Source organism: Thioalkalivibrio sulfidiphilus HL-EbGr7 (genome assembly GCF_000021985.1).
Taxonomy (GTDB): Bacteria; Pseudomonadota; Gammaproteobacteria; order Ectothiorhodospirales; family Ectothiorhodospiraceae; genus Thioalkalivibrio_A; species Thioalkalivibrio_A sulfidiphilus.
Genome location: NC_011901.1, coordinates 621,172 through 736,514, shown reverse-complemented (window position 1 = coordinate 736,514; position 115,343 = coordinate 621,172). Strand labels below are relative to the sequence as shown.

The window sequence follows — 115,343 nt, the reverse complement described above, 5'->3', positions numbered from 1 at the left end:
TGGACACCGTGGCGATGGAGGCCACCACCGGCGTGAGCAGACGCGGCTGGATCAGGGAGGCGATGAAGTACACCAGGATGCCGCCCAGCACCGCCAGCAGACTCACGGAGAACCAGTCGGGCAGGCGGGCCCGCATCACCAGGTGCGCGTGCTCGGGCAGGGTGCTCGTGTACCAGCTGAACAGCGCCGTGCCGGTGATGGTGGAGACGATGCCCAACCAGGCCAGCTTGCGGATGATCTCACGGCGCAGGTCCAGGTCCGTCAGGCGCGAGGCCACGATACCGCCCACCACGGCGGTCATGGTGAACATGAAGGCCGAGCGCATGGCCAACTGGGCGAAGGTGTTGGAGCCGTAGAAACCGTTGAGATAGCCGCCTTCGGCGAACCACGCCTCCTTGCCCGGCCAGAGCATGAAGGACAGGATGCCGATGATGATCAGCATGGTGGCGTAGGAGGCCAGGGCGAAGATCCAGGTGATGCGCAGGTGGGTGCGCTGGTCCACCTTGCCCACCAGGTAGACCACCATGTACACGCCCACCACCTCGATGACGAAGAACACCCACTCGGTGGCCCACTTCCACACGAAGCTGTGAATCAGCGCCGAGATGCCCCGGGGGCTCGCCACCGTGGTGGAGTACCAGATGCCGACACCGGTGATGGAACCGGCCACGTAGGCGAACACCAGCAGAAACAGGCCGTACTTCTTGATGAAGGTGAGCAGCTCGGGCTGGTTGCGCCGGTAGGCGATGGTCGCCAGAAAGGCAAAGAAGATGGCCGCCCCCACGGAGGTGTGGGAGAACAGCACGTGGATGGTGGCGATGAGACCCACGACCCAGCCGCTGCCGATCGTAGGCTCGTACCACGTGGGATAAAGGCCGATGAGTTCCATCGAGACCCCCTGCTGTAGGACTTTTGTCGGAGCGTCCGCCGCGCGTTGCGACAGATGCCTTTCGTTGTATCGGCAAGGCCTCTTGCACAGGCCATGCCAGCAGGGGGATTACACGTTGGAGGGGCTGTCAACTGATTGAAATAATGAGAAATCCATCAAGCCGCCTAGTTCTCGTCCAAGCCAGGACTGACCGGGCAGATGCGCCATATTTGGCAGTTTTAGACAAAAGACCGCCAAATATGGCGGCCATGACAAAAGATTCGGGACGGGCCACCAGGATGACACGGCAGCGTTTGAATGCTTTTACATCCTGTTAATCCTGTTAATCCTGTTAATCCTGTCCATGATCCCGCCCTTCCCGAAGCCCCTCCAGCTTTCGGTATAGGGTGCGCTCGCTCACCCCCAGCAGGCGCGCCAGTTCCCGGCGCTCGCCCCGGTAGCGGGCACTGACCTGACGCAGGTAGCGGCCCTCCAGATCGTCAAGGGGAATGATCTCGCCCGATTCGGGGCACAGGTTCTCCTGCCGGGTCTGGTGGGGTCCGAGCGCCAGGTGACGGGCCTCGATCTCCCGGTCGTCCGCCAGCAGGCTGGCCCGCTCCAGCAGGTTGCGCAGTTCACGGATGTTGCCGGGGAAGGGGTAGTCGCGAAGCATGGCCAGGGCATCCCGACCCAGGCGTTTGTCCCGGGCCGAGGGGATGCGCGCCAGCAGGGCCTCCGCCAGCAGGGACAGGTCCTCGCGCCGTTCCCGCAGGGTGGGCAGATGGATGGGAAACACGCTGATGCGGTAGTAGAGGTCTTCCCGGAACTCGCCCGCCCGCACCAGGGCCTCCAGGTCCCGGTGGGTGGCACACACCAGGCGGAAATCCGCCTTCTGGGGCTCGATGCCGCCCACCCGCCGGAAGGTGCCGGTCTCCAGCAGGCGCAGCAATTTCACCTGCATGCCCAGGGGAATATCGCCCAGTTCGTCCAGGAACAGGGTGCCGCCCCGGGCCGCCTCCACCAGTCCCACCTTGAGGCTGGTGGCGCCGGTGAAGGCGCCGCGCTCGTGGCCGAACAGCTCGCTCTCGAACAGGGTGTCGGTGAGGCCCGCACATTCCACCGCCACGAAGGGCCCGGTGTGCCGGGGGCTCAGTTCATGGAGGGCCTGGGCCACCAGCTCCTTGCCGGTACCGGTCTCCCCCAGCAGCAGTACCGCCGCCTCGCTGGGGGCCACCCGCTGCACCAGCCCCAGCATATGATTGAAAGCAGAGGAACGACCCACCAGCTTCTCTGCGCTGGGCCTGGCACTGGCCACCTTGCTTTGGCGCATGGTCTCCAGCACATAGCGCACATGCCCATCGGCCCCGGGGATGGGCCGGGTCTCCACATCCACGTGTTCTTCGCCCCTGGGCGTCTGGTGCAAATGCAGCACCCGCTGAGCCTGACCGGTCTCCAGACTGCCCTTGAGGGGACAGCTCTCTCCCGCCTGGTCACAGGGCACCGTGTAGCCATGGGAAACCTGGAAGCACTTGTGCCCGCGGCCCACCTCGCCATAGACACGCCGGTAGGCGACATTGGCGGCCAGGATGTGGTAATCGGGGTCGAGCAACACCGCCGGCTCGTCGTGGGAGTCCAGCAGACCGAGGAGTTCCGGGGAGGGGGAAGCGGGGGAGGCCATAGCGGCATACCTAGACTGTCAGAAATGACAGTTACAAGATACAAGAGTCAGGATACAAGAAAAAGCCGGTGATCCTGCCCTTCATTGTTTCTTGGATCATGCCCCCTGTCTCTGCCGTCCTCTTAGAGGACGGCCGGTACATGCCTGGCCAGTGCCTGCTTTTCCTTCACCGCCTCGGCCCCGGTGAGCACGAATCCACCGAGCTGATCGCCGTTGCGAAACAGGGCGCGCACGCCCTCCCCCACAGAATCGATCTGCCACTCGCCGTCCGCACCGGGCGAGGGTGGATTCACCACCACCGGGTGGGCAGGCGTCTTCACCACCACGGGCATGGCCGGGTAGCTCACCTCGGTGGCTTCTCCGGCGAGCGTCTTCGCCAGGGCCCGGGCCCCGTGCATGATGGGCATCACGTAGGGCAACACCAGCCCGGACACCTCGGCACAATCACCCAGGGCATACACATCCTCGGCGGACGTGGCCAGTGTGCGATCCACCACGATGCCGCGATTGACCTCAAGACCGGCGTCCCCGGCCAGACGGGTATCCGGACGCAGTCCCACCGCCGACAGAATGGTTCCGGCCTCCACGGTCTCGCCGTTGCTCAGAGTCAGGCGAAGGCCTGAACCTGCACGGTCGATACGCTCCACCACCGTCTCCAGGTGAAAGCGGATGCCGACGGCCTCCAGTCCCTTCTGCAAGGCCCGACCGACAGCCTCCGGCACCAGCCGCCCCAGGGGCGCAGTGTCGGGGCCGATCACGTCCACCTCGCGGCCACTGCCGCGCAGATCGTTGGCAAACTCGCAGCCGATCAGGCCAGGGCCGATCACCGCGACCCGGTCCACGCCCTCGATGGCCTCGCGAAAGCGCGCATAGTCCTCGCGACTGTTCACCGAGAGCACTGCCTCGGCGCCGTCACCCTCGTAGGAGAGTCGAATCGGCTCGGCACCCACCGCCAGCACCAGGCGGTCGTAGGCCAGGGTTTCGCCGTCCTCGAGCCGCACCTGGCGTGCGGTGGTGTCCATGGACGCCACCCGACGCCGGGTCAGGATGCGCGCATCCAGCTGCCCGGCCATGGCCTCGGCACCCTGGCTGATCAGGGCCTCGGGGTCCTTGTTAGAGGCGAAGGCGTTGGACAGCATGGGCTTGGAATAAAAGGCCCCGTCGTCCGCCGTGACCAGGGTCAGCGGCGTGTCCTTGTCCAGCTTGCGCAACTCCCGGGCCAGGGTATAGCCGGCCAGTCCCGTGCCGATGATGACGATTCCCGACATGTGCTCAGGCTCCTGCATAGCAGCGTCCCACGAGACGCCACCACTCGATGATCGGTTTGCTTTTCATATCTCTGGCTCCTTGAGGGAGGTTAGGCGTGAGGAGGTGGCGGTAGGGGTTCAAGGCCTCACGCCTCACGCCCTCCGCTTCACGCCGCAACCAGCACCATCTCGAAATCGGCCTTCGCCACGCCGCACTCGGGACACTCCCAGTTCTCCGGGATGTCTTCCCAGCGGGTGCCCGCCGCGATGCCGTCCTCCGGCATCCCCATGGCCTCATCATAGATAAAACCACACACCACACATTCCCACTTTCTCATGACCAATCTCCAAAAAATGATTCAGTTGTCGGTTTGAGGCGGGGCAACGCCCCGCCCCCTTGTCTCTTGCATCTTGGAACTTGTCTCTGCGCCCTTATGCGACTTTCCTGCCAACCTCAACCCGCGCCAGCGCATCCTTGTAGTGGTTGGCGTGACGCTCTTCCACCCGGGCCAGGGCGGCGAAGCGCTTGGCGGCCTTCTCCAGGACACCCTGGAAGTAATCGGCGTGCTCGATGGATTCGGCGATCTGCTCGTCGAACTCGCGCACCGCGGCCTCGTTCTTCTCCTGCATGGCCATGTGGCGGAACTGCGGGTACATCTCGCTGTACTCGTAGGTCTCACCTTCGATGGCCATCTCCAGGCACTGTGCCGGGCTCATCCGGGCCTTGGGGAAGAGCAGGTCCAGATGACCGAAGGCGTGCTGCACCTCCTGGGCGGCGGTGGCCTCGAAGGCCTGGGCGGACTCGATGTCGCCCATCTCGCGGCACAGCTTGGCGAAATACAGGTACTTGATGTGGGCCATGGACTCGCCAGCAAAAGCGGCTTCCAGGTTCTTGACGGTGACCGAACCGTTCTCGGACTGCTGCATGGTAATGATCTCCAGGGTTTAGAAAGTTTGCGCCACAAGACTTGCGGCTTGGAGATCATATTAGAGGCAGACTATCAATTTATATAATTTAATTATTTAAATTAATCGATAGGGGATGGCTATCAATGATTACGGTTATTTTTCCTGATCCGTTATTCGACGCAGAGGACGCAAAGACGCGGAGGGCGCAAAGAAATCATTATCAAAAATCCTGTTCTTGCGCGCTCCGCGTCTCGGCGTCCTCTGCGTGATTCACGAACCCATCACAGACCCTTACGGCCTGATCGGCTCCACGCAGCTGAGGTCGGCGTCCAGGATGGCCTGGCGCACGGCCTCGATGGCCTTGGGTCGGGGGAAGCTCACCCGCCAGGCCAGGGCCACCTGGCGACGGGGCACTGGCATGCTGAAGCGGCGGATGGCGAGAAGGCGATGGGCATAGCGGTCCGCACCGGCTGCGGTACAGGGCAGGATGGTCATACCCATACCCGAGGCCACCATGTGGCGGATGGTCTCCAGCGAACTGCCTTCCACGGTGCGCTGAATGCTGTGGTCCGAGGTCACGGTGCGATGACAGTTGGGGCACAGCTCCAGCACCTGGTCCCGGAAACAGTGGCCCGCCCCCAGCAACAGCAGGTTCTCGGTGGCCATGTCGGTGAGCCTGATTTCGTCGCGCTCGGTCCAGGGATGTCCCGCGGGCAGTACGGCCACGAAGGGCTCGTCGTAGAGCGGCAGGGTGACCACGCCGGGCTCATCGAAGGGCAGGGAGATGATGATGACATCCAGGTCCCCCTGCTTGAGCCGCTCCGCCAGCCGGGCGGTGAAATTCTCCTCGATCACCATGGGCATGTTCGGCGCCGACTCCCGCAGGGCCGGGATCAGATGCGGCATCAGGTAGGGGGCGATGGTGAAGATGGCACCCAGGCGCAGGGGGCCGCCCAGCTGGTCCTGTCCCTGACGGGCGGCCAGGGCGACACCGTCGGCCGCCTCCAGGGTGCGCTGGGCCTGGGCCACCACCTGCTCGCCCACCGGGGTCACAGTGATCTCGCCCCGGTTGCGCTCGAACAGGGACACACCCAGCTCCTCCTCCAGCTTCTTCACCGCCACGCTGAGGGTGGGCTGGCTCACGTGGCAGGCCTCGGCGGCGTGACCGAAGTGGCGCTCCCGGGCGACGGCGACGATGTATCGAAGTTCGGTGAGGGTCATGGGGAAGTGGGAAGGGTGAATTGGGAACTGGGCATAGGGACAAGATACAAGAAAAGCCGGGCTGGCGAGACCCCTGAACACTGGGGCATTTCACACATCTGTGCGGCATATGCCCTGCAACCACACTGAAGTCGAACCGTGTATCCCCCGCTGCCGCGGTGTTTCGTGCCATGGCATGGTTATCGCTTACAGGTTGAAGGGATAACCACAATCATTTGGGGAGACACCATGCCAAACCATCGCCTGGCCCTGGCCATCGCCGCCGCCTTGAGCATTCCCTGTGCCCACGCGGGCATCATCCTGGCGCCCATCACGGTGACCGCCACAAAGGAGGCCGCGATGCCCGCCACGGATCAGCTCACCGAGCACACCCCATTTCAAAGCCCCAAGGCGGACGCGGGCGAGGCGCTGCGGCTGATCCCGGGCATCTCCGGCTCGCGCATGGGCCAACATGGCATCGACCCGATCATCCGCGGGCAGACGGCGGACCAACTCAACGTGCTCATCGACGGCGGTTACGTATTCGCCGCCTGCCCCAACCGCATGGATCCGCCCACCAGCTTCGGCTCGCTGGTGCTTTACGACCGTGTGGTGGTGGAGAAGGGCGTACAGAGCCTGCTGCATGGTCCAGGGGGCAGTGGCGGCACCATCCTGTTTGAACGGGACACCGCCGAGATGGCTGCCGAACCCGGCGTGCGCGGTCGCCTGAGCTTCGGCGCCAACGACAACGGCCTGCACGGCGAGGCCGGCCTGGACATGCTGATAAGCAACGGCCAGGGGTATGTGCGCGTGCTGGGCGAGGCGCTCAATGCCGGCAACTATGAAGACGGCGACGACAACGAGGTCCCCTCCTCCATGAAAAAGCGCGCCATCACCCTCATTGGTGGCTACCGCTTCGATAGTCACAGCGGTGTGGAAGCCTCGGTGGATCGCTCCCGGGTCACCGACGCCCGTTATGCCGGTGCCGGCATGGACTCCCCCGAGGATGAGCTGACCGCCTACCGGTTTAAGGGCTGGGCCGAGGCCCTGAACGGACCGGTCAATGGCGTGAAGGCCGAGCTCTGGCGCAGCGACGTGGACCATGTCATGGACAATTTCTCCCTGCGCGAGCCGGCCGATCCGATGATGCTCCGGCGTTCCCCCACCACCTCCCGCACCACCGGTGGCCGGCTGATCCTGAGCTCGCGTCTGGACCGCGCCGAGGTGGACTATGGCGTGGACGTTCGACGGGTGGACCGCGACGCCGTCCTGTTGAACGCCCTGAGCGGAGACCTGCTGTTCCGCACCTGGCCGGACGCCCGTCAGGACAACGTGGGGGTGTTCACCCAGGCGGACGTGCAGACCGGCGTGTTTGGTTTGCTGCGTGGCGGACTACGGGTGGATCGCCATGAATCCAGCATCGACAGCGACCTGGAAGGACAGAGCATCGCCACTGCCACCGCCCCATGGGTACCCGAAGGCACGGCAGAGGCGGCCGACAGGACCCGCAGGGACACCCAGATGAGCGCCCTGCTGCGCTATGAACATGCGCTCAACGGCTCGCTCACCGCCTTCACCGGCCTGAGCCGCACCATCCGCCAGCCCGATGCCACCGAGCTCTACTTCTACCGTCCGCACATGACCGAACGGCTGATCGGCAATCCGAGTCTGGATGCCGAGAAACACCATCAGCTGGACCTGGGCGTGGTCAGCCAGGGACCCCGCCTGAGCTACGAGGCCGCTCTTTTCTATGACCGGGTGGATGACTTCATCCTTCGTGACAATCTGGGCACCACCCTCAGCTTCCGCAACGTCCGGGCGACGCTCTGGGGTGCGGAACTGGGGGCAGGTTACCGTCTACATGACGACCTGATTCTGAGCGGCGCTCTGTCCTACGTGCGTGGTCGCAACGACAGCGACGGCCGCGATCTGCCGCAGATCCCGCCGCTGAACGGTCACCTGGGCGTGGAATACCAGCCTGCCCAGTGGCTCGTGGGCGCCCGTACCCGCTTCGCCGACAAGCAGACCCACATTGATACCCAGGGCGGTGTGGACACCATCGAGACCCCTGCCTGGGCCGTGCTGGACCTCTACGGCGCCTACCGGATGAATCGCCAGGTGGAAGTGCGCGCGGGCGTGGACAACCTGTTCGACCGCCACTATGCAGAACACGTCAACCGCAATTATTCCGCCCTGTTCGGCGACCCCTCGGAGCGCATCTACGAGCCGGGCCGCACCCTCTGGGCGCGGGTCAACGTGACGTTCTGAAGGTGCGAGGTGTGAGGTGTGAGGATGTGCCCCCTCGCCCTCAGGGAGAGGGCCGGGGTGAGGGTGGTCTTACGCCTTCATCCTTCCCACATCCGCCTTACTCCCCCTCCAGGGCGTACTTCTTAATGCGATAGAGCAGCGTGTCCCGGGTCAGGCCCAGCAGGCGGGCGGCCCGGGCGCGGTTGCCCTGGGTGCGGCCCAGGGCCTGGCGGATGAGACCCGCCTCCAACCGGTCCAGTTGCACGCCGTCCCGGGGCAGTTGCCAGTCCGGCAGGTCTGCGGCTGTATCGGCGCGGGCCTCCAGATGCAGGTGCTCCGGATCGATGGTCTGGCCGCTGAACAGCACTACGCTGCGCTCGCAGAGATTGCGCAACTCCCGCACGTTGCCGGGCCAGCGGTGACGGGTCAGCAGACGACGGGCCTGAGCGGAGAAACGGGGCGGATTGACCCCGTGGCGGGCAGCCAGCTGCTCGGTCAGGGCATCCAGCAGCACGCCAATGTCCCCCGGCCGCTCGCGTAGGGGCGGCAACTCCAGGGGAATTACGTGCAGCCGATAGTAGAGGTCTTCCCGGAACCGGCCCGCATCCACCCAGTGGCGCAGATCCCGGTGGGTGGCCGCGAGCACGCGCACGTCCACCGGCTCCGGGCGATCACCGCCCAGGGCCTGACACTCTCCGTGTTCCAGGAAGCGCAACAGCTTGGCCTGGGCACCCAGGGGCAGCTCGGCCACCTCGTCCAGAAACAGGGTGCCACCCTGTGCCTGGCGGATGTAACCGGGCCGGTCTGCCACGGCCCCGGTGAAGGCACCGCGCCGGTAACCGAACAGCTCCGCCTCGATGAGATCCTGGGGCAAGGCGGCGCAATTGACCGCCACCCAGGACCCATGGGCACGTCGGCTCTCGTGGTGGATCAATCGTGCCAGCAGTTCCTTGCCGGTGCCGGTCTCCCCCAGCACCAGGGCAGTGGCGTCGGTGGCTGCGACCACCCGCGCAGCGCGCAGCACCGAGAGGAATTCGGGAGATGCGCCGATCATGTCCTGGGGATCAAAGCTAGTGGGCTGCATGGTTAGCTCAGGTTCGATTTAAAGGTCGAGTGGTTTCATTCGTTGTCGGCCAGACACGCACCCGCTCAAGCCTGCCAGTAATGCATCAGCAGAGGCAATGGCGCCATGACCACGATCAACAGCCCGGCTGTTCGCCGCACCCCGGGCCGCCGGGTGAACCGGGCCAGCTGCCCGGCCATGACACCGGCGGTCACCAGGGCCGGCAGGGTGCCCAGACCGAAGAAGCCCATGAACAGGGCACCCGCCAGGGCGCTCTCGGCACTCACGCTGTAGATCAGCGCGTAGTAGACCAGGCCGCAGGGCAGCCAGCCCCAGATCATACCGAAGCCGAAGGCCTGCCAGAGGCTGCGCACCGGCAGCATGCGGCGTCCCACGGGCTCCAGACGTCGCCACAGGGGCCGGCCCAGGTGCTCGATGCGGCTGAGCTGCGGCAGCAGACCGGCGATGTACAACCCCAGGGCCATCAGGAATACCGTCCCCGCCAGCCGTGCAAACATCCAGACATCGGGACCGAGGCGGGCGCTAAGAAACGCGCCGCCGGTCCCCACCAGGGCGCCGGCCAGTATGTAGCTGCTCACGCGGCCGAGACCGAAGGTGGTATTGAACAGGGCCACGCGAGCCCGGGTCGACCGCGCCGCCGGAGACAGGCTCATGCCCAGGGCCCCGGCGATGCCGCCGCACATACCCAGGCAGTGGGTGACGCTGAACAGCCCAATCAGGAAGGCCACTGTCCACTGAAGGTCCATTACCCGAGCACCACCCGCCCCTGGGGATGATCCAGACTCAAGCCCACCACCCGCTGCCCCAGGCACACCACATGACCGGCGTGCCGGTCCCCGCCATCAAGGCTGAAGTCGAAGTGGTATTCCCGCCGCAGCGCCAGACTGCCCGATCCAGTCCGGGAAAACCCCAGCCGGGTGCGCGCCACGGACTGATCCAGCAGCTGCACCTGCATCTGTTCGCAGGCCCGGCGCGCCGCCCGCAGCACCGTCTCCCTGCATTTCAGGCTGTCGTTGATGTACCACAGGATCAGGCCCGCCAGCAGGATGAGGAGGATCGGCGTCATGACGGGCAGTGTAGCCGAAGTGGACAGGGTGAATTGGGAAGGGCGAAGTGAAAAGATGGCCGGTCATGGCTTTTCGCACTTCCCAATTCTCACTTCGTACTTCGCCTTCCCTGATCCGGGTTAAAATCCCCATCATGTCCTATACCGATTCTCCCCTGCCCGACCTGAACACCCTCGCGTCCCTGGTACGCGATGCCGCGCGCGAGGAGCTGTTGCCGCGCTTCAACCGCATTGGCCACGAGGTCAAGGCCGACGGCTCCCTGCTCACCGAGGCGGACCTGGCCGTGGACCGGCGCCTGCGCTCGGCCCTGGCGGACGCCTGGCCGCAGCTGGCCTTCCTGAGCGAAGAGATGACGGCACAGCAGCAGCATGCCCTGCTGGCGGACACCTCCCGCCCCCTGTGGTGCCTGGACCCCCTGGACGGGACCAGTAACTTCGCTGCGGGTATCCCGCTGTACGCCGTCTCCATCGCCCTGCTCATCGAGGGCAGGCCTCGGCTGGCGGTCACCTATGACCCGGTACGGGATGAATGTTTCAGCGCCAGCGAAGGCAAGGGGGCCTGGCTCAACGGGCAACGGCTGACCACGAAGTCCTTCGACACCCCCCTGTCCCGTGGCGTGGCCCTGGTGGACCTCAAGCGCCTGCCGACCCCCCTGGCCCGACGCCTTGCGGAGACGCCCCCTTACGGCTCCCAGCGCAACCTGGGCAGCTGCGCCCTGGAATGGGCCTGGCTGGCGGCCGGGCGGGGGCACGTCTACCTGCACGGCGGACAAAAACTCTGGGACCTGGCGGCGGGCATTCTGCTGCTCACCGAGGCCGGTGGCCGGGCCCTGACCCTGGATGGCCACCCCCCCTGCTGTAGCGGCACGGGGCCCCATTCCGCCATGGCCGCCCTGGACCCGGCGCTGTTCGAGACCTGGCAGCATTGGCTCGCCGGCCCACACGGCGAGGGCCCATGACACCGCGACCCGGCACACTGCAGGCACGCATCGGCTTGGATCGCTGGCTTCCCGCCCATGTGCCCGTGGCCTGGAAGCTGGCCCTGACAATCGCCGCCCTGGCAGTCCTGGTCATGGGCATCCTGGGTGCCATCCTGCTGGCCCAGCACACCCAGACCCTGCGCGCCCAGGCCGAGGGTTTCGGCGAGACCCTGGCGCGGCAACTGGCCGGCACCTCCGTGGAGCTGGTACTGGCCGAAGACCAGCTGGCCCTGGCCGCCCTGGTCAACAATCTGGCGCAAAGTGATGGCATCAGCGGCGCCACGATCCTGGACGCAAACGGCGCGGCCATCGCCCAGGCCGGTGCCCAGCCCGCGCAGGGTCAGGTCTCCGAACCCTGGGGGCAAGGTCGGCGCTGGCTGCTGGCCGAATCCGGTGAGCCGGTGGCCTCCCACCGTGCCCCGTTGCGCTTCCAGGAACTGGAGCTGGGCCAGGCGGTGGTCACCCACAGCCTGGCCCCGCTGGAGGCCACCACCCGGCGCGCCGTGGCCCTGGTCACCGGCGCCACCCTCATCATGGCCCTGCTGGCCAGCCTGGCCGCTGGCATCCTGGGCAAACGCCTGTCCCGGCCCATCGACGATCTCATGGACGCCAGCCGCGCCATCGGTGCGGGCAACTACGGCTTTCGCTTCACGGAACGGCGCAACGACGAGATCGGCCACCTGATGGAATCCTTCAACCACCTGGCCCGGGGACTGCTGGAAAAATCCCAGGTGGAAGCGGCGCTTTCCCGCTACGTCTCCCCCGGCGTGGCACGTCAGATCCTGTCCAACCTGGAGCAGATCCAGCTGGGCGGACGCCACGTGGAAGGCACCGTCCTGTTCGCGGACATTGCCGGCTTCACCACCCTATCAGAACGCCTGCCGCCCCAGCAGGTGGCGGATCTGCTCAACGAATATTTCGGCTATATCGCGCGCATCGCCAGCGACTGCCACGGCACCATCGACAAGTTCATCGGCGACTGCGCCATGGTGATCTTCGGCGTCACCGAAGCCGACCCCCGTCACCGGCTGCACGCGCTGAACTGCGCCGTCATGCTGCAACGCCTGGTGACACGTCTGAACAACACCCGGGAGGCCCACGGTCTGCCCAGGGTGGAATTTCGCATGGGGCTCAACAGCGGCGAGATGCTGGCCGGCAACCTGGGGGCGAGCGATCGCATGCAGTACACGGTGGTAGGCGACACGGTGAATCTGGCATCGCGGCTCATGGGCACCGCCGAACCCGGCGAGATCGTGGTCAGCCAGGAGATGCTGCGCGACCCCGGTGTGGCCCGCTACGTGGAATCCCGGCGCAGCCACGAGATCCGGGTACGTGGCCGGGAAACCCCCGTGACCACCTATCGCATCGAGGCCATCCATGCCAAGGCAGACCTGGATGCCCGTATCGACGCCATCCTCGAGCCGGAACCCCAGAACTGATGCGCGCAGTTCCCATCATCACCCTCACCGTCCTGTTGACGGCAGGCTGCGCCCTGCTGGAACCACTCGGCATGGCCCCCGAGACCCGTATCGAGGCCCACACCGAGGCGGGGGAATACGGACGCGCCCTGGCGCTGCTGGACCGTCAACTGGCCATCAAGCCAGATGACGCGGGTCTGCGCCGCCAGCGTAAAGAAATCGCTGCCCAGGCGGCTCGCTTCGAACAGGACATCCTGATCGAGGCCGCTGAACACCTGCGCCAGGACAACTGGGCCGCTGCCCGTCAAAGCTACCAGCACGGCCTGTCCATCCTGCCCGACAGCCAGGCCCTGACCGCCGCCCGGGATGCCTACGAGAGCCAGCGAGAGAGCCACCTGGGCGACCTGGGTACACGCCTGCTGCTGGCCCGGGCCCACGGCCTGGTGAGTGAACGCCCGCTCATTGACGCGATCCACCGGGCCTCGCCCGACAGTCTGCGTAGCCGCCAGCAGCAACGGCGCACGGAACAGGAGGCCCGGGAACTGGCAGACAGACTCATGAACCTGGGAGAAACCGCCCTTGGTCGGGACGACCCCCTGCTGGCGGTAGAGGCCCTTACCCTGGCCCACGCCCTGGCCCCCGCCCAGGTGAGCGCCGAGCGTCTGGAGGCCGCGCAGCAGGCGCGCCAGTCCCGCCTGGCGGCCCTGCGAACCCGGCCACGGACGGACGACACGGGCAGCAACGAACCCGATCAGAACGAGATCCTCATGTCCCGCTTTCAGACCGCCTTTCAGCAAGACGATCTGCTGCTGGCCCGTCAGCAGCTGGAGGCCCTGGAGGCCCGCCAGCCAGGCGATGAAGGCCTTCGGCCCCAGCGTCAGATGCTCAACCAGGCCATCGATACCCGGGTGAGCGCAGGGCTGGAGGAAGGCCGCCGCCTCTACGCCGTCGGCCAGATCCACGAGGCCCTGGAGATCTGGCGTCCCCTCAAGGCCCTCGCCCCCGAACACCGGGAACTGGAGGCCCATGTGGAGCGGGCAGAACGGGTACTCAGGCGCATGGAAACCCTGCAGTGAGGCGGCGCTGGATAATGCAGCTGCGGGATGACCTTGTGGAGACCACCTCGCCGAGCCCGATTCACACTTGCAACTTCGTCTCCCGCGGCCGACCTGCTAAGGTGTGCCGCCACCGTCACAGATAAGTCCCCCACCATGTCCGAGACCCCCACCCAAGAACCCCGCTTCACCACCCAGGTGGGCGACACCCGCATCACCGTGCTGGGCACGGCCCATGTATCCCGTGCCTCAGCCGATGCGGTGCAGGAACTGATTCGCAGCAGAGACTTCGATGCAGTGGCCGTGGAACTGTGCCCCAGCCGACACAACGCACTGGTGCGCCCGGATGATCTGGCACGCATGGATCTGTTCCAGGTGCTGCGTCAGGGCAAGGTACCCATGGTCACCGCCAGCCTGGCCCTGGGCGCCTACCAGCAGCGCCTGGCTGAGCAGTTCGGCATCGAACCGGGGGCCGAGATGCGCGTGGCCATCCACGAGGCCCAGGCGGATCACCTGCCGGTGCTGCTCATCGACCGGGAGGTGGGTACAACGCTCAAGCGCTGCTACCGCAATGTGCCCTGGTGGCAACGTTTCAGCCTGTTCGGCGGCCTGCTGGCAGGGGTCATGAGCAAGGAGAAGGTCAGCGAGGAGGAGATCGAACGGCTCAAGGAAGGCGATATCCTGGAATCCACCTTCACCCAGTTTGCCCAGGAATCCCAGTCCCTGTACGAACCGCTGATCGCCGAGCGGGACCGCTACATGGCGGCACGGCTGCGCCAGGAGGCCAGCCGAGGTGGCTACAGGCACATCCTGGCGGTGGTGGGTGCAGGACACATGAAGGGCATCCAGGCCGACCTGCAAGCCCCATGCACCGACAGCCCCCAGGCGGTCATCGAGGCCCTGGACCGGGAACCCCCGGCGGCACGCTGGCCCAAGGTGCTGCCCTGGGTGGTGGTGGCCCTGATCCTCACCGGTTTTGCCATCGGCTTTTACCGCAATCCGGAACTGGGCTGGCAGCTGGTGCTGGACTGGGTGCTGATCAACGGCGGACTGGCTGCCGCGGGGGCACTGATCGCCGCGGCCCATCCGCTAACGGTTCTGAGCGCCGCCCTGGCCGCGCCACTGACCTCCCTGAATCCCACCATCGGTGTCGGCTTCGTCACCGCGGCGGTAGAGACCTGGGTGCGCAAGCCCAACGTGGGCGACTTCGCCCGCTTGAAAAAGGACACCACCCACCTGGGTGGCTGGTGGAGCAACCGGGTGTCACGAATCCTTCTGGTGTTCCTGTTCACCACCCTGGGATCGGCCATCGGCACCTACGTGGCCGGTTTCAGGATCTTCGACCGCCTGATCGGTTGAAGACCCGCCCTGACTTGCCACTAACCACTAGCCACTTACAGACACTCCCCCACCGAACCCTCCGCGCAAACCCGGCCATCCGTCCACACCGTGCGACTGAGCCGCACACCCTCCAGGTCCAGTCCCCCCAGGTAGGTGCCGCGCAGGTCCGCATAGCTCAGGTCCGCCTGGTCAAAACGTGCGCCTTCCAGCCGCGCCTCCTGCATCAGGGCGCCCACCAGGGAGGCGCCGCTGAAGTCCCCCCCCGCAGGTCGGCCTGGCGCAGATCCGCGTAGCCCAGGTTCGCGCCCACGAGCCGCGCGCCACTGAGACGGGCCTGCATCAGATCGGTACTGGCCAGGGTGGCGCCGCTGAGATCCGCTCCGCTCAGTTCCATCCCGGTCTTGCGACAATAGCTCCAGTTGATCCCCGGCCCCGGAGCCGCCTGGCAATCGGGCTGCGAATCCGCCTGCCGGGCGCCATCGCCCAGGAACATGAGCAGGCCCAGCACCCCGGCCACCGCGACACCCGCCAGTATCCAGGGCACGGGTTTGGGTGGCGCCCCCAGGGGCTCGGCCTGGTTCAGGCGTTCCCGCTGAACACGATGCTGGATGAATTCGACGGACTCCGGTGCCCGACGCTCATCCCGGCGCCGATCCTGGGGCTCGACACCCTCCTCCAGGTCTCGACGGTTGATGACCTGGCGCTCGTCCTCGCGCAGGCGCGCACGCAGCCGCGCCTCCCGCCCCTCGGCGTCGTCGGGCAGCAGCAGTTCAGCGGGAATGAGTTCCGGATGGGCAGAGATACTGGACCAGGCCTCCCGGTCCTGGCTGACCTGGTCCTGGGGGTGCAGACGGCCGAGGATCAGGTAGCGGGAGATGAGTCCGGAGGGATACGGCCCGCTCACCGCGCCTTGGCGGCGTGTGAACCAGAGTTGGTGTTCAGTCCCTGACTGCGTCATGGGCGTATTAAAGCATAGTGGCTAGTGGGAAGGGCCCCCTCCCCAACCCTCCCCCGCGATGCGGGAGAGGGGGTTTTATTCTCCCTCTCCCTCAGAGAGAGGGCTGTGGGGTGAGGGTGGTGTCCCTGCCACTTGAAACCTCTACCTGAAAATCACCCCAACACCGATGCTGAAACGGGTGTTGCTGCCGCTGTCTGTGCTGCGGCTTTCCAACGGCCAGAGGTGGGTGTCCCGGGCATGGACCAGGGGATAGGTGTAAGGCGCCTCACCCACCTGACCCTGCACCTTCTCACCCAGGGTGCCGGTCACCGTCACGCGCCGACCCGGGGCGTAGGAGACCTCCTCCAGGTAACCCGGCGCCCGCACCAGGAAGCGCCCCTGGGGCGTGCGGCTCGCGGCGGGGCGCTGGTTGTTCTCCAGGGGATAAGCCAGCACCTCCAGTTCCGTGTAATCGGCCAGATTGCGGGTGGCCACGATCATGCCGCCCCAGATCACCTGGCTGCCCTGGTAATCCTGGGTGCTGGCGGAGACCTCCGAGGGCACCAGGTCCGTGGCCACCCCGGTGGTCTCGTAACGGGGGCCCGTGGCGCAGCCGGCCAACAGCAGGAGGATCAGGGTCAATACCAGCAAATAACGCATCACATCACTCCGCCGACTCGGCTTTTACATCGTACCTGCACGCTCGGATTCAATAGCGGCGCCAGGGCCCATAGATCGGATGATAGGGATACCAGGGGTCGTACCACCAGGGCGAATAGTAGGGATCGCGCACCGGTTCACGCACGGCCCAGAGCTGATGCACATCCACATCCACACGCACATAGGGATAGGGGTAATCGCCCACGGGACGCGACTCCAGCCCGGCCACTCGCCCGCTGACGGTGATCTCCCGTCCGGCGACATAGACGGCGGGGTCCAGGAAGCCCGGCACCCGGGCCAGGAAACGGCCCTGGGTCACATCGGACTCCCTGGGACGCCCGCCACTGGTCAGGGGACGGGAAACCACCTCAACCAGGGTGTGGTCGGCGAGATTGTTCACCCCGGCGATGACCCCGCCCCAGCGCACCTGACTGCCCTGGAAACGGGCCGGATCGGCACGCACCTCATCGGGCTGGGGCGCGCCCGGCGGTGCCGCCCGAATGGGCTCGGGGGTGCTGGCGCAGGCCGCCAGCCACAGGGCGGCCAGACACAGGGACATCACTCGCAGTATGCGCATCATGGTGTCTTTGACCACCGCAGGAACCACAGATTCCCCTCAACCCGGGGCTGCCTGCGCCCGAGCCTTTACTGCAGGTGTTCTTTCATGAACCGGGTGGCCCGCTGGATGGCGTCCTTGGTGGCCAGATCATCGGCAAAGGTACGCACCTCGCCCCCTCGAAACTCGAAACCACGTCCGACACCGGGATACTCCACCAGGTGGGCGTCACGCTCACGGTTGCGCAGGGCGGAAACGGACATCTCGATACCGCGCTTGCGCTGGTACTGCTCATGCTCACCCACGAACACGAGCACCGGCAGGGTCAGCTGATCCACCTCGGTGGCATAGCGGTAGACCTGCATGGGTTCCGGCGCGTTGGGGTCCTGCATGTGCGGGTAATAGGAGACGTAGCAGGCCAGCCCGTTGTTCTGCCGGTCGTGGGTCACGGCCACCTTCAGGGCGTAGTAGCCGCCCCGGGTGTGAGAGTAGATGCAGGCCCTGTCGCTGCTCAGGTCATCCCGGGCCAGCAGGTAATCCACGGCGTGGCTGAGGTCTTCTTCCAGCACGGTGTCATGTTCGATGGGGAATTTCTCGATGAAGCGGCCGGTGTAGAGATCCGGTGCCACCACCACGAAGCCCCGGGCGGCCAGGCGGATCACGTGGGGCTCGATGAGTTCATCCAGGCCGCGGCGGCCATGCACAAACAGCACCGCCGGATACTTGTTGCCATCATCGGGTCGGGCGATCATCACCGGCACGTCCACCTCGCCGGTCTCGTAATTGCCCCGGGTCACGGCCACCTTGTGGTTTTCCGGCACGGCCAGTTCGCCCCGCTCCCACCAGGCGCTGTCCCACCAGTCATGCATGTCCTCGGCATGGGCCGCGGACATGACCGAAAGACCCAGGGCACAGGCCCCAACCAGGGAAATCAGACCACGCATGACATTCTCCTCCGGGGCAATCCGCGCCCACTGTTATGATTGCTGTTCTTGTCCCGATGATACTGCCCCGCGGCAACATCTCGCATCGGTATCTGACCCCCAAGACTAACAACTTCCTCGAGCCCCATGCGAGTCAAGCCCAAGCCCCTGCCCGTGGAAACCAGCCTGCCGGAGCTGCAGCAAGCCCTGGCGTCCCGGGGCATGGCCCTGTTGCAGGCGCCCCCCGGCGCGGGCAAGACCACCCGTGTGCCCCCGGCCCTGCTGGAATCGCCCTGGTGCACCGGCCGGATACTGCTGCTGGAGCCCCGGCGCCTGGCGGCCCGGGCCGCGGCCCGGCGCATGGCCGCCGAGCGGGGTGAACGCCCGGGTGAGACCGTGGGACTGACCACCCGCCTGGACCGACTGACCGGCCCACAGACCCGCATCGAGGTGATCACCGAGGGCATCCTCACCCGTCGTCTGCAGCGGGACCCTTCCCTGGAAGGGGTGAGCGCGGTGATCTTCGATGAATTTCACGAGCGCAGCCTGCAGGCGGACCTGGGCCTGGCCCTGTGTCTGCAGGCCCGGGAACTGCTGCACCCGGAGCTGCGCCTGCTGGTGATGTCGGCCACCCTGGACGCGACGGGCGTGGCACGGCTCATGGGGGACGCCCCGGTGATCACCAGCGAGGGGCGCAGCTACACGGTGGATATCCACTACCGGGGTCCCGCCCCGGAACCCCGGGCGCCGGCCCCGGCGGTGACCGCCGCCGTGACCGATGCCCTGGCACATCATCCCGGCGACCTGCTGGTATTCCTGCCGGGCCGCCGGGAGATCGAACAGGTCGCACGGGCGCTGGAAGGTCGCACGGGTGCCGGGACCCGGATCCGCCCCCTGTATGGCCAGCTGCCCCCCGAGGCCCAGGACGCCGCCATCACCCCGGCCCCCGAGGGGGAACGCAAGGTGGTACTGGCCACGGACATCGCCGAGACCAGCCTGACCATCGAGGGCATCCGCGTGGTGGTGGATTCAGGCCTGGCCCGGCGCCCTGTCTTCGACCCGCGCACCGGACTTACCCGGCTCGCCACCGTGCGCATCAGCCAGGCCAGCGCCGAACAACGCCGTGGCCGCGCCGGCCGTCTGGGTCCCGGGGTGTGCATCCGGTTGTGGAACGAAGAGGCCACCTCGCGCATGCGCCCGCACACGCCGCCCGAGATCCTGGAGGCGGACCTGGCGCCCCTGGCCCTGACCCTGGCCTGCTGGGGCGCAGAGGCCGATGAGCTGGCCTGGCTGGACGCCCCGCCCGCCGCCCCACTCGACCAGGGCCGGGAACTGCTCCAGGGCCTGGGCGCCCTGGATGAAACCTTCAAGGTGACCGACCACGGACGGGCCCTGGATGCCCTGGGCACCCATCCGCGCCTGGGGCACATGCTGCTGGGCGCCCGGGACAGAGGCCTGGGCCACACCGCCTGCCTGCTGGCCGCCCTGCAGGAAGAACGGGATCCCCTGCCCCGGGATGCCGGCAGCGACCTGCGTCTGCGCCTGCAGGCCCTCACCACCCCACGGGGAGGCCACGGCGGGGCGCTCAAGCGTATCCGCACCCAGGCCGGACGCTGGATGAAGCAGCTGGATATCCGCAGCAATGAGCCCGTGGAGGCGCAGGCCGCCGGCCTGTTGCTGGCCCTGGCCTACCCGGACCGCATCGCCCTGCGCCGGCCCGGCGGGGAGGCCCGGTTCCTGCTCTCCGGGGGCCGGGGCGCACGACTGCTGGAAGGGGATGACCTGAGTGCCAGCGACTGCCTGGTGGCCGCAGTGCTGGACGGCGCCGGCCGGGACGCGGTGATCCGACTGGCCGCACCCCTTGAACGGGCGGACCTCGAAGCCCGACTCCCGGAACTGATCAGCGAGCGGGAACAGGTCAGCTGGGACGAGGGCCAGGGGGCCGCCGTTGCCAGAAAGGAACGCCGGCTTGGGGCACTGGTACTGGACAGCCGGCCGATGGATACGGTCCCGCCCCAGGCCATGACCGCGCTGCTGCTACAGGCCATCCGCGAGCGGGGCCTGTCCTGCCTGCCCTGGACGGCGGAAAACGAACGTCTGCGGGAACGCATGGCATTTATGCATCGTCTGGCCGTGGCCGGCGGGGAGTCCGCTGCATGGCCCGAGGTCAGCGACGCCGCCCTGCTGGACACCCTGGAAGACTGGCTCGGCCCCTGGCTGACAGGCATGAGCCGCCTCAGCCACCTGCGTCGCCTGGACCTGTCCGCCGCCCTGCTGGGCCTTCTGGACTGGCCCCGGCAGCAGCGTCTCAACAGTCTGGCCCCGGAACGATTCACCGTACCCAGCGGATCGGGCATCCGCATCGACTACAGCGACCCTGAAGCACCGGTACTGGCGGTACGCATCCAGGAGGTCTTCGGGCTCACCCGAACACCGATGATCGGCGGCGACAAGGTGCCGCTCACCCTGCACCTGCTGTCACCGGCACAGCGGCCCGTGCAGGTAACCCGTGACCTGGCAGGGTTCTGGGCAAGGACCTACGGAGAAGTAAAGAAAGACCTGAAGGGGCGCTACCCCAAGCATTACTGGCCAGACGACCCGATGCAGGCGGTGGCGGTGAGGGGGGTTAAACGAAGTGGGAAGTAGGAATTGGGAAGTAGGAATTGGGAAGTTGGAAGTTGGAAGTTGGAAGTTGGAAGTTGGAAGTATGACCTTACTTCGCACTTCCCAATTCCCACTTCGTACTTCGCGCACACCTTCACTGGGCGCGGCGCATCTCCTGGACATGGATGTTGCTGGCGGAAGGCACCATCAGGTTCTGGGTGCAGGCCAGATCGTAGCCGTAGAAATCACGCAGGTGGTTGTAGATGCGCTTGTGGGAGAAGTCTCGGTCGTGCTCGATGCCTTCGATGGCGGCCCGGGCGCGTTCGCCGGCCTCATGTTCGGGCAGATTGATCACGAACACCCGGCCTTCCAGTCGAAAACCGGCACGGACCATGCTGGACTGGATCTGGGTCCACAGGGCACGGCAGTTTTCGTAGCTGTCGTGTTCGTGGTCCAGATTGATGACAACTGCATATGCCATGGCAGGACTCCTGTCGCATGAGGCGGCCGTTGCTGACCTCTACATGACAAACACTGGACCTATTTCGCCGACCTGCGTCGTGATGGGCGTCACATAACAGAAGTTTGGTTCCGCCTCAGGATTCTCCGCCCAGCAACAGGGCCTCGGCTTCCACCACCTGCTGCTGGGCCTGGTCCACCACGGACCTCAGGGCGGCTGCATTCAGGCCTGTGCGCTCGAAGGCCACGGGGTCCACCGGCGGGGCATCCCGTTCATCCCGGGTGTCCAGCTCCGCCATGTGGGCCACGGAGTTGGCCATGTGCACCAGGGCCACCTCCTGGGGGAACTCCCGCGCCTCGGCGGGGCGATGGTGATAACGGATGCACTCCTGCAGGCTCACAGGCAGTTTCCAGCGCGCCGCCAGCTCCCCACCCACGTCCGCATGGTCATAGCCCAGCACCTGGCGCTCGGCGCTCTGGGGCCCCAGCTCACCGGCCTGCTGCAGTGCCAGGAGAAAGGCCTCATGGGCCTCGTCCGGCTCCCGGTTGAAGATCAGCAGGCGGCCGACATCATGGAGCAGCCCGGCGATGAAGACGGTCTCGGCACGCTTGGGCATCACCTGTTCGGCCAGGAGCCGGGCGGCGAGGCCGCAATAGATGCTGTGGCGCCAGAAGTCCTCCAGGGACAACAGCGGGCTTTCCACGGCATCAAAGGCCCGGGGGACGGTGCTGGCAATCACCAGCTCCCGGATGCGACCCGCACCGATCACGGTCACGGCCCGGCTGATGGTGTCCACGCGGCTGCTGAATCCGTACAGGGGGCTGTTGGCCAGTTTCAGCAGCCGCAGGGTGAGGCTGGGGTCCTGGCTGATGAGGTTGGCGATGTCCGTGGCGCTGGCCTTGGGGTCGTCCACCATCTCATTCAGGCGCATGGTGATGGCGGGCAGGGACATCAGTCCCTCGGTTTGTTCTATCAACTGATCGAGCGTGAGGGACATTGGGCCTCCCGGCATGAATGGTGGACAAACCGGCGCAGGGTCACGGTCGCCCACACCCATGATAGTCCATACGGCCTGCCCGACACCGGCCGGTCCGGACAGCACCATGGGGCATTGCCATGTTTGCACTTCGCGAATAACATAACACCATGATTCTGAAGCCGCAGGACATTTTCATCTGTCTCAAGCTGGTCAGCCTTGGCAACCAGCCCTGGACCTATCAGCAGCTCTCCCAGGACCTGTTCATGAGTGCCTCGGAGATCAATGCGGGGGTTCGTCGTGCGGTGCGTGCACGCCTGGCCGGTGCCAGCCGGGATGGGGGCAATCCCCGACCCAATCTCATCGCCCTGCACGAATTCCTGGTCCACGGCCTCAAGTACGCCTTCCCGCCGGACCGGGGTGGCCTCACCCAGGGGGTGCCCACCGCCCACGGCGCGCCCCCGCTGGTGGGCACCCCGGGCAGCAATCCCGGCGATGAACCGCCCCCGGTCTGGCCCCACCCCCATGGCCCGGTGCGGGGTGTGGCGTTCTCGCCGCTGTACCGCTCTGTGGCCCAGGCGGCCCTGGCCGATCCGCAACTCCACGAGATACTGGCCCTGGTGGATGCCATCCGGGACGAACGCTCCCGGGTGGGGAACCTGGCCGTGCGGGAACTCACCGCCCGGCTTCGCTAACAGGCTGTTGATTCGCGAACCTTCCCCGCTCCGGATTGTCATTTCTCTTGCTTGCCCAGGATGGATCGCACGGGTCTATAGTCATAGCTCTCGGCCGTTCCCCCGCTACCCATCCGAACACCACAATAATCATCAAGGAGAAACACCATGTCCCGTCTGCTTGTCCTGCTGTTCCTGGCCCTGTCCATGGGTCTGGCCCATGGCGCCGACGTACGCGGCGAAGAGGTCACCTACACCGATAACGGCACCACCCTCAAGGGCTACCTGGCCTATGACGCCTCCGCCAGCGGCCCCCGGCCCGGCGTGCTGGTGATCCACGAATGGTGGGGCCACAACGAACACGCCCGCAACCAGGCCCGTCGCCTGGCGGAACTGGGCTACACCGCCCTGGCCGTGGACATGTACGGCGACGGCCAGGTGGCCGATCACCCCCAGGACGCGGGCAAATTCGCCGGCGCCATTCGCCAGAATCGTGAGCTGATGATGAAGCGCTTTACGGCCGCAGAGAACTTCCTGCGCAGCCAGACCCAGGCAGATGCCGAAAAGGTGGCCGCCATTGGCTACTGCTTCGGGGGTTCCGTGGTGCTGGAGATGGCCCGCTCCGGCGCGGACCTGCTGGGCGTGGCCAGCTTCCACGGCGCCCTGGCCACCCAGAACCCTGCCCAGTCCGGCGAGGTGAAGTCCCGGGTACTGGTGCTGCACGGCAATGAGGACCCCATGGTCCCGGCCGAGCAGGTGGAAGGATTCAAAAAGGAGATGGACGCCGCCGGTGTGAGCTACCACTTCGTGGGCTATGACGGCGCCACCCACAGCTTCACCAACCCCGCCGCTGATGAGGCTGCGAAGAAGTTTGGCATGCCGGTGGGTTACAACGCCGAGGCGGACCAGAAGTCCTGGGGCGAGCTGGAGCGTTTCCTCGCCGAGACCTTCGGCAACTGAGGTCCTGAAGCACTGCGCCGCCCGGGCCTTGGCCCGGGCGGCGCATTTGTTTTGAGGGCACCTCTAAATATTCATGAACACGCATCTTGGGCGCTCAGAATAATTAGAGGTGCCCTTAAGTCAGCAGAAAATACAGCCCCAGGCTGGCCGCCACGGCCACCGCCACCAGGATCACCACCTGCATACGTCGCTGGCGGCGTCGCTGCTCTTCCCATTGACGAATCAGGGGCTCGGGCGTGAAGCTCGCACGCCCGTGCTGGGTCTCCGCCGGTTCACCCACCTGCACCTGCGGGACGCCCTCCTCCTCGACATCCTCCTCACGGGTATTCAGACCAAGACCATCCGGCGGCCCCGTTTCCTCGAAGGATTCATCCTCATCCGGGTCCGCTGACAGAACCTCTGGTTCGGGTTTTTCATCGAGCACCGGTGTGGGCTCAGGTGCTGCGGGTTCAGGGACAGGCCTGGCCCGGCGTTCACGCAGGGCGCGCCGGGCATCGGCCAGTTCCTGCATCAGGCTGCGCAGTTCCCGCTCAGCCGCCTCCCGGGCCTGCTCACTGCGTTCCTGCTTGGCGGCCAGTTCCACCAGTTCGTCTTCCAGCTGCAACTGGTTCAGTTCGGCATGTTCCGCGCGGGTACGCAGGGCCGTGAGCATGGCCTGGGTGTCCTCTTCATCGGCATCCTGCTCTACCGCCTCCCGGGCCTGTTCCTCCAGGCGTTCCAGGGCCTGCTCGGCACGCAGTGCGCGATCGCGCAGCTGGTTGGCCTCCCGGTCCCGCACCACCAGCCCCTCTTCACGCTCCGCCAGCAGCTGCTCCCGCTCGGCAAGGCTTTCCTGCAGGCTATCCAGACGATCCTCCAGCCCCATGCGGTCATCCTGCTCACCGCTGAGCCGGGCCTCCAGGGCCTGACGCTGGTCCAGGGCGGCCTGCAACTGGGCACGCACCTCGGCCAGTTCCTCACCGTGGCTGGACAACTCGCCGCGGGCCTCCTGCAACTGGCTTTCCAGGGTCTGGGCGCGGGCCGCCGCCTCGTCGAGGCGCTGTCGTTCCTCGCCCAAACGGGCCAGTTCGTCCCGGGCGGACTGCAAGGCTGCACGGGAGCCCTCCAGCTCGCTTTCTAGGGCACTGGTCCGGGCCGTGCTTTCCTGTTCAATACGCTGTAACTGTGCAGTCAGCCCCCCGGCCGCCTCCTCGGCGGACTGTCTGGCGGCCTGGCTTTCCTGCAGCTGCGCCTCCAGTTCACGGATACGCTCGCTGACACGCTTCTCGTCCACACTCTGCTGGCGAAGGATCAGCTCAGTGCGCAGGCGCTCCAGTTCCGCACGACTGCGGTCCCGCTCCGCCATGGCCTCGCGTAGCTGGCGGCGGCTGCTGTCCAGGGCCTCTTCCAGTTCCGCGGAGGCGGACACCGAGGCGGCCTCGGACTTGCGCATCTCGTCCTGCCAGCCCTTGAGCTGGCCACGCACGTCCCGCAGGGTATTCTCCAGTTCCGCGATCCGGACACGCAGCGCATCGGCCTCCGATGGACCGGACTGGGGGGCTGGCGGGGCAGGAGGCGGAGGTGCGGCGACGGGGATATGCACATGCTGCTGGGCCACGCCCAGCACGTCGGCGGCATTGAAGGGTTTCATGATCACGCCGGTGGCACCGGCGGCCAGCGCCCGCTCCCGGGTGCCGACACTGTCTTCGTTGCCGGTGATCAAGAGAATGGGCAATGCGCTCACCCCGCCGTCACCGGATTCCCGGATGCGACGTATGAGTCCGAAGCCGTCCAGCCGGGGCATGGACAGATCCGTGAAGACCCCGGCGATGGGGGGGTGTTGCAGAATACGCGACCAGCCTTCCTCCCCGTCGCCGGCCTCGGCCACGGCATAGAGGGGCGCCAGGATCTTTTTCAGTGCCTGACGCATGACCCGTGAGTCATCCACGATGAGAATCACGGGTCTGGGTTCGAGTACGGTGTCCTGATCTACCGCCATGTAGGTCTAATCCCCCGCAGCGCAAGGAACGCGCCAACCGGCAGTGTAACCGCTCCACAGCCCCTGTCGAAGTGCGCTGTTTCACCAATCGGTGCCGTTGATCGGATTTCTTGCGTCTGTCGCCCCATGTCAGTACGGTTTGGCGGAACCAAATCCACTGAGAATCCAGCCACCATGCTTTCCAGACTCTATCAGGCCCTGGGGCCGCTGCGCATTGCCATGGCAATGCTCTCCCTGCTGACCATCATCCTCATGCCTTCACCCGGTACTGAGGTGGTGTATGAAGGCTGGGCAATCATGCCCACGGTGGTGGCACCGGCCGTAGCGCCGATCCTGGTCGCCGTTTACCTGCTGGATATCCTGATGAGTTTTGTCTTCTCCCGCTCTCCCGGCGAAAACACCAAGCGGCGGCACTTTCATTTCATCATCCTGTCCGATGCGCTGTTCGTCTCACTCCTTCTGGCCGTGTGGATTCCCCTGATCATGGCCCTGGCGGTCTGATCACCCCTTACCCTTCTGGAATCATTCATGGCACACACCATCGTCATCACCGGCGCCAATCGCGGCATCGGGCTGGAATTCACCCGCCAGTACACTCGGGCAGGCTGGCGTGTGTACGCCGGCTGCCGCCAACCCGAACGGGCACTGGAACTCAACCAACTGGCTGAGGCCAGTGACGGGCGTCTGAGCGTGCACCCGCTGGACGTAACCCGCATCGAGCATATCCAGGCGCTGGCAGCCGTGCTGGGTGATACACCCGTGGACCTGCTGCTCAACAACGCCGGCAGCTACGGCCCCGATGGCGTGCGCTTCGGCCACAACACCGATGAGGCGGCCTGGATCGAGACCTTGCGCTGCAACGCCATTGGCCCCATGAAGATGATGGAGGCCCTGGTAGAGAACGTGGCCGCCAGCGAGCTGAAACTGATCGCATCTCTGAGCAGCAAGATGGCCAGCATGGATGACAACGGCTCCGGCGGCGCCTACATCTACCGTTCCACCAAGGCGGCGCTCAATGCCATCATGAAGAGCGCCGCCATCGACCTGGCGCCCCGGGGTATCACGGCCGTGGTGCTGCACCCGGGCTGGGTGCGTACTGACATGGGCGGCCCCCACGGGGAGATCGACGCCGAGACCTCGGCCCGGAAACTGCGTGCCCTGCTGACCCGACTCACCCCGGCGGATGCCGGGCGCTTCTTTGACGTGGACGGCAGCATCATCCCCTGGTAAAGACCCCCCATGGCCCGCATCATCATCCTCAGCCTGCTGGCACTCCTTGCCGTGTTCGTGGTGGCGCGCAGTTGCGGCGTCACCCCGGGACAGGTGGAGGAACGGCATATCCTCGCGCAGCTCAATGCCGAGGAAGGTGGCCGTTACCAGTCCGAAAACCGGCGCAGGGAGGGGGTAGTCACCTTGCCCAGTGGCGTGCAGGTGGAAATGTTGCGGGTGGGTGAGGGAGCCGTGCCCAGCATCGATGATGTGGTCCTGGTGCACTACGAAGGCCGTCACCTGGACGGGCGCATCTTCGACAGTTCCTACCGGCGCGGCGATCCCTCGGCCATCGCGGTGGAACGCACCATCCCCGGATGGCGCACGGTGCTGGTGGACCTGCCCGTAGGCAGTCACGTGCGTCTGACCATCCCTCCGGACCAGGCCTACGGCACCCCGGGCTCAGGCGTCATCGGTCCCGAGGAAACCATCCTGTTCGACCTGGAACTGCTGGGCATCATCGCCCCGGAAAGCCCCGAAGCACACGACCCGACGCAGGACCGAGTGCCCGGGCTTCGCTGAACGCTTGCGCTCAGCGCGAAGGATGAAAGTGGAGGGGTGAGGGGTGAGGGGTGAGGGGTGAGGGGTGAGGGGTGAACAATGTTTGCACTACGCTTGTAACCTGCCAAATCCCGTAGGAGCCCAGGGGGCTGGACTCCTACGATTCAGGATCAAAACTCGTCCCTTCTTTCATTCACCCTTCACCCTTCACCCTTCATCCTTGCCCTGACGAAGCCAGCTCACCCGGTACAGGTCCAGGCGCCGGTCCCGCAGGTTACGTACGCTGCCGTGTTGGCGCAGGTCCTTGAGGTTGTCCAGATCCAGGTCGACGATCAGGGTCATCTCGGTGTTGGGCGTTGCCTCGGCGGCGATGGCATCGTGGGGGAAGGCAAAGTCCGAGGGGGTGAACACCGCCGCCTGGGCGTACTGCATGTCCATGTTCTCCACCCGGGGCAGGTTACCCACGGAGCCGGAGATCACCACGTAGCATTCGTTCTCGATGGCCCGGGCCTGGGCGCAACGGCGTACCCGAAGATAGGCGTTCTTGGTGTCGGTCCAGAAAGGCACGAACAACACCTGCAGGCCCTGGTCGGCCATCAGACGGGGCAGCTCCGGGAATTCCACGTCATAGCAGATGAGTATGCCGATCTTGCCGAAGTCGGTCTCAAAGACCTGCACCTTGTTACCCCCCTGCATACCCCAGTAGGACTGCTCATCGGGGGTGGTGTGGATCTTGTACTGCTTGTCCCAGGTACCGTCCCGGCGGCACAGGTAGGAGACATTGCGCAGGGCCTGATCCTCTTCGTACTCCGGCATGCTGCCGGCCACGATGTTGATGTTATAGGCCAGGGCCAGGCGCACCAGTTCCTGGCGCACGGGCTCGGTATATTCCGCCAGGTGGCGCACCGCCTCGGCCGGATTCTCCTGGTTGAACTGGGCCATGAGCGGACCATTGAAGAACTCCGGGAACAGGATCACGTCCGCCTGGTAGCCCGACACCGCGTCGACGAAATACTCCAGCTGCTGGTAGAGGTCCTGGAGACTCGCCGTGGGGCGCATCTGCCACTGCACCGCGCCCACCCGCACCGTCTGCTTGGCGCCGCCGATAAGTTTCTCCTTCTCCTCGTAGTAGATGTTGATCCACTCGATCAGCGTGGCGTAGGCCTGGGACTCGGTGTCATCGGGCAGGTAGCCGGTGATGATGCGGCGCACGTGGAAATCATTGGAGAGCTGAAAGGTCAGGATCGGATCGTAGATCTCCTTGCTCTTCACCTGCTCCACGTACTGCTGCGGGGTCAGATTGTCGCGGTAGTTGACGTAGCCGGGGATGCGCCCGCCGGCGACGATGCGGCGCAGGTTGAGCTTCTCGCACAGTTCCTTGCGCGCGTCATAGAGGCGCCGACCCAGGCGCAGGCCCCGGTAGTCGGGGTGGACGAACACATCCACGCCATACAACGTGTCGCCGTTGGGATCGTGGGTGGTGAGATAGCCGTTGCCGGTGATGGCCTTGTAGGTGTGCCTGTCGCCCCAGCGATCGTAGTCCACGACCATGCTGATGGCCGCGGCCACCAGCCGGCCGTTGTCCTCGATGCAGATCTGGCCTTCCGGAAAGCGCGACAGCTGGGAGTCGAACTGCTCCCGGTTCCAGGCTCCATCCAGGCCCGGGTAGACCCGCTCCATGATCTCGCACACGGCCTCGTAATCTTCGGGCCGGGTGTTACGCAGTTTCAGGCGATGCTCGTCGGCCTGGACGGGGTCCTGGGGCTGGTCGGTCATGGGCAACTCCGTGAAAGCTCAGGACACCAGCATAACGGATACGGGCCCGCGGCGGGGCCCGCCCCGGTCTCAGCTGCGCTGTTGCAGCCTGGCCAGGTTGCCCAGGGAAAACAGGTGCGCGTAGATCCAGGGCCAGTACCCGGCCTTGTGAAATTCCAGGATCACCGCGTCATCCAAGCCGCCCAGCCGGGTGTCATCCACCACGTAAAATCCCCTGAGCAGGAAAGACTTTCCATGGGCGTCTGTGAGCTGCATGTCCCGGGAGACCAGCAGGTCCAGTTCCCGCAGGCGCTTCATGAAGGTCTGGGTACGCTCCATCTCGGTGAGGAAGTTCTGCAGGAAGCTGATGGTGTCGCGCAGGAAGGGAGACTCGCTGCCATCGTCCTGGAACAGGGGCTCGCCGGATTGCGCGTCGAAGCCCTTGTACTGATCATCGATGCAGACCGTGTAGTTGTCGCCTTCGGCCCCCTTGGCCAGCACGAACGGGTAGCGGCGCACGAACGCCGGGACATGACACCCCGGAGCCCAGCGGCCCGAGGCCTCCACAAACAGGTTGCGGCCCTGGGCCAGACCCAGCAACGCGACCGGGGCGATGTCCTCGTCCTTGCCGGAAATCAGGATGGGATAGTCCCGGGCGCACTGAAAGAATTCCACGCCGGCCACGGGCACGAAACTGGCGTTGGCTGCAAAGCTGCAGTCCCCCTCGGCGCGCTTGAGGCGCAAGCCCTTGTGCTGCTCCCGGTTCAGGGGGACCACGTTTTCATAGAACATCAGTTGCGACATGAAGACTCCTTGACGATGGCCTCGGGTTCACAGACCCGGAAAATCATAAACCAGCCGCAGATCCAGCCGAATGCTGTCCTGGTCCGGGGTCACCTTGCGCGTGGCATGACCCAGCACCGCCTCGCCCCGCCAGCGGGGACCGAAGCGGGCATTGAGACCGGCACCCACGCCGGTGATGTCCTCCTGTTCGGGACTCTCGCCGTAGACGGCGCCGTGATCCAGGAACAGGAAGGGTGCATAGCGTTCGGTCCACTGCCAGTGCATCTCGATGTTCAGGTAATAGCCCCGCACCCCGGCAATGACACTGGTGGGATAGCCGCGCACGGTACCGGGGCCGCCCAGCTGGAACAGGTCTGCGGAAGGCAGGGTGTCCTCACCGGTGAACTGCCAGCCCAGGGTGCCCAGCCAGACTCGACCGTTGCCACCGGGACGCGCGAAGCTCAGCTGACCGGGATAGGTCAGATAACTCTGGCTGTCACCGAGGATCGTGGTGCTGCGTCCCGACGAGATGTTCTGCTCGAAACTCCACTGGCCGATGCCCGAGACATACCCCCCCCGCAAGCCGGCCACCACCCGGGTGATGTCCGTGTCACTCACCTTCACACCGGAGATCTCGCTGGTCGAGTTGGCCTCGCCGACCCGCAGGATGCTGTCCAGGCGCCAGGACGGGGTGCGCATCCAGGGGTGCTCGTATTGCAGCTGCCAGCCGAAGGAGTCGCCGGTGACATCCAGGTCCTTGAACGGACCCTCCACCAGCTCGATATCCCCCATGTAGACGGCGCCGCCCAGGCGCCCTCCCCGTGCATTGATCGCCGCGCTGTAGTCCGCTCTCAGGGTGTACGCGCCCTGGGCCACCACGCCATAGACACTCATCCGGTCATCCCGACCCAGCAGGCCGGACAGGATCCAGTAGGCACCCAGCTGGTATTCGCCGGTGCTCTTCACGCCCTGATTGTCGGCGAACAGCTGCAGGCGATGGCGGGGCGGCTCCTCTATCAGCAGGATCACATCGCTCTCGCCGAATCCCTCACCGGGCCGGAGCGCCGCGCGGGCGCGCAGTTCACCGGTGCGGTTGAACCAGTCCAGGTCCTCCCTGAGACGGGGCAGGTCCACCACCTCACCCGGTTCCATGGGAATACGGGTGCGCACGTACGTCTCGCGGGTGTAGGTGGCACCACTGACCTCCTGGCGTCCCAACCGACCTTCCACCAGCTGCACGGTGACCACGCCCTGCTCGATACGCTGGGGCGGCAGGATGGCCCGTGCGGTGATCAGGCCCCGTGCCTGGTAGATGGCATTGATGCGTTCGACCATCTCGCCCAGCAGACCGAAGTCCACTTCACGGCCCACGTAGCCGCCGGCCACCTCGGCCAGGGTCTCGGTGCTGAGAAACTCGGACTCGTTGAAGCGCACCCCCTCCAGGCGAAACCGGGGCCCGCCTTCCAGCCGCACGCCGGGAGCTTCTTCAGGGATGATCACCGGATCCGCGGGCACCGGGGCCTCGGGACGCAGTTCCTCGAGGCGTTCCCGCTCCCGTTCCAGGGGACGCAGCAGGAATCCCGGATCGGTGTCCGGCGTGAGCGGTGGCGTCTGGGCCGACACCGGCGCCATGGCCAGAAGGGACAACAGCAGCAGGGCCCTGCGCGCGGCGCGGGGAAGGCTATTCATTGACGATGCTCCACGAAAACTTCAGTTGCCGGCGCGGGCGACGCCCCCGCCGTGGCTGGAATCCAGCTTGAGGGGCAGGCCCTCCAGGCTCTCCACCAGGTCCTCGTCCTCGGCGTCACCCGGCACGCCGCTGCGCATGGCCGGCAGCAGAACGCCGTTGCCGTGCCCATGGCTGGCGAATCGCTCGGTGTCGCGCACCACGCTGGCACCCTCGTAATCCAGCCCGGTGTTCTGGCGTCCGGGCAGGTAGTTGGGCACGCGCACCTGGAAGCCCGGCGCATACCAGACCACGTAGGCACTGGTGTAGGTCTCGACAGCGCTCTGTTCCAGGAAGAAGCGGTGGTCGGTCTCATAAAGCTGCACCGACGACCGGACCGGCGCCGGTGACCGGTTGTTCATGTACACGTATGCACCAGGGGTAAACAGTTCCAGCATGCCCGACACATAGGCCTGATCCAGACGGACCTCGCTGGCGGTGGTGCGCAATTCGGAGTCCATCGCCGCGTAGACCGGGAAATGCAGTCCCAGGGGCGCGTCCACCACCAGTCGAGCATACTCGGCGGCCTCCTGGTTCGCGCCCTCAAGCCGCATCTCCAGCATCGGGCCCTCAGTCATCAGGTGCGCCACGCCCGCATCCAGGTAGTCCGCCTGCAAGTGCAGGTGTTCGTACACCGAGGCCAGGCCCAGCTCGATGGCCGCGGTGGCACGCAGCCGGGCCCACAGCCCCTCCAGCTCGCCGAAGCGGATCCAGGCCGGCCGCACCGCCTCGCCGAAACGGTCGAAGCCCGCTGCGGCCTCGATGCCGTTGACCGCCAGCAGGCTGTCACCGATGAGATCGCCGAAGCTGCGCAGCCGGATCCAATCGCCGGCGATCAGACTGCCAAAGGTAAAATCACCGTCCACGGAAACATCCACCGGACCGGCGGGCGCGTGGATCTCACCGGCGGCGAGATCATCCAGGGCGTACAGGTGGATGCCGCCTGCGGCGGTGTAGGCATCCACGCCGCCGATGTCCAGCACGATGGGCGCGGACTCAAGGCCGATGCCGGTGCCCGCGATCAGGGTGGCCCAGCCGTCGCGGGGCCCGCTCAGATCCAGCACAGGCACCGCCACATCGCCGTAGGCGCTGTAGATGCCGTCACGGGCAATGAGGCTCACATCGCCGCCGGCGTGCACGCCCGCCAGGCGCAGGTCACCCTCGGGCGCGGCCAGGTGGATCTCATCACCGGCCGACGCGGCCACGGTCCCGTCCTCACCCAGATCCAGGTCCAGGGCCTCGTCGCCCTGCCCGCCGATGCGTCCGCCCGCAATCAGCGTCGCCCCACCGGCGCGGATATCCACCAGCGCGTCGTTATAGAAACTGAGGATATCGCCCGCGGCCTGGAGATTGACGCTGCCGTCCTGGGAGAACATGCGCTCCACCGTCAGACTGCCGTCGATCTCGTGAAGATGAATGTCACCCGTGGCGCGGGCTGTCACGTAGGGCGCGGCGCTCAGTGACATCTGGATCGGGGCGTCCACGGTGCCGATGGGGCCCGTGCCGCCTTCCAGCAGCAGGCCGCCGCCGGCCCCCTCGATCACGGTAACGCCTGGTTGCGCGCTGAACAGGCCTGCCCGGGTCTGCAGGCGAACATTGCCGCCGCCGGCAATGCGCTCCAGGATCATGATGGCCTCGGTGGCGCCCAGGAAGATATCGCCCCCGGCATCACCGCTGGCCTCCGCAGTGATACTGCCATCGACCCCGTGCACCACGCCCACTGGCCGTGCACGCTCGATGACCAGGCCCTCCACCGTGCCGCTGACGAGCTCGCCGAACTCGTTGAACACCGCGTCACCCAGCACGCGGATATCACCCGGCTGCGCGGACACCAGGGCGGCGATCTGCTCCGGGGTGAATTCGAATGGCGCGCCGGTATCGCCCGGGAACAGGATGGTCAACGGGTCATCGGCGGCACCCACGCGGCCGTTGGGTGTGGAGATCTCGATGCGTTCACCGATCAGGTTCGGCGCGAGTCGCTCGAACTGGGTGTCGGTGACCTCGATCAGGGCGCCGGCATCGATACCCCGCAGGAGCTCTTCCTCGGTCCACTCCGCGCCCTCGGCGATCGCCTCGCGCACGGCCTCGGGCGCGGTGTAGCTGAAGTCGTCCCGGAAACTGTCGAAGCCGCTCACCTGTGTCAGGTCATCCACCCCGAAGATGTCCCGGAATTCGCTCTCCAGTTCGCCGTAACGGCTGGCGGCATAGGCATTGATCTGTGCCGCATCGAGACCGCCGGCCAGGGTGTTCAGGTGCGCCTCGTCCAGATCGGTGTCGTTGTCCGGCATGAGCGCGGGGAGCAGGTCGCGCAAGGCGGCATGGCGCAGCAGGTCCTGACCGGCCTCGTCCAGGTCGAACACCCCGCTGCCGTCGGAGAGTTCACGCAGCAGCCAGTACTCCGCGTAGCGCGCCTGCACCAGGGTCTCGTAGGCGCGCACCGACTCCTCGATGGCATCACCCACGCCCCATTCACGGGTCAGGCGCATCTCCTGCCAGATGCTGCGCAGGCGATTGATCGCCTCCTCGTCCAGTTCGCCCCGCTCGAAGGCGTTGATCAGGTCACCGTTGTCGACCCGCACCCGCAGCGTGCCCACGGCCAGCAGCTGCTCCACCTGCAGGTCGCCGTCCACCTCGATCACGTGCACATCGCCGCCGCTGGTGACGTTGAGCGCCGAGGCCCCGAGCGGCACGCGGCCATCGACCGGGGGCGACGCCCACACCGGTATCGATGGCAAGCCCGCGATCCAGGCGGCCCACGTCTCCGCCGGCACTCAGGCTCAGGGTGCCGCCATAGATGGCCCGCTGGGCGTCGTCACGCAGGTTGACGATGGCGTTGACCGCCTCCACGTTCACGTGGCCGTCGCCGGTGCCGATGCGGATCACGCCCAGGTCGCCGCCGCTCTGGGAGAGATAGACGTCGCCGGTCTGGGTCACGGCAGTGATGCCCCCCTCGCCGACCCGCAGGCGCACCGGGTTGTCCTCCCCGCCGATACCGTTGACGGCATCGATGATCACCGTGTGGCCCTGCAGGCTGGCGCCGGCATTGATCTGGCTCAGGGCGCCCTCGGTCAGGATGGTGGTGGTGCCCTCGGGATTGCGCAGGGTGCCGTCGATGATCACGCCGCTGACGGAATCCACCAGGATGCGCCCGGCGCTGTTGCCGATGAACTTGACCTCCACGGGCAGGTCGGCCCGCTGGGTCTCGATACCGAAATCGATGCCGAACCAGCGGCCGATGTCGGCCACGTTCTGGTGCAGCTGCGCCAGCCAGGTGGGCAGCACGTAACGCTGGCCCTCATAGGTCAGGATCGACAGCCCCTGGGCCGGTGTATAGACCGTCTCCCGCCCGTCGATGGTGACCACGTCGGGGTTCACCGGCACGACGACCGCCTCGGTAATCGGCTGACCCGCCGCATTGGTCCCCACCTCCTGGAACTCCAGGGTGAGGCGGGCCTCGGTGCGGGTGATGACGTCGCTCTGGTAGTCGTGCTCCAGGTAGGTCAGCCACGGATTGCCCTGGAGATCGGCCTTGCCGGTGTCCCAGATCTCCACCACGCCGTTGACCGGATCGCCCACGTTGAGGTTGCGCAGCACCACCTCGCGATTGGTCTCGTTGTAGACGCTGATGTCGCCAAAGCCGCTGCGCACCTGGATGCCGCAGCCCACGTCGTTGTTCTCGCAGCCGGTGCTCAGGATGTGTCCGAACAGGAATACGTAGCCACCGCCCACCGCCTCCGGCGTGAGTTCGATGCGATCGGTCTCGGCATTGTAGTAGGCGGACAGTTCGCCCCAGTTGATCTCCCGGCCCTCGCCGCCGGTGAGCTTGAGCAGCGGATCCACGTTGCGGGAGCCGACGGCCTCGCCGCCCACCACGCCGAACAGTTCACGCAGCAGGCTGCCGCTCAGCCACTGGCTGAGCCAGCTGTACCAGGGATTGGTGATCTCGCTCTCACCCAGCCAGCCCTGCAGATGGGCGTCCATGAGATCCTGGTGATCCTGGGTGAAGGTCACCGTCCAGTCCGGCATGCCGGACTGGATCAGGCCGTTGATGTTGATGTACTGGGCATTGATGTAGATGCGCCCGCCGACGATGCGTCCGCCATCGGCCTGGCGCCCGCCGATATCGTCGATCCCCGGGCGATACAGCTGCACGAAGTCGCCGCCGGCGCGGATGTTCAGGGTGCCGGCGTCGATCTCGCCGGTGGTCATGATGGTGCCCCGGCGGTTGATCACCTCCACCAGTCCGCCGGGATTGCTGATCTTGCCTTCCAGGCGAATCCAGGGCGGGATGCCGCTCACGCCGCCGGGCGGATCGAAATCGTTGACGATGACCACCTCGCCCTGGCTGCCCACCAGACCCGGGCTGGTGATCCCGATGCCGCCGAATACACTCTGGCCGGTGAGATCCACGACCTGGGGCACGGGAATGCCGAATACGTTGTTGCGGGTGAGCAGGGTGATACGTCCGGTACCCGACTCGATGGTGATGTCGTTGGTGCGCAGGAAGGCATCGGTGCGGTTGAGCAGCAGCACACTGGGCGCGCCCTCGGGCTGCATGAACTCGGGCAGGTTGTCCGGCTTGGGCGCCAGGGTGATGTGACCGCCGCCGGTCAGGGTGGAGGTCTCCATGTACAGCTCGCCGGCACGGGCGGTGATGTTCGCCACATCCACCTGCACCACGGTGGTCTCGCCGCTGTCCAGGGCCGCCAGCTGCGCCTCCAGGGTCTGGGCCTGGGCCACGGCGATCCACAACTGTGACTTGTCCTGGTCCGCGTAGCCCGGCTGTCCGCTCATCTCCTCGAACAGGTCGATGATCTCCTGCCACTGGTCCAGCTGTGCCTGGAGTTCATCGCGGATATCGACGATGCTCACGTTCACCTGCACGCCGCGGCTGGTCTCCACCCGCAGGCCGAAGGGCTGACTCTCGTCGGCGGTGACGATCAGGTATTCGTAGGTGGCGGTGCCGACGGTGAGTTGACCATCCACACGGATCCAGTCGTTGGCGGACAGGAAGCGGCTGTCCTTCTTGATCTCCAGGTTCACCTCGGGGACGTTGGCGCCGAAGGTGTTGGCGATGCCGACGAAGAAGTTGCCCACCCGCTCGGCCACCTCCCGATACAGGTCCTTGCCGCGCCCTTCGCCCCGGGCCGAGTAGCTGCCCTGACTGGTCCTCAGGTTGCCGTCCACCCCGGCGATCACGACGCTGTTCGCCTGCAGGTCGATGCCGTTGGTGCTCACCAGGTTGGCGTGGGCATAGGGATCGGTCTGGATGGGCAGGGCGGTCTTGTTCCACACGTACACGTGGGCATAGGCCGTCAGATTGCCCCGGCCGCCGCTGGCGTCGTAACCGGTCAGAAGGTGCAGATTGCCGCCGGACTCCAGGGTCGCGCCCCCGCTCACCTGGATCAGGTGATCCGTCGTCAGGTAGGCGGTGGCCCGGCCCTGGGCGAAACCGGCGCCGCCATGGGTACGGGAATTGCCCCGCGCCTCGATATCCGCATCGGTGCGCACGCCCACCCTCAGATCGCCACCGGCGGAGGCCCGTGCGCCCTCCTCGAAGATCACACGGCCGATGTTGCTGCTGGTGATGTGGGACTCGACCCGGGCGATGTCCACGGCGCCGCCGGTGTCGAGCTTGGCGTACTGATAGGCGACGATGTCGTTGCGCACGTTCACCACGATATCGCCACCGCCCTGGCCGTCGCTGGCGTCCACCTGCGCGCCCCGGCCCATTTCCACCCGGGTGTCGGCGATCATGGTGGCGTCGGCGCGGCCGGCGGAACCGTTGAGGAATCCACCGGCCGCCACGGAGATGTTCTCTCCCCGGTTGACCTGACGGATCACATTGTTGGCCGTGAGGATCACGTTGCTGGCGCGAATGTCGGCGTTGTCGTCCACCCGGGTCAGCACGGTGCTGTTCACCGTGTGGCTCGCCCGGGCGCCGCTGGCACCGGCCACCGAGGCGCGGGTGCTGTCCACGGTGCCGCTGAAGCGGGTCTGCTGGGTGGCGTTGACGCTCACCTGCCCGACCCGAAGCGGCGCCCCGTGACCACCCAGGATGCGCGCACTGTTGTTGGCGAGGCTCGAGGTGCTCACCGAGGCGGCGGAACCGGCCACCACGCCGCCGGTGCCGGAAGTGGCGTCGGCCTGGTCGCGATTCTCGCCGAAGGTGTGCACGTCGATGTGGCCGACGCGCTCGCCAGCCGCCCGGTTGTCCTGACCCAGCCAGGCGTGGGTCTGGGTGTTCGAGCTGGCGCTGGCATTGATCACGCCGCCCGCCAGCAGACCGATGGTGGTGGCGCGCCCCTGGGCCAGCTGGTCGGTGGTGTTGACCGCGCGCAGTTCCACGTTGCCACCCGGCAGGCGCACATCACTGCCCGTGTAGGCCCGCACCTGGGCGCTGTTGCGCGCCGTGGCGCGCGCCCCGGTGGCACCCACCAGCGCGCCACTGCCGGCGGTCACCTGGGCCTCGGCGGCGCGGGAACCGCCGGGCACCGCCGTGGCCACCAGGCGCAGGCTGGTGTCGTCGCCCTCGATCCGCACGCCGTTGCCCAGCCAGGCGTTGACCTGGGTGGCGACCAGGGCATCCGCCAGGGCCACACCGATGGACAGGGCGCCGCTGACGCTGATGCCCGTGCCCTCCGCGTAGGCACGCGGCCTGGCGGTGGCCTCGAAGCGCACCGCCCCCGGTGCACTCCCGGGGCTGAGGATCGAGGCATTGGCGTCCGCGTAGGCATTGACCTGGGACTGGTCACGGGCACGGGCGTCGGCACCGGCGCCGGCCAGCAGCGCGGATCCGGCGCCCGCGGTCGCCCGGGCCCAGGCCCCGTGACCGCCGCCCGCGGGTTCGCTGATGGCCCGGAAGGCGATATCCAGGCCCGTGCCGGTGATGCTGGCACCGCTGCCCAGGAAGGCGTTCACCTGGGTGGCGGCCACCGCCTCGGCCAGGGACACGCCCACCGCGGCGCTGCCGCCCACGCTCACGCCGAGTGCCTCGGCCCGGGCGCCGGGCTCGGCGCGGGCATCGACGGACAGGCTGCCGCCAGGGCTCAGGTTGACCGTCGCGCCGGCACCGATGCCGGCATTGACCGTCGCGGCATCCCGGGGCATAGACATCGGCACCGGCGCCCGCCGCGAACACGCCGCCGGCCAGGGCCGTGGCGCTGGCGCTCACCTGGCCTCTGCTGGTGGCCTCGATGTCGAGCGACGGCAGGTTGTCGATCTGCGCACCGGCGGCCACGCCGGCCGTGACGGTGCTGGTCTTCTGGGCATGGCTCAGGGCCACGCCCACCGCGATCCCGAAGGCCCCGCCGGCGCCCTTGGCGTCGGTGCGCACGCTGGTGCTGTCCTCGGCCTGGATCAGAATGCTGCCGGCCTCGATCCCCTGGCCGCCCAGGGTCGCGCTCACGGTGTTCTGGATGCGGGCATCGGCATAGGCGGCGCCCAGGCCCAGCCCGGCACCACCGCCGCCTGCCAGGGCGTCGATCCGGGCGGCGGGGCCGTTGCCGCGATCCAGGGCCGAGGCGCTGACCAGGAGGGAGTCGAAGCCCTGGATGGTCTGGGCATCGCTCACCGCCGCCTCCACCACCGTGTAGATCCGGGTCACGCCGGCACCCGCACCCACGCCCGCCATGGACAGACCCAGGCCCACGGCGCCGGTGGTGGACAGGGTTCGGGTCCGGTCCGTGGCCTGCACCGTGAGGTTCGCGCCCGGGCCGATGGCGTTGATACGGGTCTGGTCGTCCACCAGGGCCTTCACGCCGTTGTAACGGCCGCTGCTCACCCGCTGCGCCGCACTGCGCGCACCGCTGCCGCCTTGCAGACGTGCCTGTTCCTCCGGGGTGAGCAGTGCCTCGTCGTCCTCGTACACCGCCGCACCGGTCAGGGCATCCACGGAACTCAGGGTACCGCTGCCGCCCTGGTTCAGTTCACCGATGATGGGCGCGCCGGCACTGCCCTGGCCGAGCAGGATGACGCTCGCGGCGCCGCCCAGGCCGGCGCCGGAGGCCAGTGCGCCGGACATGGTGAGCAGATCGATGTTCCAGTCCCGCTCGGCGATCACGTCCACGTCGCCCCGCACCTGCAGATCGCTGCGGCTGATGGCCGCCTCGGTCCTGCTGCCGCCCAGCAGCACGGCGGCGGCCGCGCCGGCGGCATTGCCGCCCAGGGCCACACCCCCGGTCATGGCATCCACGGACAGGCTGTCCGAGGCCGCCACGCGCACACTGCCGGCGCCGCCGGAAACCAGGCCCACGTCGCTGTTGAAGATCCAGGCCTCGGTGGTGCCGTCCAGCAGCAGCACCGAGGCCATGCCGGCCAGACCGGTGCTGCCGTAGGAGGCGCCGGCCACGAAGGTGTTCACGGTGGTGTGGGCGCTGGCCTGCACCACCAGGTCGCCGGTGACATCGATGCCGGCGGTGTTGCCCGCCACACTCATGCGGCTGTTCTGGATGTACGCCCGGGTGAGGTTGTCGTTCTGCAGGAAGCCGATGGCGGCAGCCCCGGCGAGGACACCGCCGCTGGCGGAACCGGCGATCAGGCTGAAGGCGGCATCGGAGGCGGCGTCCACGGTGAGATCCACGGCACGCACCTCGGTGCCGTCGATCCAGGCGCCGGTCTCCGCACTGGCCAGGACCACCGGCGCGCTGCCGGCCAGTCCCACCCCGCCCACGGTGAACCCGGCGGCGATGGCGGTGACCCCCTGGGTGGAGCGGGCCTGTACCGCCACGCGCTCCGCCTGCACGCTGCCGCCTTCCAGGTAGGCCCGCGTGCTGCGGTCGATGACGTCCACGGTGGCCGCGCCACCGGCGGCCACCAGGGCGCCGGCGGCCCCCAGCACGGCGCTGGAGTTATGGGTGTGGCTGCTGGCCTTGACGTCCACGGTCTGCCCGGCACCGGCGCCGGTGGTATCGGGATTGATCTGGGCGTTGCGGATCCAGGCGCCGGTCTCGCCGCCCACCTCGCTGACGTTCACCGTGGCCGCCAGGCCCACGGAGCCCTTGGGGTTGAAGGCGAAGCCCGCGGAGCCGGCGGCCACGCCCACCCGCTGGGTGGAGGTGGCGTTCACCGCCAGGCCGTGGACCTGGCGGGTGTTCTCCGTCAGGGCATTGAAACTGATGCCGCTGGCATAGCTGTCCGCGCTGGCCTGGTGCTCGCCGGTGCGGTCGATGGCGATCACCTGGGGCCGGTTGGCCAGGCTGCCGTCGTTCACCGTGAGCAGGTCGCCGTCGATCGCGGCCAGGGCAGTCACCTGGGCCCCGTCGATGTAGGCGTGGGTCTCGCTGCTGATCAGGTTCACCGCCACGGAACCGGCCGCACCCACGTACAGGCCGAAGGCGAGACCGCCGCCCACCACGTTCATGACGTCGCGGTTCTCCGCCAGCACCCCCACGTTGTTGAGGGCGTGCACCCGGGCGCCATTGTCGATCGCCGCCACCACGCTGCCGCCCAGCAGGTTCACGGACACGGAACCCGCCACACCCCCCTTGCCCGCGGCGGATAGCCCCGCGGTCAGGGTCTGGATGGTGGATTCGGAATAGGCGTCCACCACCACGTTGCGGGCGCGGATCTCATCGCCGGCCAGGTTGCCGCTGATGCGCGCATCCACGGCGGTGTCGATGCGATTGACCGCCGTGGCCAGTCCCACGGCCACCTTGCCGGCCCCCTGCAGGGAGCCGGCGGCGGCACGGATGGTGGAGGCATCCCGGGCGGAGACAGTGACATCCAGGCTTCCAGCGCCGGGCTGTCCACTGGCATTGACCCGGCTGTCGGTGATCGCGGATTCGACCCGGGTGCCGATGTTGCTCACCGCCACCGAGGCGCCGGCGGCCACGTTGCCGGCGAAGGCGCCGGTGGCGGCCAGGGTCTGCACGTTGGAGCGGGCGCCCGAGCGCACCTCCAGCTGGTCGCTCAATATCAGGGTGGAGCCGTCCACGCCGGCCGTGAAGGCATTGGCGCTGCCACCGGTCCAGCCGCCGATCTCGTTGTAGGCCACGGCCACGCCGACCGCCACCTTGCCGGCCCCGGCGATGTTGCCGGACAGGGCCCAGATGTCCGCCGTGCGCGTGTCGTCGCTGTCGCCGGCATTGATCCGCAGGCTGTCCGCCGTCAGGGTGCTGCCGCTGACCCCGGCATCCACGGTCTGGCCGATGCGGTTGATGACCACCGAGCCGCCCAGGGCGAAGGTACCGGCCCCGGCACCGGCAATGGCCCCGCCGTAGATGCCGGAGGTGGACAGGGCATCCACGTGGATGGCCTCGTCCACCCGTACCCGGGCGTCCTCGATGCGCGCGCGGGTGGTGGTGGTGATCTCGTTGTAGCCCACGGCCGCGCCGATGCTCGCCTTGGAGGAGAACGCGAAGCCACCGGCCAGGGAATAGATGTCCGATTCCTTCAGGGCCAGTACGTTCAGGCCGCCGGCGTCCACGTCCAGCGCCCCGCCGAATCCGGGCTTGCCGATGACCGAGGCCTCGGCGCTGGAGCGGATCACGTTGGCCACCCCGGCGCCCATGCCGGCGAACTTGCCCGAGGCGCCGCCACCCACGCCCACGCCGATGATCACCGCGCTGTCGGCGGCGGTGACGCTGACCTCGCCGCCCGCCTGCACCGTGGCCTGGTCGATGCGCGCGGTGTAGCTGCTCTCCACCCAGTTGCCGGCGAAGGACAGGCCGATGGCCGCCTTGGAACTGCCGGTGATGGTACCGGCGATGCCGATGATCGCCTCGCCGCGGATCTCGGCGCCGCCGATCTGCGGGGCCTCGTCCAGGGAGCCGTCTTCCTCGCTGGCCTGGTAGTCCGGGTTGGTGAGGGGCGTGTCGCCGGCGTCGAAATCCACGCCGCTGTCCCGGCGGCCCAGGGCCTGTACGGCGGCGGGCTCCAGGTCGGTGCCGGCGGCGGTGACGATGACATCACCCGCAGCACCCACCTCGGCGCCCTCCACGATGCCCGCATGGATCGTGTTGCGCACCTGGTTGAACACCGCCGAGCCGCCGAAGCCCAGTCGGCCCTTGTTGAAGCCCACCATGGCGGCCAGACCCAGGATGCGGCTGGCGCTGAGCGCGCGCACCGCCACATCCTCGAAGCCCTCGACCCGACCGCCCTCGATGACGGCATCGATCCCGTTGCCGATCAGGTTCACGCTCACCGCGGCACCCACGCCGATGGCACCGCCCAGGGTCAGGGCACCGCCACCCGAGGCGATGCGTGAACGGTCATAGGCCAGCACCGCCAGGTCGCCACTGCCGGTCCCGTCCAGGCTGCTGTTGTAGATGCCCGAGAGGGTCTGGTTGCGGGTGCGGGCGATGGACACGGAACCGGCCAGGCTGGCGGACTTGCTGTCGCTGGCGGCGGTGTTCGCGGCCAGGCCCAGGGCGATGGCGATCTGGTCGCCGGAGGTGATGGCGGAGACGTTCACGCCGCCGGCGTCACTGAGGGTGCTGTCGCGCAGCGCCGCCTCGGTGGTGTTGGCCAGCACGTTGTAGGCGACCGCGCCGGCAAAGGCCACCTGCGGGCCGTCGGCGTTCTTGCCGGCACGCACCAGGGCGCCGGCGCCGGAGACGCTGATCAGGTCGGTGTCGTTGAGGGCACTGATGGTCACGTCCACCATGCCCGCATCCAGGGCCTCGACCTGCACGCCGGAGACCCAGGCGCGGGTCTCCAGGCTGGACAGGTTCACCGTGCCGGAACCGGACACGGCGATGCCGAAATTCTTCTGGTCCGGATCATTGGAGCCGGTGTTGGACTTGGCCCGGGTGTTGTCGGCCAGGAATTCGTCCTCCGCACCGCCCTGGCGGTCGGACTCGGACAGGCGGCCATCCTCGGCGTAATCGGGATTGTTGGGGTCCTCGCCGTCCTCGGAGGCCGCCAGCAGTTCCGCCTCGCCCTCGGCGAAGATGGCGTCATCGTCGCCGGAGAGGCCGTCGGCCTCCCCATTGGTCTCGGCCGTGCGGTCCTGCAGGTTCTCGCTGGCCTTGTCGGTCAGCCCCTTGGCCTCGCCGACACCGCCCGGGGCGTCCCCGGCCAGGGCGCCGGCCAGGGCGCCGGCGCCCACCAGGCCCGAGGTGGCGGCGGAAACGCCCAGGTCATCGGTACGGATCACGCCGCCGGCGATGAAGGCGTGGGTGGTGGTGTTGAGATCGTTGGCGGCCACCGCGATGCCCACCGCGGCGTTGTCCGCCTGGGTCAGGGCACCGGCCACGGACCACACGGACAGCGCCTGGGACGCCTCGACGCTGACCGAGCGGGCGGTGATGTCCGCGCCCTCGCCGATGCTGGCCACGGTCTCGTTGTCCAGCAGGGTCAGGCTGACGATGCCGTTACCGGCGATGCCGGCCCCGGCGCCGGAGGTGGGGCTGATGGCGATGACCTGGTCGAAGGCGGTGGCGCGCACCCCCAGGTCCGTGTCCTGTGCCACCACGGTCACGTGATCGGCCAGCCCGGCGGTGACCTTGTTCTCGTGGTTGACCCAGTTGAAGGCCGCGCCGAGGGCCAGCTTGCCGCCGTCGGAGGACTGCCCCGGCGACAACAGGGAATCGAAATTGCCCGCCACGTCGATGGTGGCGGTCTCGGCGTGGGCGGTGATCGTCACCCCGTGGGTCCATGCCACGGACCGGTCCTCGCCGTACACGGTGCTCCAGGGGCCGGTCCCGATGCCGGTGGCGGTGAGGACCGAGCCCTCGCCCACCCAGGCGGTGGCGGTGTTGCTGAAGTCCACGTAGTTCACCGCGCCGGCGATGTCGATGGACTCCCCGCTGGAGGTGGTGGTGGCGCTGGCATAGGTGTCGATCTGCGCCTCGGCCCACTCGGTGATGTTGTCATCCACCGCGCTCAGGCCCGGCTTGGTCTCGAAGAACTCGATCCAGCCGTCCAGGTCCGTCCACTTGTCGAGGCTCGCGCCCAGGGGCAGGGACACCTCCGCCGCCACGCCGATGCGCGCGGCGCTGAGGGTCACGTTGTCCCCGACCAGGGCCTCGGCGGTGTAGTCGTAGAGGCCCACGGCCACCGCCGCGCTGACCAGCAGGGAGGTGTCGCCGTCCTCGGTCTGGGAGGTGGCGCCGGCCTCGGCCCAGTTGCGGATGCCGGTGTCCTCGGTGCGGGCGATCACCGCCACCTCGCCGTCGGCGGCGGTGACGCTGGAGCCATCCTCCACCACGGCCCGGGCCGTCTGGCTGGAGAAGTTCAGGGCCAGTGCGGAACCCAGCTGCAGACCGAAGCCGCCGCTGTCATCGCCACCGCCATTGCCACCCGGATCTCCGGAACCGGCCATGCGGCCGTCCAGGCTCTCGCCACCCTGCTCGCCCCGGCCGCGGGCGAAGTCCGTGGAACCCTGGTCATTGCCGGAGGTGCCGGCGCTGGATTCGCCATCGCCCTCCTCGCCCTCCTCGCCGCCGCTGGCGACGGTGCTGGCCGCCACCTGGTTGCCGGTGCTGGTGGAGGTGGCCAGCACCGTGACGCCGTCCGCCGCCACCACGGTGCCGCCCAGCGTGGCAAGCGCCTCGGGGGCGATGTCCGCCACGGCGGCGGCGATGCCCACGGCGGCGCCACCGGAGACCTGGGCGCTGGCGCTGGTCTCGTGGTCATGGGTGTTGTGGGCCTCAACCGTCAGGCTGCCCGCGGACAGACCGCCCCGGGCAGTGGCCCGGGTGGCGCCCCGCACCTCGGTGTAGGCCACGGTGGCGGAGAACCCGACCCGGGCACTGCCGCTGACCGAGGTCCCGGCGGCCACCACGGTTTCGTTGTCACCCTGGGCGGCGACCCGCGCGGCGCCAGTGATGTCGAGTTCCGTGCCCGGTTCCAGCCGCGCCGTGGTCTCGCCGTGCAGCATGCCCAGCGCCACCCCGGCGCCGATGCCCACGGTCTCGCCCGCCTCGCCGGTCACCGGGGTCAGCACCACCATCAGGTCACGGCGCTCGGCCGCCACCCGCAGGTCCGCGTCGACGCCACCGGCGCTCACCTGATCGGCCAGCACCTCGGCCAGCACCCGGGTATCCTGCTGCACCCAGTTGAAGGCGCCGCCGATGCCCACCTTGCCGGTCTCGGCCTGGTTGCCGGCCACGGTGATGGTCTCCACCCGGGCCAGGACCGCCACGTCGAGCACGGCAGCAAAGGCCGCCAGCTCCTCGCCGGCGAGGCTGGCGGACCAACCGTCCGGGTCGCCGTCGGCGGCGAGGGTCAGGATGGCGCCGCTGCCGATGCGCGCCTCAGCGGCGCTGCTGAGATCCAGGTAGTTCACCGCGCCGGCCAGGCTGACCGTGTCACCGCTCCCGGACAGGGTGGCGCTGGCATGACCGTTCAGTGCCCCGGTATCGGGGTCCGACTCGCCCATGAAATCATCGAGCCCCGGCGCCTGCTCATCCCGGGCCGGCACCAGCAACTCGGCGCCCACCCCCAGGCGGGCGGCACTGATCTGCACGCCATCGGCGTTGACCGCGCCCGTGGCATCGTCCCGATCGCCCACGATGGCCCGGGCATGCTGATCGATGATGCCGACCGCCACGCCGGCACTGATGGACACGGCGACACCCGAATCCCCGGCCCCGGAATCCCCGCCATCGGCGCTGGAGGTGGCGGCGCTGACAGCGCGGGTCTCGAGCTCATGCAGTTCCCGGCGGGCGAACACCACCGCGTCGCCGTCCGCCTGCACGGAGACGCCGTTGCCGATGCGCGCATCCGCCGTCTCCGAGGCCAGGTTGATGGCCACCGCCGAACCGAACTTGATGGGCAGGCCGCCGTCATCACCGGTGCCCGGCGCGGACGCATGACTGCTGCCACCCTGGCCGTCATCGCCGCTGGCCGCCGCCTGGTCCGAGGCCCCCTGGGTCCGGTCGGCCACGAAACGGGTGCTGCCCTGATCGTTGTCCGCCGTCGCGGCACCCTCGTCGGCGGCCTCGGCATCGGCCACGGAGGTCTCGGCGGCCACCGCCAGCCGAGCGGTGCTGGACTCGGCGGCCAGGGTGAGCCCGCCGTCCAGGGTCACGTCCCGGGACAGTTCCGCCAGGGTCACGGTGTTCACGTCGGCGATGGCGGCGGCGATGCCCAGGGCCGCCGTGCCCTCGCTGCTGGCGGCGGCGGAGACGCTCAGGTCATTGTCGTTGCGGGCATGGATCACCAGGTCCGCGGCGTTCAGGCCCTGGCCGCTGCCCACCCGGGCGGTGGTCTCCACGTCCAGGTCGCCATAGGCGACCGTGGCGGAGAGGCCCACGGTCTGCTGGCCGGCGGCGATGCTGGCGCTGGCCACCTCCAGGGTGTTGCGCCCCAGGGCCATGACCGCCACGTTGTCCGGTGTCGGGGGCAGTGGATCCGGGCTGCCGGGGACCGGGCGATCCACGTTCACCCGGGCGTTGTCCTGCACCTCGGCCGTGGTGCGGGTCTTCAGCCCGGCATACACGCCGGCGGCACCCAGACCAAGACTGCCGCCGTCGCCGCTGCCGCTCACCGGGGCATAGGCGATCAGGGTATGGATACCCTCGGCATTGACCGCCAGGCCGGTGGTCACGATCTCCGCACCGGCACCGATGCGTGCGCGGGTGTTCACGTCATGGGTGACCCAGTTGAACACCCCGCCGATGCCCACAGCGCTGCCGAAGCCGGTCACGTTGCCGGCCACGTCCAGGGTCTCCAGCCGGGACCGGGCCGTCACACTGACCGCCTGATCCCAGTGGAAGCTGCGCCCGTCGACGGTCGTTTCCCACGCGCCCGCGGCACCGCTGGCGGTCACCTCCCCGTCGATGGCCGCCTCGGTGCTCACCGCGATGTTCAGGTAATTGACCGCGCCGCCCAGGCCCACCTGGGTGTCTTCGCCCGCCTCCACCGAGGCCGAGGCATGGCTGGTGAGGTAGGACGCCAGGTCCTCGGGCTGTTCGCCGGTGAGGTTGTCCAGGGAACCGGTGTTCTCGTCCTCGCCCCAGGCGCCTCTCAGGGGCAGGTCCACCTGGGCCAGCACCCCCACGCGGGCGGCGTTCACGGAGGCCTGCGGGCCGATCACGGCACTGGCGCCAAGGCTCAGGTCGGTGACCGCCACGGCGGCACTGACCGCCAGCGGGTTGCCACTACCGTCCTCGGCGGCGGAACTGGCGCCGCTCAGCGCATGGGTGGAAAGATTCCGCTCGTGGGTGGTGGCGATCAGTGCCACGTCGCCGCCGGCCTCCAGCGTGGTATCACCCAGGCGCGCCTCGCTGGACGCGCCCCCCAGGCTGACGGCTACGGCGGCGCCCAGGTCCAGGGGCAGGCCGCCATTGTCCTGTCCGCCGGGGCCGTCCCCGCCCGACTCGATGCCCTCGGATTGCTTGCCCTGGAATCCCTGGATGAATTCGGCAACCGCGCCGCTGTCACCCTCGGCGCTGGCACCCTCGCCGTCGCCGCCACCCCCGTCCGGGGCACCGGTCGCAGCAGCCACCTGGCGGGCGGCGGTATCGGACTCGGCGATCACGGTGAGATCGCCGCCCACGCGGATCCCGCCCTCGGCGCCGGCACGGCTGGAGGTGGAGGCATCCAGGACGGCGGCGGCCAGTCCCACGGAACCCCCGGGGCTGGCCTCGTTCAGGGCGCTGATGCGGAAATCGTTGTCGGTACGCGCCCAGACCAGGATATCCCCGGCATGATCGCCATCCGCCGGTGCGTCCAGGGCGATCGAGGCGACGGTCTCGAGACCGTCGGCGATGCCGATGGCCAGGGTCCCGGCGAAGTAGACATCGTTGTCACCGGCCCGGGTGGCGGCATCCAGGTTCAGGGTGTTGTCGCTGCGCGCCTGCACCGCCAGCTGGCCGCCGGCGCTGACCTGGGCCCCGGCACGGATCTCCGCCCGGGTCTCGCCCCGCAGTTCACCGTAGAGGGCCGCCACCCCGGCCAGGTCGCCCACGGCACCCGCCTCCAGGCTCACCTCGCGGGTGGCACGGGCATCCAGGTGGATGTCGCCGCTGGCCTCCAGCACGGCGGTGTCGTGGACCACGATGCTGGCCACCGCGTCGGCGATGCCGAAGCCCATGTCGAACTGGGGCACCAGGTCCAGCAGGCCATCCAGCAGGTCCGTGGCCAGCCCCCGCAGGGCGTTGGTGTCCGTGGCGTCCTCGCTGACCCGGGCGGCCGCATGGGCGATGAGATTGATATCCCCGCCGCGCAGTTCCCCGTGAACATCGATCCGCGCAGCGGAAGTGGCCACACCGAGACGGGTCTGATCGCCTTTGAGCGCCTCCAGGGTGATGGACCCGGCCTGGTAGCTACTGCCCTCTTCCACGTGGGCAAACAACCGAGCCCCTTCCTCGATGAGGATGTTCGGAGATATGAAATGGATGTTGCCCGAATCCCCGGCCGACACCCCGGCCTCGTGATCTCCGGAGGCGAGATCACGGGTACTGAAGGTGACATTCTCAGCAATGGTGATGCTTTCACTGGCAATCCAGGTCACATTGCCCGTGAGGAACAGGTCCACGCTCTGAACAATGTCCGTGTCGGACACCCCCACATAGATGTCGTAGGGATCAAACAGGATTTGGCCCAGGGCACCGTTGCTGGCCCCGGCGTCGTAGCGGCCACCCTGGATGCGGATCTGGTCACCGGCACTCACCTCGATGAACCCGCCATCACCGGATTCGCCGCCACGCGCCTTGAGTTCGGCCGCACCAAGCACGGTGGCGGAGGACTCGCCATAGACCACAAGGGTGCCCCCATCGGAACCGGCACCTTCACCGGAGACATCCAGGCGGGCACTGCTCTCCAGCGTGACATGGCCGCCGGCAGTGACCAGTACCGTTCCACCGGATCGGCCACTGCGACCACGGGCGCTGATGTCGCCGGATATAGAGACATCATCTCGGGCGACGATGACGATGTCTCCGTCGGCAATCTGCACATCCGCACCCAGTCCGAGACCCTCCACGTTCACCGCACTACTGAACAGGACCTGATGCTCGGTGTCGCTCAGACGTGTGTTGAGACCACCCGACAGTTGCACCTGATGGCCCAGCAGCAGGATGGCATCGGTGGCATTGACCTGCCCCTGGATGCTGATCAGGCCGTCTGCGGAGACCGGAATGTCGCCCTCCAGCAGGCGGGCCACGTGGCTGTCGCTGATGCCGCCATCCGGCGCAATCAGCTGATTCATGAAGGCGGTGGTGGGGGTGGCCACCGCCAGGCTGCCCACGTTGACCTGGCCACCGGCACCCACCACGAAGCCGTGGGGGTCGGCGAACACCACGTTGCCGCCGATCGCGCCGTCCTTGTAGCTGTTGAGCGTGCCGTTGATGACCACCCGGCTGTCGTGCACCAGGTTGATCAGGTTGCGGGTGTACTGGGGGAGATGGAGATTGGCGGTGTGGCCTTCTCCCACCTGGAAATGGTGGAAGGAATTGAAGGCGTTGTGACCCCGGACCGTGTCCGTGTGGATGTGGGTGATGCCGGGGGTGGACTGATCGAGGTGGGTCTGGGTGCGTCCGTCAGGGACGATGCCCAGGCTCCCATCCGCCTGGAGCAGGCCCGGGGCCGCGCCGAAGGCCGCCAGCGCGGCGAGGCTCAGGGGATGGGGGCGAAAGCGTGGGAAAACGCCGGCGGGCGTGGTCTCTCGACCACACCTGTCTGCGCGTCGGCCCCTGATGGCACGCCTTTTTTGTTGTTGTCGCCCCATTGCCTCTTGCCAGGGCAGCCCAGCAAGAACCGGGCCAGCCAATGTGAAGCAGTTCGCATTATTGTGGCAAGTATCCGCATGGGCCCGACGAGCGTCAAGATTTTCGTGACGGGCGGCACAATTCCTGCCCCATCAAGCCTCCCGAGGGCTCAATCCTCCGGCTCGTACCCCAGGTTGGGCGCCAGCCAGCGCTCCGCCTCGGCGGGCTTCATCCCCTTGCGCCGGGCGTAGTCGGCCACCTGGTCCCGGTTGATCTTGCCCACGTTGAAGTACCTGGCCTCGGGATGGGCGAAGTACCAGCCGGAGACGGCGGCGGTGGGCAGCATGGCGTAGCTCTCGGTGATGCTCATGCCGGCATTCTCCTCGGGCTTGAGCAGCTCCCAGAGCAGGCCCTTCTCGGTGTGCTCCGGGCAGGCGGGATAGCCGGGGGCGGGCCGGATGCCCCGGTACTGCTCCTTGATGAGCGCCTCGTTGTCCAGGCGTTCGTCACTGGCATAGCCCCAGAACTCCCGTCGCACCCGCTCGTGCATGCGCTCGGCCAGCGCCTCGGCCAGGCGGTCGGCCAGCGCCTTGAGCATGATGGCGTGGTAGTCGTCATGGGCCTGCTCGAAACGCCTCACGTGCTCGTCGATACCGATGCCGGCGGTGACTGCGAATCCACCCAGGTAGTCGGGCAGCCCGGTCTCACGGGGGGCAATGAAATCCGCCAGGCACTGGTTCGGCCCCTTGCCGCGACGCTCGGTCTGCTGGCGCAGGTGGTGCAGGCGCATCAGCGGCGCGGTGCGGTCCTCGTCCCGGTAGAGTTCAATGTCGTCGGCATCCACGCTGTTGGCGGGAAAGAAGCCGATCACGCCGCGGGCCTTGAGCCAGCCCTCCCTGATGATCGTCTCCAGCATCACCCGGGCGTCGGCGAACAGCTTCTTCGCCTCCTCGCCCACCACCTCGTCGTCGAAGATGCGCGGGTAGGCGGCATGCAGCTGCCAGGCATGGAAAAAGGGCGTCCAGTCGATGTAGTCGAGCAGATCCTCGAGGGGATAGTCGTCGAAGCGGATCACCACGCTGTCAGGCCCGAAGGGGTGCAGCACGGTGATGCCCGGCCCGGCCGGCTCCGCCTCCAGGGCCCTGGGGCGGGGCGGCTGGTAGCCCTGCCAGTCGATCGGGGTGCGGTTGTCCCGGGCCTGGGCCAGGGTCAGCCACTTCTGCTCCTTCTGCCGTTCGGCATGGTGGCGGCGCACCTCCTCGTACTCGGCGCGGATCTTCGCCACGTACTCTTCCCGGGTGTTCTGGCTGATCAGGCTCTGCACCACGCCCACGGCGCGGGAGGCATCCTTCACCCACACCGTGGGGCCTTCGTAGTGGGGCTCGATCTTCACCGCCGTGTGGGCACGGGAGGTGGTGGCGCCGCCGATCAGCAGCGGCAGCTTCATGCCCAGGCGCTGCATCTCCTTGGCCATGTGGGCCATCTCCTCCAGGGACGGCGTGATCAGGCCGGAGAGACCGATCACGTCCACGTCCTGCTCCACGGCGGTGTCCAGGATCTTCTGGGCGGGCACCATCACGCCGAGATCGATGACCTCGAAGTTGTTGCACTGGAGCACCACGCCCACGATGTTCTTGCCGATGTCGTGCACGTCGCCCTTCACGGTGGCCATGAGCACCTTGCCGTTGGGCCGGTCGCCCTCCTGCTTGAGCGCCTCGATGAACGGGATCAGGTGGGCCACCGCCTTCTTCATGACCCGCGCGGACTTCACCACCTGGGGCAGGAACATCTTGCCGTCGCCGAACAGGTCGCCCACCACGTTCATGCCGTCCATGAGCGGGCCTTCGATCACGTGGATGGGGTGATCCACGCCCTGGCGGGCCTCCTCGGTGTCCTCCACCACGAAGGCGTCGATGCCCTTCACCAGGGCATGCTCCAGACGCTTGGCCACCGGCAGCTTGCGCCACTCCAGGTCTTCCTTCTTGGCCTCGCCGCCCTCGCCGCGATAGCGCTCGGCAGCCTCCAGCAGGCGCTCGGTGGCATCCGGGCGGCGGTTGAGCACCACGTCCTCCACCAGTTCGCGCAGTTCCCTGTCGATCTCGTCGTAGACCGCCAGCTGCCCGGCGTTGACGATGCCCATGTCCATACCCGCGTGGATGGCGTGGTACAGGAACACCGCGTGGATGGCCTCGCGCACCGGCTCGTTGCCGCGGAAGGAGAAGGACACGTTGGACACGCCCCCGGAGACCAGGGCATGGGGCAGACGCTTCTTGATCTCGCGGGTGGCCTCGATGAAGTCCACACCGTAATTGTTGTGTTCCTCGATACCCGTGGCGATGGCGAAGATGTTGGGGTCGAAGATGATGTCTTCCGCCGGGAAGCACACCTGCTCGGTGAGGATGCGGTAGGCGCGCTCGCAGATCTCCACCTTGCGCGCCTGGGTGTCCGCCTGGCCCTGCTCGTCGAAGGCCATGACGATCACCGCGGCGCCGTAGCGGCGCACCAGCTTGGCGTGCTCGATGAAGGTGGCCTCGCCTTCCTTCAGCGAGATGGAGTTCACCACGCCCTTGCCCTGGATGCACTTCAGACCCGCCTCGATCACCTCCCACTTGGAGGAGTCGATCATCACCGGCACCCGGGAGATGTCCGGCTCGGCGGCCATGAGGTTCAGGAAGCGCACCATGGCGGCCTTCGAATCCAGCATACCCTCGTCCATGTTCACGTCGATGATCTGGGCGCCGTTCTCCACCTGGCTGGCGGCCACCTCCAGGGCGGTCTCATAGTCGCCGTCCTTGATCAGGCGCTTGAAGCGCGCGCTGCCGGTGACGTTGGTGCGCTCGCCCACGTTGACGAACAGGGAGTCCTCGGTGATGTTGCAGGGCTCGAGCCCCGACAGGCGGCAGGCCGGTTCCCGTTTGGGGATGCTGCGCGGCGGGAGATCCGCCACCGCCTCGGCGATGGCACGGATGTGGGCCGGTGTGGTGCCGCAGCAGCCGCCGACGATGTTGAGAAAGCCGCTCTCGGCCCACTCGCGGATGTGCACCGCCATGTCCGCAGGGCTCAGGTCGTAGCCACCGAACTCGTTGGGCAGGCCCGCATTGGGATGGGCGGAGACATGGGTGTTGGCGATGCGGGAGATCTCCTCCACGTGGGCACGCAGTTCCCTGGGGCCCAGGGCGCAGTTCAGGCCGAAGGAGAAGGGCCGCGCATGGCGCAGGCTGTTCCAGAAGGCCTCGGCCGTCTGGCCCGAGAGGGTGCGCCCGGAGGCGTCGGTGATGGTGCCGGAGATCATCACCGGCAGGCGCCGGCCGGTCTCGTCGAACAGGCTCTCCACGGCGAACACCGCCGCCTTGGCATTGAGGGTGTCGAACACCGTCTCGATGAGCAGCAGGTCGGCGCCGCCTTCGATGAGCGCCTCGGCGGCCTGCCGGTAGGCGGCCACCAGCTGATCGAAGTCCACATTGCGGAAACCCGGGTCGTTCACGTCCGGGGAGATGCTGGCGGTGCGGTTGGTGGGGCCCAGCACCCCGGCCACGAAGCGGGGCCTGTCCGGGGTCTTCGCGGTCCATTCATCGGCCACCCGCCGGGCCAGGCGCGCCGCCTCCCGGTTGATCTCGGGCACCAGTTCCTCCATGGCGTAGTCGGCCATGGCGATGGTGGTGGCGTTGAAGGTGTTGGTCTCCAGGATGTCCGCGCCGGCCTCCAGGTACTGGCCGTGGATCTCGGCGATGATCTCCGGGCGGGTGAGCGCCAGCAGGTCGTTGTTGCCCTTGAGGTCGATCTGCCAGTCGGCGAAGCGCTCGCCCCGGTAGTCGGCCTCGCCGAGCCCGTAGCCCTGGATCATGGTCCCCATGGCGCCGTCCAGGATCAGGATGCGCTCCTTGATATGGGTCTCGAGCAGGCGTGTGCGATCGTCAGTCATGGGATGAAAACCACCGGGTTGAATTTCTCAAAGCCGGCGATTTTACCATGACCGGCGGTCCAGCCCTGCCAATACCCCCGGAAAAGCCAGCCCACCCGGGACCTGCAGCGAACTTGACATCGGTCAGTATCGGGGTCTCTGGCCGACGGTAGTCTGAGGCCATTCGAGCCTTCAACGACAACCCGAGGAGACCCACCATGGAACTCGTACTCGCAAGCCCCGTGGCCCTGCTCAGCATCATCACCCTGGCCCTGCTGTGCGGCGTGGGCGGCTACCTGGTCTACCACTTCGTGCGTTACGCGCCGTAAGGGCGCGATTCAACATTCAAGATTCAAAATTCAAAGGGAGAGCGGCAAAGGCATTTCCCTTTGAATTTTGAATTTTGAATTTTGAATTTTGAATTTTGAATTTTGAATTATCCTTACCGGATGCGCCCCCAGGCATCCACCCTGCACTTTTACGCCACGCCCCCGGACCCCTGCCCCTATCTGCCCGGCCGCAAGATGGTCAGCGTGTTCGCCGACCCCCGGGCGGACATGGACGTGGCCCTCTACGGGCGGCTGGCCCGCCATGGCTTTCGCCGCAGCGGCCGGCATGTCTACCGCCATCAATGTCCCGATTGCCGGGCCTGCATACCCCTGCGCGTGCCCGTGGATGGCTTCCAACCCAACCGCAACCAGCGGCGGGTCTGGCGGCGCAACAGGGATCTCTCGGTGCACGTGATCAAGGCCTCGCCCCGGGAGGAGCACTTCGAGCTCTACCGGCGCTACGTGGACACCCGCCACCCGGGCGGCGGCATGGATGACCCCAGCCCCACGGACTACTGGCGCTTCATCGACTCGGACTGGTCGGACACGGACCTGGTGGAATTCCGGGCCGGCCAGCGGCTGGTGTGCGTGGCGGTGGTGGACCGGCTGCCGGACGGCCTGTCGGCGGTCTACACCTTCTTCGACCCCGAGGATGCCGTCCGCAGCCCCGGCACCCTGGCGGTGCTGTGGCTGATCCACGAGGCCCAACGCCTGGGCCTGCCCTACGTGTACCTGGGCTACTGGATCGCCGGCAGCGAGAAGATGGCCTACAAGGCGTCCTTTCGGCCGGCGCAGGGGCTGCGGGACGGGGTCTGGGTTGAGTTGGCCGGGATTTAAGGGCTTTGCCGCAGAGGCGCAGAGAAAAGCTGGAAAAACGACAGGATTAACATGATTAACAAGATTCAAGAACTGAAATCCAATCATTACTGATTGAGTCTTTAATCCTGTTAATCATGTTAATCCTGTCAAAACTGTTCTTTTTTCTCCGCGCCTCCGCAGTCTGTGCGGCAGAGGTTCAGATTTCACGAACCTTTCAGCAGATCCAGCGCCCTGGCATGCAGCGCCGGGGTGGCGGCGGCGAGCACGCTGGTGGTCTCGAGGGTCAGTTCGCGGCCGTCCAGATCGGTGAACACGCCGCCGGCCTCGCGCACGATCACCGCCAGGGCGGCGATGTCCAGGATGTTCACGTCGGACTCCACCACCAGGTCGATGCGACCCGAGGCCAGCAGGTGGTAGTGGTAGAAATCCCCGTAGCCGCGGGTGCGGTTCACCTGGCGCACCAGGCTACCGAGGGCCTCCCAGCGATCACTGCCAGCCAGGGTCTTGATGTTGCCCAGTGACAGGGTGGCAGCAGCGAAATCCTCCACCTGGCTGACCCGGATGGGCTTGTCGTCCAGGTAGGCGCCGAGACCCTTCTCCGCGTAGGCGATCTCCTCGAACTCCGGCGCGCTGGAGACCCCCATGACCAGTTCCCGCGTGTGCATCAGGGCGATCTGGGTGGAGAAGAACGGGTAGTGCCGCACGAAGCTCTTGGTGCCGTCGATGGGATCGATCAGCCAGGTATAGGGGGCGCTGCCGGTACTGTGCCCGGTCTCCTCGCCGAAGAAACCGTGGGCCGGGAAGGCCCCGGTGATGATGCCCTTGATGGTCTTCTCCGTCTCCACGTCGGCGATGGTCACCGGGCTCTGGTCTGCCTTGAGTTCCACCGGGATCTCCTGGCGGTAGTAGCGCTGGATGACCTTCTGGGCAGCCTGTGCGGCCTCGATGGCGGTCTGGAGAAACGGGCTCATGAATACGGGTTCCTGACGGGTCGGATGGCGTGCAAAAGAGGGCGAAGATTATCATGGGCGGATCAGGCCGGCATCCCGCGGCCGCTACAGAACCCGCACAGCGCGCCGGGGTCTATGTCTTTATCGACCGGCGGAAGCCGGAATCCGGGCGGACACTCGATCCCGCCGCGCCTGCCTCCAGGAGAATCTCAACGCCATGAAACCCCTGAATCTTGCCGCTCCCCTGCTCCTTGCCGCCGCCGCCCTGGGCCTGGGCGCCTGCGCCAGCCTGGACGGCTGGCAGTCGGCCCATGCCCGCATCCCGGTGGGCACCACGATTACCCTGAACCAGGACCTGTCCATCCCCTCGGGCCATGCCCGGGTGTTCATGCAGGACGGCCGGGTCATCCCCAAGAGCGCGGTGAACATCTACTACCCCCACTGCAACTTCGAGGTCTCCACCGTCAGCGACGGCAGCGGGCGCATCGAGGCGGAGCGGTTCCTGGTCACCGGCACCCGCCAGGGTTACGTGGAAGTGGTGCGCGGCCCCGCCGCCCCGGTGCAGGTAGCCGCCGTGGGGCTGGTGATGGCCGGCGAAGACGCTGGCGGCCCGCCGCCCATGAGCCGGCTGGTGCACTACCGGCTGCACGCCGAGCGACAGCCGGACGTGCGCGGCCTGACCTGCCACGGCGGCATGGCTGAGGAATGGGAGGCCGCGTATCCGACCCTGGACGAGATGCGCCAGGTGCTCGGCGGGATCGTCAGCCTGGGAGACTGATGACCTTCTCGCCCGCCCCCGGCAACAGGGTGGCGGCCACCTCGGCGGTCACCGGCCGGCCGGTGAGGTAGCCCTGCACCTTGTCACAACCGGTGGCGCGCAGGTGGTCCAGCTGGGCCTGGGTCTCCACGCCCTCGGCCACCACCTGCAGGCCCAGGCTGTGGCTCACGCCGATCACCGCCTCGGTGATGGCCCGGGCATTCTCGTCGCCGGGCAGGCCGCTGACGAAGGAGCGGTCCACCTTCAGGTAGTTCACGTGGAAGCGCTGCAGGTAGCCCAGTGACGAGTAGCCCGTGCCGAAATCGTCGATGGCCACCACCACACCTGTGTCGCGCAGGCGTCTGATGCGTTCCTCCGCCAGGCTGACGGGCTCCATCAGGGCACTCTCGGTCAGCTCGATGATCAGGGACTGCGGCTGAACCCCCGTCTCGCGCACCACCCCCAGCACCTCCTCCACGAAGCCCGGCTGACGAAAATGACACGCCGGGATGTTCACCGACACCGGCACCGGTTCGAGCCCCGCATCGGACCAGGCCCGCACCTGGGCACAGGCGCTCACCAGGGCCCAGCGCCCCAGGGCAAGGATCAGGTCGCTCTGCTCCGCCACCGGGATGAACACCCCGGGGGACACCAGGCCGCGCTCGGGATGCTGCCAGCGCATCAGCGACTCCATAGCGGCGATGCGACCGCTGGCGGCATCCAGGATCGGCTGGTAGTGCAGGCGCAGTTCGTCCCGTTCGAGAGCGTGGCGCAGACCGGTCTCGATGTTCAGGCGGGAGAACACCGCCTCGGTGAGGGCATGGGTGTAGAACTGGAAGTTGTTGCGACCCTCCCGCTTGGCCAGGGCCATGGCAGTGTCGGCATGGCGCAGCAGGGTGGCCGCGTCCGTGCCGTCGGCGGGGAACACGGCGATACCGATGCTCACCGTGCAGAACAGTTCCTGGCCACCCAGGCGCAACGGCGCGCGCATGGCCTCGAGAATGCGCTCCGCCTGCATGCCCGCATCCGCGGCATCCGCCAGGCCCTCCAGGATGATGCCGAACTCGTCACCGCCCAGACGGGCCACGGTGTCCGAATCACGCACGCAGTGCCCGAGGCGGCGGCCGGTCTCGCGCAGCAGGGCATCCCCCGGGCCATGGCCCATGCCGTCGTTGATCAGCCGGAAGCGGTCCAGGTCCACCAGCAGCAGGCCCACGTGCTGGCCGTTGCGCCCGGCCATGCTGATGGCGTGGGCGAGCCGGTCCTCGAACAGGTTGCGGTTGGCCAGGCCGGTGAGCGGGTCATGGTTGGCGAGGAAATCGATCTCCTGCTCCGAGCGCTTCTGCGCCGTGATGTCCGAGAACACCGCGACGAAATGGCTGGCCTCGCCGTTCGGACCGGCGATGCTGCTGATGGTCAGCCACTCGGGATAGATCTCGCCGTCCTTGCGCCGGTTCCAGATCTCGCCGGACCAGATGCCCTCGCCCTTGATCGTGTCCCACATGCGCCGGTAGAAGGCCTTGTCCTGACGTCCGGAGGACAGGATGCTGGGATTGCGGCCCACCACCTCCTCGGCGCTGTAGCCGGTGACCTGTTCGAAGGCCCGGTTCACGCTCAGGATGCGTCCGCGGGCATCGGCGATCATCACCCCCTCGGTGGCGGTATCGAACACCTGGGCATGCAGGCGCAGGCTCTCCTCGATACGCTTGCGCCCGGTGATGTCCCGACAGCTGAACACGCCGCCGCGCACCTGCCCGCCTTCCAGAATGGGGCGGAAGGCGTAATCCACCACCAACACACGGCCATCCCTGTGGTAGAGGGTCTGATCAAAGGCGCGGCGGATGCTCACCGGCATCGGATCCTCGGCCAGGCAATCCCCGTCGGGCTCCCAGGCCGAGCGTCCCTGATCGTCGCGGATCTGCAGCACCCCGGACAGGCGCTGACCGCGCATCTGGCCGATGCTGCACCCGGCCAGTGCCTCGGCGGCCGGGTTGGCGAACTCCACCCGGCAATCCGCATCCAGGCCGAAGATGGCCTCGTCCACGGCCTCCAGCACCTGGGCCTGGCGCCGGGACTGGGCCAGCACCTCGGCCTCCGCCTGGCGGCGCTGTTCCACCTCCCGCTGCAGGCTGCGATTGGCCACGTTGAGGTGTTCGGTGCGCATCTCCACCCGGGACTGCAACAGGCGCCCGGCCTCCGCCAGCCGGCGGTTGAGGCGCTGGCCCCGGAACAGGGCCAGGGCAAGCCCGAACAGCAGGAGAAACCCCGCGGAAATCTGCCACTGGTACTGGACCCAGAGTTCGGACAGGCTGAACTGGCGGGGCGCGTCGTAGGGCGGCAGGCGCAGGGCGTAGAGCAGTTCATGCACCGACTGATAATTGAGCGGCGCGGTCCAGCCCTGGATGCCGGCGGCCCGCGCGGCGGGATGTTCCGCCGGCATGGGCAGCAACGCCACCGCGACCTGGTTGGCCAGGGACACGGACACATGGGGCAAGGCCGCCAGGGGCCACTCCGGATACAGGCGGGTGCTCAGGCGCTGTGACAGACCCTCAGCGGCACCCCGCGCCCCCACCACCCGGAAGGCATCCAGGCGCACCCGTCGTTCCTCGGCCATGGCCTCCAGGATGCCGGTGCGCACCACGCCCGCGTCGTAACGGCCGCTCAGCACCGCCTGCACCACCGCGTCGTGATCGCCCAGGAAGTCCATGCGCGCCAGGGTACGGTGCTGCGAGATGCCCAGGTCGTGGAGTTCGCGCAGCAGCATCTGGTAACCACCGAAGGAGTGCTCGTGCACCGCTGCGATGCGCTGGCGTTGCAGGTCCTGCAGATGCCGCAGATCGTCCCGGTCCGCCCGGGTGAACACCACCGCGCCGAAACGGCAGCAGCCCTGGCCGGAGCGCAGCCCGGTGTCCAGGGAGGCCAGGGGGCGTGCGCCGTGGGCGGTTTCCAGCAGGGCATAGAACCCCGGGTTGGCCAGCACCAGGTCCACGTCACCCCGGGCCACCACCTGCTCCAGCCGGTTGAAATCCAGGGGCTGCAGTTCCACCCGGTGATCCGGCAGCGCCTCGTCCAGATAGCGGGCCGTGGCCGACCAGCGTGACCAGGCGTCTGCCTCACCGCGAAACTCCAGCACCCCCAGGCGCAGGGTCGCGCCGTCCTCGGCCATGGCCGGTGAGCCGGCGAGGCCCAGCAGGAGCAGACCCAGCCAGGGCAGGACGCGAATGTGCAGCAGGGAAGCGAAAGGACGGTTCACAGGGATATACTGTCAGGTTTGAGACATTCCCTGTCTGAACGGACCCAGGCGAACGGGTCAAGCGTCCCGAGCAAGGGTTTTTGCGATGCACAAATGACGCCCATCCTAACAGTTCGCCCCGCCAGACACCGGAAAAATGACATTTCATTGACCGGGATCATCCCCAGCCACTTTCGGAGTGCCCCATGGCCAGCTTCCAGGACAACCTCAAACAGCTCCCCTCCATCGACCACATCGCCCGCCTGGAGCTCTACGGCGACGGCTACGAGCCCGAGGCCAGCATCGAGAACAAGCCCGGCAGCCAGGGCTCTCTGGCGGTCTACTACAAGGTCTCCGTGGACCACGGCGGGCTCACCCCCAACGCCGCCCGCGACGCCCTGGGCCTGTTCGCCGAACACGTGCAGGATGCCCACGACCACCCCGGCAAGCACCCCAACATCGACCGGCTGTTCAAGGTGATCGACGAGGATCTGTATTACTCGGTGAAGGCCGTACCGAAGGTGTGAAGTGGGAAGTGGGAAGTGGGAAGTGGGAATTGAGCAGCGAAACAGCCATGGGCGGTCGGGCGAGTCCAAGGCCCTGGATCATGCGCCAGGTCTTCATTTCGTACTTCCCAATTCACACTTCTCACTTGATTTTCATCCTTCTCCTATGAGGTGCGCCACCACCCGCCGCACCTGGGGCGCCCGGCGATGCTCGAACACGTACAACCCCTGCCAGGTGCCGAGGGCCGGACGACCGTCCATCACCGGAATGGAAAGCTGGGTCTGGGTGAGCGCACTGCGCACGTGGGCGGGCATGTCGTCGGGGCCTTCCAGGGTGTGGCGGTAGATGGGGTCGTTCTCCGGCACCAGGCGGCTGAAAAACCTCTGCAGATCTCCCCGCACGTCCGGGTCCGCGTTCTCCTGGATCACCAGACTCGCCGATGTGTGCTGAATGAGCAGGGTCAGCAGCCCGGTGCGGATCCCCGCATCCGCCACCCAGCGGCGCACCGGGTCGGTGAACATGTAAAGCCCGGGACCCCGGGTCTCGATCTCCAGCCTGTGCGTGGTCTGCATCAGGGACATGGTGCGACAATCCTCCCGATATTCTCCGTTGTGTGACGACGCCGATGGATGCCACATCTTACCCCCAGATCCTCGAACAGCTGCGCGCGCGTTGCAGCGCGCGGGACTACGCCAAGGGCGATGCCGTGTTCCGCCACGGCGATCCGGCCCGGGCCGTGTACTACCTGCTGCAGGGCGAGGTGCATCTGCTGCGGCACGGCCCCGGCGGCGAGACGGTGATCCTGCACCGCGTCCGGGATGAGGGCTTTTTTGCCGAGGCCAGCTTCGGCGCAGCGCATTATCACTGCACGGCCCTGTGTGTACGCCCGTCCAGGGGCCTGGCGCTGCCCCGTGAACTGTTGCGCGAGCACCTGGTGAACGACCCGCAATTCGCCCTGGACTGGGTGGCCGGTCTCGGCGCCCGGCTGCGTCAGCAGCGCACCGCGGTGGAGCGCCTGCAGTTGCGCGGCGCCGAATCACGCATCCGCCACTATCTGCTCACCGAGGGTTCACCAGCGGGCGAGCTGGAACTGAATTTCACCCTGACCCAGTGGGCGGACCTGCTGGGGCTCACCCGGGAAACCCTGTACCGGACCCTGGCGCGCATGGAAGAGCGGGGGCGAACTGACCCGCAGCGGCAATCGCCTGCGGCTCACGGTCAGCTGAATGCGCCCGGTGCCTATGATCTGGATCATAGGCACCGGGGCTCGGGACGCCTACGATCAGGACTGGAGCCAGCCCATCATTCGAGGACCCCATGAAAGCGATCCTGACCAGTGCCCTGTTGAGCCTCAGCCTTGCCATCCCTGCCCTGACACACGCGGACAGCCGTGAAATGGTGCAGATGCCGCCCATGATGCAGGCACACATGCTCGCCAACATGCGCGATCACCTGGAGGCCATCGACGAGATCCTGGCGGCCCTCAACATGGAAGACTTCAATACCGCCGCCAGGGTGGCCGAGTTCCGCCTGGGCATGAGTTCCCTGGACAGCCATGGCGCCAGCCACATGGCCCAGGTGATGCCCGCCCCCATGCGCGAGATGGGCACCCACATGCACCGGGCCGCCAGCCAGTTCGCACGCACGGCCGAGGAAGGGGATCAGCTCAACGCCTTCCGCGCCCTGCGCGCGGTGACCCAGAGCTGCGTCACCTGCCACGCGGCCTATCGCATCCGCTGACCTACACCCGTACACCGTATCAGGCTGTGGCCCGGGCCGGTGGATGGTCTTTTAACGACCCATGGCGGACACTGCCACCATGGGAAGTTCTACGAACTCATGGCTACGCGTGATCCGCGCGCCATTCCTGCTGGTCTCTTTGCTGCCCGACATGCTGGGTATCGCATGGGCCTCCCATCGGGGACTCATTGACGCTCACCACGACGCTCCTGATCGGCACCGATGCCATCAACGGTGATCGCATACCGCCCTACACCGGCGGCAGCCGGATGATCCAGGACGGCTGGATCAGTCCGTCGGGCACACGCACCCTGGGCATCACCCTGCTCACGTTCTGTGCAGCGCTAGGAGCCTGTCGGACTTAGGTGCCCGTAGCGAGCCGAGTGGGAGAGCGAGGCCTTTTTTTCGATCGTTTGAGGAGAATAGCCGTCGCTATTTGACGAAAAGGATCGGAAAAATGGACCGCTCTCCCACCGGCGCAGTAGGCGCAGCCTAAGTCCGACAGGCTCCTAGGCATCGGTCTCGCCCTGATCACGGATCCGCACCTGTTGATCCTGGGACTCGTCGGAGCACTGATCGGCTGGGGCTACTCCGCCCCGCCGCTCAAGCTCAACAGCCGCGGCCTGGGCGAGCCCGACGTGGCGCTGGGGTTTGCGCTGGTTCCCTGCGGCTTGGTCATGGTCGCCGGAAGCGGATTCGATCTTCGGGCCCTGCTCCTGGGCCTGTCCTCGGGGCTGCTGGTCGCCAACCTGCTGTTCATCAACCAGTTCCCCGACCGGCGCGCCGATGCCGCCACCGGCAAGCGGCACTGGGTGGGATGAAGTACGAGGTGTGAATTGGGAAGTGTGAAGAACCCTCAATTGACTTCGCACTTCCCAGTTCACACTTCGAACTTTTGTTCACCGATTCACAAACTCCACCGACATCCCCCGCTCGTCCACCCGCAGGCGGGTGAGCGCCGCATAGGGCATGCGCAGTCGGTAGAGGGCCGCGGGGGAGACATCCATGGCCAGGGTAATGGCGGCGCGGATCACGCCGGAATGGGCCACCACCAGCAGGTGCCCGCGGGCGTGGCGCTCGGTCGCCGCGGCGAGTGCAAGCCTCACGCGCCGGGCAAATGCGTCCAGGGGTTCGGCGCCCGCGGGCCGCGCACCCACCGGGTCGTTGTAGAAGGCCAGATACTCGTCCAGGGACTCGGCCTTGATGACCTCGGGGCTGCGCCCCTCCCAGCTGCCGAACCCCACCTCGCGAAGCCCAGGCTCCACCGAGAGCGCAATACCCCGCTCACGGGACAGGGCCTCGGCGAATTCACGGCAACGGCGCATGGGAGAGGTGATGATGTGATCCCAGGATGCAGCGTTCGCCTGCACCGCCGCGCGCATCTGCGCCCAGCCGGTCTCGCTCAGGGGATCATCGATGCCGCACCCCCGGTAGCGCTGACCACCCTCGGGCTCACCATGACGCAGCAGGTCGATCAACATAAAGGCAGTGGCGAGAAGTCAGTGGCTAGTGGCTAGTCTCAAGTGGCAAGGGAAACCACCCCAACCCTCTCCCTGAGGGAGAGGGGGAAAGATCGGTTCTGGCCGTCCTTGCCACTAGCCACTTGAGACTGGCCACTGCCCCTATCCTGCCCATCCCGCCAGGGTCATCAGGGCCAGCACGGCCAGGAACACCACCAGGGTACGCATGATCAGGTGGTTGGCCCGCTCCACCAGGGCATTGATCTCGTTGGGGTCTTCCCAGTGTTCGCCACGCACGTGATCCAGGTGCAGGGACCCGGAACCGGCCTCCCGCAGCAGGCTCGTATTCTCCTCGGCCATGTTTGCCCAGCTGCCGGGCAGGAACCGCGTCAGCACGGCAAAGGCCGTGTCGAAGCTGCCCACCAGGGCGTAACCCAGGGCGAACAGGCGGGCCGGGATCCAGTCCATGAGCGCCTGCAGGCGGGCGGCGGCGGCCATCACCCCTTCGGGACGCTCTTCGCCGGGTGACTTGAGCAGACTGCCCAGCCGGTAGATGAACGCGCCTAGAGGACCCAATATGGCGAACCAGAACAACACGGCGAACAGGCGGCTGTTGGCCTCGGAGAACATGGCCTGGACCACCGACAGGGTGCGTTCACGCAGGTCCTCCGGGACCTCCTGCTGACCCAGCAAGTCCCTGGCGTGGCGTTTCTGGCGCTCCTCGTCCTTCATGGCGCCGGCCTCCACATAGGCCTCCACCTGGTCGTTGAGATCCTTCGGACCCAGGCACAGCAGCAGGATGATCACCCCCAACACGATGTCCAGCAGGCCCAGCACCGCGCCGTGCACCAGCAGGGCCACGATGGCCAGCAGCAGCACCGGCGGCAGCAGGGTCGCCACGAACACCGCCGTGCCGTCCGAGATGCCCAGGGACTCCATGCGCTCACGGATCCAGTTGGCATAACCGTCCAGCCAGCGGAACTGGCGCAGGTCGTCCAGGGTGCCGGCAAAGCGCTCCAGGAACAGGGCGATGAGGATGGTGATCAGTGACATGGGCGGTCCGGGGTTCGTGGCCTAAGCCCAGAGTTTCGGGCACGCCACCGGCCGGCGCAACCCCGAGGGGCGGTATTGAAGTGCGAAGGGGGAATTGGGAAGTGGGAAGTAATCAGCCACACCACCGCCCCCTATTACCTTCCTGCTTCCTACTTCCTACTTCCTACTTCCCAATTCCCACTTCGCACTTCCATTTATCCCCCCGCGCTCACCGTCACGCGGCTGGCATCCGGCTCCAGGCGCCCGCGCAGACGCCAGCTGCGGTCCTCGGGCTCCAGGTGCACGTGCCAGCGGGCAGTGGGTAGGGTGGCCAGGTTGCCCACCCAGGCACCGTTGTGGGCGTCGTGGGTGAGACGGATCTCCGCGTCCTTGTTGGCCCGGGTGGGATGCAGCAGGCGCAGGGTCAGCGGCGCCGGCGGCAGGGGGGTGCCTTCCATGCGCAGCACGAATCGCTCACCTTCGCGCACCAGCTCGCCGCCCAGGCCCAGCTGGGCGGCGAAGCGTTCACGCTCCAGCACCTCGTTGATGGCCCGGCCTTCCCGGTAGTAGTCCGCCACCACCAGCCCGTCGGGTTCATAGGTCGCGGCGCGCAGCAGGATCATGCCCACGAACACCGCCGTCACCGGCGGGATCATCAGCAGCCAGGGCCAGGGCTGGCGGTACCAGGGGCCGTTGTCTTCTCTCACGTAGCGCATGGTCTGTACCACTCTGTCATTGATTTCATGAAGAACTCAGGGTGTCCGCAAATGAACGCTAATCAACGCGAATGAGATTCAAAAAGCCGGAACGCAAAGGGCGCAAAGGTATGCGCGAAGGGCGCGAGGGATCTTCTGATAAAAGAAAGTCCTTTGCGCCCTTCGCGGTCCGGCTTCTGAAGTTCCATTTGCGTCCATTCGCGTTCATTCGCGGACCCAACGACTTCACCGCATCCGCCCGACGAAGCGTCCGGCCCGTTCGTTGCCGGCATCCGGTTCGCCCTCCACCCGGGCGATGAAGACCAGCTCGGCGGTGGGGGCGTCGAGCACCACCGGGTCCAGGCGCACCCGGGCGGGCAGTTCCACCACGCCGCCGGCCGGTACGGGGACGGGCATCACCCGATCGATCACCAACTCGGCGCCTTCCAGGCCACGGATCTCCACGTGGTACTCGCGCAGGCTGTCGGACTTGTTGAGCAGCTTGAGGGTGTAGACGTTCTCCACCCGGCCATCGGCCAGTTCACGGAACAGCACATTGCGGTCGCGGATCACGTCGATGCCCACCGGGTTGCGGCTCATGATGCCGTACAAAAGCCCGGCCATGAGCACCAGCAACAGCAGCGCGTAGAGCACCACCCGGGGACGCAGCACCTTGGTGACCTTGCCCTCCATGGCGTTCTCGGTGGTGTAGCGCACCAGGCCCCTGGGGTAGCCCATCTTGTCCATCACCTGGTCGCAGACGTCCACGCAGGCCGCGCAGCCGATGCACTGGTATTGCAGGCCGTCGCGGATGTCGATGCCCGTGGGGCAGACCTGCACGCACAGGGTGCAATCGATGCAGTCGCCCAGGCCCTTCTGCTTGGGATCCACGCCGCGCTTGCGGGAACCGCGCGGCTCGCCGCGGTTTTCGTCGTAGGAGATGATCAGGGTGTCCCGGTCGAACATGGCGCTCTGGAAGCGGGCGTAGGGACACATGTAGATGCACACCTGCTCGCGCATGAAGCCCGCGTTGCCCCAGGTGGCAAAGCCGTAGAACAGGATCCAGAAGGTCTCCCAGCCGCCGGTCTGGAAAGTGAAGAAGCGCGGCATGAGTTCGGCGATGGGCGTGAAGTAGCCCACGAAGGTCAGGCCCGTGAACAGGGCAAACACCAGCCAGATGGTGTGCTTGGTGCCCTTGATGACGAGCTTGCGGCCACCCCAGGGAGCCTTGTCCAGCTTCATCTGTGCCGAGCGGTCACCCTCGATGCGCCGCTCGATCCACAGGAAGGCCTCGGTCCACACCGTCTGGGGGCAGGCGTAACCGCACCACAGCCGCCCGGCCAGGGTGGTGAAGAAGAACAGGGACAGGGCCGCGATGATCAGCAGCAGGGCCAGCAGGAAGAAGTCCTGGGGCCAGAAGGTCCAGCCGATCACGTGGAACTTGCGTCCCGGCAGATCGAACCAGATGGCCTGGCGGTCACCCCAGGTGAGCCAGGGTGCACCGTAGAAGATACCCAGCAGGCCGAGCACGCCCGCCGTGCGCAGGCGCGCGAACAGGCCGTGCACCTCGCGCGGGTAGACCTTGGCGCGCTTGGCGTAGAACTCCTGTTCGTTGCCTTCCGGGGGTGTGACGGCTTTGCTCATGGACGCGGCATTCGGGCTGGTGGACCTTTGCCGGCCCCGACAGTCTCACCGGGGCCGGTCATGGGTTGAGGTTCAACGGCCGGCGGGGCGGCCGAAATAAATGGTCAGGGCACTGGAAACGGCAGTGATCGCCCAGAGACTGAAAAAGCCCGCCGAGTAGGCGCCCATGCGCGTGACGCCCTCAGCGCCCGGCACGTACAGCGCAAGCTCGGCGGGATCGATCCAGGTGAACAGCAGCACCGTGGCGAGACCCGCGGTCAAAAAGGAGGGCCAGAGGACGGCGATCACCCGCTGTGCCAGCGAGACTTCAACGGGATCCTGCATATCGCTCATGGCCGCTCGAACACCCCAGACCTATTGCCCTTGATGGGAGAGGCTGTAGACGTAGGCCGCCAGCACGTGCACCCGGTCCTCGCCGAGGAAGTCGCCGAAGGCGGGCATCACCCCGTGGCGTCCCTCGCGGATGGTGCGGGCGATGGCACCGGCGGAGCCGCCGTAGAGCCAGATGTTGTTGGTCAGATCCGGTGCGCCCAGGGCGGTGTTGCCGGTGCCCTCGGCACCGTGACACACCGCGCACATGACCGCGAAGCGGGGCGCGCCCAGTTCCGCCAGATCGGTATTGGCATCACTGCGCCCGGCCAGGCTCAGCACGTAGTGGGTCACCTGTTCCACCCCGTCCGCGCCCAGGGCATCACCCATGGCGGGCATCACGCCTTGGCGTCCCGCCATGATGGTCTGGTGGATGTCGGCGGGCGAACTGCCCCACTGCCACTGCCCGTCGGTAAGGTTGGGGAAGCCCGGCGCGCCGCGGGCATCGGAGCCATGGCAGGTGGAGCAGTAGTTGAGGAACAGCCGCTGACCGGTGCGCAGCGCGTCCTCATCCCGGGCCAGGGCGGGCAGATCACGGTCCGCGTAGGCGGCGAAGATGGGGCCGAAACGCTCCTCGAAACGGCTCGCCTCCTGCTGGTACTGGCCTACGGAGGACCAGCCCAGGAAACCGGCGAAGCGGCCCAGGCCCGGATAGAGCGCCAGGTAGATCACCGAGAACACGATGGTCAGGTAGAACATCCACAGCCACCAGCGGGGCAGCGGGTTGTTGTACTCGGACAGGTTGCCGTCCCAGACGTGTCCGGTCTCCTGGCCCTCGGCCACCTCGCCGGCGCGCCGCTTGCTGGTCCAGCGGATCAGCCAGAAGATGCCGACGATGTTGGCCACCGTGAGCACGATCACCCACCAGTGCCAGAACGTGGTCATGTCATGTTCAGTCATGGTTCTTCTCCCCTGTGCGACGCTTGCCCTGGGTGCCCTCGTCTTCCGCGAAGGGCAGCATGGAGGCCTCGTCGAATCGTTTCTTCTGCCGACCGCTGTAGGCCCAGACCACGATGCCGATGAACAGCACCATGAGCAGCAGTGTGAGCAGGCCCTGCATCAATCCCATACTCATGGCATCACCTGCGGTGCGGGATGGCGGTGCCGAGCACCTGGAGGTAGGCGATCAGCGCATCCATCTCGGTCTTACCGCGCACCTCGTCAGACGCCGAGGCGATCTGCTCGTCGGTGTAGGGCACGCCCAGGCGCTGCATGGCACGCAGCTTGCGCGGCGTGATGTCGGCGTTGATCTCGCGCCGCTCCAGGAACGGATAGGCGGGCATGTTGGACTCGGGCACCACCAGGCGCGGATTGATCAGGTGAACCCGGTGCCAGTCATCGCTGTAACGTCCGCCCACACGGGCCAGATCCGGACCGGTGCGCTTGGAGCCCCACTGGAAGGGGCGGTCCCAGACGAACTCGCCGGCCACGGAGAAGTGGCCGTAGCGTTCGGTCTCTGCCCGGAACGGGCGGATCATCTGGGAGTGGCAGGTGTAGCAGCCCTCGCGCACGTAGATGTCCCGGCCCTCCAGCTGCAGGGCCGTATAGGGGCGCAGCCCTTCCACCGGCTCCGTGGTGCTCTTGAGGAAGAACAGGGGCACGATCTGCACCAGGCCCGCGATGCTGATCACCAGCAGGATGCCGATGGCCATCAGGCCGATGTTTTTCTCGACGATTTCATGACTCATGGTTCCAGTCTCCCCTGATCAGTGCGCCGCCTGGGGCACCGCGTGCACGGCGGGCTTGGCACCGGCCACGGTCTTCCAGACATTCCAGGCCATGATGAACATGCCCAGCAGGAACAGCAGGCCGCCCAGGAAACGCACGGTGTAGTACGGATACATGGGTACCAGCGTCTCCACGAAGCTGTAGGTGAGCGTGCCGTCGTCGTTGACCGCCCGCCACATGAGGCCCTGCATCACGCCCGCGATCCACATGGACACGATGTAGAGCACCACGCCGATGGTGGACAGCCAGAAGTGCCACTCGATGAGCTTCACCGAGTACATGCGCTCGCGGCCGAACAGCACCGGGATGAGCGCGTACAGGGCACCGATGGAGATCATGGCCACCCAGCCGAGCGCGCCGCCGTGCACGTGCCCGATGGTCCAGTCGGTGTAGTGGGACAGCGCGTTGACCGTCTTGATGGACATCATCGGCCCCTCGAACGTGGACATGCCGTAGAAGGACAGGGACACGATGAGGAAGCGCAGGATGGGATCGGTGCGCAGCTTATGCCAGGCACCGGAGAGCGTCATGATGCCGTTGATCATGCCGCCCCAGGAGGGGGCCAGCAGCATCAGCGAGAACACCATGCCGAGCGACTGCACCCAGTCGGGCAGCGCGGTGTAGTGCAGGTGATGCGGACCCGCCCACATGTACAGAGAGATCAGCGCCCAGAAGTGCACCACCGAGAGACGGTAGGAGTAGATCGGCCGGCCCGCCTGCTTGGGCACGAAGTAGTACATCATGCCCAGGAACGCGGCGGTGAGGAAAAAGCCCACCGCGTTGTGCCCGTACCACCACTGCACCATGGCGTCCATTGCGCCCGGGTACATGGAGTAGGACTTGAACATCGTCACCGGCATGGACATGTTGTTGACGATGTGCAGCACGGCGATGGTCAGGATGTACGCGCCGAAGAACCAGTTGGCCACGTAGATGTGCTGCACCCGGCGCTTCATGATGGTGCCGAAGAACACGATGGCGTAGGCCACCCAGACCACGGCCACCAGGATGGCGATGGGCCATTCCAGCTCCGCGTACTCCTTGCCCATGGTCTTGCCCAGGGGCAGGGTGATGGCCGCCAGCACGATGATCGCCTGCCAGCCCCAGAAGGTGAACGCCGCCAGCCCGTCACTGAACAGCCGGGTCTGGCAGGTGCGCTGGACGATGTAATAGGACGTGGCGAACAGCGCCGAACCGCCGAAGGCGAAGATCACCGCGTTGGTGTGCAGGGGCCGGAGTCGACCGAAGGTCAGGTACTCGATCTCCAGGTTCAGTTGCGGCCAGACCAGCTGCGCCGCGATCCATACCCCCACCGCCATGCCGACGATGCCCCAGACGATGGTCATGATGGCGAACTGCCTGACCACCTTGTAGTTGTACGTCTGTGCTTGCTCCATGGAGCGCCCCCCTGTTGAAAATCGCGCGCACACGTGGGCATGCGCACCGGATGTTTTCAGGGAGCACTATTAGCCAGTCTTGATGTTCGAAACTTGATGCAGATCAATAAGAGCGAATTCAAGATTCAAGATTCAAAGCGGAGGTGATCCCTTTGAATCTTGAATTTTGAATCTTGAATTCCGATCACCTCTAGGCCAGGCCCGATTTCTCTATCCCCAGTCCGGCCCAGAGCGTCGGCCACTCAAAGTGGGGACCGGGGTCGGTCTTGCGGCCGGGGGCGATGTCGGCATGGCCGGCGATGGCGTCCGGGGCGATGCCGGGATAGGCCTCGCGCAGGGCCAGGATCACCTCGGTGAGGCGCTGGTATTGCTCCGGCTCGAAGGGCAGATCGTCACAGCCCTCCAGCTCGATGCCGATGGAGAAGTCGTTGCAGCGGGTCCGCCCCTGCCAGCTGGAGGCCCCCGCATGCCAGGCGCGGCGGTCAAAGGGCACGTACTGAACCACCTGCCCGTCCCGGCGGATCAGCACGTGGGCCGAGACCTCGAGACCGGCGATCTCCCGGAAATAGGGATGGGCCTCCGGGTCCAGGGTGTTGGTGAACAGGTGATCGATCCCCGGCCCGCCGAACTCCCCCGGCGGCAGGCTGATGGCATGGACCACCACCAGCTCCGGCCGGGCACCTTCCGGGCGTTCGTCGTGATTGGGGGAAGGCACCCGGACCACCCCCTGGAGCCAGCCGCTCTGCAGGTCCACCTTCACGGGGCCTCCTGGGCCGGCCGGGCCAGGGTTGTGGCCACCGCCGCACGGATGCGTTCCGGCAGGGGCTCGGCGTGCAGGGGGGCGTGGTAGTGACCGTCCCGGAACAGGAAGAGGCTCGGCAGGTGGAACACCTCGAACTCCCGGGCCAGCCCCCCGTCCCGGGCCGCATCCACCTCGAACAGGCGCCAGGACTCGCCCGCCGCCACCATCTCCGAGAGCAGCGCCTTCACCCGCCGGCAAGCCCCGCAGTCCGGACCGGTAAAGATGACCAGGGCCGTGCCCGGGGTCTCGGCGAGGACGTGGTGGAAATTGAATTGATCGAGCGTTTGCACGCTTTGAAGTGTGAAGGGTGAATGGGGAAGTGGGAAGGGGGAGACAAAGTCGGAAATGTGAATTGGGAAGTGCGAAGCAAGCCCGTTGCTGACGCCAATACCCATATCACACCTCAACGCCTGTAGACCTCGCGTCGATGGGCGATGCGCACCACCAGCACGATCAGCTCCCCTTCCCGGATTTCGTAGACCACCCGGTAGTTGCCCACGCGGATCCGGCGCAGCCCCGTCAGGTCCCCCTTGAGGGCGCTGCCGCGGTAGGGATTCTCCGCCAACTCATCGATGGCGCTGACCAGGCGCAGGCGGTCTTTCTTGTCGATCCCCGCCAGGGCCTTGGCAGCGCTTTGCTTAATCCTGATCGAGAAGCCCACGCCGCACGTCTTCCCAGTCCAGCATCGGGTCGCTCGGGTCCTGCAGCCGTTCGACGGCCACGTGCAGGTCCTCGAAATCCTCCAGATAGCGCTCCACCGCCTGACGGACCAGGTCCGTTCGACTGCGATGCAAGGTCTTCGCCGCCTCGTCCAGAGACGCCAGGAGTTCGTCAGGGAATCGTGTGGTGATCTGAGCCATGGCCAGCCCCGAATGTCGATGGGATGCAATGGGATTCACTGTAATCTTAGCCCGCCTGTGAAGCAAGGTCAGTTGACAGCCGACGCTGGATACGGGCATTGCCATTGTGATGTATTCAATGGGTTACATCCCTGCTCGCCCTTCTCACTTCGCCCTTCCCAATTCCCACTTCGCACTTCCTGTACAATCGCCCCGCCCATGAGTACCCGTACCCCCCCTCCGTTGAACCCCCAGCAGCGCGCCGCCGTGGAACACGTGGACGGCCCCCTGCTGGTGCTGGCCGGTGCCGGCTCCGGCAAGACCGGCGTGATCACCCACAAGATCGCCCACCTGATCCGCGACCGGGGCATGGACCCGAAACGCATCGCCGCCATCACCTTCACCAACAAGGCGGCCAAGGAGATGAAGGCCCGGGCATCCAGGCTCCTGGAGCGGGACGAATCCAAGGGGCTCACGGTCTCCACCTTCCACACCCTGGGGCTGAACTTCATCCGCCGGGAGCTGAAGGGCCTGGGCTACAAGGCCGGCTTCTCCATCTTCGACGCCGCCGACAGCCTGTCGCTGCTGAAGGAACTCACCTTCCGGGGCGACGATCCCATCGACCCGGAACCGGCCCGCCACCAGATCAGCCGCTGGAAGAACGACCTGATCACCCCCGAGCAGGCCCTCTCCCGGGCCGCCGACGAGAAGGAGGCCGCCCAGGCCCGGCTCTACGCCGCCTACGTGCGCGCGCTGAAGGCCTACAACGCCGTGGACTTCGACGACCTGATCGTCCAGCCGGTGCGCCTGCTGGAGGAAAACGCCGAGGTGCGCGAGCGCTGGCAGAACCGCACCCGCCACCTGCTGGTGGACGAGTACCAGGACACCAACACCTGCCAGTACCGCCTGGTGCGCCTGCTGGTGGGCGTGGACGGGGGGCTCACCGCCGTGGGCGACGACGACCAGTCCATCTACGCCTGGCGCGGCGCCCGGCCCGAAAACCTGGCCGCCCTGCAGCAGGACTTCCCGCGCCTGAAGGTCATCAAGCTGGAGCAGAACTACCGCTCCACCAACCGCATCCTGCAGACCGCCAACCAGTTGATCGGCAACAACCCCCACGTGTTCGAGAAGCGCCTGTGGAGCGCGCTCGGCGAGGGCGAGCCCATCCGCATCCTGCCCTGCAACGACGGCGAGCAGGAGGCCGCCCGGGTGGTGGCCGAGATCATGAAACACAAGTTCAAACACCGCACCGAGTACCGGGACTACGCCATCCTGTACCGGGGCAACCACCAGTCCCGGGTATTTGAAAAGCTGCTGCGCGAGCATGCCATCCCCTACAAGGTGAGCGGCGGCCAGTCCTTCTTCGAGCGTTCCGAGGTCAAGGACGTGATGGCCTACCTGCGCCTGCTGGCCAACCCCGATGACGACACGGCTTTTCTGCGCATCGTCAACGTACCGCGCCGGGAGATCGGACCCTCGACCCTGGAGAAGCTCGGCGAGTACGCCACCGAGCGCAGCGTGAGCCTGCTCACCGCCTGCTTCGAGATGGGGCTCACCGAGCGCCTGCCCGCCCGGGCCGTGCAGCGCCTGCAGGGCTTCGCCGACTGGCTGCTGGAATTCGGCCGCAAGGCCGAGGAAGGCGACCCGGCCAAGGTCGCCCGTGCCCTGATCGGCGAACTCAACTACGACGACTGGCTGCTGGACCAGGCCCGCGACCCCAAGGCCGCCACCCGGCGCATGGACAACGTCAACGAGGTGCTGGACTGGATGGCACGCCTGTCCAAGGAAGGCGCCGAGGGCGGCAAGGACATCGGCGAGATCGTGCGCCACATGACCCTCATGGACATCCTCGACCGCGCCGGCGGCGAGGACGACTCCGACGGCGTGCACCTGATGACCCTGCACGCCGCCAAGGGCCTGGAGTTCCCCCACGTGTTCCTGGTGGGCATGGAAGAGGAACTGCTGCCCCACCGGGTCAGCCTGGAGGAGGACGGCCTGGAAGAGGAGCGGCGCCTGGCCTACGTGGGCATCACCCGCGCCAAGCTCAGCCTCACCCTCACCTACGCCCGCAAGCGCACCCGCTTCGGCGAGGAGGTGGACTGCGAACCCTCCCGCTTCATCGAGGAACTGCCCCGGGAGCACCTGGACTGGCCCGACGCCAAGCCCCCCGACCCGGAAGAGGCGCGCATCACCGGCAAGGCGCACCTGAGCAACCTGAAGAGTCTGCTTTCCTGAGGGCGAACCGCGACGCAACGACGCGAAGGCGCAAAGGAACGAAAAACTCACTGAGCGGAAGAACCAAACCATAGGGCGGCCCATGGCCGCCGCCCCACCGGGCGCACACAAAGCCAAAGCACGACGCAAGGACGCATCACTCTACGAGCCAACCGTGTTCTTCGTGGAGAACCTATCAAACCAATGACGAGACAAGGACTGCACCTGCGCCTGCTGGCCAGCACCGAAGGCCGCCTCCTGTACCTGGGTGCGGCGTTGTCCCTGGCGCTGCTGGCCGCGCTGCTGACCGCCTGGACCCTGTCCCTCGACAACGCCTATGTCTATGCCGTCATGACCGGGCTGAACCTGGTCATCGGCCGGGCGGCGGGCATGAGCTTCGGCTACGCGAGCGGCCTTGGCCATGCCCAGGTGGTGCCGCTCAACATGCTGGTGGAAAGCATCCATGTGCTCGTCGTCTATCCCCTGTTCGCGCTCAGCTGGTGGCAGCTGGTCAGGCTGCGCGCCCTGAAGCCCTTCTTCGCGCGCATGCACCAGGCCGCGAGCACCCGCAGCGGGGCCGTGCGCCGATACGGCATCGCCGGACTGTTCCTGTTCGTGTTCATGCCCTTCTGGATGACCGGCCCGGTGGTGGGGGCGATCATCGGCTTCCTCATCGGCCTGCGCCCCTGGGTGAACGTCACCGTGGTGCTGCTATCCACCTACGTCGCCATCGGCATCTGGGCGCTGCTGCTCAATGAACTCAGTGCCTGGGCGGAAACCATCAGCCGCTTCGCCCCCTACGCCGTGGTGCTCGCCATCGTGCTCATCGCCCTGGTGATGCAGTTGCTCTACCGGCGCCGCGCCCGCCACAAACCATAGGGCGGCCCATGGCCGCCACATCGCATCGAACACCCCATAGGGCGGCCCATGGCCGCCGACTTACGGCGGGCATGGCCCGCCCTATGCATTGAGACCGCCACCTCTTGGCAGGCCCCACCCTGGGACTACAATCCCGCCATGCACGTCCCCACACCCCCTGATGCCCTCAAGCGCAGCCTCAACCTGACGCTGGTTGCCTTCTATGGCATCGGCACCATCCTGGGCGCCGGCATCTACGTGCTGATCGGCAAGGTCGCCGGCTACGCGGGCATGTACACCCCCTTCGCCTTCCTGGTGGCCGCCGGCCTGGCCGTGTTCTCCGCGCTCTCCTACGCGGAGCTGGCGTCGCGCTTTCCCCGCTGCGCCGGTGAAGCGGTATACGTGCACGAGGCATTCGGCAGTCACCGCCTGTCCCAGGTGGTCGGGCTCACCATCATCGCCATCGGCGTGGTCTCGTGCGCGACCCTGGTCCACGGCGTGCTCGGCTACCTGCAGGTGTTCTTCCCCCTGCCCGAAATCATCACCACCATCGCCCTGGTGGTGGTCCTCGCCCTGATCGCCGCCTGGGGCGTGAACGAGTCGGTCACCATTGCGGGGCTGATGACCCTGGCCAGCATGGTGGGCCTGGTGCTGGTCATCTGGGCCGCCTCCCCCAACCTGGCCACCCTGTCGGAGCGCTGGCCGGAGATGCTGCCCGGTCTACATGGCGGCATCTGGGTGGGCATCCTGCTGGGCGCCTTCGTCGCCTTCTACGCCTACATCGGCTTCGAGGACATCGTGAACCTGGCCGAAGAGACCCGCACGCCGGAACGTACCCTGCCCCGCGCCATGGTCATCGCCCTGCTGGTGACCACCGGCTTCTACCTGGCCGTGGCGGTGGCCGCCGTGCTGAGCCTGCCCGGCGCCGAACTCGCCGAGAGCGACGCGCCCCTGGCGCGCATCTACACGGAGCAGACCGGCCACCCGGCGGTGGTGCTCGGCCTCATCGGCGTTGCCTCCATCCTCAACGGCGCGCTGATCCAGATCATCAAGGGCAGCCGCGTGCTCTTCGGCATGAGCCGCCAGGGCTGGCTCCACCCGAGCCTCTACTACCTCTCACCGCGCCGCCGCACACCCACCCGCGCAGTGCTCGTGGTGGCCGGCCTGATCCTCGCCTTCGCCCTGGCCCTGCCCCTGCTGTCGCTCGCCATGCTCACCAGCGTCATCACCCTGTCGCTGTTCACCCTCGTCAACTTCGCCCTGTTGCGCGTCAAGCGCATCTACGGCCCGCGCGCCAGCGGCCTGGACCTCCCCCGCTGGGTACCCTGGTGCGGCGGCCTGCTGAGCGGCGGTTTTCTGCTCTACCAATTGCTGGTGGCGATCTGGCTGTGGTGAACACCTCCCGTCGCCCATAGGGCGGGCCGCGCCCGCCGGCGGCCATGGGCCGCCCTATGCACGCGAGGCCGGGAGGCCAGCCGCTCCGCGGCTTACAGCACCGATTCAAGGGGTGAAATGGGCCGGATAAGGGGAATTTAGCCCCGAATTGAGGGCTACTTTTTAGATATAACAATGACTTGTCCGGGTCCGACCCCACGCAGCCACGCGGCACCTGTCGGCCCCGATGCCAAATGAACTGCCAATCGGGCAAAAATTAGCAGTTCACCTCCATGAAACACGCTGGACAACCACCTAAATCAGGCTAATATGTCGAGAATATTGATTATTTTCGACATATTAGCTCGACGGGTCGCCCCCATCGACACGTCAGCACAACATGTCGAAAAAATAAGGAAATCTCGACATGACCAATTCGTTCGACCCGAGGAAGCCCTACAACGCCCTCCCAGAACTCCCCCCGGGCCAGGAGTTGGAGACCAAAGCCGTCCTCAAGCTTTGCATCGAGGCACGGGCAAGACTCGCCGAACTCAAGGAGCTTGGAGCCATCCTTCCCAATCAGGCGGTGCTCATCAACACGATCCCCCTGCTGGAGGCCCAGGCGAGTTCGGAGATCGAGAACATCGTCACGACCAGCGACCGCCTGTTCCGTTTCGCGGACGGCGGCAACCACCAGGCGGATCCCGCCACACGGGAGGCCCTGCGATACCGGACTGCCCTGAATCATGGCTTCGAGGCACTACGGACGCGGCCTCTGAACACCACCATTGCCGTCGAAGTCTGCCGGATCATCAAGAACCTCGACCTGGATATCCGACGCGTCCCGGGCACCAGACTGGCCAATCCGGCCACGGGTGAGGTGATCTACACGCCCCCGGAAGGCGAAACCGTGCTGAGGGACAAGCTGGCCAACTGGGAGCGGTTTCTGCACAGCGCCACGGACCTGGACCCCCTGGTGCGTATGGCCGTGGGGCACTACCAGTTCGAAGCCATTCACCCGTTCATCGACGGAAATGGTCGCACGGGACGCGTCCTCAACATCCTCTACCTGGTGGACCAGGGACTGCTGGACCTCCCCGTCCTCCACCTTTCCCGATACATCATTCAGCACAAGTCGGACTACTACCGGCTACTGCTTGCGGTCACGCGGGATGCCCGGTGGCAACCCTGGGTCGAGTTCATGTTGACGGCCGTAAGCGAGACCGCAGAATGGACATCGGCAAAGATACGCGCGGCGAACGCCCTGTTTGAGCACACCACCCGTTACGTTCGGCACCGGGACCCGGCGATCTACAGCCGCGAGTTGGTGGAGCAGATCTTCATCCAGCCCTACTGCCGCATCGGCAACCTGGTGGATACCGGCATCGGGCACCGGGAAACGGCCTCCAAGTACCTCAAGTCCCTGTGTGAGATCGGCGTCCTTGAAGAGATCAGGGTGGGGCGTGAGAAGCTCTTCCTCCACCCGAAGTTTCTGCGCCTGCTGACCCAGGAGGACAACCACTTCTCCCCCTACGCCGTTTGAGCATCTGCCGCCTGTCCATCCGAGGTGCTGAACAACCGAAAAGTCCACCGCGAAGGTAGGCAAAGGCATGCGCGAAGGGCGCAAGGGTTTTCCACCGGGATTCCTTCGCGCCCTTGGCGGTCCGCTTTTCCGGCCAACCCGCCGTTTTGTGATATTTTTCTCATCCAGGGGAAGACCAGAGCGCCAAGACACGGCATGTCACCACAACCCGAACAACAAGCGCGCAGGGAGATCGACCGGCTGCTTACCGCTGCCGGCTGGTCCGTGCAGGACGCCGACCGGGCCAGCATCCACGCCGCCCGGGGCGTGGCCATCCGCGAATTCCCCCTGCCCGGCCACGGCTTCGCCGACTACCTGCTCTATGTGGACGGCCAGGCCGCCGGGGTGATCGAGGCCAAGAAGGCGGGCGCCACCCTGAGCGGCGTCGAGGTGCAGGCCGAGCGCTACACCCAGGGCTTGCCAGCCGATCTCCCCCGCTGGGATAACCCCCTGCCCTTCGCCTACCAGTCCACCGGCGTGGAGACCCGCTTCACCAACGGCCCTGACTACCCTGAGACATCTGAAGCCTCCCTCACCTCGCGATTTCTCCTCGCGCCGCAGGCACTGATTCCATGCTGATCTATACCGCTAACAAGGACCATTTCATTCGGGACGTTCTGCGCAACGAGTACGACGATCGCATACTGGCCAACATGCAGGCTCGCGGCCTGGGCGGCGTATCTCCAGCTGGGCGGATCGCGGGGTCTGACTTCAACAAGTGACTGATATAAAAGGAAATGACGTCTAAACATCGCTCGATTTCGGCCATAATGACTAAGTTCAGGGCCCAAATGACACCTCTGAGCATCGATGACTTGCGCCTAGCCTCTCTGCGGCTTACAGGACCGATCTAATGGGTGAAACTGGCCATATCAGCGGAGATTTTGCGCCGAATCAAGGCAATTTCCAGTTGTAACAATGACTTGTCCAAGTCAAACCTCACCGCCCCGTTGGGATCAGGGTGGTGAGGTTTGACTGCCAACGGACGCAACATATGCGACACTCACTAAGCCTCAAATGACAATAAATTAGAAACGAGGTTGATCTGCGGAGTGCGGCATAACGTTTATGCATACTCCCGAGGCAACGCAAGGCAGTTGCCACTGCGACATCTTCTTGGTCCTTCTCTGATTTGAATGAGCGGTGAATATACATGGCTGAGGTTTTTGCGACAGCAACCAATGGGGCTGATCTAGTTGCCGAGACGAAAACTGCCCTCAAAGAGGCATATCTCGCAGATGGGCGTCCGTGGATTGTGGCGTATTCAGGCGGCAAAGACTCAACGCTCGTTTTGCACCTGGTTTACGACGTTCTCGTCGAGTTAGGCAAACACGCGATAAAGCCCGTCTACGTGATCTCTTCCGACACGCAGGTCGAGGCGCCGAATATCGTCAATTACGTACGCGACGTTCTCACCGCGGTACAAAAAGATGCCGAGCGACGGAACTTGCCGCTTATATGCGAGATGGTGCGGCCAGCTGTACCTGAGACCTTCTGGAGCAAGTTGATCGGTCGTGGCTACCCTCCGCCGACGAGATGGTTTCGCTGGTGCACTACAACGATGAAGATCAAGCCCAGCAGAAGAGCCATCGATAAGATAACGGCGAAGCATGGGAGCGTTATCCTGCTCTTGGGCTCGCGTACTGCTGAAAGTACGATCCGTAAGAAGGGAATGGAATCCCGAGTAAAGAATTTCAGAAACCTAAACGCCCACCACGAAATACCCAATGCCTTCGTACTCGCGCCGATCGCCACTTGGACTGATGATGAGGTCTGGGATTTCCTCTACACACATAACCCACCAGCATGGAAGTATCCACATGACCAAATCATTAGCTTGTATCGACAAGCCATTGGTGGTGAGTGCCCTGTGGTAATGGACTTGAATACGCCGTCATGCGGAGGAGGTCGATTCGGATGTTGGACCTGTACCGTTGTCAAGTTAGATAAGAGCATGGAAGGCTTCATCCAGACCGGCGATGCATGGATGAAACCACTTGCTGATTTTCGAAGCTGGTTGAAGGAGTTCCGCGAACAGCCACATGTACGCATGAACAGAAGAAGAGATGGATCCGAAGGTCCGGGGCCTTTCACGCCCGTCGCGCGACAGGAAATACTCGAGCATCTTCTGCACATAGAAGGAAAAGTGGGTATTCGCTTAATCAGCGATGATGAGATCGATTACATTCAATCTGTTTGGTCCAGCGAGTTCGATCTCAATGACACGGCTATCAAGCTGTCTGCAAAATTCGGACGAACCATCAAACGGGGGGGGGGCCTATGCCACTAAATGAGAACGAACAAACAATGCTAGAGGATATCGCTGCGGAGCGTGGATTGAATCCTGACATTGTAGGAAAGGTATTGGCACTCGAAGTAGAGTTTACGAATCTTGATCGGTGGGGTGCTCGTCCGGAGTTGCGCCGGAAGTTGTCCGAATTGATTAGCGTTGCTCAATCAAATGAGGAAAACGCCGTATGATTTTTCACAGGATCACGCTCAATAATTTGTTCTCGTATCGGGGGGAGCAGACATTCGAGTTAGCACCCAAAAAAATGGCGATGGTCGTCTGACCCTCGTCATGGGGCGCAATGGGTTTGGAAAAACGAGTCTCCTTAATGCGGTAAAGCTTCTTTTTTTGGGTACAGAAGACAAGACGCAACGAAGGTCCATGTCCAGAAGCGCCTATGTGTTAGGAGATGGGGACAAGTGGTCCGGGATCTTGAATCGGGAGGCTAAAGCGGACGGAGCAACCGCTTGCTCGGTCTCTATAGAGGTTGGGCCTCCGAACCGCGTTGAGCTAGTCGCTCGTCGAAACTGGACGATCAACGGCCACATATTTTCGCCGGATAGTGAAATCTTGGAAGTAGAAGTCGACGGACAGCCGTTGGCCGGCGAGGTCGCTGAGGCACGACTTGACGAATTTCTGCCTCGGGAGCTTGTGCCGTTCTTCTCTGATTAAGTCCCGCCGCATGGGATAATCACTGAACCATCCTCTCGGAGCAACAGGTCGCACCATGAAACAGTTGGGCTTGAATGATTCGGGCTTTGTGAAGCATCCCAAGAAGACCCGCAAAGCACAGTTTCTGGCCGAGATGAACCAGGTAGTGCCCTGGTCCCGGCTGGTGGCCTTGATCGAGCCCTACTACCCCAAGCCCGGCAATGGGCGCCACCCGATCGGGCTTGAGATCATGCTGCGCACCCACTTCATGCAGCAGTGGTTTGCTTATTCCGACCCGGCCATGGAAGAGGCGTTGCACGATATCCCGCTGCTGCGTGAGTTCGCGGGCCTGGATGCCACGGTGGAGGCCATCCCTGACGAGAGTACCATTTGTAAGTTCCGTCACCTGCTCGAACGCCATGGCCTGGCAGGTGCGCTGCTCGATGAGATCAACGGTCTTTTGGGCGAGCGTGGCCTGATCCTGCGCAAGGGCACGATGGTCGATGCCACCCTGATTGCTGCGCCGACCTCCACGAAGAACGCTGAGGGCAAGCGTGATCCGGAGATGAGTTCGACGAAGAAGGGCAACCAGTGGTACCTCGGCATGAAGGCCCATGTGGGTGTGGATACTGCTCATGGCCTGGTGCACACGGTGGTGGGCACGGCGGCAAAGGTGCCGGACGTGAAGCTCACCGATACCCTGCTGCACGGTGATGAGCAGGAAGTACATGGGGACAAGGGCTACACGACCCGGGAGCGCAACCTGGCGGCGAGTGATCCGGCCAGCGGCCCGCTGTGGTGTTTCCCGTTCAAGCGCCAGAGGGGCCGGGAACTGCCTGAGTGGAAGCGCGAGATCAATCATCGCCTGTCCCAGCTTCGAGCACGGGTGGAACATCCGTTTCGGGTGATCAAGCGCCAGTTTGGATATACCAAGGTGCGCTACCGGGGTTTGGCCAAGAACACGGCCCAGCTGACGACCCTGTTTGCGCTGTCGAATCTGTATCTGGCGAGGCGCCAGTTGTTGCGTACAGCAGGATAGGTGCGCCCGGTGACCGTGGATTGGGCCGTGAATCGGCCGGGATCGATCAAAAAACGGCAAATCCGGTCCCAAACTGACTAAGGAAACGACATGTCATCCTTGATGTGCCCCGGCCAGCTACCCGAGATCACTTAATCAGACGTTCCTTAACGCGAGGCCCGGGCTGTGGGCATCAAACAGATGCCCTTCCGGCAGGTATTCGGACTTGGGGGCACGAAGCATCCACTGGAAAATCTGGACGCTTCACCTTGGATCACGGCTTCCCATCCTGACGGATAGTGCCTGCATGTGACCCTCGTTCCCCGATACCGCTGCGCGACAGTCCCGGATTCACACCGGGTTCCCTGTTGTCACAACCACAAGATATTGTGGTTGAACCGGATCAGGAGCCCGAGATAGGCCAATCCCTAGTGCACGTCAAGGGTGATCATCCGATTGCCGCAGAGGGTGAGGTCGAGCCCGCGCCAGGTCGACAAAAGCACGCAGATAGTCGATGTCGGCATCGACATCACGGAATCCCAGAAAGATCTGCTTGGCCACTCCCTTTCTCCCCAGTCTCACCGGCGTGACATCAAACTTGGCGGTGTTTTCCTCCACCAGCCAGCGTGGCAATGCGGCGACTCCCCGCCCGCTGGCGACCATCTGCAGCATGATGTCGGTGGTCTCGATGGGCTTGTGGCGCTTCGGGCTGATGCCGGCCGGCGTGAGGAACTGGGTGTAGATATCGAGCCGGTCGGTCTCCACCGGATAGGTGATCAGCGTCTCGTCGGCCAATTGCCGCGGTTGCACATGCCTGGCGTTGTGCAGCGGGTGTTGTGGGCCGACTACCAGCACCTGCTCGTAATCGAACACCGGCTCGAAGGTGAGGCCGGGCTTATAGAGCGGGTCGGGCGTCACCAGCATATCGATCTCGTAGCCGAATAACGCGCCGATGCCGCCAAACTGGAATTTTTGGATTACGTCCACATCCACCGCCGGCCAGGCGGTGAGATAGGGCGCCACGATTTTAAGCAACCATTGGTAACAGGGGTGGCATTCCATGCCGATGCGCAGCGTGCCGCGTTCACCCTGGGCGAACTGGCGCAATCGTTCCTCGGCGTGCGCGAGCTGCGGCAGCAGCCGCTTGGCCACGCTCAGCAGATATTCGCCGGCCTGGGTGGGGCGCAGACTGCGGCCCTCGCGGTACCAGATAGCGGTGCCGAGCTGTTCCTCCAGCTTGCGCACGGTGTGACTGAGGGCGGACTGGGTAAGATGCAGTTTGTCCGCCGCCGCGGTCAACGAGCCGTGTTGTTCGACGGCGCGGATGATTTCGAGATGGATACGTTCCAGGATGGCCATGCCGGCATTACCATGTGTGAATAGAATTCATAGATAAATGAAATAATACCATTTTTTTTCATGGACTGAACAACGTAGGATGGCGCCATCATTTAATAACATGAAGGCAGATACATGGCACGCACGCATAATCTCGGCTTCCCGCGCATCGGCGTCAGGCGCGAACTGAAGTTCGCCCTCGAATCCTACTGGAAAGGACAGTCATCCCTCGAAGAACTCAAGGCACTCGGCACCGAGCTTCGTCAGCGCCATTGGCGGGACCAGTCGGCGCTGGATCTCGCGCCGGTCGGCGACTTTTCGTTTTACGATCAGATGCTGGACATGAGTTTCACCCTGGGCAACTTGCCCGAGCGCGTTAGCAGCTTTCATGGCGACATGCTGGACAACTACTTCCGCGTCGCCCGCGGCCGCTCTGCCGAGTCCGCCGAGGCGCATTGCGGTGGCGCGTGCGATGGTGTGGCGGCCGGCGAGATGACCAAGTGGTTCGATACCAACTATCACTACATCGTCCCCGAATTCACCGCCGCCACTAAGTTCAAGCTGGATGCCTCGCGCCTGCTGGAGCAACTGGCCGAAGCGAAAGCACATTCCGTCAAGGCCAAGCCGGTGATCATCGGCCCGGTGACTTATCTGGCGCTCGGCAAGGCCAAGGACGACTCAGAAAAGCTGGCCCTGCTTGAGCGCCTGCTGCCGGTCTACGCTGAACTGCTCGAAACGCTGGCCGCACAGGGCGTGGAGTGGGTGCAGGTCGATGAACCCATCCTCGTGACCGAACTCGATGCCGACTGGCAGCACGCCTTCGAACAGAGTTATCACTCATTGAAAAGAGCAAGGTTAAAATTATTACTGGCCACCTACTTCGGCACCTTGCAGGACAACCTGCAACTGGCCTGCAATCTGCCGGTGGCGGGTCTGCATGTGGATGCGGTGCGTGGCCGTGACGAGATCAGCAAGGTCGTGGACTGGCTGCCGGGCCATAAAGTGCTGTCCATCGGTGCGATTGACGGCCGCAATATCTGGAAAACCGACCTGAATGCCACGCTCGACTGGCTTGAGCCCATTGCCGAGAAACTCGGTGAGCGCTTGTGGATTGCGCCGTCTTGCTCACTGCTGCATGTGCCGGTGGATCTGGACAGCGAAGAAACACTGGATGCCGATATCCGTAGCTGGCTGGCCTTTGCCAAACAGAAACTAGCGGAACTCGCTGTGCTGGGCAAAGCCATCAACCAGGGCCGCGCAACCGTTGCCGACGAACTGGCCACCAACCAGACCGCCATCGACAGTCGCAAGAACTCCGGGCGTGTTCACAATCCGGCGGTAAAAGCCGCCGTAAGAAATATCACCCCCGAAATGGGCAAGCGTCAGAGCCATTATGCCGCGCGCGCCGCCAAACAACGTGTGCACCTGAATCTGCCGGTGTATCCGACCACCACTATCGGCTCCTTCCCACAGACGCCGGATATCCGTCAAGCGCGCCTGGCCTACAAGAAGCAGAAAATTTCTGTCGATGAATACACGGCAAAAATGAAAGCCGAAATCGAACACGCCGTGCGAGAACAGGAAAAACTCGGTCTGGACGTGCTGGTGCATGGTGAAGCCGAGCGCAACGACATGGTGGAATACTTCGGCGAGCAACTGGACGGTTATGTGTTCAGCCAGTTCGGCTGGGTGCAGTCGTACGGTTCACGCTGCGTCAAACCGCCTATCCTGTTCGGCGACATCAGCCGCCCGAAGGCGATGACCGTGGGGTGGATCAAGTACGCGCAATCGCTCACCGACAAGCCGATGAAGGGCATGCTCACCGGCCCGGTCACCATCCTCAACTGGTCCTTCGTGCGCGACGATCAGCCGCGCAGTGAGTCCTGCTTGCAACTAGCCTTGGCCGTGCGCAAGGAAGTTCTGGACCTGGAAGCCGCCGGTGTACACGTGATTCAGATTGACGAAGCGGCGCTGCGTGAAGGCCTACCGTTGCGCAAGTCGCAATGGAAGGAGTATTTGAACTGGGCTGTGGAGTCGTTCCGCATCACGGCCAACGGTGTCAGTGATGAAACCCAGATCCACACCCACATGTGTTACTCGGAGTTCAATGACATCATCGAGGCGATTGCCGCAATGGATGCCGACGTCATCACCATCGAGACCTCGCGTTCCGACATGGAGTTGCTGGATGTGTTCGAGAAATTTGAATACCCGAATGAAATCGGTCCCGGCGTTTACGATGTTCACTCGCCCAATATTCCCTCGGTGGAGCAGGCAGTGGATCTAATAACCAAAGCGGCGGAACGTATTCCGGCGGAGCGCCTGTGGGTCAACCCGGACTGCGGCCTGAAGACACGTCAATGGAGTGAGGTGATTCCGGCGTTGCAAAACATGGTGTCGGCGGCAAATGCCTTACGTGCAAACGCGGCGTAACGGCTTTTTGTATTAATTATTTCATCCCGGCTTTTTGCCGGGATTTCGGTTGAGGATTCACTATGTTTGACCGCGAACAATACCGACTGGATCGCATTGACCCTGAAATATTCAACGCCATTCAAAACGAAAACCGGCGTCAGGAAGAGCATATTGAACTGATCGCATCGGAAAACTACACCTCACCGGCCGTCATGGCGGCGCAGGGATCCCAGCTCACCAATAAATACGCCGAAGGTTATCCCGGCAAGCGCTATTACGGCGGCTGCGAACATGTGGATGTGGTGGAACAACTGGCCATCGACCGAGTGAAGGCGCTGTTTGGCGCCGAAGCCGCAAACGTGCAACCGAACTCCGGCTCCCAGGCCAACCAAGGCGTATTCTTCGCCATATTGCAACCGGGCGACACCATTATGGGCATGAACCTGGCCGAAGGCGGTCACCTCACCCATGGCATGGCGCTGAACATGAGCGGCAAATGGTTCAATGTGGTGAGCTACGGCCTGAACGCCGAAGAAGACATCGATTACGAAGCCCTGGAGCGCAAGACTCGCGCGAGCAAACCGAAACTCATCATCGCCGGTGCCTCGGCCTTCGCGCTGTGCATCGACTTCGAGCGCATCGCGCGCGTGGCGAAGGAAGTGGGCGCGTATTTCATGGTGGACATGGCGCACTATGCAGGCCTGATCGCCGCCAGGGTTTACCCTAACCCTGTGCCTCATGCCGACTTCGTCACCACCACTACACACAAAAGCCTGCGCGGCCCGCGCGGTGGTGTGATCCTGATGAAGGCCGAATACGAGAAGGCGATCAACTCGGCTATATTCCCCGGCATCCAGGGCGGTCCGCTGATGCACGTGATTGCCGCCAAGGCGGTCGCATTCAATGAAGCCATGACACCCGAGTTCCGGGCCTACCAGCAACAAGTCATAAAGAACGCAGCGGTGCTGGCGGACACCTTGATCGCGCGTGGCCTGCGCATCGTCTCCGGCCGCACCGAAAGCCATGTGATGCTCGTTGACCTGCGCGCCAAGCAGATCACCGGCAAGGAAGCCGAGCGTGTCCTCGGCGAGGCCCACATCACGGTCAATAAAAACGCCATCCCCAACGACCCCGAGAAGCCGTTCGTTACCTCGGGCATTCGCCTCGGTTCTCCCGCCATGACCACGCGCGGTTTCCGCGAGGACGAAGCGCGTCAGGTCGGGCACCTAATCGCCGATGTTCTTGACTCACCTCAGGAGCCCGGGCGCATTGTCCAGGTTCGCGAACACGTCGCGACGCTGACACAGGCGTTTCCAGTCTATCGCTGAGTTTGACGCCGACCCGATTGCGGGCTTGCCGTGAGGTCCATTTTCTCATTAGTTGGAACCATGTAATTAAGCACGGTTACAGTTTGAAATATTCTCGGCAATGGCATAAACCGCCTCGATCTCGCTGCAGTTCCGCTCGCGCATGATGGCCGCGCGCTCTGCCTTCTCGTGCTTCTCGGTTATGGCGAGCGCGAGTGACAATGGCGGTGGCACATTGCGGAACAGGGCTTCGAGGTTATCGGAAAGCACCACGCCTTCAACATACTTACCGGGCTCTTTGCGGGCCGACAGCAGCAGGCTGCGCTGCACGTCGGTCAGTTCTTTGAAACATGCTATCTGCTCGACTTCTTCCTTGGGCATGACCAGGCACAGCCACCACTCCATCATGTTGAGCATCTTACGGCTGGCGTCGGGGAAGTCCTCGAGGTTCTGGGTGGCGATCCAGAACCAGGCGCCGAGCTTGCGCCACATCTTCGTGATTTTGACCACGTAGCGGGCCAGTAACGGATTGGTCGTGATGATGTGACCTTCGTCGGTCACCACCAATGTGGGCCTAGCATCGTGCTGATGGCGCTCCACGAGATCGTTGATGTGGCTCATCATGGAGATGTAGGCCACGGTGAGCTGATCTTCATAGCCTTCCCGCGCCAGGATGCCCATTTCCAGTATGGTGACGTCGGACTCCGGCCAATGGGTACCGGGCCGATTGAAGAAGTGGCCGGCGAGGCCGGAGCAAAACAACGCCATGCCGTCGCCCATCTCGATCGGCAGAAAGTGGACATCCATCATCTTTAGCGCCCGGGACGCACACACGGAGGGGAGCCAGCTCTCACGGCAAAGAACCAAACCTCCCAGAAGTCCCTACTAAAAATAATTCGCAATTTGTGGCGATATAATGGATCATATAGGCATTATCTCGTCATAAGTGGCGATCATGAAACTCGACGAAAAGTTCACAGACGACGCGGTGCTCGCAGAGCTGGGCGAACGGCTCGCCAGGCTGCGCATCGGGCGCGGGCTGACCCAGGCGCAACTGGCGGTCGAGGCCGGGGTGGGCAAGCGCACGGTGGAGCGGGCGGAGGCGGGGCATTCCGTGCAGCTGGTGACCCTGGTGCGGCTGTTCCGGGTGCTGGGCCTGATGAGCGCCCTGGATCAGCTCATGCCGGAGCCGGGCCCAACGCCCATGGAACGGCTCAAGGAACAGACCACGGGCCGCAGCCGCCAGCGCGCATCCGGCCGCCGTGCGCCCTCCGGCCCCAAGGCACGCACCGGGGGCAAGGCATGGACATGGGGTGATGAATCGTGACGTCGGTGGCTGAAGTGAAACTCTGGGGCAGCACCATCGGCGCCGTCGCGCTGGAAGACGGCGACGACGTCGCCAGCTTCGAGTATGACCCGGCCTTTGCCCGAAGCGGCATCGAGATCGCTCCGTTGACCATGCCGCTAGTGTCGTGTCCCGTAAATATCTTGCCATTCAGCGTGGCTGTGCGGGCGTGTGGCAAGGCACGCTTGCGCAGGAATGGCCACCCCCATTTCAAGCAAGCGTAACACCGCCACACGCCCGCACAGCCGCGCCCGAAGGGAGCCCCGCAAAAGCGCCAATGCCGCGTTGCACACCTTGCCAAGGGCCTGCCATTGCCTGCGGTGTGCGCCTTGCCTTGGCGCTTTTGCGGGGCTCTGAATGGCAAGATATTTACGGGACACGACACTAGCCCCCGGCGTTTACCGCTTCCCCGCTCTGGCGCGGGAGACCTTCCACGGTCTGCCCGGCCTGCTGGCGGATTCATTGCCAGACAAGTTCGGCAACGCCCTGATCGACGCCTGGCTGGCCACCCAGGGCAGGACCCCCGATTCCTTCAATTCCGTGGAGCGTCTCTGCTACACCGGCAGGCGCGGCATGGGTGCGCTGGAGTTCGAGCCGGTGACAGGCCCGAAGGCGCGGGCGGCGCAGAAGATCCAGGTGGATCAACTGGTGGCGCTGGCCTCGGACATCCTCACCCACCGCGGCGAACTGGCCACCCGTTTCGGTGACGAGATGCACAACGGCGACGCCCTGCAGCAGATCCTGCAGGTGGGCACCTCCGCGGGCGGTGCGCGCGCCAAGGCCGTGATCGCCTGGAACCCGGAAACCAACGAGGTACGCTCCGGGCAGGTGGACGCGGGCGAGGGGTTCGGCTACTGGCTGCTCAAGTTCGACGGCGTGAGCGGCAACAAGGACAAGGAGCTTGAAGACCCCAAGGGCTACGGCGTGATCGAGTACGCCTACTTCCTCATGGCGCGCGATGCCGGCATCACCATGAACGAATGTCGCCTGCTGGAGGAGAACGGCCGCCGGCATTTCATGACCAGACGCTTCGACCGACTGGACGGCGGCGAGAAGCTGCACATGCAGTCCCTTGGTGCACTGGCGCATTTCGATTACAACATGGCCGGCGCCTACAGCTATGAGCAGGCCTTCCAGGTCATCCGCAGATTGCGCCTGCCCATGCGCGACGTGGAGCAGCAGTTTCGCCGCATGGTGTTCAACATCGTGGCCCGCAATCAGGACGACCACGTGAAGAACATCGCCTTTCTGATGGACCGGGCCGGGCGCTGGTCCCTCTCGCCGGCCTTTGACGTGACCTACAGCTACCAGCCTGGCGGGCGCTGGACCTCCACCCACCAGATGAGCCTCAACGGCAAGCGCGACGGTTTCGTGTCGGCGGACTTCGTCGCCTGTGCGGAGGTGGCCGGCCTAAAGCGTGGTCGTGGTGAGGCGATACTCGACGAGATCCAGCGCGTGGTGGCACGCTGGTCGGAGTATGCCGACGAGGCGGGGCTCGACCCGGACCACCGCGACCGAATCCGCGGCGCCTTGCGTCTGTCGTCGAACACGGCAGGGTGAGAAATCGCTGCCCCATGATCATGACACCCGGGATGACACCCGGGGCGGACCACGATAACCAACGGCTCAAATTGCAGTTCCAAGCACCTGGGAACGGAGGGGAACCCGTCATCTTCAGACGCCTTCGGCTTCACGACGTCCGGTAGCCGTCAGGCACTTGTCCACCAGGTGCCCTTGTTCACGGAACGTGAACATCGGTCAATTGTGTACACAGGGGGGATGCCCATGCCGGCGTCTGACCTCCGTAACCAATTGGCCATACAGACCATTCACGCCTCACAGCCGACAGGATCGCCTTAAACGCCCCATTCTCCCTTGGACCCCTTCTCCCCCCTTCCCACATCCCGCGCAGCACGATTAAAAGCATCAAGTGATGTATTATTTGATGCATCCGAAACCTAACGAGGCGCTCCCCATGCGTACAACCCTGAACATCGATGACCAGTTACTGGCCGAAGCCCAACGCATCACCGGAATGACCGAAAAAGCCGCCCTGGTGCGGGAGGGGCTGCGCGCCTTGATCGAGCGCGAGAGCGCCCGGCGGCTGGCACGGCTGGGCGGCAGTGAACCGCAGTTGGAGACCGTGCCCCGCCGACAGTCCGATCCGGCATGATCCTGGTTGATACCTCGGTCTGGGTCGATCACCTGCGCACCGGTGATGCGGTGCTCGCGGAGTTGCTGAACCGCAGTCAGGTGCTGATGCACCCTTTCGTGGTCGGTGAGCTGGCCTGCGGCAACCTGCGTAACCGCAGCGAGGTACTGCGGCTGCTCAAGGACCTACCGCAAGCGGTCGTTGCCAGCGATGAGGAGGTGCTGTTTTTCATCGAACGCAACGCGCTGAAGGGCCTGGGCATCGGTTACGTGGATGCGCACCTGCTGGCCGCGGTGACCTTGGGCGGCTCGACGCAACTGTGGACACGGGACAAGCGTCTGCGGTCGGTGGCCGAGACCCTGAACCTCGCCTATGGCGAGGATTGATTGACCGGCATTGATCTGTGCCGCAATGCCGGGGTCGGACCCAGGCAGTTCACAAACACAGCGGGGAATCTTCTTCCCATTTCGGTCTGATATGAAGCCATATAGCCCAGACCATCCAGGTCAAATCACCACTCCAGACTCTCAACCCGCCGCCCCCTCCCGCCTGACCTACACTCCATCCGTAAGGAGGCCACACCCATGCTGCCCAGATCCCTGTCCCTGCGCGCCCTGTCCATGCTGCTGATCGTGCTGTTGCTCTCCGGCTGCGCCGCCATGCGCCCCGGCGCCGAGCCGCCGCGCATACATCTGGTGGGGCTGCAGATGCAGCAGGTGGAGCTGTTCGAGCAGCGCTACCGGCTCACCCTGCGCATCCAGAACCCCAACGACTTCGCCCTCAATATCCGCGGGCTGGATTTCCGGGTGGACATCAACGATGAACGCTTCGCCGAGGGCGTCTCCAACCGGCCGCTTGAGGTGCCGGGCTTTGGCGAGGCGCTCACCGAGGTGGAGGTCTCCTCCAGCCTCTGGTCCCTGGCGCGGCAGTTCCGGGACCTGGGGGACTCCCGGCTGGAACGCATGACCTACCGCCTGCACGGCCGGATCGCCGTGACCGGCTGGGGCCTGCCGGTGCAGTTCGACTCCAGCGGGGAGTTGGGACTGCTCGGTCCCGGCCGGTGACGGCCGACTCCGGACTCACCCCGTATATGCCACGGCATGCCGGCGGATCCCGCCAGAAAACGGCGCTGAACAGATTCACGTTTCAGAATGTCCTGATATACTTTCTTGCCATCGCGCCCGGTCGTCGATCGGACCATCTCAGGAGTGACCCGCGGCGGTGACATCCAAACAACAACCATTTCAATTCCCCGCCTTCGGCGCGGGCCTGCGCAACGCCTGGCGCGCGGGTTACGGACTCTCCCAGCTTCGACGCGACCTGCTCGCCGGACTCACGGTCGGCATCGTCGCCATCCCCCTGGCGATGGCCCTGGCCATCGCCACGGGCGTGCCGCCCCAGCACGGCCTCTACACCGCCATCATCGCCGGCGCGGTGATCGCCATCGCCGGCGGTTCGCGCTTCAACATCTCCGGTCCCACGGCGGCCTTCGTGGTGATCCTGTTCCCCATCGTGCAGCAGCACGGCGTGGGCGGTCTGCTCATCGCCACACTCATGGCGGGCATGATCCTGATCGCCCTGGGCTTCATGCGCATGGGGCAACTGATCCGCTATGTGCCCTACCCGGTGATCGTTGGTTTCACGGCGGGCATCGCGGTGGTGATCGCCACGCTGCAGATCCCGGGCTTCCTGGGGCTCACCATGCCGAGCATGGGCGAGCACTACGTGGAGAACGTCTGGCACATCGCCGAGGCCCTCGACACAATCCGCCTGCAGGAAGTGGCCATCGGCGCCTTCACCCTGGCGGTGCTGCTGCTCTGGCCGCGGCTCAAGATCGGCATCCCCGCGCCGCTGGTGGCCCTGGCGCTCGCCGCGGCCGTGGGCTGGGTGGTGAACCTCTACCTGGACGAGGCCTCGATCCGCACCATCGCCTCCAGCTTCACCTGGACCATCGGCGAGCGCTCCGGCCAGGGCATCCCGCCCGTCCCGCCGAGCTTCATGCTGCCCTGGAACCTGCCCGGACCCAACGGCGAACCCCTGCAGGTGAACCTGGGGCTGATCCGCCAGCTCATCGGCCCGGCTATCGCCATCGCCATCCTGGGTGCCATCGAGTCGCTCCTGTGCGCCAGCGTGGCCGACGGCATGACCAACACCCGCCACGACCCCAACAGCGAACTGGTGGGCCAGGGCATCGGCAACCTGATCACGCCGCTGTTCGGCGGCATCACCGCCACCGCCGCCATTGCCCGCACCGCCACCAACATCCGCAGCGGCGCGGTCTCGCCCCTGTCCGCCGTGTTCCACGCCCTGGCCGTGCTGCTGGCGGTGGTCAGCCTCGCCGGCCTGCTGGGCCTGGTGCCCATGGCGGCGCTGGCCGCGCTGCTGTTCGTGGTGGCCTGGAACATGAGCGAGGTGCGCCACTTCGTGCACACCCTGCGCTCGGCCCCCGGCGGCGATGTCGCGGTGCTGCTCACCTGCTTCCTGCTGACGGTGATCTTCGACATGGTGATCGCCGTGGGTGTGGGCATCGGGCTGGCCGCCGCCCTGTTCATCCGGCGCATGGCGCAGATCACCAACGCCCGGCGCATCACCCCTGCCGAGGCCCGGCTGCGCGAGGATCTGCCGCCCCAGGTGGCCCTGTTCGACATGAACGGACCACTGTTCTTCGGCGCGGCGGAAAAGGCGGTGGACACCCTGCACCTGGTGGACAGCAGCATCCAGGTGATCATCGTCGACATGCACGACGTCACCAGCATGGACGCCACCGCCCTGGTGGCCGTGGAGACCATGCTCGGCCACATGCGACGCCGTGGCATCGGCCTGATCTTCGTCGACCTGCAGCCACGCATGATCACCAAGCTGCGCCGGGCCGGCATCCGCAAGACCCGGGGCGAGCTGATGTATTCCAGCAACCTGGAAAGCGCGGTGCGCACCGCCGAGCGCTGGCTGGCGGAGAAGGCCGGCCAGCCGTCACACACGGCAAAGCAGGACAGGGCCTCTGCCTGAACCCTGGTGCGCAAATACCCTGGCCGGGATGACAGGCCCGCGCCGAAGCGGCGAGACACCCCCTCGCGACCGCGCTATCCTGTCGCCGCACCCACACACCCCGACACCATGAGCGAAACCAGCGCCGAAGCCCTGCTGAGCCGGCTTGAATCACACCAGGACCTGGACCTCGCCGACACCCTGCGCCTGATCATGGACTGGCTGCGCCCCGAGGACGTGTCCCGCGGCGTCGCCGCGGTGGTGAACCGCATCGAACAGCTGGGCATCGCCCTGGACGATCACCCGGCGCTGCGTGAACGCCTGCGCGAACGCATGGCCAGTGAACTGGAGACCGCGCGGCACCTCACCCTGTACACCGAGATCGGCCTGTTCTCCCGCCGTGGTTTCCTGCGCGAGTTCGCCGAACGCCTCTACGAGCGTCTCAATCCCCGTCCTCTCGATCACAGCAATCTCAAGGACGTGCTGGCCCACGTGTTCCACGATCCCAAGGACGCCCAGTGGGTGGCGGCGCTGCCCAACGATGCCTGGTGGCGCCTGCTGGAAGGCCTGGGCTGCCTGTCCAGTGAATCCGGACGCATCACCCGGCGGGCGCGGGAGGAAGTGCTCTACGCCCTGGAAATGCTGGCCGTGTGGGTGGCCGCCGAGGAACTGGAGCCCGAGTTCCTGCGCCTGGACCCGTCCATCGCCAAGCGCCACTCCGCCTTCGTCGCCCTGCAGCGGGAGCTTGCCGGCTACGTGGAGGCCTACCGGGCATGGCTGTCCGGGGACATCGAGGCGTTTGACGACGACAAGCACGTGCACGTGCTCATCGAGCAGTGCCGTGAGCAGCTCGCCACCTTCCACAAGCGCGCCGTGACCCGGGGCAGCAGCATCTCGCTCACCCATCTGCTCGAACGCCTGAACCAGACCCTGACACGCATCACCACCCTGCTGGACGTCCTCGACCCCTCCGACACCACCGCGCGGCGCCGGGCCGCTGCCGGCCTGTTCCGCGAACTGGTGATCCGTAACGCGCGACGCAACAGCCTGCGCGCCCTGTGGCAGGAGAACATCAAGCTGCTGTCGCGCAGCGTCACCCAGCAGGCCAGCGAGACCGGCGAGCACTACATCACCACCGACCGCGCCGAATACCTGGGGATGCTGAAAAGCGGCGCGGGCGCGGGCCTGATCATCGCCTTCATGGCACTCATCAAGATCCACATCGAGGCCCTGGGACTGTCGGCGGGGTGGAACACCCTGTGGGTGAGTCTCAACTACGGACTCGGCTTCGTGCTCATCCACATCCTGCACTTCACCGTGGCCACCAAGCAGCCGGCCATGACCGCCGCGCGCCTGGCCGCCGCCATCGAGGAAACGGAAAAGGGCACCGCCAGCCCCGGCAAACTGGCGGACCTGCTCATCCAGGTGGGACGCTCCCAGTTCGCGGCGGTGCTGGGCAATGTGGGCGTGGCCCTACCCATGGCCATCCTGGTGGGCTGGCTGTACGCGCAGCTGCTGGGCCTGCCGGTGCTGAGCCCCGAAAAGGCCGGCTACCAGCTGGACAAACTCTCGCCCATCTCGGGGCTCGCCCTGTTCCACGCCGCCATTGCCGGCGTGTGGCTGTTCGTGGCGGGACTGATCTCGGGCTTCTTCGACAACCGCAGCGCCTACCTGAACCTGCCCGGCCGCCTGCACGCCCATCCTCTGCTCGGCCGCATCCTGCCGGAGCGGACCCGGGCACGCTTCGCCGACTACATCGGCCACAACTACGGCGCCCTGGCGGGCAACTTCTTCTTCGGCGTGCTGCTCGGCACCACCGGCTATCTGGGCTACCTGCTGTCCCTGCCCCTGGACATTCAGCACGTGGCCTTCGGCTCTGCCAACCTGGGCTACGTGGCCGCCACCCGACTGGACGCCCTACTGGCATTGCTGCCCTATTTCGTGTTTGTCTTGCTCATCGGCGCCGTGAACCTGTGGGTGAGTTTCTCCCTGGCCCTGTACATCGCGTTGCGGGCCCGGGGCACGCGCATCGGCGCCCTTGACCGGCTGATCAAGGCCTACCTGAGGCGCATCGGTGAACGGCCCAGGGAGTTCCTGCTGCCGCCAGCCAGGCAACAGGCCCAGCAAGACAAACCCTAAAAACACTCACCAGAAGGATCATGGGGGTCGGACCTGAGCAACAGGCTGACTTCCTCCACCCGAAGTTTCTGCGCCTGCTGACCCAGGAGGACAACCACTTCTCGCCCTACGCCGTTTGAGCATCTGTCGCCTGCCCACCCCTCCGGCCATCCCGCCGATCTGTGATACCTTTCTCACCGAAGGGAAATCAGGGCGCCGGACAGATAATGACACCACAACCGGAACAACAAGCGCGCAGGGAGATCGACCGGCTGCTCACCGCCGCTGGCTGGTCCGCGCAGGACGCCGACCGGGCCGGCATCCACGCCGCCCGGGGCGTGGCCATCCCAGCCCCCCTGTGACGACCCACATTGCTTCCACGTAGATAGAGATCGATCAGCCGTGCCCGAAAACTTCTCCACCACCGCCTCTTTCCTCTGGTCCGTCGCTGACCTCCTGCGGGGCGATTTCAAGCAATCCCAGTACGGCCGCATCATCCTGCCGTTCACCCTGCTGCGTCGCCTGGAGTGCGTATTGGCGCCCACCAAACAGGCGGTGCTGGCCGAATACGACAAGCGCAAGGACTCGGACCTGCCCATGGGGCCCTTCCTGGAGAAGGCCTCGGGCGGGCTCAAGTTCTACAACACCTCGCCCATGGACCTTGCCAGCCTGGGTGAGACCCAGGTACTCGATAACCTGGACACCTACATCCGCAGTTTCAGCCCGGCGGCGCGGGAGATCTTCGAGCACTTCGGCTTTCACGGCTTCCTGGAGAAGCTGGATGAGGCCAATCTGCTGTACCAGGTCATCCAGCGCTTCGCGAGCACGGACCTGAGCCCCCAGGCCCACAGCAACTACGAGATGGGCCTGATCTTCGAGGAGCTGATCCGCCGCTTTGCCGAATCCTCCAACGAGACGGCCGGGGAGCACTTCACCCCGCGCGACATCGTGCACCTGACCACGGCGCTGCTGTTCACCGACCAGCAGGAGAAGATCGCCCCGGGCAAGATCGTCACCGTCTACGACCCCACGGCCGGCACCGGCGGCTTCCTGTCCGAGGGCGAGGAATACATCCACTCCATCTCCCAGGACGCCCGCGTGCGGGTGTTCGGCCAGGAGCTCAACCCCGAGTCCCACGCCATCTGCATGGCGGACATGCTCATCAAGGGCCACGAGATCGACAACATCAAACTGGGCAACACCCTGTCAGATGACCAGCTGCCCGCCCAGCAGTTCGACTTCATGCTCTCCAACCCGCCCTTCGGCGTGGACTGGAAAAAGGTGCAGAAGCAGGTGCAGGACGAGCACAAGCTCAAGGGCCACGCCGGCCGCTTCGGCCCGGGCCTGCCGCGTGTCTCCGACGGCTCGCTACTGTTCCTCATGCACCTGATGAGCAAGATGCGGGATGCGAAGGAGCAGGGCTCGCGCATCGGCATCATCCTCAACGGCTCGCCCCTGTTCACCGGCGGCGCGGGCTCCGGCGAGTCCGAGATTCGGCGCCACATCCTGGAGAACGACCTGCTGGAGGCCATCGTCGCCCTGCCCACGGACATGTTCTACAACACTGGCATCGCCACCTACGTGTGGGTGCTGTCCAACCACAAGCGGCCCGAGCGCAAGGGCCGGGTGCAGCTCATCAACGCCACCGACATGGGCGACAAGATGCGCAAGTCGCTCGGCTCCAAGCGCAAGTACCTCACCGAGGACAGCATCGAGACCATCGTGCGCCTCTACGGCGCCTTCGAAGAGACCGAGACCAGCAAGATCTTCAACACCACGGACTTTGGCTACCGACGCATCACCGTCGAGCGCCCGCTGCAGCTCGCCTTCCACCCCAAGGACGAAACCCGGCTGGCCGCCCTGCAGGCCGACAAGGGCTGGGAGAAGCTGGATAAGGCCCTGCGCCAGGCCATCCTCGACGCCCTGCCGCGTTTCGAGGAGGACAAGATCCTCTCCCGCAGCACCTTCAAGAAGTGGCTCAAGGTGCACATGAACGGCGCAACGCTACCGGCCCCGGCCTTCAAGCTGCTGCAGAAGCACCTGGGCGAGCACGACGACCAGGCCGAGGTCTGCAAGACCAAGGGCCAGCCCGAACCCAATCCCGACCTGCGCGACAACGAGAACGTCCCCCTGGGCGAGGACATCCACGCCTATTTCGCCCGCGAGGTCACGCCCCACGTGCCCGATGCCTGGATCGACGAATCCAAGAAGGACGAGCAGGACGGCCAGGTGGGTATCGTCGGCTACGAGATACCCTTCAACCGCCACTTCTACCAGTACGTACCGCCGCGCCCGCTGGAGGAGATCGACGCGGACCTGGATCAGGTCAGCCGGGAGATCATGGCGTTGCTGCAGGAGGTGCATGCCTAAAATGGCTAGAAATCTCACCACATCTCAAACGGATCGCCAGAATATCCTCAACAATCGCTATGCGATTGAAAAAGTTAGAGAAAATCTGGAGCTGAGGGTTTCGGGGACGGAGTTCGAGGGGGAATTCGTCTTCACCAAGATGCAAGTCGTTGATCTGATGGGCATTGATGAGCGGACGGTGGAGCGGTACCTCTCCAGTAATGGCGAGGAGCTGGAGAAGAACGGCTATCGTGTCCTCAAGGGAAAGGCCTTAAAAAACTTCAAGTTAGCATATGGTGCCGACACAGATGTCGGTACCAAAACCTCGGTGCTTGGCGTCTTCTCATTCAGGGCGCTCCTCAACATCGCCATGTTGGTGACCGAAAGCGAGCGTGCCCGCGCCATTAGAAGCCGCATTCTTGACGTGGTTATTGATGTGATGGCTGAAAAGGCCGGAGGACATACCCGCTATATCAATCAGCGTGACAAGGACTACCTGCCAGCCGCCTACCAGGAGTTCAGCTATCGCCGGGCCTTCACGGATGCCCTGAAAAATCACCTGCATATGGGCAACCACAAATATGCCGTATACACCAACAAGGTCTATCAAGCAGTTTTCAACGAGAACGCGGAGGAGTACCGAAGGATCTTGAAGTTGGTGAATACGGAAAACCCACGCGACACCATGTATGCAGAGGTGCTTCAGGCGATTGCGAGCTTTGAAAGTGGCATTGCCCACGAGCTGGAGGCGCAGGCCACGAAACTCGGCAGGAAACTATTGCCGAGCGAACTGGACGACATTATTGCCGGCGCTGAAAACAGCCCGTACCTGAGGCCGGTGCTTGAAAGCGCCCGAGTCAAGATGGCAAGCCGCGACCTTTGCTTCCGGGATGCACTGCATCACAAGTTGGAGTCGTACGTCCAGTCGGTGCCGGAAAGCGATTTCGAGAAGTTCCTCGGCGAAACCAGTAAAACCCTCGAAGAACGCCTCTCAGACCCGGAGACGCTAGCGGTATTCAAACGCCTGAAGGACCGCTGATATGGCGGATGATTTGGAGATCTTCTATTTCGACATTCAGCACGCGATAGACGTCCATGACTGGATTATCGAGAACAGCGGCGGTCGGCCTGGCATTCTGGAAATCGGTTATCTCGAAAGCGCACTCGATCACATACAGAACGATGTGTATTACCCAACGTTCGAGGAAAAACTGACCCATCTTGTCTTTGCGATTAACAAGTTCCATGCCTTTAACGATGGCAACAAACGCTCCAGTATTGCCCTCGGCGCCTATTTCCTTGAGCTGAACGGCTTCGACTTCTGCGTGAAACAGTTTGTGCTGGAAATGGAAAACGTCGCGGTCTGGCTTGCTAAAAACCAGATCGGCAAAGAGCTGTTGGGTGAGATTGTGCTTTCACTGATCGAGAATGATGAATACCCAGAAGAGCTCAAGTTGAAGATCTTCGAAGCCGTTTCAGATGGAGGTGATCAACTTCCATGACCGACATCAAGCTCTTCCGCACCCAGGGGCAAACGGCCCAGGAAATCCCCGGCAGCGCCGTCGCGCTGGAGAAGTCCCTCCAGGCCCTCATGGAACAGAACCTGGACGCCCTACTCGGCGTCACCTTCCTCGCCAGCGAATACAGCACCGGGCCCAGGCACGGCGGGCGCATCGACACCCTGGGCATGGACGAGAACGGCTGCCCGGTCATCATCGAGTATAAGCGCGCCACCAACGAAAACGTCATCAACCAGGGGCTGTTCTACCTGGACTGGCTGATGGACCACCGCGCCGAGTTCCAGTTGCTGGTGCAAAAACAGCTCGGCACACAGCAGGCGGATCAGATCGACTGGTCGGCGCCGCGGCTGCTGTGCATCGCCGGCGGATTCAGCAAGTACGACGAACACGCCGTGCAGCAGATGAACCGCAACATCGAGCTCATCCGCTACAAGCGCTTCGGCGACGATCTGCTGCTGCTTGAACTCATGAATGCCGTCAGTGCCAAGCCGGCGGCGGACACCAAGCCACAGGGCACGGCCGCCAGCGTGAATTCCTACAAGACCATCTCCGACACCCTGGCCGGCCTGCAGGGCCCGCTGCTGGACCTGTTTGAAGCGCTGCGCGCCCACCTGCTCGCGCTGGGCGACGACGTGCAGGAAAAGACCCTGCGCTTCTATGTCGCCTTCAAGCGCATCAAGAACTTCGCCTGTGTCGAGGTGAAGCCCAGCAAGGGAACAGTGCAGATATATCTGAAGGTTAATCCCGACGACATCGAGCTGGAAGAGGGATTCTCGCGCGACGTGCGCAACATCGGCCACTTCGGCACCGGCGACCTGGAAGTGACCCTTGCCAGTCCCGCCGACCTGGAAAAAGCCAGGGCACTGATACAGGCGAGCTACGATGCGAACTGAATATCCCCATAGAGTTGATACCCGCGCGGTGACGCACTGCATGTCCGAAGCCTGGCTCGACGCGTCCAGGAAGGACGCGCAGGATGGTCAGGTGGGCATCGTCGGCTACGAGATTCCCTTCAACCGCCACTTCTACCAGTATGTGCCGCCGCGTCCGCTGGAGGAGATCGACGCGGACCTGGATCAGGTCAGCCGGGAGATCATGGGGTTGCTGGCTGAGGTGCATGCCTGATGGGGAAGTACCAAGCCTACCCAGAGTATCGTGAAACACGGCATGACCTGCTACCGCCGATACCTGTGCACTGGATGACGGGGCAGATCAAAAATGCCCATGACGTTGTGCTTGGCAAGATGCTGCAAAGTGACGCTAAGACACCGGCAGACAGATTGTTGCCGTATCTCCGAGCTGCAAATGTGAACTGGGGTGGTGTCGACCTCAGCACCGTAAAAGAAATGTGGTTCTCGCCTGCCGAGCGTAAGGCGTTGAGGCTGATGGTTGGCGACGTAGTGATTAGCGAGGGCGGGGATGTCGGCCGTTCCGCTGTTTGGCAGGGCGAATTGCCAGAATGCTATTTTCAGAATGCGATTAATAGGGCGCGCCCGAAGGGCGAACACAGTAGCCGCTATCTCTACTACTGGATGAGCTTCATCAAGAGTGCTGGCTATATCGACATAATCTGCAACAAGTCTACGATTCCTCACTACACAGCAGAGAAGGTCCAGGGGACGCCATTTTTATTCCCCCCAGCCGGCGAGCAGGCAGGTATCGCCGCCTTCCTCGACCACGAAACCGCCAAGATCGACCGGCTGATCGCCAAGCAGCAGCGGCTGATCGAGCTGCTCAAGGAAAAGCGGCAGGCGGTGATCTCCCATGCCGTCACCAAGGGCCTAAACCCCGACGCGCCGATGAAGGACTCCGGTGTGGAGTGGCTAGGTGAAGTGCCGGCGCATTGGAGGCTTGAGAAATTGAAGTACACAGCCATCTTCAAGGGTGGTGGCACACCATCCAAAGATTCACCCGAATATTGGGGTGGTGATATTCCGTGGGTTTCCCCAAAGGACATGAAGTCTCGATATGTTGCCGATTCGCAGGACAAGATCACGGTTGAGGCTATTGCAGCGAGTTCAACTAGCCTGATTGGGCCTGGACAGGTTCTGGTTGTCGTCCGGTCAGGAATTCTTCAAAGAACTATTCCGGTTGCCGTGAATCTTGTTGAGGTCACACTTAACCAGGACATGAAGGCAATAGATTTTAGGGATGAAACCCGTTCTGAGTTTTTCTCATATTTCGTTGAAGGGCATGAGGATAACCTGCTGCTTGAATGGCGAAAGCAAGGTGCGACCGTAGAAAGCATAGAGCAGGAGTATTTGGGGAATACTATGGTGCCGATGCCGCCGCCCTCGGAAATGATGGAGATTCTTCAGTTTCTAAATGGGCAATTGGAGAAGTACCGGCTTCTTACGGAAAAGGCAACGCGCGCAATTGAGTTACTTAGGGAGCACCGAACCGCGCTTATATCAGCTGCCGTCACCGGAAAGATCGACGTCCGTGGCTGGCAAAAACCGAACACCGAACCACAAGAAGCGGCAGAAGCCGCCAGCGCCTAAAGGGGAGTCATGGATAAGGCCAGGGAGAATGTGTTTCAGCAGGCCATCGTCACCGATCTGGTGGGGCAGGGCTGGCTGGAAGGGAAGTCGGAGCACTATGACCGGGTGCTGGCCCTCTACCCGGAGGACCTGGTCGGCTACGTGCGCAACACCCAGCCCGAGGCGCTAGAAAAGCTCACCAAGTTCTACGGCGATAAGGTGGAGGACAAGCTGCTGCAACGCGCGGCCGAGCAAATGGACAAGCATGGCGCCCTGCACGTGCTGCGCCACGGCTTCAAGGACCGTGGCGCGAAGATTCGTCTGTGCACCTTCAAGCCCGACCACGGCCTGAACCCCGAGACCCTGGCCCGCTATGAGGCCAACCGCCTGCGGGTGGTGCAGGAGGTCTCCTACTCGCCCCACGCCCGCGAAGGCTACAACCCGCGCCTGGACCTGGTCCTGTTCGTCAACGGCGTGCCGGTGGCGACCCTGGAGCTGAAGTCCGAGTTCAAGCAGGCCATCGACAATGCCAAGTGGCAGTACAAGAAGGACCGCCCGCCCAAAGACCCCAAGACCCGCAAGCCCGAGCCGCTGCTGGCCTTCGGCAAGCGCGCCCTGGTGCACTTCGCCGTCAGCCAGGAAGAGGTGTGGATGGCCACCAGGCTCGATGGCATGAAGACCTTCTTCCTGCCCTTTAACAAGGGCTTTGAGGGCGGGGCCGGCAACCCGCCCAATCCGGACGGCTACGCTACGGATTATCTCTGGAGGCAGGTCTTTGCGCGCGATGCCTGGCTGGACATCCTGGGCCGCTTCATCCACCTGCAAAAGGAGGAAAAGGAGGACGGCTTCGGCAAGCGCTACACCAAGGAGAACCTGATCTTCCCGCGCTTCCATCAGTGGGATGCGGTCAACCAGCTGGTGACCACCGCCCGCGCCGAGGGGCCGGGCCACAAGTACCTGATCCAGCACAGCGCGGGTTCCGGCAAGTCCAATTCCATCGCCTGGACCGCCCACCGCTTGGCCTCGCTGCACGACGATCAGGATCAGCGCGTGTTCGACTCGGTCATCGTCATCACCGACCGCACGGTGCTGGACGACCAGCTGCAGGAGACCATCTACCAGTTCGAGCACGCCGAGGGGGTGGTGTGCCGCATCAGCCGCGATGAGGGCGAGGGCAGCAAGTCCGCCCAGCTGGCCGAGGCCTTGATGGGGAACACCCGCATCATCATCGTCACCCTCCAGACATTCCCCTTTGTGCTGGAGGCGATCCAGCAGCAGACCAGCCTCAAGGAACGCCGCTTCGCCGTGATCGCCGACGAGGCCCATTCCTCCCAGACCGGCGCCACCGCCCGCAAGCTGCGCCAGGTGCTGATGGCCGACGAGTTGGAAGAGGATGCCGAGATCAGCGCCGAGGACGTGCTGGACGCCACCCTGGCCGCGCGCAGCCAGGCGCACAACATCAGCTACTTCGCCTTCACCGCCACGCCCAAGGCCAAGACCCTGCAGCTCTTCGGCCGTCCGCCCGATCCCAACCAGGAGCCGGGGCCGGACAACCTGCCTGAAGCCTTTCACGTCTACACCATGCAGCAGGCCATCGAGGAGGGCTTCATCCTCGACGTGCTCAAGCGCTACACCACCTACAGCATGGCCTTCCGCCTGGAGCAGAAGCAGGCTGCTGAGGAGGCGGTGGACAAGGGCAAGGCCGCCACCCGGCTCTACCAGTGGGTGAAGCTGCACCCCTACAACATCGAGCAGAAGGTGCAAGTGATCGTCGAACACTTCCGCCAGCACGTGGCCGCCCAGCTCAGCCGCCAGGCCAAGGCCATGGTGGTGACCGACTCGCGAAAGGCTGCCGTGCGCTACAAGCTCGCCCTGGATAAGTACGTGACCGAGCACGGCTACACCGACGTGCACGCCCTGGTGGCCTTCTCGGGCGACGTGGAGGACAAGGAGAGCGGGGCCTCGGTCGATGGAGGGGCCTTCAACGAGCGCAACATGAACCCCGGCCTCAAGGGCCGCGACCTGCGCGATGCGTTCGACACCGACGAATACCAGGTGATGATCGTCGCCAACAAGTTCCAGACCGGCTTCGACCAGCCCAAGCTCTGCGCCATGTACGTGGACAAGAAGCTCTCGGGCGTGGACTGCGTGCAGACCCTCTCACGCCTCAACCGCACCTACCCGGGCAAGGAAGACCCCTTCGTCCTGGATTTCGTCAACAAGCCCGAGGACGTGCTGGCCGCCTTCAAGCCCTACTACCGCACCGCCGAGCTGGAAGACGTCTCCGACCCCAACCTGATCTACGACCTGCAGGAAAAGCTGGAGAGTGAGCGGATCTTCCGCTGGGAGGAGGTGGAAGCCTTCGCCGACGCCTTCTTCGACCCCAAGAAGACCCAGGACAAGCTCAACTACCATGTGCGCCCGGCGGTGGACCGCTACAGGGAACGCTACAAATCCGCCATCCAGGCCCTGCAGGACGCCCAGCGCCAGGAACGCCAGGCCGACATGAGCGGCGATGAGGTCGGCGCCGCCAACGCCCGCCGCGCCGTCCAGAGCGCCGGCGAGGAAAAGAGCGTGCTCGACCTGTTCCGCAAGGACCTCGGCAGCTTCGTGCGCTTCTACGAGTTCATCTCCCAGATCGTCGCCCTGGACGACCGTGATCTCGAAAAGCTCGCTGTCTACGCCCGCCACCTGCGCCCCTTGCTGCGGCAGGCCGAACTCGACCAGCCGCTGGACCTCTCCGGCATCGAGTTGACCCACTACCGCCTGAAAAAGCAGGGCGAGCACCAGATCAACCTGCGCGATGGCGAGGGGGACTACCGCATCCGCGGCGAAGGCCCGGGCGGCGGCCAAGCGCACGACCCGGAAAAGGAAGCGCTGGCCGAGATCATCGCCCGGCTCAACGAGCTGTTCGCGGGCGAGGGTCTGAGCGACGCCGATCGGCTCAACTACCTGCGTACCCTCTCGGACAAGGTGATGGAGAACAAGCCGGTGCTGGCCCAGCTGAAAAACAATACCCGTGACCAGGTCATGCACGGTGATTTCCCGGCGGCGGTACGCGATGCCGTCATGGACAGCCTGACGACCCACCAGGGCATGGCGGGGCAGCTGCTCAGGGATCCGGCGCAACTGCAGCGCTCCGTCGGGGTGGTGCTCGACTTCATCCTGCACTCGCTGCGCCAGCCCTGAGTAAGGGCAAGGGACACCCACCACCCTCTCAAGCGTTGGAAATGGGGGAGTAGCACCCCTTTTTCTGTTATGTGTGTTATACCCAGTCATTGACTGGCATCAGCCTTGTGAGGGAAGGGCCCCGCTCCCAACACAAAGATCCGGGCAACAACGTCGGTCACACAGTCTCGACCGACAGACAACACGAATAAGGAGATCAGCATGTACAGAAAATGGCTCAACACAGCGTTATTCACCGCCCTGATGATGACCGCCTTCGGCTTGCAGGGCGTTTCCGCCGCCGATGTGGCGCGCGCGCAGTTCACCACCGGCGTGGTGGATCGCGAGCCGGTGGATGCCGTCTCAAGCGTTTCCGCGGACACGGAGACGGTGTATTTCTTCACCGAACTGCGCGACCTGCAGGGCCAACACGTGGTGCACCGCTGGGAATATGCCGGTGAACCGGTGGCCGTGGTCGGCTTCGACGTGGGCGGCCCCCGCTGGCGGGTCTGGTCCAGCAAGCAGATGGCGCCTGAGCAAACGGGCACCTGGCGGGTCTACGTGGTGACGCAAGACGGCAATGTGCTGGCCAGCGAAGAACTGTCCTTCGGCGATGGCCCGGCGCCAGCCGCCGGGGATTCCGAGACGATCACCGTCCCCGAAACCCATTTCATGCGCTCGGGCTCGGGTTCTTAGTCGTCCCGAAATGATCTGGGACGCATGAAAAAACCTGATCTCTCGCGAAGACGCGAAGACGCCAAGAAGTCTTTTTAACAAGAAATGCTTTTCTTCGCGTCTTCGCGTCTTTGCGTCTTTGCGAGAAATCGCCTTTGACCTTTCTCCGCGCCCCCGCGTCTCCGCGAGAGAACAGTGTTTTTGTTTGTGTCATCGGCCGAGTCAGGCATCACGCCTCCCCCGGCACCCGGAAACGCTCATCCAGGCGTTCCACTTCCGCATCGATATCCTCATCCCGACCCAATTCACTGCCGTCCAGGCGCAGTTGCGCCGTGGGCAGGCGGATCTCGAATTCCACGCCGCTCACATCCAGGGGCTGAAAGACCAGCTGATGGGCATTGCGTTTGGGCTGGTAGTCCAGCTGCCAGGCGGGGCGCTCGGGGTGGCCGGGATCGAAGCGGACCTGTTTGCCCCTGGCAGCGAAATCCGCGATCCGGCGGGTGTCTCGGCTGCCGGTGGGCGTGACCTCCACGCTCAGCACCGGTGCGCGGAAGGTCCAGTCACGGGCGTCACTGAACTCACCATCGGCCGTGCGGCACCGGGGCTGTCCGTCCACGACCTCCACCTCGATGAGGTCGGTGATGATCTCGCCGTCGTCCAGTTCCACCCGCACCGCGTAGCGGGTCTCGGGGGTGTGGACGTTGCGCACCCCGATGCGGCCCTCGTAACCCTTGACGATCTCGTTGACGAAATAGAGCCCGAGACCCCGGCCGTGATGCTCGCGGGTGCGGCGGGTGGTGAAGCCCAGCTGGAACAGGTTGGGGCGGTCCTCGTCGCTGATGTGCGGGCCGCGGTTGTAGATGCGCAGCACGGCCTGGCCCTGCTCTTCCACGAGCGTGAGGGCGATGGGCGCGAAGGGGGACCTGTAACCGCGCTTGCCGGAGAAGAACTGGGCGTTCTTGAGCAGGTTTTCCAGCAGCAGGACCAGGTGGTTCTCCTTGCCCAGCAAGACGCTGACCGGGGCAAGGTGCACGTACCAGCGGCCTTCCTCGATGCGGTAATCCTCACCCTCGATCAGCGGCGGCAGCGCCTCGGGGCTGACCAGTGCCAGGGCACGCCAGGCGGCCTGCCGGGGCGGGTAGGCGGGCTCGTAGGGCAGCGGCGCGGGGCCGTCACTGTTGAGCAGTCGCTGGCAGTAGTGTTCCTCGCATTCGCACAGCAGGTTGCCGATGTGCAGGGCGAGGTTGTCGGCGGTGGACAGATCCAGCAGGTCCCAGAGGTAGCGCATGGCGTCCAGGGCGGCGCGGTAATCCCCGGACTGCTCAGGGCCTGATTCCGCGAGCGCCCGCTGCAGGGCGGTCTGCACCTTGTCGAAGCTGATCACGCCGTTGTGGCGCACCTCGGCGGCGATGCTCTTGAAGTGCAGGAACTTCTCGTCGTACTCGATGTACTCCAGCAGCTTGTCGCTGATGAACAGCTTGAGCTTGTCCGCATGGCCGGAGTAGGTGTGCGCCTTGAGCTGCAGCTGCTTCTTGTCCTGCCACAGGGCGTTGACCTGTTCCCGCAGGGCCTTCACATCCGTCTTCTGGCGCTGGTGCTGGCGGTGATAGCGACGCAGATCGAACATCAGCAGCACCAGGAAAAGACCGAGCGCCGCGTATTTCACCTCCACGCCATGCCACTGGGCGGGCAGCGGGTAGAGACCCGCCAGCGCGGGCTCCGTCATGAGCAGCAGGTAGCTGATGAGCAGCAGGCCGCCCAGCACGCTCAGCCAGGGATAGGTAACCAGCTGCACCCGCCCCCGGGGCGCGGATTCCATCGTGTCCGTCTTTTGATCGCTCATCGGCCTTCCTTCATGGCTGTTTCCCGCTCGGGGGTTTCCAGCAGTACGCGCCTTCGTCGCCGAAGGTGACGATGCCCTCGCCCGCCTTGCACAGATCCGCGAACCGCCCCTCGCCGCCCATGGCCTGATCGAAGGACAGGCGCAGGGTGCGGATGTGCTGACGGTAATTGGCGTAGGAGAAGCGTTCCGGATCGGCGTCCAGCTTCTCGGCGATCTGCCAGGTGGTCAGCGGCCGGGGCGAGGCCTCCACCAGGTAGCGCAGGATCTTGCGCGGCGTGGGGGCCAGGGGGCGCTTGGCGTTGGCGGGGTTCATGAGCTTGGTGCCCCGCCAGTAGACCTCCCAGGTGGCGGTGTCCAGGCTCAGGTCTCCGCTTCTGAGCACATCGCCCGACGGCTGCCCGTCCGCGCGCGCCATGCTGTGACTGCGCAGCACGGCCTTGATGCGCCAGCACAGCACGGACTCGATGTTCTGCTGGTGCTTGGCGATGAAATCCCGGGCGCCGGCGGCCTCGAAGGCCTCCTGCTCGATGCCGGTGCCGCTGTGTTCGGAGAGATACAGGATGGGCAGGCCGGGCCACTTGCCCTGCAAGGCCCGTGACACGGAGAACCCGGCGGCGTCGTTGCCGTTCATGTTGGCATCGAGCAGTGCGAGATCGGGGGGCTGCCCGGCGTCCGCCAGGCGGATGTGCTGGCAGGCGGCCTCGGCGAACTTGAAAACCTGCACCGTGGTCGGCGCCCCGTCGAAGGCGGTGGCCTCCAGCACGGGCCTGAATTTTTCGATCCAGTGGGACTGGTCTTCCACCCAGAAGATTGTGGCCATGGGTCGTCCTGTTTCCACTCACAGATTTTTCACCAGCGGCAGCGAAGCTCTGTATCGACACGGCAGGGTGCCAGATCGCACCCGCAAGACCGGAACAACACGATTACAGGGAGAACGACATCATGTCCGCTGACATTCTCAACATCTGGTCTGCCTCGCCGGCCCTGTCGCTGGCGATCTGGCTGGTGATCGGCATCATCGTACTTTACCTGGGCCGTCCCCACGCCCATCAACTGCTGCGCGGCACCGGGCGCGCGATATACGGCAGCCTGCGTCTGGCTGCCCACAGTATCCGTCAGCTGGAGCAGCGGGTCATGGTGCGAAACCGTGACGTACTTCTCGCCATGGGCCGCGAGGCCAGCGAGAAGGCCATCGAACGGGAGTTCAGCCGCGTCAACGCCATCATCGAGCGCGACCTGAGCCAGTATCCCGCCCTGCACCGCAAGCTGGCGGACACGCTGCAGAAGCTGGAGGCGGACTACCGCGACTCCACCGGCGACGCGCCCCTGCCACCGGCCTGGTCCCAGATGCTGGAGACACTCTCCACGCTGCCCAGCCCGAGCGAGCCGGCGGTGGCGAAGATCCTGGACAACATCCGCGACGCGGTGGAGGACTCCCACCGCCAGACCCTGGCTACCTACCAGAAGAGCGCCAAAGAGCGACACAGGATCCTCAACGGCATGCAGCCCCACTGGCGCGGCCTCAACCAGACCCTGGAGAAGGTGCACCGCAGCATCACCGGACTGGAGGAACGCGCCCGCAGCATCGACAGCCAGATGGAGCGCTATGAGGCCATGCGCAAGGCGGAGGACCGGGCCGTGCATGCGCTCACCGCCTCGTCGCTGACCCAGTTCCTGATCGCCTCGGTGGTGCTGGTGATCGCGGCCTTCGGCGGCATCATCAACTTCCACCTGATCGCCCTGCCCATGTCCGAGATGGTGGGCGGCTCCAGCTACATCGGCTCCGTGCGCACCTCGGACGTGGCGGCGCTGGTGATCATCCTGGTGGAGATCACCATGGGCCTGTTCCTGCTGGAGGCCCTGCAGATCACCCGGCTGTTCCCCATGATCGGCAGCCTGGACGACCGCATGCGCCGGCGCATGGCCATCGCCGCGTTCACCATCCTGGTGATCTTCGCCAGCATCGAGGCCTCGCTCGCCTACATGCGCGACCTGCTGGCCCTGGACCGCGAGGCCCTGAACCAGTCCCTGGCGGGCGCCGCGGTGGCCGAGGCCCAGTTCCGCTGGATCCCCTCCATCGGCCAGACGGTGCTGGGCTTCGTGCTGCCCTTCGCACTGGCCTTCGTGGCCATCCCGCTGGAGGCCTTCGTGCATTCCCTGCGCACGGTGCTGGGCCTGCTCGCCCTGGGCGCACTGCGGGCACTGCGGCTGGGCCTGCGGGTGACGGGCGGCGTGGCCAACCACCTGAGCAAGGTGCTGGTGAGCCTCTACGATCTGCTCATCATGCTGCCCCTGGGCATCGAGCGCCTGGTGCGCGAGTACCGCGCGAGTGCGGTTTCCGACGCGCCCGATGAAGAGGTCACCGAGAGCCGCGCACCCGCCGGCAAGGGCGCCCGCAGCAACCGGCGCCGCAAGGCGACGGAGCCGGACATCGACGATGACATCGCTTTCTCTGCCAGGGAGGTCTGAGCCATGCACTTCAAGCACCTGACCCGAATGCCCATGGGACTGGTCACGGTCCTGGTACTGGGTGCGCTGCTGGCGGGCTGCGGCGAGCCGCCCAACAACAGCCGCGCTGCCTTCGTGCTGATCGACATCTCCAGCGACTACGCCGGGGAACTGGACAAGGCGCGCACCCTGACCCACTACCTGCTGGGCAACCTGAACAGCGGCGACTCCATCGCCATCGCGTTCATCGACAACAGCAGCTTCAGCGAACGCAACATGATCGCGCGCACCACCTTCGACCACCGGCCGAGCGTGACCAACCATCAGAAGCGCGAGGTGCGCGCCCTGCTGGACGCCTTCATGGAGCGCTTTCGGGTGCCCAGCCATCACAGCGACATCACCGGCGGCGTGCTGCTGGCGGCGGATCACCTGAACGAGATCAACGCCGGCAAGAGCTACCTGTTCATCCTCTCCGACCTGCACGAGGACCTGCCGCCCTGGCTGCGCCGGGACATGCCGGTCAGCCTGGCGGACGTGCAGGTGGTGGCGGTGAACGTGAAACGCCAGCGCGGCGACAACAACGACCCGCGCGCCTATCAGCAGCGCCTGGCCCAGTGGCAGGCACGGGTGGAGGACGGCGGCGGCCGGTGGCGCGTGGTCAACGACCTGGCGCGGCTGGACAACGTGGTGGCGGCGCGATGACGGCGCCCCGGCGATTCGAGCAGACGATTCAAGTACGGAGGAATGCAGACATGAACTACACCATCGTGATCGAGGAAACCACCCTGGGCTATTCGGCCTACTGTCCCGACGTGGACGGCTGCGTTGCCACCGGCTCCACCCCCGAAGGCGTGGCCGAGGCCATGGAGACGCTGATCGACGGCCATCTGCAGTGGCTCAGGGAGCGCGGCCATGATTGCAGCGCTCGGCGCCGGGCTGCAAACCGGCCCAGATGCTCGTAAGCTTGGCCCGGGATCCATCCACTCAACAGGACACTGTATGCCAGACACATTCGAAGACCTGAAGCTGCGCCTTCGCCAGTTCGCCATCGACCGCGACTGGGAACAGTTCCACTCCCCCAAGAACATGTCCATGGCACTGATCGCTGAAGCGGGTGAGCTGATCGAACACTTTCAGTGGCTCACCGAGGAACAGAGCTACCAGCTGCCGGCCGAGAAACGGGAGGAGGTCCGTCTGGAGATGGCGGACATCCTCATCTACCTGATCCGCCTTTCCGACCGCCTGGGCGTGGATCTCCTGCAGGCGGTGGAGGACAAGATCGCGCTCAATGAGCGGAAATATCCCGCTGAGAAGGTGCGGGGAAGTTCGAAGAAGTACACGGAGTACTGACCCCGGCGGGGCGCGGCCCCACGGTCGGGAAGGGACCAGGGGTGGCCGCTGGCTGTTCAGGCGAGTGAGACGCGACCCTCGCCGCTCTGGCGGTCGATATCCACGCGCACCTCGCAGTACTCGGCGTTCTCGTTGACGGGGGTGGGATCATCGGCACAGGCGCAACCGGCGATGATGCTGGTGTAGAACAGGCCGGCGCGCACACGCAGCGTGTCCGCACCCTCATCCACGCCGAGGATCGTGACCTCGAGGCGATCATCCAGGGCCACGCTGCCGGTGCGCAGCCCCGCCTGCAGGGGCAGGCCCGCCGCGCCCAGGGCGGCGATCTCTTCCTTGAGCACGGACTCGAACGCGGGCGTGCCCAGGGCACTCAGGCTTCGGCTCAGGCAGGTCATGGTGGACGCACTCCCTCGGGGATCGGACGTTCCATTCTATCCCGGCCATTCTATCCCGGGATGCGCACCTGCACCCGCAAACCGTGCAGCTCCGTGGATCGCCCGTAGCGGATCTCGCCGCCGTACTGACTCACCACGTCGTGGACGATGGACAGACCCAGCCCGTGGCCGGGGGTGGACTCGTCCAGGCGCATCCCGGGCTGCCCCAGTCGCGCCAGCTTGTCCTCTTCCACGCCGGGACCGTCGTCCTCGATCTCCGCCTCGACGCCCACCCCCTGGCGCACGCGCACGCGCACCCGTGAGCGGGCCCACTTGCAGGCGTTGTCCAGCAGGTTGCCGAACAGCTCCAGCATGTCCTCGCTGTCCACGGCGGCCGGCTCGCCCTCGATGTCCAGGGCAATGCTCACCCGCTCCCCGTAGAGACGCCGCAGGGCATCGACCAGGGGCTCCAGCTCGGCGCGGGCGTCGAAGCCCGCACCGGGGTGATCCCGGCCGGCCAGGCGCGCGCGATGCAGTTCCCGCTCCACGGTGTTGCGAATGGCCTGCAGCTGCGCACGCAGGGCATCGGCCGCAGCCCGGTCTCCCCGCTCGGCCAGCTCATCGGTGATCTGGCTCATCACCGCCAGCGGGGTCTTCAGGGCATGACTCACGTTGCCCAGGGCGCGGCGGGTGCGCTCCAGGCGCAGGCCGTGATGACGGATGAGCCGGTTGACCGCCTCCACCAGGGGCTCGATCTCCCGCGGCGCCTGCACCTGCATGGGCGCGGCCCCGCCGGCCTCCAGTCTGCGGCAGGCCTGCACCGCCGCATCCACCGGGCGCAGGGCGCGTTGCACGATCAGGTACTGGATCAACAGCACCAGGCCGACGCCCAGCAGCATGACCGTGAGCAGGCTTCGCTCGAGCCGCGCCACGGTGCTTTCCATGGCGCTCAGGTCCTCGGCCACCGCGATGGTGACCGGCTCGCCTTGCACCCGGTAGCCGCGACTGTAGATCAGCAGGCTCTGCCCGGCAGGCCCCGGCGCGCGGCTGATGCGCTGTTCGCCGGGCGGCACGGGTTCGAGCGTCAGATCCGTATCCCACAGGGAGCGTGAGCGCAGCACCGTGTCGCCGGTCATGATGCGAAAGTAGTGCCCCGATAGGGGCGTTTCGTAGATGAGTCCTACGGTGCGCGAAAACAGCTCCACCGGCTCGGTGCCGTCCACCAGCCGGCCGTAGAGGGTGTCGGCGTCGTGTTCCAGGCGCGTGACCACGTAGTCCTGCACCAGGGCGCCGGGGATGATGCGCAGGCCCACGGCCTGGGCGGCCAGGAGCAGCAGCAGGCTGATGCCCACCAGCAGGGTGATGCGGACCTTGAGGGAACGCATGTCAGGTCTTCCTCAGCACGTAGCCCTGGCCCCGGCGGGTCTCGATGAGATCCCGGCCCAGCTTGTCGCGCAGGCGGCGCACGTAGACCTCGAGCACGTTGCTGTCCCGTTCGCTTTCGTATTCGTAGAGGTGTTCGGAGAGCTGGGTCTTGGAGAGCACTTCGCCGGGATGGCGCAGGAAATAGCGCAGCAGGCGGTATTCGGTGGCCGTGAGCGCCGTCTCCTCGCCCGACTCATTCAGCAGGCACTGGCGCTGCTCGTCCAGCCGCCAGGGGCCCACATGCAAGACCGTGTCGCGCACCGGCGCGCCCCGGCGCAGCAGGGCCTGGACCCGGGCCAGCAGTTCCTCGGTGTGAAAGGGTTTTCCCAGGTAATCGTCTGCGCCCGCGCGCAGCCCTTCCACCCGTTCCCGCCAGCCGTCCCGGGCGGTGAGGATCAGCACGGGCATGGAGAGCCCGGCCCTGCGCCAGGCGGTGAGAATGTCCAGGCCGGAAAGATCCGGCAGGCCCAGGTCGAGGATGACCAGGTCGTAGGGTTCGGTCTCGCCCAGGTGCCGTCCATCGATGCCGTTGGCGGCGAGATCCACGGCGAGGCCCTCCCTGGCCAGCCGTTGCCGCAGGCGCGGCCCCAGTTCGGCGTCATCCTCGACGATGAGCACCCGCACCGGTGTCAGTCCTTGATCTTGCGCTTGAGCACGCGACCGGTGGCCGCATCCATCTCAAGCTCATGGACACGTCCTTCGGCGTCCAGGATCTTGAGCTCGTAGGTATAGCGGCCGTCCTCGCGCTCCAGTTCCGCCTCGATCAGGTGACCGGGCTGCTCCTGACGGGCACGGGTCATGATCTCCTCCATGGCCATGATCTGGCCGCTCTCGCGCAGTTGCAGGACCTCGTTGTAGCGCATGCGATCGCTGGCAAGCGCGGCACCGCTGCCCAGCAGGGCGGCAACCAGGGTGGTGACGATCAGGGTCTTGGCTTTCATGGGTCTATCTCCTCACAGGGTTTCAGTTTAGATGCAAGGGGCCAGGCCGGTCTTGCTCATCGTCATCCCGCGCCGGCTTGGCCCCGGTGAACATGGCGCGGATGAGGTTTTCCCGGTGCAGCAGGCTTTCCACCAGCACACCGAGGACGTGTACGCCAACCATGAGCAGCACCAGGTTGGCCAGGAATTCGTGCAGGCCCTCGATCCCCTCGGCCAGCCAGTGGGGGCTGCCGGCCATGAGCCCGGCCAGCGGCCCGGCCCCCTCCTCGGCGCTCAGCAGGGCCATGCCGGAGAGGGCAACCAGGGGAAGGGTCACCAGCAGGGCGAGGATCATCAGTCCGCCGGCGGGGTTGTGGCCCAGGTGGCGCTTCGCCCGGCCCAGGAACAGGTCCCGGACGTAGGCCAGGGCCACCCGCGGCGGGCGCACGAAATCGCTGAAGCGGGCGTGGCGGGTGCCGATGACACCCCAGG

The 115,343-nt window shown here is 65.4% G+C and carries 98 protein-coding genes, 1 pseudogene and 1 riboswitch (2 of these 100 only partly in view); of the genes and pseudogenes, 51 read left to right on the top strand and 48 right to left on the bottom strand.

The annotated features are described in order from the left end of the window. From TGR7_RS03375 to TGR7_RS03350, 6 genes are all read right to left on the bottom strand, one after another. On the bottom strand, positions 1 to 889 hold the 5' portion of the coding sequence (locus tag TGR7_RS03375; RefSeq protein ID WP_012637263.1) for a c-type cytochrome. 533 nt of this gene lie to the left of the window's left edge; only the first 889 of its 1,422 coding nucleotides appear in the window; it begins with the start codon at positions 887 to 889; its stop codon lies off the left edge, out of view. A 331-nt stretch (positions 890 to 1,220) separates the two neighbouring features. Next, a complete protein-coding gene (locus tag TGR7_RS03370) occupies positions 1,221 to 2,546 on the bottom strand; it encodes a sigma-54 interaction domain-containing protein (protein WP_012637262.1) in 1,326 nt (441 codons plus the stop codon). 122 nt (positions 2,547 to 2,668) lie between these two features. Then, entirely contained in the window at positions 2,669 to 3,814 is a 1,146-nt protein-coding gene (locus TGR7_RS03365; RefSeq protein ID WP_012637261.1) for an NAD(P)/FAD-dependent oxidoreductase, read from the bottom strand. A 146-nt stretch (positions 3,815 to 3,960) separates the two neighbouring features. Beyond that, complete coding sequence (locus TGR7_RS03360) at positions 3,961 to 4,131, bottom strand: rubredoxin (RefSeq protein WP_012637260.1); 171 nt, start codon at positions 4,129 to 4,131, stop codon at positions 3,961 to 3,963. A gap of 94 nt (positions 4,132 to 4,225) precedes the next feature. Then, a complete protein-coding gene (locus TGR7_RS03355) occupies positions 4,226 to 4,720 on the bottom strand; it encodes a rubrerythrin family protein (protein ID WP_012637259.1) in 495 nt (164 codons plus the stop codon). Positions 4,721 to 4,993: 273 nt separating this feature from the next. Beyond that, positions 4,994 to 5,923 (bottom strand): hydrogen peroxide-inducible genes activator, encoded by a 930-nt coding sequence (locus TGR7_RS03350; RefSeq protein WP_012637258.1) that lies wholly within the window; start codon positions 5,921 to 5,923, stop codon positions 4,994 to 4,996. A 228-nt stretch (positions 5,924 to 6,151) separates the two neighbouring features. Between TGR7_RS03350 and TGR7_RS03345 the strand changes: the two genes are divergently transcribed. Then, positions 6,152 to 8,170, top strand: coding sequence for a TonB-dependent copper receptor (locus TGR7_RS03345; protein ID WP_012637257.1), 2,019 nt, complete (start codon positions 6,152 to 6,154; stop codon positions 8,168 to 8,170). Between the two features lie 97 nt (positions 8,171 to 8,267). Here TGR7_RS03345 and TGR7_RS03340 read toward each other — a convergent pair whose 3' ends face one another. From TGR7_RS03340 to TGR7_RS03330, 3 genes are all read right to left on the bottom strand, one after another. Beyond that, positions 8,268 to 9,233, bottom strand: coding sequence for a sigma-54 interaction domain-containing protein (locus TGR7_RS03340; protein ID WP_012637256.1), 966 nt, complete (start codon positions 9,231 to 9,233; stop codon positions 8,268 to 8,270). 65 nt (positions 9,234 to 9,298) lie between these two features. Then, positions 9,299 to 9,979, bottom strand: a complete 681-nt coding sequence (locus TGR7_RS03335) for a sulfite exporter TauE/SafE family protein (protein WP_012637255.1) — start codon at positions 9,977 to 9,979, stop codon at positions 9,299 to 9,301. Beyond that, the gene (locus TGR7_RS03330; protein ID WP_012637254.1) at positions 9,979 to 10,299 is read right to left on the bottom strand and encodes a DUF3301 domain-containing protein; all 321 of its coding nucleotides are present in this window, start codon (positions 10,297 to 10,299) and stop codon (positions 9,979 to 9,981) included. The genes TGR7_RS03335 and TGR7_RS03330 overlap by 1 nt, the downstream gene beginning before the upstream one ends. 134 nt (positions 10,300 to 10,433) lie before the next feature. Between TGR7_RS03330 and TGR7_RS03325 the strand changes: the two genes are divergently transcribed. From TGR7_RS03325 to TGR7_RS03310, 4 genes are all read left to right on the top strand, one after another. Continuing rightward, entirely contained in the window at positions 10,434 to 11,258 is an 825-nt protein-coding gene (locus tag TGR7_RS03325; protein ID WP_012637253.1) for an inositol monophosphatase family protein, read from the top strand. Next, positions 11,255 to 12,718: an adenylate/guanylate cyclase domain-containing protein gene (locus TGR7_RS03320; RefSeq protein WP_012637252.1), complete on the top strand. Its 1,464-nt coding sequence runs from the start codon at positions 11,255 to 11,257 to the stop codon at positions 12,716 to 12,718. Before TGR7_RS03325 ends, TGR7_RS03320 begins: the two co-directional genes overlap by 4 nt. After that, positions 12,718 to 13,773 carry a hypothetical protein gene (locus TGR7_RS03315; protein ID WP_012637251.1) on the top strand — a complete coding sequence of 352 codons (1,056 nt, stop codon included), beginning with the start codon at positions 12,718 to 12,720 and terminating at the stop codon, positions 13,771 to 13,773. The genes TGR7_RS03320 and TGR7_RS03315 overlap by 1 nt, the downstream gene beginning before the upstream one ends. A 135-nt stretch (positions 13,774 to 13,908) precedes the next feature. After that, positions 13,909 to 15,111, top strand: a complete 1,203-nt coding sequence (locus TGR7_RS03310) for a TraB/GumN family protein (protein WP_012637250.1) — start codon at positions 13,909 to 13,911, stop codon at positions 15,109 to 15,111. A gap of 35 nt (positions 15,112 to 15,146) precedes the next feature. Here TGR7_RS03310 and TGR7_RS17730 read toward each other — a convergent pair whose 3' ends face one another. The 5 genes from TGR7_RS17730 to TGR7_RS03290 all read right to left on the bottom strand — a co-directional run bounded on the left by TGR7_RS17730 (position 15,147) and on the right by TGR7_RS03290 (position 18,190). Further along, a complete protein-coding gene (locus TGR7_RS17730) occupies positions 15,147 to 15,329 on the bottom strand; it encodes a pentapeptide repeat-containing protein (RefSeq protein ID WP_245523023.1) in 183 nt (60 codons plus the stop codon). Continuing rightward, a complete protein-coding gene (locus tag TGR7_RS17875) occupies positions 15,317 to 16,051 on the bottom strand; it encodes a pentapeptide repeat-containing protein (RefSeq protein WP_281054572.1) in 735 nt (244 codons plus the stop codon). Before TGR7_RS17875 ends, TGR7_RS17730 begins: the two co-directional genes overlap by 13 nt. 141 nt (positions 16,052 to 16,192) lie before the next feature. Next, the gene (locus TGR7_RS03300; protein ID WP_012637249.1) at positions 16,193 to 16,690 is read right to left on the bottom strand and encodes a Slp family lipoprotein; all 498 of its coding nucleotides are present in this window, start codon (positions 16,688 to 16,690) and stop codon (positions 16,193 to 16,195) included. A gap of 49 nt (positions 16,691 to 16,739) precedes the next feature. Next, complete coding sequence (locus tag TGR7_RS03295) at positions 16,740 to 17,270, bottom strand: Slp family lipoprotein (protein WP_049764709.1); 531 nt, start codon at positions 17,268 to 17,270, stop codon at positions 16,740 to 16,742. 65 nt (positions 17,271 to 17,335) lie between these two features. Beyond that, positions 17,336 to 18,190: a dienelactone hydrolase family protein gene (locus TGR7_RS03290; protein WP_012637247.1), complete on the bottom strand. Its 855-nt coding sequence runs from the start codon at positions 18,188 to 18,190 to the stop codon at positions 17,336 to 17,338. A 126-nt stretch (positions 18,191 to 18,316) separates the two neighbouring features. Between TGR7_RS03290 and hrpB the strand changes: the two genes are divergently transcribed. After that, on the top strand, positions 18,317 to 20,815 hold the full coding sequence (gene hrpB, locus TGR7_RS03285) for an ATP-dependent helicase HrpB (RefSeq protein WP_012637246.1): 2,499 nt from the start codon (positions 18,317 to 18,319) through the stop codon (positions 20,813 to 20,815). A gap of 112 nt (positions 20,816 to 20,927) precedes the next feature. Here the strand turns inward: hrpB and TGR7_RS03280 are convergent, their stop codons facing one another. Further along, positions 20,928 to 21,254, bottom strand: coding sequence for a hypothetical protein (locus tag TGR7_RS03280; protein ID WP_012637245.1), 327 nt, complete (start codon positions 21,252 to 21,254; stop codon positions 20,928 to 20,930). 115 nt (positions 21,255 to 21,369) lie between these two features. Continuing rightward, the gene (locus tag TGR7_RS03275; protein ID WP_012637244.1) at positions 21,370 to 22,230 is read right to left on the bottom strand and encodes an HDOD domain-containing protein; all 861 of its coding nucleotides are present in this window, start codon (positions 22,228 to 22,230) and stop codon (positions 21,370 to 21,372) included. 149 nt (positions 22,231 to 22,379) lie between these two features. Here TGR7_RS03275 and TGR7_RS03270 point away from each other — a divergent pair, with 149 nt between their 5' ends. Then, positions 22,380 to 22,904 carry a hypothetical protein gene (locus TGR7_RS03270; RefSeq protein WP_012637243.1) on the top strand — a complete coding sequence of 175 codons (525 nt, stop codon included), beginning with the start codon at positions 22,380 to 22,382 and terminating at the stop codon, positions 22,902 to 22,904. A 147-nt stretch (positions 22,905 to 23,051) separates the two neighbouring features. Beyond that, the gene (locus TGR7_RS03265; RefSeq protein ID WP_012637242.1) at positions 23,052 to 23,843 is read left to right on the top strand and encodes a dienelactone hydrolase family protein; all 792 of its coding nucleotides are present in this window, start codon (positions 23,052 to 23,054) and stop codon (positions 23,841 to 23,843) included. A gap of 115 nt (positions 23,844 to 23,958) precedes the next feature. On the opposite strand, the gene TGR7_RS03260 is transcribed toward TGR7_RS03265, so the two are convergent. Then, complete coding sequence (locus TGR7_RS03260; protein ID WP_012637241.1) at positions 23,959 to 25,821, bottom strand: response regulator; 1,863 nt, start codon at positions 25,819 to 25,821, stop codon at positions 23,959 to 23,961. A 126-nt stretch (positions 25,822 to 25,947) separates the two neighbouring features. On the opposite strand from TGR7_RS03260, the gene TGR7_RS03255 reads away from it, so the two are divergent. Genes TGR7_RS03255 through TGR7_RS03245 form a run of 3 tightly spaced genes read left to right on the top strand, consistent with a single transcriptional unit; the run spans position 25,948 to position 27,612 of the window. Then, positions 25,948 to 26,322 (top strand): hypothetical protein, encoded by a 375-nt coding sequence (locus TGR7_RS03255; protein WP_245523022.1) that lies wholly within the window; start codon positions 25,948 to 25,950, stop codon positions 26,320 to 26,322. Between the two features lie 27 nt (positions 26,323 to 26,349). Then, a complete protein-coding gene (locus TGR7_RS03250) occupies positions 26,350 to 27,051 on the top strand; it encodes an SDR family oxidoreductase (protein ID WP_012637239.1) in 702 nt (233 codons plus the stop codon). 9 nt (positions 27,052 to 27,060) lie between these two features. After that, positions 27,061 to 27,612: an FKBP-type peptidyl-prolyl cis-trans isomerase gene (locus TGR7_RS03245; RefSeq protein ID WP_012637238.1), complete on the top strand. Its 552-nt coding sequence runs from the start codon at positions 27,061 to 27,063 to the stop codon at positions 27,610 to 27,612. Positions 27,613 to 27,798: 186 nt separating this feature from the next. On the opposite strand, the gene TGR7_RS03240 is transcribed toward TGR7_RS03245, so the two are convergent. The 6 genes from TGR7_RS03240 to metH all read right to left on the bottom strand — a co-directional run bounded on the left by TGR7_RS03240 (position 27,799) and on the right by metH (position 54,373). Beyond that, entirely contained in the window at positions 27,799 to 29,367 is a 1,569-nt protein-coding gene (locus tag TGR7_RS03240) for a GNAT family N-acetyltransferase (protein ID WP_012637237.1), read from the bottom strand. Between the two features lie 69 nt (positions 29,368 to 29,436). Next, positions 29,437 to 30,150: a SapC family protein gene (locus TGR7_RS03235; protein WP_012637236.1), complete on the bottom strand. Its 714-nt coding sequence runs from the start codon at positions 30,148 to 30,150 to the stop codon at positions 29,437 to 29,439. Positions 30,151 to 30,177: 27 nt separating this feature from the next. Beyond that, positions 30,178 to 31,818 carry a ShlB/FhaC/HecB family hemolysin secretion/activation protein gene (locus TGR7_RS03230; RefSeq protein ID WP_012637235.1) on the bottom strand — a complete coding sequence of 547 codons (1,641 nt, stop codon included), beginning with the start codon at positions 31,816 to 31,818 and terminating at the stop codon, positions 30,178 to 30,180. A gap of 21 nt (positions 31,819 to 31,839) precedes the next feature. Continuing rightward, positions 31,840 to 34,545 (bottom strand): hypothetical protein, encoded by a 2,706-nt coding sequence (locus tag TGR7_RS03225; protein ID WP_148211458.1) that lies wholly within the window; start codon positions 34,543 to 34,545, stop codon positions 31,840 to 31,842. Positions 34,546 to 38,606: 4,061 nt separating this feature from the next. Then, on the bottom strand, positions 38,607 to 50,471 hold the full coding sequence (locus tag TGR7_RS03220; RefSeq protein WP_012637232.1) for a leukotoxin LktA family filamentous adhesin: 11,865 nt from the start codon (positions 50,469 to 50,471) through the stop codon (positions 38,607 to 38,609). 149 nt (positions 50,472 to 50,620) lie between these two features. After that, on the bottom strand, positions 50,621 to 54,373 hold the full coding sequence (gene metH, locus TGR7_RS03215) for a methionine synthase (RefSeq protein ID WP_012637231.1): 3,753 nt from the start codon (positions 54,371 to 54,373) through the stop codon (positions 50,621 to 50,623). 197 nt (positions 54,374 to 54,570) lie between these two features. Between metH and TGR7_RS16975 the strand changes: the two genes are divergently transcribed. Together TGR7_RS16975 and TGR7_RS03210 are read left to right on the top strand one after the other, a co-directional pair. Next, complete coding sequence (locus tag TGR7_RS16975) at positions 54,571 to 54,681, top strand: DUF3149 domain-containing protein (protein WP_012637230.1); 111 nt, start codon at positions 54,571 to 54,573, stop codon at positions 54,679 to 54,681. Positions 54,682 to 54,801: 120 nt separating this feature from the next. Continuing rightward, on the top strand, positions 54,802 to 55,518 hold the full coding sequence (locus tag TGR7_RS03210; RefSeq protein WP_012637229.1) for an arginyltransferase: 717 nt from the start codon (positions 54,802 to 54,804) through the stop codon (positions 55,516 to 55,518). A 185-nt stretch (positions 55,519 to 55,703) separates the two neighbouring features. On the opposite strand, the gene TGR7_RS03205 is transcribed toward TGR7_RS03210, so the two are convergent. Next, complete coding sequence (locus tag TGR7_RS03205) at positions 55,704 to 56,471, bottom strand: inositol monophosphatase family protein (RefSeq protein ID WP_012637228.1); 768 nt, start codon at positions 56,469 to 56,471, stop codon at positions 55,704 to 55,706. Positions 56,472 to 56,667: 196 nt separating this feature from the next. Between TGR7_RS03205 and TGR7_RS03200 the strand changes: the two genes are divergently transcribed. Beyond that, positions 56,668 to 57,228, top strand: coding sequence for a hypothetical protein (locus TGR7_RS03200; protein ID WP_012637227.1), 561 nt, complete (start codon positions 56,668 to 56,670; stop codon positions 57,226 to 57,228). On the opposite strand, the gene TGR7_RS03195 is transcribed toward TGR7_RS03200, so the two are convergent. Next, positions 57,212 to 60,460, bottom strand: a complete 3,249-nt coding sequence (locus TGR7_RS03195) for an EAL domain-containing protein (RefSeq protein WP_012637226.1) — start codon at positions 60,458 to 60,460, stop codon at positions 57,212 to 57,214. The two genes, TGR7_RS03200 and TGR7_RS03195, sit on opposite strands and share 17 nt — an antisense overlap. A 185-nt stretch (positions 60,461 to 60,645) precedes the next feature. Between TGR7_RS03195 and TGR7_RS03190 the strand changes: the two genes are divergently transcribed. Further along, a complete protein-coding gene (locus TGR7_RS03190) occupies positions 60,646 to 60,966 on the top strand; it encodes a DUF2322 family protein (protein ID WP_012637225.1) in 321 nt (106 codons plus the stop codon). 132 nt (positions 60,967 to 61,098) lie between these two features. On the opposite strand, the gene TGR7_RS03185 is transcribed toward TGR7_RS03190, so the two are convergent. Continuing rightward, the gene (locus tag TGR7_RS03185) at positions 61,099 to 61,527 is read right to left on the bottom strand and encodes a secondary thiamine-phosphate synthase enzyme YjbQ (protein ID WP_012637224.1); all 429 of its coding nucleotides are present in this window, start codon (positions 61,525 to 61,527) and stop codon (positions 61,099 to 61,101) included. Between the two features lie 44 nt (positions 61,528 to 61,571). Here TGR7_RS03185 and TGR7_RS03180 point away from each other — a divergent pair, with 44 nt between their 5' ends. The 4 genes from TGR7_RS03180 (at position 61,572) to TGR7_RS03170 (ending at position 63,507) form a co-directional block, all read left to right on the top strand. Beyond that, entirely contained in the window at positions 61,572 to 62,267 is a 696-nt protein-coding gene (locus TGR7_RS03180) for a Crp/Fnr family transcriptional regulator (RefSeq protein WP_012637223.1), read from the top strand. After that, the gene (locus TGR7_RS03175) at positions 62,264 to 62,686 is read left to right on the top strand and encodes a cytochrome c (protein ID WP_012637222.1); all 423 of its coding nucleotides are present in this window, start codon (positions 62,264 to 62,266) and stop codon (positions 62,684 to 62,686) included. Before TGR7_RS03180 ends, TGR7_RS03175 begins: the two co-directional genes overlap by 4 nt. Before the next feature lie 188 nt (positions 62,687 to 62,874). Beyond that, positions 62,875 to 63,051: a hypothetical protein gene (locus TGR7_RS17580; protein ID WP_187148414.1), complete on the top strand. Its 177-nt coding sequence runs from the start codon at positions 62,875 to 62,877 to the stop codon at positions 63,049 to 63,051. A 150-nt stretch (positions 63,052 to 63,201) separates the two neighbouring features. Then, complete coding sequence (locus TGR7_RS03170) at positions 63,202 to 63,507, top strand: prenyltransferase (protein WP_081434245.1); 306 nt, start codon at positions 63,202 to 63,204, stop codon at positions 63,505 to 63,507. A 78-nt stretch (positions 63,508 to 63,585) separates the two neighbouring features. Here TGR7_RS03170 and TGR7_RS03165 read toward each other — a convergent pair whose 3' ends face one another. The 13 genes from TGR7_RS03165 to relB all read right to left on the bottom strand — a co-directional run bounded on the left by TGR7_RS03165 (position 63,586) and on the right by relB (position 72,673). Continuing rightward, entirely contained in the window at positions 63,586 to 64,167 is a 582-nt protein-coding gene (locus TGR7_RS03165) for a histidine phosphatase family protein (RefSeq protein WP_012637221.1), read from the bottom strand. Positions 64,168 to 64,308: 141 nt separating this feature from the next. Beyond that, positions 64,309 to 65,199 (bottom strand): regulatory signaling modulator protein AmpE, encoded by an 891-nt coding sequence (gene ampE, locus TGR7_RS03160; protein WP_012637220.1) that lies wholly within the window; start codon positions 65,197 to 65,199, stop codon positions 64,309 to 64,311. A 194-nt stretch (positions 65,200 to 65,393) separates the two neighbouring features. Next, the gene (locus TGR7_RS03155; protein WP_012637219.1) at positions 65,394 to 65,894 is read right to left on the bottom strand and encodes a FixH family protein; all 501 of its coding nucleotides are present in this window, start codon (positions 65,892 to 65,894) and stop codon (positions 65,394 to 65,396) included. A 225-nt stretch (positions 65,895 to 66,119) separates the two neighbouring features. Beyond that, positions 66,120 to 67,517, bottom strand: coding sequence for a cytochrome c oxidase accessory protein CcoG (gene ccoG, locus TGR7_RS03150; RefSeq protein ID WP_012637218.1), 1,398 nt, complete (start codon positions 67,515 to 67,517; stop codon positions 66,120 to 66,122). A gap of 72 nt (positions 67,518 to 67,589) precedes the next feature. Then, the gene (locus tag TGR7_RS03145) at positions 67,590 to 67,850 is read right to left on the bottom strand and encodes a hypothetical protein (protein ID WP_012637217.1); all 261 of its coding nucleotides are present in this window, start codon (positions 67,848 to 67,850) and stop codon (positions 67,590 to 67,592) included. A 21-nt stretch (positions 67,851 to 67,871) separates the two neighbouring features. Beyond that, positions 67,872 to 68,786 (bottom strand): cytochrome-c oxidase, cbb3-type subunit III, encoded by a 915-nt coding sequence (gene ccoP, locus TGR7_RS03140; protein WP_012637216.1) that lies wholly within the window; start codon positions 68,784 to 68,786, stop codon positions 67,872 to 67,874. After that, positions 68,779 to 68,961: a CcoQ/FixQ family Cbb3-type cytochrome c oxidase assembly chaperone gene (locus TGR7_RS03135; RefSeq protein WP_012637215.1), complete on the bottom strand. Its 183-nt coding sequence runs from the start codon at positions 68,959 to 68,961 to the stop codon at positions 68,779 to 68,781. Before TGR7_RS03135 ends, ccoP begins: the two co-directional genes overlap by 8 nt. A gap of 4 nt (positions 68,962 to 68,965) precedes the next feature. Continuing rightward, a complete protein-coding gene (ccoO, locus tag TGR7_RS03130) occupies positions 68,966 to 69,574 on the bottom strand; it encodes a cytochrome-c oxidase, cbb3-type subunit II (protein ID WP_012637214.1) in 609 nt (202 codons plus the stop codon). A gap of 18 nt (positions 69,575 to 69,592) precedes the next feature. Then, a complete protein-coding gene (gene ccoN / locus TGR7_RS03125) occupies positions 69,593 to 71,011 on the bottom strand; it encodes a cytochrome-c oxidase, cbb3-type subunit I (RefSeq protein ID WP_012637213.1) in 1,419 nt (472 codons plus the stop codon). 190 nt (positions 71,012 to 71,201) lie between these two features. Then, positions 71,202 to 71,771: a 1,6-anhydro-N-acetylmuramyl-L-alanine amidase AmpD gene (gene ampD, locus TGR7_RS03120; RefSeq protein ID WP_012637212.1), complete on the bottom strand. Its 570-nt coding sequence runs from the start codon at positions 71,769 to 71,771 to the stop codon at positions 71,202 to 71,204. Beyond that, positions 71,768 to 72,103 (bottom strand): thioredoxin family protein, encoded by a 336-nt coding sequence (locus TGR7_RS03115; RefSeq protein WP_041440877.1) that lies wholly within the window; start codon positions 72,101 to 72,103, stop codon positions 71,768 to 71,770. Before TGR7_RS03115 ends, ampD begins: the two co-directional genes overlap by 4 nt. A gap of 113 nt (positions 72,104 to 72,216) precedes the next feature. Next, positions 72,217 to 72,474, bottom strand: coding sequence for a type II toxin-antitoxin system RelE family toxin (locus tag TGR7_RS03110; protein ID WP_012637210.1), 258 nt, complete (start codon positions 72,472 to 72,474; stop codon positions 72,217 to 72,219). After that, a complete protein-coding gene (relB, locus tag TGR7_RS03105; protein ID WP_012637209.1) occupies positions 72,452 to 72,673 on the bottom strand; it encodes a type II toxin-antitoxin system RelB family antitoxin in 222 nt (73 codons plus the stop codon). The genes TGR7_RS03110 and relB overlap by 23 nt, the downstream gene beginning before the upstream one ends. Before the next feature lie 198 nt (positions 72,674 to 72,871). Here relB and rep point away from each other — a divergent pair, with 198 nt between their 5' ends. The 9 genes from rep to TGR7_RS03070 all read left to right on the top strand — a co-directional run bounded on the left by rep (position 72,872) and on the right by TGR7_RS03070 (position 82,660). Next, positions 72,872 to 74,887, top strand: coding sequence for a DNA helicase Rep (rep, locus tag TGR7_RS03100; RefSeq protein ID WP_012637208.1), 2,016 nt, complete (start codon positions 72,872 to 72,874; stop codon positions 74,885 to 74,887). 183 nt (positions 74,888 to 75,070) lie between these two features. Then, positions 75,071 to 75,745: a small multi-drug export protein gene (locus TGR7_RS03095; protein WP_012637207.1), complete on the top strand. Its 675-nt coding sequence runs from the start codon at positions 75,071 to 75,073 to the stop codon at positions 75,743 to 75,745. 138 nt (positions 75,746 to 75,883) lie between these two features. Then, positions 75,884 to 77,119: an APC family permease gene (locus tag TGR7_RS03090; protein WP_012637206.1), complete on the top strand. Its 1,236-nt coding sequence runs from the start codon at positions 75,884 to 75,886 to the stop codon at positions 77,117 to 77,119. A gap of 406 nt (positions 77,120 to 77,525) precedes the next feature. After that, a complete protein-coding gene (gene fic / locus TGR7_RS03085) occupies positions 77,526 to 78,641 on the top strand; it encodes a protein adenylyltransferase Fic (RefSeq protein WP_012637205.1) in 1,116 nt (371 codons plus the stop codon). Between the two features lie 195 nt (positions 78,642 to 78,836). Then, positions 78,837 to 79,259: a type I restriction endonuclease gene (locus TGR7_RS03080; protein WP_012637204.1), complete on the top strand. Its 423-nt coding sequence runs from the start codon at positions 78,837 to 78,839 to the stop codon at positions 79,257 to 79,259. Next, positions 79,253 to 79,402 carry a hypothetical protein gene (locus tag TGR7_RS17575; RefSeq protein ID WP_012637203.1) on the top strand — a complete coding sequence of 50 codons (150 nt, stop codon included), beginning with the start codon at positions 79,253 to 79,255 and terminating at the stop codon, positions 79,400 to 79,402. The genes TGR7_RS03080 and TGR7_RS17575 overlap by 7 nt, the downstream gene beginning before the upstream one ends. 431 nt (positions 79,403 to 79,833) lie before the next feature. Continuing rightward, positions 79,834 to 80,970, top strand: a complete 1,137-nt coding sequence (gene dndC / locus TGR7_RS03075) for a DNA phosphorothioation system sulfurtransferase DndC (RefSeq protein WP_012637202.1) — start codon at positions 79,834 to 79,836, stop codon at positions 80,968 to 80,970. Between the two features lie 243 nt (positions 80,971 to 81,213). Further along, positions 81,214 to 81,642 carry an AAA family ATPase gene (locus TGR7_RS18010; protein WP_420084761.1) on the top strand — a complete coding sequence of 143 codons (429 nt, stop codon included), beginning with the start codon at positions 81,214 to 81,216 and terminating at the stop codon, positions 81,640 to 81,642. Positions 81,643 to 81,697: 55 nt separating this feature from the next. Further along, on the top strand, positions 81,698 to 82,660 hold the full coding sequence (locus TGR7_RS03070; protein WP_012637201.1) for an IS5 family transposase: 963 nt from the start codon (positions 81,698 to 81,700) through the stop codon (positions 82,658 to 82,660). Between the two features lie 173 nt (positions 82,661 to 82,833). After that, positions 82,834 to 83,057, bottom strand: a riboswitch (cobalamin riboswitch). Between the two features lie 20 nt (positions 83,058 to 83,077). Here TGR7_RS03070 and TGR7_RS03065 read toward each other — a convergent pair. Next, positions 83,078 to 83,998, bottom strand: coding sequence for a LysR family transcriptional regulator (locus TGR7_RS03065; RefSeq protein WP_012637200.1), 921 nt, complete (start codon positions 83,996 to 83,998; stop codon positions 83,078 to 83,080). Between the two features lie 114 nt (positions 83,999 to 84,112). On the opposite strand from TGR7_RS03065, the gene metE reads away from it, so the two are divergent. Together metE and glyA are read left to right on the top strand one after the other, a co-directional pair. Further along, a complete protein-coding gene (gene metE, locus TGR7_RS03060) occupies positions 84,113 to 86,410 on the top strand; it encodes a 5-methyltetrahydropteroyltriglutamate--homocysteine S-methyltransferase (protein WP_012637199.1) in 2,298 nt (765 codons plus the stop codon). A 62-nt stretch (positions 86,411 to 86,472) separates the two neighbouring features. Next, entirely contained in the window at positions 86,473 to 87,720 is a 1,248-nt protein-coding gene (gene glyA, locus TGR7_RS03055; RefSeq protein WP_012637198.1) for a serine hydroxymethyltransferase, read from the top strand. Between the two features lie 66 nt (positions 87,721 to 87,786). On the opposite strand, the pseudogene TGR7_RS03050 reads toward glyA, so the two are convergent. After that, positions 87,787 to 88,482 (bottom strand): annotated as a pseudogene (locus TGR7_RS03050) (hypothetical protein); the annotation flags it as partial. Positions 88,483 to 88,654: 172 nt separating this feature from the next. Here TGR7_RS03050 and TGR7_RS03045 point away from each other — a divergent pair. The 17 genes from TGR7_RS03045 (at position 88,655) to TGR7_RS02965 (ending at position 106,512) form a co-directional block, all read left to right on the top strand. Continuing rightward, positions 88,655 to 89,026: a helix-turn-helix transcriptional regulator gene (locus TGR7_RS03045; RefSeq protein ID WP_012637196.1), complete on the top strand. Its 372-nt coding sequence runs from the start codon at positions 88,655 to 88,657 to the stop codon at positions 89,024 to 89,026. Then, positions 89,023 to 89,268, top strand: a complete 246-nt coding sequence (locus TGR7_RS17720; protein WP_041440873.1) for a HipA N-terminal domain-containing protein — start codon at positions 89,023 to 89,025, stop codon at positions 89,266 to 89,268. Before TGR7_RS03045 ends, TGR7_RS17720 begins: the two co-directional genes overlap by 4 nt. Before the next feature lie 133 nt (positions 89,269 to 89,401). Continuing rightward, positions 89,402 to 90,604 (top strand): type II toxin-antitoxin system HipA family toxin, encoded by a 1,203-nt coding sequence (locus tag TGR7_RS03035; RefSeq protein WP_245523021.1) that lies wholly within the window; start codon positions 89,402 to 89,404, stop codon positions 90,602 to 90,604. Positions 90,605 to 91,019: 415 nt separating this feature from the next. Further along, a complete protein-coding gene (locus TGR7_RS03030; protein WP_012637195.1) occupies positions 91,020 to 91,217 on the top strand; it encodes a type II toxin-antitoxin system VapB family antitoxin in 198 nt (65 codons plus the stop codon). Beyond that, the gene (locus TGR7_RS03025) at positions 91,214 to 91,582 is read left to right on the top strand and encodes a type II toxin-antitoxin system VapC family toxin (RefSeq protein WP_012637194.1); all 369 of its coding nucleotides are present in this window, start codon (positions 91,214 to 91,216) and stop codon (positions 91,580 to 91,582) included. The genes TGR7_RS03030 and TGR7_RS03025 overlap by 4 nt, the downstream gene beginning before the upstream one ends. A gap of 198 nt (positions 91,583 to 91,780) precedes the next feature. Beyond that, positions 91,781 to 92,260: an LEA/WHy family protein gene (locus TGR7_RS03020; protein ID WP_012637193.1), complete on the top strand. Its 480-nt coding sequence runs from the start codon at positions 91,781 to 91,783 to the stop codon at positions 92,258 to 92,260. 157 nt (positions 92,261 to 92,417) lie between these two features. Beyond that, entirely contained in the window at positions 92,418 to 94,202 is a 1,785-nt protein-coding gene (gene dauA / locus TGR7_RS03015) for a C4-dicarboxylic acid transporter DauA (RefSeq protein ID WP_012637192.1), read from the top strand. A gap of 108 nt (positions 94,203 to 94,310) precedes the next feature. Further along, entirely contained in the window at positions 94,311 to 96,320 is a 2,010-nt protein-coding gene (locus tag TGR7_RS03010; RefSeq protein WP_012637191.1) for a site-specific recombinase, read from the top strand. Positions 96,321 to 96,526: 206 nt separating this feature from the next. Then, positions 96,527 to 96,661: a hypothetical protein gene (locus TGR7_RS03005; protein ID WP_012637189.1), complete on the top strand. Its 135-nt coding sequence runs from the start codon at positions 96,527 to 96,529 to the stop codon at positions 96,659 to 96,661. Between the two features lie 40 nt (positions 96,662 to 96,701). Further along, complete coding sequence (locus TGR7_RS03000) at positions 96,702 to 98,669, top strand: type I restriction-modification system subunit M (protein ID WP_012637188.1); 1,968 nt, start codon at positions 96,702 to 96,704, stop codon at positions 98,667 to 98,669. Between the two features lies 1 nt (position 98,670). Next, positions 98,671 to 99,687, top strand: a complete 1,017-nt coding sequence (locus tag TGR7_RS02995; RefSeq protein WP_041440870.1) for a hypothetical protein — start codon at positions 98,671 to 98,673, stop codon at positions 99,685 to 99,687. Between the two features lies 1 nt (position 99,688). After that, positions 99,689 to 100,150 (top strand): type II toxin-antitoxin system death-on-curing family toxin, encoded by a 462-nt coding sequence (locus tag TGR7_RS02990; RefSeq protein WP_012637186.1) that lies wholly within the window; start codon positions 99,689 to 99,691, stop codon positions 100,148 to 100,150. After that, complete coding sequence (locus tag TGR7_RS02985; RefSeq protein ID WP_012637185.1) at positions 100,147 to 101,061, top strand: DUF5655 domain-containing protein; 915 nt, start codon at positions 100,147 to 100,149, stop codon at positions 101,059 to 101,061. The genes TGR7_RS02990 and TGR7_RS02985 overlap by 4 nt, the downstream gene beginning before the upstream one ends. 40 nt (positions 101,062 to 101,101) lie before the next feature. Then, positions 101,102 to 101,293, top strand: coding sequence for a hypothetical protein (locus tag TGR7_RS02980; RefSeq protein ID WP_041440867.1), 192 nt, complete (start codon positions 101,102 to 101,104; stop codon positions 101,291 to 101,293). Beyond that, positions 101,293 to 102,669 (top strand): restriction endonuclease subunit S, encoded by a 1,377-nt coding sequence (locus TGR7_RS16725; protein ID WP_012637184.1) that lies wholly within the window; start codon positions 101,293 to 101,295, stop codon positions 102,667 to 102,669. Before TGR7_RS02980 ends, TGR7_RS16725 begins: the two co-directional genes overlap by 1 nt. A 9-nt stretch (positions 102,670 to 102,678) precedes the next feature. Further along, positions 102,679 to 105,837: a type I restriction endonuclease subunit R gene (locus TGR7_RS02970; protein ID WP_012637183.1), complete on the top strand. Its 3,159-nt coding sequence runs from the start codon at positions 102,679 to 102,681 to the stop codon at positions 105,835 to 105,837. A 201-nt stretch (positions 105,838 to 106,038) separates the two neighbouring features. After that, positions 106,039 to 106,512, top strand: a complete 474-nt coding sequence (locus tag TGR7_RS02965) for a DUF2914 domain-containing protein (RefSeq protein ID WP_012637182.1) — start codon at positions 106,039 to 106,041, stop codon at positions 106,510 to 106,512. A gap of 208 nt (positions 106,513 to 106,720) precedes the next feature. On the opposite strand, the gene TGR7_RS02960 is transcribed toward TGR7_RS02965, so the two are convergent. Then, a complete protein-coding gene (locus tag TGR7_RS02960) occupies positions 106,721 to 108,334 on the bottom strand; it encodes an ATP-binding protein (RefSeq protein WP_012637181.1) in 1,614 nt (537 codons plus the stop codon). Between the two features lie 10 nt (positions 108,335 to 108,344). Then, positions 108,345 to 109,154 carry a response regulator transcription factor gene (locus tag TGR7_RS02955; protein WP_012637180.1) on the bottom strand — a complete coding sequence of 270 codons (810 nt, stop codon included), beginning with the start codon at positions 109,152 to 109,154 and terminating at the stop codon, positions 108,345 to 108,347. A gap of 122 nt (positions 109,155 to 109,276) precedes the next feature. On the opposite strand from TGR7_RS02955, the gene TGR7_RS02950 reads away from it, so the two are divergent. From TGR7_RS02950 to TGR7_RS02935, 4 genes are read left to right on the top strand one after another with little or no spacing between them, the layout of a single operon-like run. Continuing rightward, positions 109,277 to 110,803, top strand: a complete 1,527-nt coding sequence (locus TGR7_RS02950; RefSeq protein ID WP_012637179.1) for a hypothetical protein — start codon at positions 109,277 to 109,279, stop codon at positions 110,801 to 110,803. A 3-nt stretch (positions 110,804 to 110,806) separates the two neighbouring features. Further along, positions 110,807 to 111,484 (top strand): hypothetical protein, encoded by a 678-nt coding sequence (locus tag TGR7_RS02945; protein WP_012637178.1) that lies wholly within the window; start codon positions 110,807 to 110,809, stop codon positions 111,482 to 111,484. Positions 111,485 to 111,534: 50 nt separating this feature from the next. Beyond that, the gene (locus tag TGR7_RS02940) at positions 111,535 to 111,744 is read left to right on the top strand and encodes a type II toxin-antitoxin system HicB family antitoxin (RefSeq protein ID WP_012637177.1); all 210 of its coding nucleotides are present in this window, start codon (positions 111,535 to 111,537) and stop codon (positions 111,742 to 111,744) included. A 37-nt stretch (positions 111,745 to 111,781) separates the two neighbouring features. Further along, complete coding sequence (locus tag TGR7_RS02935; RefSeq protein ID WP_012637176.1) at positions 111,782 to 112,132, top strand: nucleotide pyrophosphohydrolase; 351 nt, start codon at positions 111,782 to 111,784, stop codon at positions 112,130 to 112,132. 56 nt (positions 112,133 to 112,188) lie between these two features. Here the strand turns inward: TGR7_RS02935 and TGR7_RS02930 are convergent, their stop codons facing one another. The 5 genes in view from TGR7_RS02930 to TGR7_RS02910 are tightly spaced (at most 50 nt apart) and all read right to left on the bottom strand, a layout consistent with a single transcriptional unit that may run on beyond the window. Continuing rightward, positions 112,189 to 112,527, bottom strand: coding sequence for a hypothetical protein (locus TGR7_RS02930; protein WP_012637175.1), 339 nt, complete (start codon positions 112,525 to 112,527; stop codon positions 112,189 to 112,191). Positions 112,528 to 112,577: 50 nt separating this feature from the next. After that, complete coding sequence (locus TGR7_RS02925) at positions 112,578 to 113,891, bottom strand: sensor histidine kinase (protein WP_012637174.1); 1,314 nt, start codon at positions 113,889 to 113,891, stop codon at positions 112,578 to 112,580. Between the two features lies 1 nt (position 113,892). After that, entirely contained in the window at positions 113,893 to 114,555 is a 663-nt protein-coding gene (locus TGR7_RS02920; protein ID WP_012637173.1) for a response regulator transcription factor, read from the bottom strand. Positions 114,556 to 114,560: 5 nt separating this feature from the next. Beyond that, positions 114,561 to 114,872, bottom strand: a complete 312-nt coding sequence (locus TGR7_RS02915) for a PepSY domain-containing protein (protein ID WP_012637172.1) — start codon at positions 114,870 to 114,872, stop codon at positions 114,561 to 114,563. A gap of 22 nt (positions 114,873 to 114,894) precedes the next feature. Next, positions 114,895 to 115,343 carry the 3' portion of a cytochrome b/b6 domain-containing protein gene (locus tag TGR7_RS02910; RefSeq protein ID WP_012637171.1) on the bottom strand. The gene runs 163 nt beyond the window's last position, so only the last 449 of its 612 coding nucleotides appear in the window; its start codon lies off the right edge, out of view; it ends in the stop codon at positions 114,895 to 114,897.

Coding starts and splice junctions, on each gene's coding strand:
- TGR7_RS03370 (WP_012637262.1), bottom strand. CDS start 2,546: ATGGCCTCCCCCGCTTCCCCCTCCCCGGAACTCCTCGGTCTGCTGGAC.
- TGR7_RS03365 (WP_012637261.1), bottom strand. CDS start 3,814: ATGTCGGGAATCGTCATCATCGGCACGGGACTGGCCGGCTATACCCTG.
- TGR7_RS03360 (WP_012637260.1), bottom strand. CDS start 4,131: ATGAGAAAGTGGGAATGTGTGGTGTGTGGTTTTATCTATGATGAGGCC.
- TGR7_RS03355 (WP_012637259.1), bottom strand. CDS start 4,720: ATGCAGCAGTCCGAGAACGGTTCGGTCACCGTCAAGAACCTGGAAGCC.
- TGR7_RS03350 (WP_012637258.1), bottom strand. CDS start 5,923: ATGACCCTCACCGAACTTCGATACATCGTCGCCGTCGCCCGGGAGCGC.
- TGR7_RS03345 (WP_012637257.1), top strand. CDS start 6,152: ATGCCAAACCATCGCCTGGCCCTGGCCATCGCCGCCGCCTTGAGCATT.
- TGR7_RS03340 (WP_012637256.1), bottom strand. CDS start 9,233: ATGCAGCCCACTAGCTTTGATCCCCAGGACATGATCGGCGCATCTCCC.
- TGR7_RS03335 (WP_012637255.1), bottom strand. CDS start 9,979: ATGGACCTTCAGTGGACAGTGGCCTTCCTGATTGGGCTGTTCAGCGTC.
- TGR7_RS03330 (WP_012637254.1), bottom strand. CDS start 10,299: ATGACGCCGATCCTCCTCATCCTGCTGGCGGGCCTGATCCTGTGGTAC.
- TGR7_RS03325 (WP_012637253.1), top strand. CDS start 10,434: ATGTCCTATACCGATTCTCCCCTGCCCGACCTGAACACCCTCGCGTCC.
- TGR7_RS03320 (WP_012637252.1), top strand. CDS start 11,255: ATGACACCGCGACCCGGCACACTGCAGGCACGCATCGGCTTGGATCGC.
- TGR7_RS03315 (WP_012637251.1), top strand. CDS start 12,718: ATGCGCGCAGTTCCCATCATCACCCTCACCGTCCTGTTGACGGCAGGC.
- TGR7_RS03310 (WP_012637250.1), top strand. CDS start 13,909: ATGTCCGAGACCCCCACCCAAGAACCCCGCTTCACCACCCAGGTGGGC.
- TGR7_RS17875 (WP_281054572.1), bottom strand. CDS start 16,051: ATGACGCAGTCAGGGACTGAACACCAACTCTGGTTCACACGCCGCCAA.
- TGR7_RS03300 (WP_012637249.1), bottom strand. CDS start 16,690: ATGCGTTATTTGCTGGTATTGACCCTGATCCTCCTGCTGTTGGCCGGC.
- TGR7_RS03295 (WP_049764709.1), bottom strand. CDS start 17,270: ATGATGCGCATACTGCGAGTGATGTCCCTGTGTCTGGCCGCCCTGTGG.
- TGR7_RS03290 (WP_012637247.1), bottom strand. CDS start 18,190: ATGCGTGGTCTGATTTCCCTGGTTGGGGCCTGTGCCCTGGGTCTTTCG.
- hrpB (WP_012637246.1), top strand. CDS start 18,317: ATGCGAGTCAAGCCCAAGCCCCTGCCCGTGGAAACCAGCCTGCCGGAG.
- TGR7_RS03280 (WP_012637245.1), bottom strand. CDS start 21,254: ATGGCATATGCAGTTGTCATCAATCTGGACCACGAACACGACAGCTAC.
- TGR7_RS03275 (WP_012637244.1), bottom strand. CDS start 22,230: ATGTCCCTCACGCTCGATCAGTTGATAGAACAAACCGAGGGACTGATG.
- TGR7_RS03270 (WP_012637243.1), top strand. CDS start 22,380: ATGATTCTGAAGCCGCAGGACATTTTCATCTGTCTCAAGCTGGTCAGC.
- TGR7_RS03265 (WP_012637242.1), top strand. CDS start 23,052: ATGTCCCGTCTGCTTGTCCTGCTGTTCCTGGCCCTGTCCATGGGTCTG.
- TGR7_RS03260 (WP_012637241.1), bottom strand. CDS start 25,821: ATGGCGGTAGATCAGGACACCGTACTCGAACCCAGACCCGTGATTCTC.
- TGR7_RS03255 (WP_245523022.1), top strand. CDS start 25,948: ATGTCAGTACGGTTTGGCGGAACCAAATCCACTGAGAATCCAGCCACC.
- TGR7_RS03250 (WP_012637239.1), top strand. CDS start 26,350: ATGGCACACACCATCGTCATCACCGGCGCCAATCGCGGCATCGGGCTG.
- TGR7_RS03245 (WP_012637238.1), top strand. CDS start 27,061: ATGGCCCGCATCATCATCCTCAGCCTGCTGGCACTCCTTGCCGTGTTC.
- TGR7_RS03240 (WP_012637237.1), bottom strand. CDS start 29,367: ATGACCGACCAGCCCCAGGACCCCGTCCAGGCCGACGAGCATCGCCTG.
- TGR7_RS03235 (WP_012637236.1), bottom strand. CDS start 30,150: ATGTCGCAACTGATGTTCTATGAAAACGTGGTCCCCCTGAACCGGGAG.
- TGR7_RS03230 (WP_012637235.1), bottom strand. CDS start 31,818: ATGAATAGCCTTCCCCGCGCCGCGCGCAGGGCCCTGCTGCTGTTGTCC.
- TGR7_RS03220 (WP_012637232.1), bottom strand. CDS start 50,471: ATGGGGCGACAACAACAAAAAAGGCGTGCCATCAGGGGCCGACGCGCA.
- metH (WP_012637231.1), bottom strand. CDS start 54,373: ATGACTGACGATCGCACACGCCTGCTCGAGACCCATATCAAGGAGCGC.
- TGR7_RS16975 (WP_012637230.1), top strand. CDS start 54,571: ATGGAACTCGTACTCGCAAGCCCCGTGGCCCTGCTCAGCATCATCACC.
- TGR7_RS03210 (WP_012637229.1), top strand. CDS start 54,802: ATGCGCCCCCAGGCATCCACCCTGCACTTTTACGCCACGCCCCCGGAC.
- TGR7_RS03205 (WP_012637228.1), bottom strand. CDS start 56,471: ATGAGCCCGTTTCTCCAGACCGCCATCGAGGCCGCACAGGCTGCCCAG.
- TGR7_RS03200 (WP_012637227.1), top strand. CDS start 56,668: ATGAAACCCCTGAATCTTGCCGCTCCCCTGCTCCTTGCCGCCGCCGCC.
- TGR7_RS03190 (WP_012637225.1), top strand. CDS start 60,646: ATGGCCAGCTTCCAGGACAACCTCAAACAGCTCCCCTCCATCGACCAC.
- TGR7_RS03185 (WP_012637224.1), bottom strand. CDS start 61,527: ATGTCCCTGATGCAGACCACGCACAGGCTGGAGATCGAGACCCGGGGT.
- TGR7_RS03180 (WP_012637223.1), top strand. CDS start 61,572: ATGGATGCCACATCTTACCCCCAGATCCTCGAACAGCTGCGCGCGCGT.
- TGR7_RS03175 (WP_012637222.1), top strand. CDS start 62,264: ATGAAAGCGATCCTGACCAGTGCCCTGTTGAGCCTCAGCCTTGCCATC.
- TGR7_RS03165 (WP_012637221.1), bottom strand. CDS start 64,167: ATGTTGATCGACCTGCTGCGTCATGGTGAGCCCGAGGGTGGTCAGCGC.
- ampE (WP_012637220.1), bottom strand. CDS start 65,199: ATGTCACTGATCACCATCCTCATCGCCCTGTTCCTGGAGCGCTTTGCC.
- TGR7_RS03155 (WP_012637219.1), bottom strand. CDS start 65,894: ATGCGCTACGTGAGAGAAGACAACGGCCCCTGGTACCGCCAGCCCTGG.
- ccoG (WP_012637218.1), bottom strand. CDS start 67,517: ATGAGCAAAGCCGTCACACCCCCGGAAGGCAACGAACAGGAGTTCTAC.
- TGR7_RS03145 (WP_012637217.1), bottom strand. CDS start 67,850: ATGAGCGATATGCAGGATCCCGTTGAAGTCTCGCTGGCACAGCGGGTG.
- ccoP (WP_012637216.1), bottom strand. CDS start 68,786: ATGACTGAACATGACATGACCACGTTCTGGCACTGGTGGGTGATCGTG.
- TGR7_RS03135 (WP_012637215.1), bottom strand. CDS start 68,961: ATGAGTATGGGATTGATGCAGGGCCTGCTCACACTGCTGCTCATGGTG.
- ccoO (WP_012637214.1), bottom strand. CDS start 69,574: ATGAGTCATGAAATCGTCGAGAAAAACATCGGCCTGATGGCCATCGGC.
- ccoN (WP_012637213.1), bottom strand. CDS start 71,011: ATGGAGCAAGCACAGACGTACAACTACAAGGTGGTCAGGCAGTTCGCC.
- relB (WP_012637209.1), bottom strand. CDS start 72,673: ATGGCTCAGATCACCACACGATTCCCTGACGAACTCCTGGCGTCTCTG.
- rep (WP_012637208.1), top strand. CDS start 72,872: ATGAGTACCCGTACCCCCCCTCCGTTGAACCCCCAGCAGCGCGCCGCC.
- TGR7_RS03095 (WP_012637207.1), top strand. CDS start 75,071: ATGACGAGACAAGGACTGCACCTGCGCCTGCTGGCCAGCACCGAAGGC.
- TGR7_RS03090 (WP_012637206.1), top strand. CDS start 75,884: ATGCACGTCCCCACACCCCCTGATGCCCTCAAGCGCAGCCTCAACCTG.
- fic (WP_012637205.1), top strand. CDS start 77,526: ATGACCAATTCGTTCGACCCGAGGAAGCCCTACAACGCCCTCCCAGAA.
- TGR7_RS03080 (WP_012637204.1), top strand. CDS start 78,837: ATGTCACCACAACCCGAACAACAAGCGCGCAGGGAGATCGACCGGCTG.
- TGR7_RS17575 (WP_012637203.1), top strand. CDS start 79,253: ATGCTGATCTATACCGCTAACAAGGACCATTTCATTCGGGACGTTCTG.
- dndC (WP_012637202.1), top strand. CDS start 79,834: ATGGCTGAGGTTTTTGCGACAGCAACCAATGGGGCTGATCTAGTTGCC.
- TGR7_RS03070 (WP_012637201.1), top strand. CDS start 81,698: ATGAAACAGTTGGGCTTGAATGATTCGGGCTTTGTGAAGCATCCCAAG.
- TGR7_RS03065 (WP_012637200.1), bottom strand. CDS start 83,998: ATGGCCATCCTGGAACGTATCCATCTCGAAATCATCCGCGCCGTCGAA.
- metE (WP_012637199.1), top strand. CDS start 84,113: ATGGCACGCACGCATAATCTCGGCTTCCCGCGCATCGGCGTCAGGCGC.
- glyA (WP_012637198.1), top strand. CDS start 86,473: ATGTTTGACCGCGAACAATACCGACTGGATCGCATTGACCCTGAAATA.
- TGR7_RS03045 (WP_012637196.1), top strand. CDS start 88,655: ATGAAACTCGACGAAAAGTTCACAGACGACGCGGTGCTCGCAGAGCTG.
- TGR7_RS03035 (WP_245523021.1), top strand. CDS start 89,402: ATGGCAAGATATTTACGGGACACGACACTAGCCCCCGGCGTTTACCGC.
- TGR7_RS03030 (WP_012637195.1), top strand. CDS start 91,020: ATGCGTACAACCCTGAACATCGATGACCAGTTACTGGCCGAAGCCCAA.
- TGR7_RS03025 (WP_012637194.1), top strand. CDS start 91,214: ATGATCCTGGTTGATACCTCGGTCTGGGTCGATCACCTGCGCACCGGT.
- TGR7_RS03020 (WP_012637193.1), top strand. CDS start 91,781: ATGCTGCCCAGATCCCTGTCCCTGCGCGCCCTGTCCATGCTGCTGATC.
- TGR7_RS03010 (WP_012637191.1), top strand. CDS start 94,311: ATGAGCGAAACCAGCGCCGAAGCCCTGCTGAGCCGGCTTGAATCACAC.
- TGR7_RS03005 (WP_012637189.1), top strand. CDS start 96,527: ATGACACCACAACCGGAACAACAAGCGCGCAGGGAGATCGACCGGCTG.
- TGR7_RS02995 (WP_041440870.1), top strand. CDS start 98,671: ATGGCTAGAAATCTCACCACATCTCAAACGGATCGCCAGAATATCCTC.
- TGR7_RS02990 (WP_012637186.1), top strand. CDS start 99,689: ATGGCGGATGATTTGGAGATCTTCTATTTCGACATTCAGCACGCGATA.
- TGR7_RS02985 (WP_012637185.1), top strand. CDS start 100,147: ATGACCGACATCAAGCTCTTCCGCACCCAGGGGCAAACGGCCCAGGAA.
- TGR7_RS02980 (WP_041440867.1), top strand. CDS start 101,102: ATGTCCGAAGCCTGGCTCGACGCGTCCAGGAAGGACGCGCAGGATGGT.
- TGR7_RS16725 (WP_012637184.1), top strand. CDS start 101,293: ATGGGGAAGTACCAAGCCTACCCAGAGTATCGTGAAACACGGCATGAC.
- TGR7_RS02970 (WP_012637183.1), top strand. CDS start 102,679: ATGGATAAGGCCAGGGAGAATGTGTTTCAGCAGGCCATCGTCACCGAT.
- TGR7_RS02965 (WP_012637182.1), top strand. CDS start 106,039: ATGTACAGAAAATGGCTCAACACAGCGTTATTCACCGCCCTGATGATG.
- TGR7_RS02960 (WP_012637181.1), bottom strand. CDS start 108,334: ATGAGCGATCAAAAGACGGACACGATGGAATCCGCGCCCCGGGGGCGG.
- TGR7_RS02955 (WP_012637180.1), bottom strand. CDS start 109,154: ATGGCCACAATCTTCTGGGTGGAAGACCAGTCCCACTGGATCGAAAAA.
- TGR7_RS02950 (WP_012637179.1), top strand. CDS start 109,277: ATGTCCGCTGACATTCTCAACATCTGGTCTGCCTCGCCGGCCCTGTCG.
- TGR7_RS02945 (WP_012637178.1), top strand. CDS start 110,807: ATGCACTTCAAGCACCTGACCCGAATGCCCATGGGACTGGTCACGGTC.
- TGR7_RS02940 (WP_012637177.1), top strand. CDS start 111,535: ATGAACTACACCATCGTGATCGAGGAAACCACCCTGGGCTATTCGGCC.
- TGR7_RS02935 (WP_012637176.1), top strand. CDS start 111,782: ATGCCAGACACATTCGAAGACCTGAAGCTGCGCCTTCGCCAGTTCGCC.
- TGR7_RS02930 (WP_012637175.1), bottom strand. CDS start 112,527: ATGACCTGCCTGAGCCGAAGCCTGAGTGCCCTGGGCACGCCCGCGTTC.
- TGR7_RS02925 (WP_012637174.1), bottom strand. CDS start 113,891: ATGCGTTCCCTCAAGGTCCGCATCACCCTGCTGGTGGGCATCAGCCTG.
- TGR7_RS02915 (WP_012637172.1), bottom strand. CDS start 114,872: ATGAAAGCCAAGACCCTGATCGTCACCACCCTGGTTGCCGCCCTGCTG.